This window comes from Clostridium sp. (genome assembly GCF_036646415.1).
GTDB lineage: Bacteria > Bacillota > Clostridia > Clostridiales > Clostridiaceae > Clostridium_J.
Genome location: NZ_JAVXMF010000010.1, coordinates 1 through 115343 on the forward strand (window position 1 = coordinate 1; position 115343 = coordinate 115343).

Below are 115343 nucleotides of genomic sequence, written 5' to 3' on the forward strand. Positions count from 1 at the left end.
TTATATAGGTATATTTTGAAAAAGAAGACTTGCCAACTTTTACTTGACTCAAACAAATAGTGGTTGATATGTAATACTTTTCTGAAAATAGGTTATAATATAGGTATAATCAATTTTCGGAGGTATTATCATGAACAATGTAACGTCAGTATTAGCACAAGCAAAAGCCTTGTCAAAACAAGAACAACAAGAACTGTTAACTCAATTAGAAGAATACCTTGTTTTAGGTTCTCAAGTTGCACAAGTAACTAAGGAAGTTAAAGAAATGAGATTTTCTAAAGGGAGAGTTTGTTGTTATTGTGAAGGTACTAATGTTGTTAGAAATGGTAAAAGGAATGGTGTACAAAGATACCTTTGTCGTAATTGCAATCATAGTTTCTCCGATTTAACCAATTCTGCCACTTATAGAAGTAAGAAAACATTAGATAAATGGCTTAGATACGCGAAATGTATGTTAAATGGCTATTCTATAAGAAAATCTGCCGAAGAAGTAGAAATTAGTATTGCAACTTCATTCTTTTGGAGACACAAAATACTTAATTGTATAAGTGAATTTCTTGGTGTAGGTTCTGTTGAAGGTGTAGTAGAAGCAGATGAAGTTTTCTTTGCTTACTCATACAAAGGAACTAAAACTGCAAATATGCCAAGACCTTCTCTTAAAAGAGGAAAACAAGTTAAAAAGAGAGGTATTTCCAAGGAGCAAGTATGTGTTGGTACTGCTCTTGATAGACAAGGCAATATAATAATTGAATTGTTATGTACAGGCAGAGTTACCGCTAATGAATTAGAACGTCTATATGGTAATCGTATAGGAGAAGACTCTATTCTTTGCACAGACTCTCATAAGTCATATATACAATTTGCTACGGGTATGTCATTAGACCATAAGAGAATTAAAAGAGGTAGGCATAAAGAGGATATATACCATATAAATAGCCTACATTCTAATTTAAAGAAGTGGATGGCAAAATTTAACGGTGTGGCTCCAAAATATCTTAGCAACTATATGAAATGGCATAAGTGGATAAACTCATTTAGCACTGAAAAAGACATAGTAAGAACCAAAAACTTGATAGTCCATAGTAATATTGCCCATAGTTATACTATGGTTAAGGAATTTAAAACAAGAGTACCAATATTTGTTTAAATTAGGTTTTATTTGTATAAATACTGGAATTATAATCACTAAATTATGTATAATACTAATATAAAGTTTTGAACAATTGTATCATAATACGAAAGTTTAAGAATAATTAAGGAGGTAACTATGGATTGTATATTTTGTAAAATTGTAAAAGGTGACTTACCATCTAACTTAGTATATGAGAATGATTTAATTATGTGTTTCTTAACTATAGAGCCAATAAATGAAGGTCATGTACTTATAATTCCTAAAAGCCACTATTTAGATACTGATGAAATTCCAACTGAGGTAGTAACGTCTATGATGGTATTATCTAAAAGAATTGTTAAGGTAATTAAAGAAAAGTATTCTCCTGATGGCTATAGTGTAATGCAAAATGGTGGAGAATTTAATGATATTGGACATTACCATATGCATGTTTTTCCAAGATATAAGGGAGACGGATTTGGGTGGACACTTAGTGATAAAAAACATAATTTTTCACAAGAGATTGCCAAAGAATTAAAAATAATGCTTGATAAAGAAATTTAAAACAAAAGTGGACAAGATAACTATCTTCCACTTTTATACTATCTATTATCAACCTTGGTTTAAAACAGAGCTTAAATTTAAAGAAGTCAACACGTCGAATCTTTTACGCTTACGTCTCAAAATGAGACAGCCCTCTTTTATATGCAAAACAAAAGTGGGTTCCGAAGAACCCTTGATAATATTATATTTATATCTTAGAACTCCGCAGTTCCAGTAGTTCTTGGGAATGGTATTACGTCTCTGATGTTGCTCATTCCAGTTACGTACATTATCATTCTTTCAAATCCTAGACCAAATCCAGCGTGTTTAGTACCACCGAATTTTCTTAGTTCTAGGTACCACCAGTAATCTTCTGGGCTTAATCCTAATTCTTTTATTCTATCTACAAGAATATCATGTCTTTCTTCTCTTTGACTTCCTCCGATGATTTCACCGATTCCAGGAACTAATAAGTCCATAGCTGCTACAGTTTTGTTATCATCGTTCATTCTCATATAGAAAGCTTTAATTTCTTTTGGATAGTCAGTTACGAAAACTGGTCTTTTAAATACTTCTTCTGTAAGATATCTTTCGTGCTCTGTTTGAAGGTCACAACCCCATGATACTGGATATTGGAACTCTTTATCAGCTTTTAAAAGTATATCTACAGCTTCTGTATAAGTTACACGACCAAAGTCTGAAGATGCTACATGGTTTAATCTTTCAAGTAATCCCTTATCTATAAAGCTGTTGAAAAACTCCATTTCTTCTGGAGCATTTTCAAGTACATAGTTTATGATATATTTTATCATATCTTCTGCAAGTTGCATGTCATCCTTAAGGTCTGCAAAGGCTATCTCTGGCTCTACCATCCAGAATTCAGCTGCATGTCTTCCAGTGTTTGAGTTTTCCGCTCTAAAAGTTGGTCCAAAAGTATATACATTTCTAAATGCAAGAGCATAAGCTTCTGCTGCAAGCTGACCACTTACTGTAAGGTTTGTTTCCTTACCAAAGAAGTCTTTCTTGTAATCTATTTTCTTATCCTCAGTCATTGGAATGCTTTCTAAATCCATAGTTGTAACTTTGAACATTTCACCTGCACCTTCACAGTCACTTCCTGTGATGATTGGAGTATGAGTGTAAACAAATCCTCTTTCGTTGTAGAAGCTATGAATAGCAAATGCAACTAGAGAACGCACTCTAAATACTGCTGAGAAAGCGTTACTTCTTGGTCTTAAATGTGCTATTGTTCTTAAATATTCAAAGGTATGTCTTTTCTTTTGAAGTGGATAATCATTACTTGACTCACCTTCTACTGTAATTTTTGTAGCTTTAATTTCAAAAGGTTGCTTACTTTCTGGAGTTAATACAAGCTTTCCTTCTACTATGATTGATGAACTAATGCTTAACTTCTCTATTTCTTTGAAGTTATCAAGGCCATCCTCAAATACTACTTGAACGTTTTTAAAGAAACTACCATCATTAATTTCTATAAACCCAAAAGCTTTAGAACTTCTTAAAGTTCTAATCCATCCTGAAATGCAAATATCTTGATTTGCAAACTTTTCACTCTCTCTGTAAAGACTTTTTACTAAAACTGTTTCCATAATAAAATCCTCCTTTTATAAATTTATATAAGCTTCACATTTCTTCGTTAGCTTCAGTCACTGCGGTGTTAATTTATGTTTAATAAACTCCACTCCTCGTTCCTTCCCTACCTTGAACTGTTCGCTTCTATAAATTTATTATTTTTAATATTGATGTTTCTTCTTTATATTTTTCATAAGGTTATATAAAGTGGAGAAACTTAACTTACTTGAATATAATACTTATTTAATTATTGCCTCTTGAGGTAATTAAATTCTATTTTTAGGCAATAAAAAAACCTTTCCTTCCCTAAAAAAACAGGGACGAAAGGATACATTCCGCGGTACCACCCAAATTATCATAATGATCAACTCAACAAGTACAAAGATTGCTCTTGATACTCTGCCCTTCTAACGGCGGGATTCCGTCTAAGCCTACTCTCCACAGATTTCAGTTAGCAACTCCGAGATGTTCTTCAATAAGAGCTTCATATTGGTCTTCCACCGTTACCAACTCGCTTTAATTACTTCTCATATCTACTCTTCTCATCTTAGTCTTTAATTAATTTTTTATATTATCAACTAGTATTTTCAATTTTATATTAATTATTCAAAACACTTGTTATTTATTATTATATGTTTATGATTTTAGAATGTCAACCATATAAAATAACTTTTTTCTGTAATTCTAACCTCTCCAAGTTTATTGTAAAATATGTTAAAATACACTTATATATTCCACAAAATAACTCGCTATAAAAAGCAATTTATAAAAAGTACTTATTTCTATATTAAATTACTATACTAATAACATAAACATTCTAAATCACTTTAACATTAAGCTTATTATATATTTGATAGGAGGTTGTCTAATGAAAGAAACAGTTCCTTTCACTAAATTCCAAAAGCTACTTGAAGCTTTAACCTTAATTGTTTTACTAGGCTCAATACTATACTTAATAATTTTCTGGAGTTCTATTCCTGATACTTTACCCTCTCATTATAATGCCATGGGTGTTGCTGACAACTGGAGTGGGAAAAGCTCACTGCTTGTAATTCCTATAATTTCAACACTTTTATATTTAGGCCTTACAGGTGTATTATTTGTCCCTTCTATATGGAATACTCCAGTGGAAGTCACCGAAAAAAACCGTAATTTTGTCTATGAAAATATAAGAACCATGATAGGGCTTATGAAACTAATCGCAGTGAGTGATTTTACTTATATAACAATATGTTCAGCAACCCAAAGCTCATTAAGTAACTTATTTCTACCTATAGTCTTAATTTCTACCTTTGGTGCTATAGCTATATTTATCACTAGAATAATTGAAGGAAATAAAAAATTAAAATAAGGCTTAATCTAAAGTAGACCCTATGTAAAGGACATTTTAAAAAAGCCTAGGCAACTATTAGATAGCACTAAAATTTCCTCGTTGAAAAACAATTTCTTACTCATGGCTTTCACGACCTTTCTAATTTTATTGTACAAAAAAGAACCTATATGAATAGACTTTTTATAGTATCTACTCTATAGGTTCCATTTTATATTTTATTATATATTAAACTGTTTTTTTACCAAAAGACATAGTATACTCCATCTCTTTTGTATCCCCGTGAATGCGTTCATCTATAACTATAAAATCGTTTTTATGATAGAAGTTTACTGCATTTTTGTTTTTTGTAAAGACATCTAATATGAGATATGGATACCTAGATTTACAATGATCTATCAATTTCTGTCCTATCCCGTTCTTTTGATACTCTTTTTTCACAAAAAGTCCTGCTATATAATTCTGTTCTACCACTCCTATAAAACCTTTTATAAGATTACTTTCTTCATATACATAAATATCAGCAGATGGCAACATTTGTTTCACTATATGAAAATTTCCAATCCAGTATTCTTTCGGTGTAAAACTGTGAGCACTCATGTTAGTTTCAAGCCAAATTTCCATTACATCATCTAATTTACTTACATCAAATTTTTTAATCATTCTATTCTCCTTCATTTTTCAAAATATTAAAAGTAGGAGTAGAATACACTCATGAAGTTCACCCTTTCTATTGCTTTTCTAATAATATACTTTATACTATTAGAAAACGCTATTAAATTATACAAATAGTTTTATTATAAAAAATCATATTATTCCTTCCATATTCACACTTAATTGTAATACGTTTGCCATAACTTGCGCTACTAATCAAAATTAACATCTTTACTTGCGAGGTAGTCCCTGTTATTTATTCTAAATAACTAAGCTTCATTCTCTTGAGCTATTTTTTCTGTGGTTCTTTGGTCTATTTCTTTCTTCAGCTCTTTTAAATAAGGAGAGAATTCCACCTTATCCGCACCATAAGTAAACTGTAAGTCATATTCTAGCGGAATCCAAGTACTAATATCCGCCTCGTTATGCTGAATCACTGCTTCTAAATTATCTAATGCTTTGTAAAGCTTTGCTTCATCAGTCTTACGTTCATTCATTTCCTTTAAAAGCTCTGTGAATTCCTCACGATAATGAGTAGGGAAAGTTGCAATCCATTGGAAAAATATCTCATCCTCTTTTTCACTATCTTCTTCTCTCTTCTCAAAAGTAGGAATATCACCAGTAAAAGCTTCCCCTAAATCATGAATCAAACACATACGAATTACCTTGTCCATATCAATCTCTGGAAATTCATCACGCATTAATAATGCCATTAATGCAATACGCCAGCTATGTTCTGCTACACTTTCATGGCGTCCGCTCGATGTCCATCCGTGTCTAGTATTACATTTTAGTTTTTCTGCTACTGTTAATATTTCTAGAAATGTTGCTGTATTCATACGAAGTTCCCCCTCACAAATTCATATTTAGGCATCTGAAAATAAATAATAAGTCAAAGATGTGAAGGATATTTTGAGTTAGACAAGGAAGTAGGTTCCGCAGATAGTAGAACTATCTAAGGGTTCTGCTGACGACGTATCACTCAAAATAGCCTAAGAGATTGACTTATTTATTTTTTGAAGATGCCTTATCTATATCATAGCTAAAATATCTTTACCTCGCATTATATAACAACTACGATTCAAATCAATTTCTTTTATCAACATTGTAACATATGGAATGTTGAAAGTGGACTTAAATATTATTCATAGCAAAGCTATTTGCAGGGTTCTTGAATTTACTTAGGCTATATTAATGGTTAATCAGTAATATAAGTCCACTTTCGACACTAGTTTAGAACATATTTAATTTTGAGATAGTTCCTTTTGTTTTGGCTAGATTTTAATATTTTCTAACTCTTCTTTCTTCCTCTGTTGAATCAAGAGCTAGAGTTCCACCTGGATTCATAATATTATTAGGGTCAAAGTGTCTTTTAAGAGTTTTAAATACATCCATCTGATTCTTTCCAATCTGGTCTTCTAGCCATGGTGCTGTCATCTTCCCTATACCATGGTGATGACTCATAGCTGCCCCATATTTTTGAATGTTGTCTAATATCCCATATTGATAATCTAAATACTCATCAATTTCATTCATCTTAGCTATGAATATGAAATAAAGGTTAGCTCCCTGAGGGTACACATGGGACATGTGGGTCATACATATGGTGTTAGGCCTACTTTTACAAAACTTTCTTACCCCTTCATGAACTTCCTTCATGGTATCCCAAGTTACGGAGCATTCTAATGTATCTATCATAAGTCCATAATCCTGCAAATCTTCTCTCATATATGGATCTCTAAAACGTCCATGCTCCCATTTAGTAGTTACATATCCCGTAGAATACATAGCTCCATATTTCTTGCATATTTTATGAACTTTTTTCTTAACTACTTTAGTAAAATCACTTTCCCCATCAGTAAAGCCTAAAAATAAGCATCTTTCACCTGGTTTATATCCCCTTAAGGTCATGATTTTATCTATTACAGTTCCTTCAACACCGTAAAGTTTAAGTGCTACATCTGTCTCTTCTGGGTCAGATAGTCTAAATACGGATGGAAAACCAAATTGCCCCTGCATGATTTCTCTAGCGGCATTCATACCATCTTCCCAAGTTTTAAATATATAACTAAATTTTCTTTGATTCTCTGGCATATGTCTAAAAATTTTCAAGGTAGCTGACACTAAAACTCCATAGGCACCTTCACTACCCATCATTATTTCATCAATGGATGGACCTGTTGCAGCAGCTGCATACTCTTCAGTTTTAATAGTGCCTATAGGCGTTACATATTCCTGGCAAATAACCATATCCTCTATCTTTCCAAAGTAAGTTGAATTTTGACCTGCTCCTCTAGTTACAACCCATCCACCTACAACTGAGTATTCAAAGGATTGTGGAAAATGTCCACAGGTATATGCTCTTTTGGCATTGAAAAGTTTTGGTGCATTGTTTAAGGTATCTTCTAGCTTTGGACCAGACATTCCCGCTTCAACGGTAATAGTTTGATTTATTTCATTGAACTTAATTACCTTATTCATGTGAACTCTCATATCTAAGGAAACTCCTCTTTTCATACATTCTGTTCCCCTAGTTACTGAAGAACCTCCGCCATAAATATAAACTGGTATCTTTTCTTCATTACAATACTTAACTATTTCTTGTATATCCTCCTTATGTCTAGGATGTATTACTAAATCAGGAATATTCTCTACGATGCCCTCTCTAAGTCTCATTAAATCCATCATAGTTTTTCCATAGGCAATTTGAAGTCTTGAATACTCATCAGTTTTTACATTTTCTTCTCCAACTATAGCTTTAAATACATCAACTTGCTCCTTAGTTAAAGTTATAGGTTTATTATAAGAAACTTTATCCAGACCTTGCTTTTGAGGATTCTTAAAATCTTCATCAGTCATATTAAAAGTTTCCTTCATAAGAGTATATAATCTTTTATTAGGGTGCTTAAACTCCTTTGGATCTCCCCACTTTAGAATAGACCTATAAGACCCTTGCGGTGGTGCTTCCTCACACCATTTTGGTGTGAATTCATTATTATTTTTACTCATCTTTCTCCCCCTAAACCCTATTTTTTATAATCTATGCTTTTTATTTGAAACCGTTGAACAGCGATAATATGAAGTCATACTCAACATCATTTTAAACATAGGTATTCTATATATCTGGATAATTAGTTATGCCTTGTATTTGTGAATATAGCCTTCCTAGCCTTGAATATATTTTTTTGTATACCTTATTAAATAAATCATCATAGATTTTTGCATTGTCTTTCCTTGGATAAAACACCTGGCTATAATGAACCATTTTTTCTATAGCTTCTTCATAGGTTTTATATACTCCCAAACCTATAAATCCTATTATAGCTGCCCCTAATCCCGAGGTTTCATAGGTGATGCTCTTATAAACTGGCCTATTGAACATATCTGAAGTTATTTGGCAAATCACATCACTTTGTGACCCTCCTCCAGAAACCATAATCTTTTTCACTTTTACCTTTGAACATTTTTCAATCTTTTTTACTCCATCTATAAGTGCATAATTAATTCCTTCTATTATTGCTCTATAAATGTGTGCCCTTGTATGCACATCTCCAAAACCAATAATAGCACCCTTGGCCTTAGGCATCTTTAGTCCTGGTCCCCAATAAGGCTGAAGCATTAATCCTTGAGACCCTGGTGGAACTTCATCTAAAATTTCATTTAATAAGACTTCAGGACTAACTCCCATTTCTTCAGCTTTTATGGATTCCCTCATTCCGAATTCCCTTTTAAACCAACTAATCATCCAATATCCTCTAAATATCTCTAGTTCTGGATTGTAACATCCTTCTATACAAGCTGGATATGCTGGCATAAACTTAATAGGCTCAAAATAAAAGTTAGATGTCGTCTGAACTGTGGCTGTGGTTCCAAAGCTTAAATTGGCAGATTCTAAATTTATACAACCAGTACCTATGGTCTCGCAGCCCTTATCTGAACCTGAGGCTATCACAGGTAGATCTTCCATAATTCCAGTGTATTCTGATGCACTTTTGGTAACGCCTCCAATTATCTTTCCCGGCTCAATTAGCTCTGGAAGTTTCTCTCTTTCAACGCCAAAGACTTCCCATCTGTAATCATTATTGTTTTTAGGCCAACATTTATTTTTATAATCAAAAGGAATATGTGCTATTTGTGAAGCAATTGAATCTACTAATTTACCTGTAAGTCTATAATTTAAAAATCCTGATAGTAATAAATATTTATAAGTATTCTCCCATATGTCAGGCTCATTTTCCTTTATCCAATTAGACTTAACTTTTCTCCTTGAAATTTCTATTGCCTTATTCATTCCCACTGCTGTAAACATAAGCCTGTACTTCTTACTTATAAGCTTCTCACACTTTGCCATTCTTTGATCTAGCCAAATTATAGCAGGCCTTAGAACCTTTCCATTCTTATCTATGTTAATTCCTGTATCCCTTTGGGTGGTAACTGTAACCCCTTTGATTTTTTCCCAGTTATCAAGATTTCTGCTCTTCAATGTTTTGCAAACTTTACACAAACCATTCCACCAAATCTCAGGGTCTTGCTCTGCCCATCCTGGAGATGTTGAAAAGTATGGTTCAAATTCTTCCTTTTCTTTTCCTATTAAATTTCCTTCTTTATCAAAAATTAAAGCCCTTATACTTTGGGTTCCACAATCTATAGATAATACATATCCTTCATCCATAGCTATTTTCCCTCCTGCAGCAGATGCTTTAGATCATTTGTTGCAATAAGATTTATCTTCATATTCAAGAAATTTTCTACTATAATTTCTCCACATGTCACTGGGTGCTTAATTACTATTTGAGATAAAGCCTTCATGGCATTGATAACTTCCTTTGCAGGTATATCTCCATCGGTTCTCACAGATAATCTAGGAATATCCTTATAAATAGTTTTAACCGTGGAACATACACTCCTCATGGGATTCTTCATTTCATTAATGGCAAAATCTTTTCCCTTTTCGCACAAATTTCCTTCAATTACCAACTCTTCTCCCTTATTATCTACAGTCAATTCACAACCATTAGGACATACTATACAAGTAAGAGTTCTCATAACTCTCCCCCTTTTCAACCTAATTCATATATAATATATTACACTCCATCTCTTGTTGCTTTATACCAATTATATTGTCTTAGTTATTCTCCACTTTTGGTTTTAAAGGTATGTGTCCTATTACTATTAATTCCTTCCCCATGTATTAATTATCTATTATTAACTTAAGAACCTCTTCAGTGTCTTTATTAAAATCTAAATCTTCTATATTAAATTCTATTCGCTCCATTTCTGGTGGTTTTAAGTTTGAATAGGTTTTTCTAAATAATATTGTATTTTTATAACTTAGCTTTACTTTCACATTTTTCCTAACCTCTTTACTTCTAAAATATAAGGTTATTTTTTCATTCCTTGATAGATAATTTATTTTCTGTGGAACCACATATAAAAAATCTTTACTTGAAGCATTTATGGTAATGAACCCTACTTCTTCCTCTGATTTAACATAGGTCGCAGCGTTTTCACCTGCATATTTTCCACTTTCAGATACATAATCTACTAGGTCATTAACATGAAGGGCATTACCACAGGAAAACACCCCTGATATGCTAGTCATAAAGTTTTGATCTACCACTGGCCCCTTAGTATTTTTATCTATTTCAACTCCTAAAGTTTCTGCAATCTCATTTTCTGGAATAAGACCTACTGATAAAATAAGACCATCACATTCTACAATTTCCTCTGTGCCCTTTATTGGTATCATTTTTTCATCAACCTTTGAAATCTCCACAGCTTCAACCCTATACTGTCCAATAATCTTGGTTACAGTATGGGATAGATGAAGGGGGATGGAAAAGTCATCTAAACATTGAGATATATTTCTACTAAGTCCAGAAGGTGTAGGCTTTGCTTCATATACTCCAACTACCTTTGAGCCCTCTAAGGTAAGTCTTCTAGCCATAATAAGTCCAATATCTCCACTACCTAAGATTACACAGTTTTTACAAGGTAAATAGCCTAAAATATTAACAATGTATTGAGCTGTTCCAGCAGTATATACTCCCACAGGTCTTTCTCCATTAATAAATACCTGTCTTGAGGTTCTTTCTCTACACCCATTAGCTAGTACTAACGATTTAGCTAAAACATGAAATACTCCATTTTCTTCATTTACCAAGGTTATTTTAAATATTTTTTTTGTGCTATCTCTATTATTTTTGCTACTTGTCATTGTGCTGCTCTCTGTATTTTCACCATTATCTATGGCATCTATTTTCTCTACTTTAACCACAAAGGTTTTTGTATATACAGGTATGTTTTTTTCTTCTACTTCTTTTATATATTTATAGGCATACTCTGGACCGCTGAGCTTCTCTTTGAAATTAATCAATCCAAAGCCATCATGAATACATTGTTTAAGTATTCCTCCAAGCCTTTCCTCTCTCTCTACTATAAGAGTATTAGCTCCCTTTTCATAAGCTCCTAACCCAGCTGCAAGTCCTGCTGGTCCACCACCTAATATCACCACATCATAGTTACCTTGAAACTCCTTCACATTCCTCACCTCCCTTTCCATCCTTATCATTATTCATATATATTTCCTGGGACTCACCAACTATAATATTAGAGTCTTTACCTTTCTTCGTCACATCACTAAGTTTTATTTCAGCTTCTTCAGAGATTATCTTCATGATTAAAGGCATACAGAATCCACCTTGACATCTTCCCATACCTGGTCTAATTCTTCTCTTTATTCCATCTATTGTCCTTGCAGGTATTGGCGAGTTTATGGCATCTATAATTTCACCTTTGCTTATCTCTTCACATCTGCAAATAATAGTACCGTAATCTGGCCTTATTTTTATAAGTTTACTTCTCTCCTCTAAGCTCATGTTACTTAGATTTGGTATACCTATTCTATTAGGATTCCAATGTGGATTTCTTTTTACTTCCATTACATTTGAAAGTACTCTACAAGCTATACTTTCAACTTCTTCTGCAATGGCAGGAGCAGCTGCAATTCCTGGGGACTGGATACCTGCTACATGAATTAGATTCTTAACATATTCTGATTGTTCTATAATAAAATCCTCTTCATATGTAGCTGCCCTAATTCCTGAAAAATAAGTAATAACATCTCCGTAGGATAATTTAGAAACTAAAGGTAAATGCCTATTTAAAATATGATCTATTTTATCTTTATCTGTAGAATAATCTTCCCTAAAGGGTTGTTCATAGGCATCTGGACCTACTAACAAGTTCCCATCTATAGTTTTAACTATTCCTCCACCCTTAGTGTTTTTACTGGCAGAATTTAAGATTGGCTTTGCTACAACTCCATTTAACAAGGAACATTTCTTCTTGTCCAAGATTATAATTTGTCCCTTCCTTGGATGAATTGAAAAAAATTGATCCCCTGCCATATTTGCTATACAATCTGAAAAAACACCTGCTGCATTTATAACCATCTTAGGATATATTTTCCCACGATTAGTTTTCACACATACAATTTTGTCTTTTTCTCTTTCTATTTCTGTTACTATAGTATTAAAATTAAATTCAGCACCATTTTCTACTGCATTTTCACCATAGGCAAAAGTAATCTTATAGGGAGATATAATTCCTGTAGTGTCAAAGTGTACTGCTCCAAATCCCACATCACTTACATTGGGTTCTAACTTTCTTACATCTTCCTGAGATAATAAAGTCACCCCCTTAACTCCTACCTTATTAGCTCTTGCCATAATAAAGGGCTTACCTAGCCTCATCCATTTATTACTCAACAGCACAGTAGAACCACACCTAGTAAATTCCACATTAAGCTCCTTTGAAATCTTTGAATACATTTCATTACCACGAACATTAAATATAGATCTTTTACTTCCTGGTTTAGGTTCAATCCCTGGATGAACCATACCATCATTTCTTGATGAGGTATGCATACATAAATCTTCTTCTTTTTCTACTAGAAGTATAGAAACATTCCACTTTGATAGCTCCCTTGCTATAGATGACCCTATAATTCCCCCTCCTATTATTAACACATCTATTCTTTTACCCTCTAAGGCATCATCTACTAGTATAGGTTTACTAGCATCAGGTATCTCCAAACCCTTAACCGTTATCCTATTTACAACACCTTTATAACCTTTGTTTCTTGCCAATTTCCCAGCAGTTATTACTTCACTCCAACGTTCAACTTGTCCCTCTAGTATTATTGAATTACGCCACTCACTGCAGTTAATTTCCTTCTGCAAGGTTTTTCTAATTGATTTTTCAATTCCCTTCAAGTCTCTTCCCATATTAAACACCTTCTATTGGAATATTCAACATATGAAAGTATGGTTTTTATCCTCCATATGTTATTAATTATATTATGTTGAAATTATGTTAATTATGATAATAAGGATATTATAATGACCAGTCTGTACAATTTTTTTATTAAAGTTATGATTTAATAAAAAAGTAGCCACAAAAATGATTTATTAATCATCTTTGCGGCTACTTATATTGTATTATACATATGTTTTAGTTGATTGTTGAAATTGAACTTCAATATTATCTGAAAGTAATACCATTTACAGAGTTCTAATACACGAATTTATTCCATGTTTAAGTTTAATATAGAGTCATCTTCATTAAAAGTATTTACATTATACAAAAATAGTATATCTGTTATTTCTTTTGATTTAATTAATTTCTCTATATCATCCATGTAATATCTTAAATCCACCACATCTATTTCTCCATAGTGAGAAGTTAAAAATGGTAGCATACTATTTGCATAAGAATCCTTAATTACTAATAGCTTCTTACTTGGATCTCCCAAGGACTTAATATTAATATGTGGATGGTTCCCACCAGTAAACACCTCATATTTATCCTTTTTATCTAAGCTTTCACTATTATATAAGGTTGGAGTCTTCTTTTGTTCATTTACATAACTTACTATTAACTCACCATTTTCCTTGGGAAAATATATACTTATTGAATCTGGCTTTCCTTTCATACTTCCTATTTTGGAACTTAAACTTCCATAAAAATTATTTGTAACCTTCTCTATAGAAAATTCTTCCTCGCTTTTTGTTTCTAATGATAATTCCCTACACATTTCTTTATAAGCAATATATGCCCCTTCACTAGTCCAATGATGATCGGTTCTGTAATATAAATATTTGTCCTTATTACTACTTAATGCATCATAGGTATTTATAAACTTAACACTTGGAGATAAGCTACTATTTACATCATTAATATATTTTAGCTGATCATCTACTGGTGCATACTTTGGTAGCTTTTCTTCTAATATCTTTGTTGCTGTTGGCACTAACATAAAAGAAGTTTTTATATTTTCATGTCTAGAAACAAACTCATTAATAGCTGAGATTTTACCATTAGTTTCTTCTTCTGACCTTCTCTCAAAATCCTCTATTAATTGATGATCTTTTCCTATAAAAACCTCATTACTTTCAGTTTTCCCTTCCAAGGAATCTATATTAGACTTAAGATTCACGAAAAAATTTCTTCCTGGAAACTGATCAGATATATAGCTCTCATAATTTTTCACATAATCTCCACTAATAAGATTAGAAAATGAAAATTCAGGCTTACCACTTAAATTTCTATTCTCTTGTTCTGAAAAACTTTCATCCTTTTTAAATAAATTAATTAAAGATACTATTGATATAAAAAGAAGAAATACTACAGTTATCAATGATTTATATATTTTATTATTATCCTTTTTTTTCACTTAAATCACCTCTCCCTAGAACCTAAAGTATAGGAAAGGATTATAACTTTCACTAACTAGATAAGCTGTAGAAATAATTAAAATTAACATATGTATTCCAATAACTGCTATTAGTCCATTGAACTCAAGCTTTCCCTTTAATCTTTTTATTAAATTTCTAATTAAAGGTGTGGCACATACAATCCCAAGTATTAAAATTATTAAATTGGTTTTTAATGTATACTTAGCCATATTATCAATAAAAGAATTCTCACCAATTCCAAACATGACTTTTATATATGATATTGCGTTGCTAAGTTTTTCTATATCAAAGAATACCCAACTAATAATTATTAAAACTATTGTATATATGCGAGAAATAAATCCAGGTACCTTTTCAAGAATCTTACCTAAGAACAGCTTCTCTATAAATATTAACATTCCAAAATACAATCCCCATACTACAAAATTCCAACTTGCTCCATGCCATAAGCCTGTGGCAAACCATACAATAAGTAAGTTTCTAAACTGTACTGCAAGTCCTTTTCTATTTCCTCCAAGGGGAATATAAATATAATCTTTAAACCATGATCCTAAGGAAATATGCCATCTTCGCCAAAACTCAGTGATACTTTTAGATATATAAGGATACTTAAAATTCTCAAGAAAATCAAAGCCCATCATCTTGCCTAAACCAATTGCCATATCTGAATATCCACTAAAATCAAAATATATTTGTAATGTAAAAGCAATTATACCTAGCCATGCAGATAGTACAGATATTTCTCCTATTGGTAGCCCCTTGATTTCTGTCCATATTAAGCCTAGATTATTAGCTATGAGTACCTTTTTACCTACTCCTGCAATAAATCTTTCTACGCCTTCTCCAAATTTATTTATAGATTCCTTTCTATTGTTTAACTGTTCCTCTACATCACTGTACTGAACAATAGGACCTGCAACTAACTGTGGAAACATTGCAATATATGCTCCAAAGTTAATGATATTTTTTTGTGCTCTAACCTTTCCCATATACACATCCGCTATATAGGATATGAGCTGGAAGGTATAAAATGATATCCCTAATGGCAATGGTAATGTCCTTATTTGCAGGCTTGTTCCTAGAATACTATTAATATTATCTATAAAAAACCCATAATACTTAAAGAAAAATAATATGCTTAAATTTAGCACAATTACTGTGATAAATATAAATTTTTTCTTCTCTTTATCCTTGCTACTAGCCTCTATCATAAGTCCACCTATATAATCAATTACTATGGACCCCATCATTAAGAAAATATATATAGGCTCTCCCCAAGCATAGAAACCTAAACTCATAGCAAGTATAACTAAATTTCTAATATTTTTAGGTGATACATAGTAAATAATTAATGTAATTGGCAAAAACCCGAATAAAAATATTAAACTGCTGAAAACCACGTAAATCACTCCAATTAAAGTATAATTTCTATTTAAAATTCCTATCTATGGCTGCTTTTATATCTCTCGACTCCCTTGAAATGATTAATATTAAGTATTGTCCCTTTGTCTCTAATACTCGGTGATTTATTATTTCATACTCTTCTGGTCTATAACTTTTAAAGCTGCTTGATTGTTTTTCAATTCTTCCTTGAACCTTAGTTTTAAGTCCTTCTAAATCCTTTTCTGACTTTGCTTTTAAAATAAGAATTTCATTAGCATCCATATTTGTTTTAGGTGCATACAAAATAAAGTTTTCTATATCATTTTTATTTATGTAGTATAGATTCTTTAACTTCAGTGCATCTCCTTTATTCATCCTAGTAATATCAGCTGTTTGTACTATACTTTGCTCAATATCATCCATGCTAGCTTCTTTAATCTCTAGAACTTTATACAGTGCTACAAATACAATTAATATTATTGCTGCTAATATACAATATTCTCTCTTGTAACTTTCCTTCATTTTTCTACTCCCTACCTATTGCTTTCCCATGGATTTTTGTAAATATGCTAACCATTTTAAGTAGAAATCATATTTAAAGTGTATGCCATCGCCTTCGTATAACTGATTATTCCCTGCTACTAATACATCAATATCTACATAGTTAACGCCAGTTTCTACACTAACTTCATGTGCTAACTTCCTAAACTCTATTAAATTCCCATTAGTAAGCCTATTATTAGTAGTTACTGCCTTATCGTTAACTGGCAGAGGTGCTTGTATATATATATTCGCCTTTGGTAACTTAGATTTAATTTCATTTATAAGATTAACATAACTCTCCTTAAACTGTTTCGGTCCTCTACCCTGATCTGGATTATCAAACTCTATAACATCATTCATTCCATATAAAAGCACTATATTTTTAGGTCTTAGAGCTACTACTGTGTCAACATTCTTCTTAGCCTTAATTACAGTGTCTCCCTTCCCCGATATCACATTATACTTATTCACCAGTTCCATATCTATAAGACCTTCAGTAATTGAATCTCCCATAAAAACAGTATTTTCAAAGAATTTTTCAAAGTTCATATTACCATCATCAACAATTACTACCGGTGCATGATGTAACTCCACCGTTTCCTCTACTACTGACAAATCCATTTGTTCTAGCTGAGTTAAATGATTCCTTCCTAGGCTAATTTCATCCTCTTCTCTAACTCTACCTTTACTACTATCTATTATTCCTATTCCAACTATGATTATCACCATAGCCATAATTACACAACTTCCAATTGCCAAACTCTTTTTCCTCATCTTAATATCCTCTTGCTCTTATTTTTACTATTACTTATATATTTTAATACACTTATTTCTACATTAGGTTACAAAATCCTTACGTTTTTAATAAATATATTATTAAATAAAATTTCTCTAAAAAAATGGACCTAAGTATGCAATAATCACACACCTAAGTCCTTAATTTAACCAATTAAGTTTCAATTTATTCCATTGTTAACTTCATCTAATTTATTTTAGTACAAATTATTACTATTTAAATTTAATTTAGTTAATCTATTTTTAATTTGTCCATCAAGTTTCTATTTCCAAAAATCATTCTAAACACCAATACGCCTATGATTGAAACCACTACTAACTCCCCTATTCCAACTTGTAAAACAGAAAGCCAGAACGGAAGATTTAATACATAATAAAGTTCAGCGCCAACTAATAGAGCATTTACTATAGTTGCCCATATGGAGCTTATAAAAAGTATTTTTGTAGTACTTAGATTGCTTTTTTTAGTTAAAAAATCTTTAGTTTTCCAAATTAGCATTAATGCAATTAGTGTTGCTAATGTTCCTATAACTACATCTACCAGTCCCATTGGACTTAGTAAAAAGTTTGATATCGCACATCCTAAAGTTAATGCAGGAATATATAATGGGTCAATAAATGCTAGAAGTACCATTACCTCCGATAATCTAAACTGTATGCTTCCAAAGGAAATTGGTGCAAGTACGGCAGTAACAGCCACATAAACTCCTGCTATAAGTGCCATTTTTAATAATCTTTTAGTATTTTTGCTAGTGTTCATAAATATAATGCCCTCCTCATTTTTCCATAGCTCACGCTCTTCGCATTTCACAGTATTTATATAGCATTTCTCTAATATTTAGCTATATACTAAATAACTCTTGGTTATAGCGTAATATTATCCTCTATAAACCATAGCTAATAACTATATAAATCTACTGATAAAATAATGAATCTAGTTATGTCACCTTACTAGCCATACACCTGACTTTTACTCAGCATCTCATTTTTCTCCATCACAAGGATGTCCATACTTCCTCACTACTTCATATAATTAGTATTATAAAAAGAACCTACTAATTATATACTATAAGAGTCTATGGATTCTCCGAAAAAATAAAGACCGCCATAAAAAATGACAGCCTTGTAATCTTTGTATATAAAGTAAAGCCCTTATAACCAATTGGTAAAATTGGAAACTAACCCTCATATTAATTCAGCAGAATCTCATTCTCTATATGTTCAAATGAGTATCTTTCAATAACTAAATTAGAATTAAAAGTGTTAGTTAAGCTTGAATAGATAAATCAAAGATTTACATTCTTACTTAAGGGTTTAATTAAAAGATTTCAATGCCGTAGTTTTATTTAAAGACAGGAGGCTTACGAACTGTCTCGTTTAATTTTAACATTGTTATTATATATTATCCATTGTTGATTTTCAAGGGTTGATTTATTTTTGTAAAACTTTATTGTATAACAAAAATCTAAGAAACCCAAAGGCCTCTTAGATTTTTTATTTCTATCTTATTAAAAAAGTGTATTATTTTTATTACACCCTTATATTCTCATATTTTATTAATGGAACCCCTTTTCTCTAAGTTTATAGGGTAACTTCAACTGACTAAATCATAAATTTAAAGTGTCAGCTAACTCTCCTCCTTATTTCTTCAATACAAGCTTTAGAAGCGTCCATTATTGGTATTAGTTTTCCTTTTTTATCTTCTTTAATTTTATTAATGCTTTTATTTAAGTCACTGTATTTTCTTTCTATCAGCCTTTTTGTTATTTCAGGATATTCCTTTAATAAATCGATATCCTCATCTTTGATATTATCATACATAACCATATCATCAATGGCATCTGCTACCCTATTAAAAATAGTTATCTTAACTAAGGTTGGTGCTCCATCATTTGCACGATCAAATTTCTTCTTCCTCACAAACCATGGTTCTGGAATGTCTTTTTCAAGGTTATCAGCTTCACTTTCAAAAATAACAAGGTTCTTAATGCATTCTCTTTGCTCGATTATATCGAAATGTCCCAAATATTCAGTTTTTTTAGCCTTTTTTATTATTGTATTAAAGTCCATAAACCCACATCCTTTCATTATATATAATTCTATGCCCTTATACATATTCCTTCTTTATTATATACATTATTTCTTCTTTAAATACCAATGGTAGTTAATTATATGAATTAAACAAAAGCTATGACTAAAATATCTATTAAAATATTAAATTATAGAAGCTATGACTAAAATCTCTATTAAAATATTAAGTTATAGCTTCTATAATTTATTCTAAAGTTCTAAACAATAATTACATTTTTACAGCCGTTAGCCTTTACTATAGCTTCAAGCTCCTTCATATAGTCAGTTGTAGGAACTGTAGTATCTAACAAATTCTTTCTAACCCCCATTGGTCTGTACTTAATAAGTTTATATTTAATTTCAGGGTTTATACTAGCAATAAGCTTACTTCCCTCATCTACAGTGCACTTATTATCAAGAACTCCTGGAACTACCACTGTTCTAATCTCATATATCTTATCCACTTTACCCAGTTGTTTTATATTTTCTATAACTATTTCATTTGAAATACCTGTAAGCATCTTATTTTCTTCTGATTTAAAAGCCTTTAGATCAATCATGGTTTTGTCTGTTACTTCTAAAAGTTCTTCATCCTTGTATAATTCCATAGATCCATTGGTATCTATAAAAGTAGTAAGTCCTAGCCTTTTAACCTCTCTAAATAATTCTATTAAGAAGTCCCTTTGAAGTGTACACTCTCCCCCTGAAACCGTTATTCCAGAGATAAAGTATTTTACCTTTTCAACCTTCTTAATTAGCTCACTAGCTGTTATCTTGGTTATTTTAGGACTACTATTCTTTTTACAAGTAGCGACGCAAGAATCACAGTTTACACATTTATCAATATCATACTCTACTATTCCATCTTTCATTTGTAGAGCTCCAAACTCACAGGCAGGAACACACTCACCACAATTAACACATCTATTTATAGTTTCCGGATTATGGCAGTAAAGGCAGTTATAGTTACACCCTTGAAGGAATATTGCCATTCTATTACCTTCTCCATCTACATTACTAAAAGGTATTATCTTATTAATAAATCCTATAGTTTCCTTCATATTTTCCACTCCCATCTTTCAACTTTAGTTTACCAATTTTCAACTTAAAGTTGATTATAGTACCACACTCAAATAATGTTAATTCAATTTCAACATTGGTCTGAAAAACAGCCTTAACATTACTCTAATACTTTTACATAAGACATAAGCCACCCTAATACTACATGCACCGGTTGATGTTGTATTAGAGCGGCTATAAGCCTCCATGGGTTAATCCCACGTTTTATAATTATACCTAGTCTTATTTAATGTAATCTATTTGTTGGTTTCTCTTAGCTTTCTTTCAAGTATTCTAGAGTTTTTAACAGATCCATATCCAAGGGCTACCGTATCTTGAAGTACTTGTTCTCCTCTGTCTAAAGCTTCAATATCAGAGCGCTTTACAAGGTATCCTGTAATTCTTATAACGTCACAATCATCACAGTATAATGAGAAATATCTCATATTAAGTGCAAAAGCACCCTTTATTATATCTAAGATTGATTTTGGATTGTTTTTAGCCATTTCATCAAACTTAAATATATCACCTATTCCTGATGGGAAGTATTTATGGAATACAGCACTTTGTATTAAGTGATCTTGTATTTCTGGCTCTTCTCCTATTGGAATTCTACATCCTGGACTTGATCCAAAGTCAGTTTCGATCCCAACTTGAGAGTGAAGTAAGAATTTATTATCTGCAACTTCACAGTACTCATTTACATGGTCATTAACTATATCATACATAGTGCTGATGATAGTTTCTCCAAGTTCATTAGCTCTTTCACTATGTCCAAATCTATCCTTTTCTTCTGTGGCTCCTAGTAGTGTATTTACACACTCTGCAAGACCAACTAGTCCAAACATTGCTGTAAATCTATCTCTAGATATTAATCCTTCTCTTACAAGAAAGCTTGATTCAAAGAAGTTACTTTCTTCTACTATAAATTTGATTCTCTTATCCATATAGTCTATAGTTGCTTCCATTGCATCTGGTAATACCTTCTCAAAGAAGTGCTCTTGATTATAAGCCATATCTGCAAGCTTCGAAAGTACCATTCTAACTAAAGTGTAGCTTCCTCCACCTATATTAAGTCCATTATAACAGCTAGCTATTCCATACTTTTCTCCTAGTTCTGCACTAAACATTTCATGATTTGCAAAGCTTGGCTTAGCACAAGAAAGTCCAGTTTTAATTGCTTCAATAGCAAAGTCATCACTAGTATCCTTAGAATATTTTAAAGTTATATTTGGTGTAGCATTTTGAAGTTCCCTCTCTACTTCTAAAATTATTCTTCCAGCTTTAGTATCCACTGGTCCAATATTCGCATGGCAGAAAGAATCTGTTATTGTTCTATCTATGTGTTTAAGGAAGAATTTTATTGCCTTATAGGCTTCCTTTTCATCTTCTATATATGGTTCTAAAAGAGTATCGATATTTCCTATATATACTGGGAATGATGTAATTGATGGTACATGCTTATATAATATAAGTAAGTTATTTACCGCATCCCATATATCAGTTGGAGGAGTTAATTTTAAAAACTCACTTCCATTTTTCATAAACAGATCATAATCTGGTACAATATATCTTGGTCTATACGGTGCCTCACCTTCATAAAGGTCACATATAACCCCTGCATTTTGATACATCTTAGTTTTATCTGATTTATTTAAAACATCTAAACTATTTTCTGATTCTCTAGCTAAGTTTATTACCTTCATTTCATAGGTTAATGTCTTGTTTTTAATAATATCCATAACATTATTTTTCATATGAATCACTCCTACTTCGTATTAATCTCAATTAAATATTATTATGTAAATATTTTGTCCACACTTATATTAATGCATACTTTTCATTTTATATATTTCTTCAAAAATTAACTAAGCATATGTTTAGAATATTTATAATTTCTTTGCAATAGCTTATCTTTATTACATTATACATCATGTTACCCCTTTTTTCTACTGGTAATTAATAATTATTATTGATTAAATTAAATATTATTAATTTTTATTAACAACATAACAATATAGTTAAATTAATAATTTAAAATTTCCTTCATTATGATATCTATCCATTAACTTATAAACCATTTAATAATAAATCACTTAATTCTTCTCTGACAATTTCATTTTATTAGCATATAATAAATGTTGAGTAGAAAATTTTTATACTATATATTATGCTTATAACCCTCTAAACTATTAATATTTAATTAATATAAATACTACCTATAAAACAATAACATTATGTTTAAATCATAGAATAAAACTTTAGTAAAGGAGGTAATCAAATGAAAATCGGTATTATTTCAGATACTCATCTGAATAAACATTATTCAAAACTAAAGAATATTTTAGATGATAAACTCAAAGATGTAGATTTAATAATTCATGCAGGAGATTATACTTCTAAGGAAGTTATCTCAATTATTAAAGAACGCTCTGAATTTATTGGAGTTTATGGAAATAATGATAAAGCTTCACTAAGAAGCCTCGTACAAGAAAAACATATCTTAACCTTAGAGGGCTATAAAATTGGAGTTTGCCACGGGGATGGCTCTAAGAAACAAACCCTAGATAACGTAGTTGAAACCTTCAAAGACCATAAATTAGATATTATTATCTACGGTCATAGTCATCAGCCTTGTATTTTTACTAAAGGTAAAACCATGTTCTTAAATCCTGGTTCTTCTACTAACAAAAGACGTGAATCTTGGTTTTCTTATATTATTTTAGAACTAAATAAAGATTGTCCTATTTCCGCATCCATGAACTTTTTTAAATAAAAAGCTTTGAAATCACCTCCCAATGGTTACAATAAATTCAATTACTCTAATTAGAAAAAGAGCTATCCAAAAGCAGAAATTCAATTTCTATTTTTGGATGCTCTTTTTTAAGGTTAGTTTTAGCTTTAATAAATAGCTATATTTCAATAAATTGTTGAAATTGATATGAATATTATCCGAGGCAATAAATCTATATGTACCCGTAAATCCCTCTTACAGATACCTCTCCTGACAATACTTTATGAATAGTATCATCTTCATACTTTACAATTAACTCGCCATCATCATCAATATCTATTGCTATACACTTAGTTTCCTTAGAACCATTTATTACCTTGACTTCTTTATTCAAAAGCACAGAGCCATTTCTACAAATCTCTATTACCTTTTCAATATTTCCACTAGTTTTAAAGTCCTCATAAAATACTTCTAAATTATTAAGTATTCCAGCAAGGAGTAATTTTCTATCCACTTTTCTTCCTAGATAATTTTTAAGCGATGTTGCCTTTTCCCATAGTTCTTGTGGGAACTCTTCCATATTTACATTTATCCCAATTCCCATTATTACATAATTTACTCTTTCTATTTCTGCATTCATCTCTGTTAGTATGCCACATACTTTCTTACCATCTATGACAATGTCATTAGGCCACTTTATCCCTGCCTGAATCCCCATATCATTTAAAGCTTTATATACTGCTGCTGCTCCTATTAATGTAGTTTTAGGGGCTAGTACTGGTGATATATCAGGAGTTAACACTACGGACATCCATATACCTGTAGACTTTGGAGAAATCCACGCTCTTCCAAGACGACCTTTACCACTGGTTTGTTCCTCTGACGCTACAACTAGTCCTTCCACTAAATTGTTTCCACATTCTTTTCTACACTGTATATTGGTAGAATCAATAGTATCATAGTGAATAAAGGTTCTTCCAATATATTTTGTACTGAGCAAGCTTTCAACTTCCTCAGGAATAATAAGATCAGGTCCACACACTAATTTATACCCCTTATTTGGTACTGATTCTATTTCATATCCTAATTCCTTGAGATTTTTAATATGCTTCCATATTCCAGCTCTCGTAATTCCAATCTCTTCGCTAATTCGTTCTCCCGAAATATATTCTTCATCACTATTTTTAAGTATATTTAATATCTTTTTTTTCATGAAAATCTTACCTTTCAAGCTTTTCCTATTTTACTTTTCTGGCATATTATATTGTTTTGCCATTCTTTCCCTTTGCTTAATATAATTGTTACATCTTTCAAGAAAAATTTCAATATTTCCTTCTTCTTTTTTTATATCTTCTTCACTCTTAGGTCCTCTTCCAAGTCTATCGCAAATGCCAAGTAATCCTATATCTTCTATACATCCACTTTTTACAACCAAATTAAAATCTGCAAATTCATTATTTTTTATAATAAAAAGTATCTGCATATGTAATCTTACTAATTTTAAAACATAATTGTAAAACTCCTGGTCTTTATCTAGGTTTAAGTAAGTTAGGAACTCCTGTGCCATTTTTTCTCCTACCTTATCATGGTCATAGGATGTAATCCATCCCCTTCTAATCCTTGTTGTTGTAAGCTTTCCAATATCATGTAGAAGTGCAGCCCACATAAATCCTTTTGGATTTTTACTTTGACTTCTTCTCTTAGCAGCCTCATCAACAACCATCATAGTATGCATCCACACATCTCCCTCTGGATGATACTTAGGATTCTGTTCTATTTCTTTTAACTTTAAAATTTTATCATAAGGGTGTTCATTAGGATAAGAATTTGTTTTAACTAGATTATTGAAATATATAGATGGCTTAGAGTCTTCTATTAAATGCTTATTAAATTCTTCAAAGTAATTCATATTTCTTCCCCTTTCAAACTTAAGATACCTTTATAAACAAATATATATATTATTATTTACTAAAAAACCATTTACTATTAGAACAAATTTAATTCATAGAAAAAGTCTAACCTATTATAGTTTAGGTTAGACCTGTTTTATTATTGCTCAATTTAAAATTAGCCTTCAGCTGGTGGTTCAACTGGTTTTTCAATTGGTGGTTTTGGTTCTGGTTCTGATGGTTTTGGTGCCGGTGCTGGTGCTGGTGCTGGTGGTTTTGGTGCCGGTACCTTTGTTCCTCTTTTAATTATTTTTGTTGATGGAGTATATGTATCATTATTCATTAATTCTCGTGATATCTCTGCTCCATTTTGATATATAACTTTATAAGCTCTAACTTTAGAACCTTGAGATCCAGCCTGCTCTACAACTTCTTTTCCAACTTCTAATGTTGCATCATCCTTATATTTCACAGGTGCTTGTGTTGTTTCATAAACTTCATATGGGAAGCTATAAGTTTTCCCTGCATTTACACTTGAATGTGAATATATATTAATGGTTACTTGTCCGCCCCCTGCATATCCTTCAAGATATAATGGATAGTCATAAGGATTAGTAAATACATAATCTATTGAACCATAGGAAATAGTAGCATCTAGACCTGGATCCACATATCCTACTGGCATACTATGGTTTAATCTTTGATCTGGAGTTATACCCGATCTTAATACTGCATTATGAAGAGTTGAGGAAACCTGACAAATACCTCCACCATATCCAATCTCAACCTTTTCTCCCACATATACTCCACCTGGTTTATAACCTTTATCTGGTGTGGTATCTCCTACTATAGTATTAAAACTAAAGCTTTCTCCTGGCATTAATACCGTGCCACTTAAAGTATTTACACCTAATTCTATATTTGTACTTCTGTTTGCATCGGAAGCACGATAGTTAGAATAAAATGTAGATATTTGAGTATTAATAGCCGCTAGCTTTTCCTTTGTTTTATCAGGAGCATCGTCTTTTATAGTTGCAACTATATCTAGATTTCCTTCTTTATTTTCTGTTATTTTCGTGTTTATATCATTTATTAAAGCTTGTACATCTAATGTTTTACCAACAACCTCGTCTGTTACATTAAAACTTCCACCTGATTTTGAGATTGTAGCATTTTTCTTTTCAACATTGATTTCACTTTCTATAGTTTTAGCCATAGCACTTATAACTTCATCATTATAAGTAAAGCTTATTGGAAACTCTTTCTTATCTTTACCTCTTATAGCCTTAAATTTATCAACATATCCTAAATCTCTGTTATAATCAAAGGCACTATTTACAGTATCTTCTATATTGTATTCAATCTGTAAATCTGAGTAGTTTATATTGTATGACTTATCTCCAGCTTTGATATTAATAACTCGACTTCCAAGGGCTTCTTGGTGTTTGTCGGTTAATTCTTTTATAGCCTCTTCCTTAGTTTTTGATCCCATATCTATACCTTCAACAATTACACCAGGCATAATAATTGCTTCATATTTTGATACAGTAGTGTAAATGTATGTAGTTACACCAACAAAAACTAGAATAACTATAGTTATTACGGAAGAAATTGCTATGATTTTAGCCTTTTTGTTAGATTTTTTCAAATCTGGATTTGGGGAAACGCTAGTGTTGTCTCCACCATCATTTAGGTTTATATCCATAGTAACATTCCTTTCATATTACAAATTTCAAAATCCATTTAATATATGAATTATACCATATTTCATTGGTATTTTCATTTATAATATTATTACGATTTTATTACAATATATTCCTTTAAACATCCTAGGAATATATAAATAAATCTATTGTAAAATTTTAACATAATACCATTGTAAATTCAACTATTTTTGTTATTTATTGTATGTGAAAATTTACTCTACAAATACATCTTGTGTTTTAATCAGATTATCTATTATTCATTTAAATATTCACACAATAAAAATCAGTTCATTAATTATAATGAACTGATTTTTTATTGAAATCTTACATAAAAAATACATTTATAAAAATCATATTTTTGTTAAGTCTTTTCACTTATCTTTCTATTACTATAGCAATTCCTTGTCCGCCACCTATACATAATGTAGCAAGACCTTTTTTGTCATCTCTTTTAATCATTTCATGGATAAGAGTAGTTAATATTCTAGCTCCTGATGCTCCAACTGGGTGTCCAATTGCTATAGCTCCACCATTAACATTTACTTTGCTCATATCAAATTGTAAGTCTTTAGCTACAGCAAGTGATTGTGCAGCAAAAGCTTCGTTTGCTTCTATTAAATCTAAATCCGCAACTGTTAATCCAGCTTTAGATAGTGCTTTTCTTGTAGATTCAAATGGTCCATATCCCATTATTTGTGGATCTAATCCTGCTGATGCATATGATTTTATAGTTGCAAGATATTTAACTCCTAGAGATTCTGCTTTTTCTTTAGACATAACTATGAACATAGCAGCTCCATCATTGATTCCTGATGCATTACCTGCAGTAACTGTTCCACCTTTTTTGAATGCTGGCTTAAGTTTTCCTAATTTTTCAATAGTTGAACCAAATTTAGGGAACTCATCTGTATCAAATACAACTGGCTCTCCTTTTCTTTGTGGAATTTCAACTGGAACTATTTCGTCTTTAAATCTTCCTTCTTTAACTGCTTTCTCAGCTTTTAATTGGCTGCTTAAAGCAAACTCATCTTGCATTTCTCTTGTAAGTTCCCATTTCTCAGCTATGTTTTCTGCTGTCATTCCCATGTGATAGTCATTGAATGCATCCCATAAACCATCTTTGATCATTGTATCAACGATAGCTCCATCGCCCATTCTTTGTCCCCATCTTGTAGTTGGTAATACATATGGAGCATTACTCATGCTTTCTGTTCCACCACAAAGTATTACATCTGCATCTCCTGATTTTATTGCTTGAGCAGCTAAAGTTACTGCTTTTATTCCTGAACCACAAACTTTATTGATGCTGATAGCTGTAGATTCTTCATTTAATCCTGCTTTTAATGCTACTTGTCTTCCAACGTTTTGGCCAAGTCCTGCACTTAAAACATTTCCTATTATAGCTTCATCAATGATTGATGCATCTATACCAGCTCTTTTAATAGCTTCCTTTGCTGCTACAGCACCAATTTCTGCTGCTGATAATTTTGATAAACTTCCTCCGAATGAACCTACTGCTGTTCTAACAGCACTTACAATAACAACTTCTTTCATTTTAATTATTCCACCTTTTCTTTTAATTTTTTTTATAAATTTATCCATAGTTACACAATTTGTAACATTTTAACTTTTAAATTTATACTGTATGTACATTTACTATACTACAACACATTATAATATAAAGCAATTCCCATGCCAACTTCTGAAACCCTTGAAAATAGCTAGTTTCATATAAATTTATTCTTCCTCAGTGTAAACCCAAGTTTACACTGCACCTTTTCTGAAATCTTTGTTAATCATATAACAGCACTGTTAAATTAATCACCTAAAGCAATATCAAGCTTCCACGATTTTTTTATTTCAATTTATTGCTGTACTTAACTAAATTATTACTTTCATTTCATAAACCAAACCACACATGTAAACTTAGTTTACATGTGTGGTTTGGTTTACACTTTTTAAATTTCAATATCAAATCTTTTCATTTTTTTATATAATCCTTGACGACTAATTCCTAAAACTTTAGAGGTTTCATTTTTATTTCCATTAAACTTCTTTAAAGTTTCCAAAATAACGTTTTTTTCTATTTCATCAACAATATCCTTAAGCTGTTTATTTTCATAAACTATATCATTCTTTTTACACTTTAAGATCTTTGTTGGTAAATGTTCTGGAAGAATCTGAAGTTCAGTATTTAAAAGGTTTATAGCTCGTTCAATACAGTTTTCTAGCTCTCTAACATTTCCCGGCCAGTTATAGCTTTTAAGATAATCCATAGTTTCCTCTGATATCCCTTCACTATATATACCATATTTATTACACAGCTTTACTCTTAAGGTTTCTGCTAAAATCTCTATATCTTCTCTTCTTTCTCTTAGTGGAGGAAGTTTTATATGCATTACATTAAGTCTATAATACAAGTCCTCTCTGAATTTTTTTTCTTCTGTAAGACTCAATAAATCCTTGTTTGTTACTGCAATTACCCTAACATCAATTTTCTTTACATCATTGCTACCAACTCTTACAATTTCTCTCTCTTGAAGTACTCTAAGTAGTTTTACTTGCATAAAAAGTGGCATATCTCCAATTTCATCTAGTAAAATAGTTCCTCCATCTGCAAGCTCAAACTTTCCCTTCATACCAGTTTTCTTTGCCCCAGTAAAGGCTCCTTCCTCATATCCAAACATTTCAGATTCGAATAATTCAGGTGGAATGGCTCCACAGTTTATCTTTACAAAAGGTTTTCTAGCTCTCCTACTACTATTGTGTATTGCTTGGGCAAAAAGCTCTTTCCCCGTTCCACTTTCTCCAGTAATTAGTATAGATGAATCGCCCTTAGCAATTTTATCTGCAAACTTTGCAACAGATAAAAATGCTTTACTACTACCTATAAGCTTATCAAAGGTATATGTGGCTTTATTTCCTTCGATTAACTCATTCTTATAAAATTGAACTTCCTTTTCTAAATGAGATATTTTGCTGCTCAATATCTTAAAATTGTCTATATCCTTAAACATTACTCTACCTATAGCACCTCTAATTTTACCATTTATTATTATAGGCACCCTCATAGATATCATTTTATGTTCATTTACTTCTTGGATATCTCCAACCTCCCTAAAGCCAGTTTTAGCTATAACATGTAGCTTAGTATTTGGTATAATCTTAGTTACATGAGTTCCTTCAGGATTTTTACACCCTAAAAATTCTTTGTAACCTTCAGTCATCATTGTAATAATTCCATCTTCATTAACAACTACAATATATTCATTGAGACTATTTAATGCAAAATTAAGTATTTCTTCATCAACCTTAACAATCTTCATAAGCTATACCTCCTAACAAAATATACCCTTAATGCATAAATTTAATAAACTTGTTACATTTCATACACATAATTATACTACATTAATAATTTCACTAACTATATAAAACACGTAAACTCTTATACTAAATCCATTGTCCATCTGCTCCAAATATTTTCTTTAAATGCATTACTGCAAAATTCCCTGTAATTCCAACAAAAATTCCTGTTCCAATTCCCGCAATACTCATTATTGGAAGGTATAACATAATTCCCATGGTCTTCACTATCAAGGACGCTGCAATAAGTTGTCCTACATTATGAAATACTGCCCCTACACAACTAACCCCAATTATACTTATCTTTTCTTTACCAATAGATTTTATAAATACCATAAACAAATAACTTAAGATTCCTCCCGCTAAACTATATATAAGACGAGAAATACTTCCACCAAACATTACAGATAGTAATATTCTTAAAAATAATACTAAGAAGGCTTCCTTATAGCTTAAAGTATATAATGCAATTACTGTAATAATGTTAGCAAGGCCTAGCTTTGCACCAGGGGTTATAAATGGTACAGGTATCATCCCTTCAAATATGTGTAAAACCAATGACATGGCTACAAGTAGGGATATATATATCATTTTTCTAATGTTGTTACTGATATCTTTATTATTCATATGTCACCTCAACGAGAAATTACATCTTCTTCACTATTATTGTTTGCATCGCCTACAATTTCAACAATTAACTTATTAGGAAGACATACTATCTTTTCTCCAACTTTATCTATAAATCCTGCACTCTTACATATCTGATCTGTACAATCTGCATCAACAACTCCCACTGATCCATCATGTACAACTACTTTATTAAATCCGTAATTAGATTCAAATGTGAACTCTTGATCTTGCTCTTCATTTAACGACACTCTTTCTTTTTCCTTACCATCTATAGAAATAACTGCGTAAACTTTGCCTTTATAACTCTTTTGATACTTAGTCAACATAATGTATGGCACAAATGATATAACTAATAATACAATTATTATTACTACATCTAATTTTTTCATTATCTTCATATTTCATCCCACTCTTTTATATTATTATCTTCAAACACCGTAATTTTAATCTATTATTATTATATCAGTAAATTTCATGTTTATAAAATAACTTTCTTTTTATAAACTACTCTTTTTGTAAATTTCACATAAATCATATACATTTAAAGTAATTTTTAATTAAAAATTATTACATAATATTTAATCACTTAAAAATATTGTAAATATATAAGTATAACAAGTAATTTTTAACATTTTTTTACAAACATATTTACTGTGTTTACCATTTAATATATAATATATTTATAGGAATTTAATTTTTAAGGGGGCTTTACAATGAATAAAAAAGTTATAGCTTTATTAGGATCAGTTGTTTTAACTGCAGGAATGTTAGTTGGATGTGGTTCAAAGGGAATGAAAGACGGAAGCTACAATGCTGAATTCGATACATTTGACGCTCACGGCTGGAAAGCTCAAGTTTCAATTAAAGTTGCTGATGGAAAAATCATTGAGTCTACTTTTGATTATGTAAACGAAGCTGGAGATTTAAAAAGCAAAGATGCTGGATACCAAGAAAAAATGACTGCTGCTTCCGGAATAGGCCCTGTAGAATTTTCATCTCAATATCCTGCTGATCTTGTAGCAAAACAAGACCCAACAAAAGTTGATACTATAACTGGTGCAACTACTTCTGGAGATAACTTCAAAACTTTAGCTGATGCAGCAATACAATATGCTAACGATGGAAAAACTGAAACTGCAATAGTGAAAGCAGCTAAGTAATAGTTTAAAAAATATTTATATTTCAATTAAGACTTTAGGATTTTCCTAAAGTCTTATCTTTATTTGAAGCTACATTTAAAATATTAGAAAAAATGCACTATCTAATATATACTATTACTTAATATATGATAATATAAATATATTGCTTATAAGAAATATCTAATAAACTATAGACTTTTATTAGTACTACATAAATACAGGGAGGATATTATGAAGACTTTAAAAAAACTTTCTATACTCTTAGTTTCAATTTTAATCACTGTTATGGTTACAGGTTGTGCAGATAAAAACTCATCTACTACATCCACTAACCCTACTAGTAAAACTCAGTTGGCTTTAGGAACTGTTTGTACCATAACCCTATATGATAACTCTGATGTTGAAGTTATCGATAAAGCCTTTGCAAGGTTAACAGAACTTGAGAACATCTTAAGTATAAATAAAACGGGTACCGAATTAGATGAGGTTAACAATATGGCTGGAATCTCTCCAGTTAAAGTTAGCAATGATACCATGCAGGTAGTAGTTAAGGGGTTGGAGTATTCTAAGCTTTCTAATGGTTCACTTGATATTACTATAGGACCTTTAGTTAAACTTTGGGGAATTGGAACTGAAAGTGCTAGACTTCCATCTGAAGCTGAAATAGATAAGAAAAAAGCATTGATTGATTATAACTTAGTTGAAGTTGATGAAACTAAAAATACTATTTTTCTTAAAAATTCTGATATGATTATTGATTTAGGTGCCATTGCAAAGGGTTATGCTGCTGATGAAGTAGTTAAACTCCTAAAAGACAATGGTGTTTCTAGTGCAATAATTGACTTAGGTGGAAATATATTTGCCCTTGGTAAAAAACAAGATGGTTCTCCTTGGAAGGTTGGAGTACAAAATCCTGAGAAGTCCGGTAGTGATACTATAGGATTTGTTACTACTAGTGATAAATCCATTGTTACCTCTGGAGTCTATGAAAGATACTTTGAGTTTGAAGAAAAGAGCTATCACCATATATTAAATCCTGAAACTGGTTATCCTTATGAAAAAGGTATTTTAGGTGTATCAATCGTGTCTGATACTTCTATAGATGGAGATTCACTTTCAACTACCCTATTTGCTCTTGGAGTTGATGACGGCCTAAAACTTATTGAATCTCTAGACCATGTTGATGCTATATTTATAACTAGAGATCATAATCTATACCTATCCTCAGGATTTAAGGATATATTTACTTTAACTAATGACGACTTTAAAATTAAATAAAACCTAATTATCATTATAGAAACCCTTGAATTGTAGTTTTTCTTTTTCTACAATTCAAGGGTTTTTCTTATTTATAATAGATTATTCAAATTGCCATCAATACTTCTTTTCTAGGATTATATTAATCTATGACATCTATTTTTACTATAAACAACATTACACTCTACTTGTTTACTGTACTTTAACACTTCTACCTTAATGAAGTTCATGATAATTTCAATCTCTTCATTCTCTATCATCTTTTTATTATGCTCATCATCAATACTTTTAATAGTATCATTCACTACAGATTTATCTACAGCTAACTCAGCTATAGCACCTTCAAATATCTCTTTAACATCTCCTTGAAGTTTATCTGAAATTCCTTGTAAATGTTGATTTATATTTCCACTAAGGATGGCACTAATATTTTCTTTATTTTCTATAACTTGATTTTTTATCTTAACTCTAGAATTTTCTGCCTTCTCTTCTGACTTCATAAACATCACTTTAATGCCCTCAGTTACTGTACTTAAAAACTTTTCATTTGGAATTACTGTAACTTCATAGTTAATACTATTTAAGAACTCATCATAGTAATCTAAAAATCCTTTTATTACCTCCTCAAGTGGTTTTGAAGGTATTAACTTTATTTTACTTCTAAATTCTGGATACACAGATGCTACATCATTTCTATTTTCACTTATCTTTTCTATGCTCTCTTTATGATATCCATATAACTTAGAATATTTAGCTATATAAACTTCAAATTGTTCTAGCATTAACCCATAAATATTTTTATTGCACCACTTTACAATGGCTTCACCAAAAATCTTCTCTGCTTGAACCTTAAGGGTTGCAATATCCTCTAAGTCATCAATAGAATCTAAATTTTTTTCTATTAGATCCGGAATTACACTAGCTATTTTAGCATCAGCATATTTCCCTAGGAAATCAATGTCCCCTTGAATCTTAGAAATAAACTCATTGTAGTTAGCTTTAATTTCATCCTCTATATTTGTATATTCATCTAAACATTCCTTAAGGGTATGTCTTCTTTCCTTATAAACCCCATTTGTAAACTTAATATCTTCAGTTATTGCATCCAGTGTGGTGTTAACCCCATTAGTAAAATTCTTAAACTTTAATGGTATTACAGCCTTCATATCATCTCCCATTATAGCTTCTAAAAGAGTTTTAGGCTCTGAAAAATCTTGTAAATCTATAACTTTGATTTCCTCTTTATAGACTAATAAATTTTCTATTAGCATTTTGTTATAGTTTACGTTCTCTTTAGTATATTTACCATCAGCTCTATTTATAAGTAATATTACATCTGTATCTCTGCTAACCTCTAATATATGTTTAAGATAAGTAATATCGATATCTCTTAATTCCTTATGTCCATCTATTACAATAATATTCTTATCTGCAATGTTAGCATTAATAGATTTCTCATAGGTTACAATGCATCTACTTAAATCCTTAAATATATTTCTTTTTACCACTACATCATAGGCATAATTATTCTTAATATCTTCATTTACACATAGTTCTTCATTACTTATAAACACTATATCCTTATCTTCTCTAAAAATACTTTCACCTATAATTGCATTTAAGGTTTCTTCAACAAATTTGTTTTGTATTGCATTTATACCAACCATAATCTTCTTACTATTATTTCTAGCCATATCACTTAAGCTAATTCCAGATTTTATTCCATATCTTCCGCATACCTCTTCTATGTTTTTATATAATACAGCCCAAGGATATTCGTCTAATTTATAGTTATCTCCTTTAACATTGTTTCTACATATTTCTTCACACTCTATAACATAACTATGTATATCCTTATTGTTATTATAAACCTCAATTATTGAAGCTAATTTAGTAGCTGCTTCTAAACCTTTTTCATAGCTTTCATTCTGAATTGCTGTATTCATAAGATAGAATGTAAAATCAAATTCATACTCTCTTAAATATACTTTATTATATTTGCATATTCTTATATCTTCATAGATTTCATTAAGTACAGTTATAGCTTGTGAACAATTAATAAAATCATTTTGTTTATAATTAATTTTATTAAAGGATTTTTTCAAGTAATCTAATAACCTTATCACTGATAATTCAACTGATCTAACATTCTTATATAAACTTAAAATTATATTACTCCACTCTACAACCTTTAAATCGCCCATCAGTATCTCACTGAATTCTATAACCTCATCTACACAATCTATACTTAGTTCCTCAGCAGTTACACATATATTATTTATAGCGTTTATCCAATGAGTTATATTATTCTTATTATATTCCCCAATAGCAATATCTAAAGCATTATAGTAATTCTTAGATGTAGTTAAATACTCCACCACATCTATATTTATATTCTTATAACTTGGACATATTTTTATTATGCTTCTTGCAGCATCATTAGCTTTGTCTGGAAGATTTAACACCTTACTCACTCTATAGGTTGAGTAGTGTTTCTGTAAATATAGAATTTCCTCTTCTCCAATCATGCTTTCATAAAGAGCTAAAGCTTCTTCAACCTCAACCATATCTCCAAGATTTTTTCTAGCCCACATTAAAAGTTCAAAGAAAACTACTCCATTTTTTTGTCCTAATTCCTCTGTTTGAAATCTATTTCCACCCTTTAAAAACTCTTCCATAATATCTATTACCTTAGTAAAGTACGATTTAGATAATTCAATATTATTTTCTAAGAAATATATCTCTCCTAAAGAAAAGTAGGCAATTACCAAACTCTTTAAATCCTTATATTCCATATTTCCAATAACTTTATAATCTAATTTTTCTATAACCTTTAAGAAATATTCTTTATTATTCTTATTATCTATATCAACATTATATATATTTTTTAGACTCCAATTATGATACCTCTTAAGCACTAAACATGGTCCACAACTAATACTACTATTGCTCATATCTAAATAAAAATTTAATTTACTCATATTATTTTCACATTGTTCTAAAAATCTAATTTGTTTATTTAATGACAATTTACTCACACCTTCGCTTTTAATCTTTAAAACTCTTACATCTTTACATAGCTATATGTAATTTTATCATACTATTTTATTAATATAAATGAACTTTATATTAATATATAACTTGAAAATTCTAACATTTTATTAATCTAATTCATAAAAAACTTTATATTTAGGTATTCACAAATTTAAATTTATGTGTATAATATAATTATATAGTATTCAGACCATATTAGTCAGAATTAAAGACGATGATGAAGGAGAGTAACATAGATACAAGTTACAGAGAGGAAATGTTGATGAGAATTTTCCACTGATGATTTATGTGAAGTGCCCTTTAGAGTTGAAGCTTGAAGTTATAGTAGAGTTTTCCAGGTTGGCCTGTTATAGCCATAGGATATATTTGTATCCGAAATTAAGGTGAGATATATTTATATCTAATTAGGGTGGGACCGCGAAGTTAAGCTTCGTCTCTATAAATAGAGATGGGGTTTTTTTATTATCTTTTTTTATGTTTTTATTTTACTTTTATAGGAGGTATATTATGATTTACGAAAATTTATTACAAATGGTGGGAAATACACCAATACTAAAATTAAATAACATCACTGACCATACCATGGCTACTATATATGTTAAGCTTGAAAAGTATAATCCAGGTGGCAGTGTTAAAGATAGAGCTGCATTAAGCATGATAGCGGCGGCGGAAAAAAGTGGGAAGCTAAAACCTGGTGGCGTAATTGTTGAGCCTACTAGTGGTAATACCGGCATAGCTTTGGCTATCATGGGAAAATTAAAGGGATATAAAGTTATTATTATAATGCCAGATACTATGACTATAGAGAGACGAAATCTTATGAAGTTATATGGCGCTGAATTAATATTAACTGATGGAAAGAAAGGTATGACTGGAGCAATTGAAAAAGCAAAGAATTTAGTAGCTGAAAATCCTTCTTATTTCCTTCCTAATCAATTTTCTAATGTAGACAATGTGGAGGCTCATTATGAAAATACTTCTTTAGAAATTCTTAATGATTTACCTGATCTTGATGGATTTGTAGCTGGTATTGGTACTGGTGGAACTATAAGTGGAGTTGGCAAAAGACTTAAAGAAGTCCTTCCTAATATAGTGATTAACGGTGTGGAACCTGAGTCTTCCCCTATTATATCTAAAGGCGTAAGTGGACCTCACAAAATTCAAGGTATAGGTGCTGGATTTATACCTGATATATATTTAGATAATGTTGTTGATAAAATAACCACAGTTAAAGATGAAGATGCTCTTAATACAAGTTTAATGGTTAGTTCTAAAGAGGGCTTATTCCTTGGACCATCATCTGGCGCTGCAATATTCACAGCTATTTCTCTAGCAAAAACCTTAGGTCCTGGTAAAAAAGTTCTTGCAATATCTCCAGATGGAGGAGAGAAATATTTATCTATGGATTATATTAATAAAGCAGGTTCTTTAGATGATTAAGAATTTAATATTAAATATTAAGAAAAAAGATCCAGCTATTAAAAGCACACTAGAAACATTGCTATATCCTTGTTTATACGCAATAATTTTCCATAGAGTATGCTCCTTTTTCTATAAACACGAGTTTTATTTTTTAGCACGACTACTTTCTCAGATTAGTCGTGGACTTACTGGTATAGAAATACACCCTGGTGCAACTATTGGTGAAAATTTATTTATTGACCATGGTATGGGTGTAGTAATTGGTGAAACCGCTGTAATTGGAGATGATGTAACAATATATCACGGAGTTACCTTGGGCGGTGTAGGTTATGATAAAAAAGGTAAGAGACACCCCTCTATAGGCAATAATGTAACCCTTGGTGCGGGTGCAAAATTACTTGGTCCTATCACCATTGGCAACAACGTTAAAATTGGAGCAAATTCTGTAGTTTTACATTCAATTCCCGATAACTCTACAGCCGTTGGTTCTCCAGCAAAAGTAGTAGTAAATGTTAAATACAATTCATTTTATCAAATATAATTATAAGAAAAACCACTAAGGTAGAATAAAATTTATACCTTGGTGGTTTTTCTATTAATCCATATTTATTAATGTAAAAATTTAATAAGTACTTTCCCATTTATATCTGAGTGTCCACATTCTTCTTTGTTTCGTTAGGAATGCTCACAACTAAAATTTTGCATAGTTTATTTGTGTAGTTTGCATAATTGTGGTCAACCGTAGATTTAAAATGTGCTGAATCTCCTGGATACAGATATTGCTTGTCATCGTTTATAAATAATGTAATAATACCCTCTAGTACATAAATAAATTCTTCACCATCATGATGATATGTACTAAGTGATTCATCTGTTTCACTAGGTAATATTTCAATTAATCTAGGTAATAGTGCCTTATCTTCATGATTATTTGATAATATATAGTTTATATACTTGGAATTATCTATCTTATATATGTCTCTTTCGTAACTTTTCTGTGTAAATCTCTCTCTTCTTTTTGTAGTTGATAATAAAAAATATGACAATTCCACTTCTAAAGCCTCTGCTATATTAAGTAAAGAATCTGTAGCTATACTTGTAAGACCTCTTTCAAGCTGTGATAAAAATCCAGTAGATAAGGATGTCTTTTCACTTAACTCTTTTAATGTCATTTTTTTATTTGTTCTAAGCTCTTTAATTTTACCACCTATGATTTTATTCAATAATTCCACCTCTTTGTATTATTAACTTTTATGTCATTTAATTTTTCATACTAATATTATTACTCAATACCAATACAATGTCTAGTTTATTTTTTGTATGCACATATATGTATTTACAGCTTTCACTCTTGCTTATTATTTACAAAAAGCCTCTATAATTATCATATAGAAGCTTTTAAATATTTAAAATAACTCTCTTTATCCTAATGACACATCTAAAACCATCATAATTACAAACCCAAGTAATGTTCCCATTGTTGCAAGATCTGTATTCCCTCCTAATTGAGACTCTGGAATTAACTCCTCTACAACTACAAATATCATAGCTCCTGCTGCAAATGATAGTGCATATGGAAGTAGTGGTCTCATTGCACCAACTGCTATTACTCCAAGTACTGCAGCTATAGGCTCTACAATTCCTGATGCTTGACCATATAGGAAGCTCTTCGTCCTAGATAACCCGTCTCTTCTTAGTGGAAGTGATACTGATGCCCCTTCCGGAAAGTTTTGAATGCCAATTCCAATAGCTAATGCTATTGCGCCAGCAAGGCTTGTAGATTCTAATCCATATACAATCCCACCAAAAGCTACTCCTATAGCAAGTCCTTCCGGAATATTATGAAGAGTTATTGCAAGTACTAAAAGCACACTTCTCTTCCATCCTGTCTTTATCCCTTCTGCATCTTCAGTTTTAAATCCAACATGTAGATGTGGTAATACCCTATCTATCATTAGTAAGCATACTCCACCTAATAAAAATCCAACCGTTGGTGGAATCCACTCAATAACTCCCATATCACCACTCATTTCAATGGATGGTGCTAAAAGTGACCAAAAGCTAGCTGCAATCATTACTCCTGCAGCAAATCCCATCATTATGTCTAATACTTTTCTATTTATACTTTTAAAGAAAAATACTAATGCTGCACCCAAAGCTGTAACTCCCCAAGTAAAGAGAGTAGCTAAAAATGCTTGCATTTCTGGCGTTAATCCTTTAAACCAATTCAATTGTCCCACCTCGTCATAAGCTTATATTAATATAATATTAAAACTTATATAAAGTGATAATAGTTTTCCAATTTAATTTTTAATTTGCTATATCCATAATATAATAAATAGATAGAAATAAGTACATTTCATCTTCTCATATAATATATAGATTACAACAAATAAACCATAGCCTAATTAATTAGACTATGGTTTAAATCAGTGTTAATTATTACATCATATTGTCCTAACTCAACCGCTTCGGATTATTGATTTACTAGAGGCTCTGGTAATGTCAAAATCTAAAATACAACAACTCTACAAATGGCGTTCGCTCGGATAATATTTATGTCAATTTCAACAATCACTTAAAACATAGCCATTAACGTTTCTTTTTAGATTTTTTTACAGTTGTCTCATATCTATAGAATAATGCCAATGCCACAATTGAGAAGAATATTGGTCCTGCAATACTCCATACAGTTTTAGCAATATCTCCCCCCATAGCTGGTTCTATAATAGAGAATATATTAGCGAAACCAACTGTTGCTGTTACTATCAAAGTCAGAATTATAGTAATTGCTTTATTCTTAAAAACTACAAAAGGTTTTGGTATATTATCACGCATTTTAAATGATATAAATGCTCCTGATAAAAACATGTAAGGAATTGTCATTGCTACATTTGTCATGGCTACTAGTATTGCGAAGAATTCTTCCATAACATTTCCACCAAATGATATTAGTAGAATTATTATAATTACCACAATGGCTTGAATAGTCATAGCATTCAAAGGCATACCGTTTTTCATTGTTGCCATTTTATCTGGGAATAATCCTTTAGGCGATCCTGCTATTAACTGTTTAAGTGGTGCATAGGTCATAGTAAAGAATGCACCTGTAAGAGCAAGTAACATTGATAATCCAACGAATCTACCTACCCAGTTTCCTATTTGGATAGATGTAGCTTGTGACGCTCCAAATGTTGTTCCTAATTGAAACCCTAGATTGTTCATTATAAGATATCCTACGTTACCCATGTGGACTACTTCTCCATACTTGCCGTTTACACCAAGAATTGCATCCCAATTTGTAAATATTCCTGTGCAAAATAGTCCAACTGAATATCCAACAGCTATAACTATTGCAGATATTGCAAGTCCTTTAGGAAAGGTTTTCTCTGGCTCCTCTGTTTGGTCTACCAGCCCTCCAACAACCTCTATACCTCCAAAAGCAAAGATAGCAAAAACTAAAAATGACATTGCAGATATAGGATTTTGATAGTCAGGATTTGGCGAACTAAAAAATGATGCTGCATTAACTATAGGTTGTGCTAACTCACCACCATTTCCTATCAAAATAGCTATAGCTCCAACAATTAATACTATATTAAGAGCTGCTACTGCTGTACCACCTATAGATGTTATCTTCTTAATTTTTTCTATTCCTTTGGTTGAAATATAAGTAACAAATATAATCCATACTATACCTAATATCCCAAGAGTTTTAGTTGCACTGAGACCAAATAAACTCCAAGTCTTCGTCATGTCTGTTCCTGATATAGCATTAGATAGAGTAACCCATATTCCTGATGATACATTCACCATCCATATTACTGCTGATGAATACCACATAAATGTTCCCACAAAGGCATACTTAGCATTTACGGACTTCTCCATCCATGAATAAATACCCCCAGTTTGATTTTTAAATGCGGCACCATATTCTGCCATCATAAAAGCGAATGGAATAAAAAACAATATTCCAGCCCCAATGAAGAATGGTATAGAACCATATCCCATTAAGTAAAAAGATCTTGGCATGTTATTAAAACCATATACTGATGTAAAAATCATTAGAATTAATGCTGTAATTGATAACTTTTCTGTGCTATTATCCTTTGATGACATTCTTTTTCCTCCTTTGTATAATTAATTTAATTTATCAAATTATCCTATGTAGGTTATTAAATTATCTACATAATATTAATATATTATTTCACCACAAATAATAATTATGTAAAAAAATAAGAAACCATAAATATCTTTTACGGTTTCTTACTACTCTATAAATATATTTTTAAAATAGTTATTGATAAAGGTTTTAACACGCCTTTAAACATAACCTTAATTAAAAATATTTGTTTATCTAAATTACTCTAGTTGCATTTTTGAGCCATTCACATTCCTGATTATTTAAGTAAGGACTTAATTTATTAAACACTTCACTATGATAACCATTTACCCACTGTTTCTCTTCTTCATTTAATAATGATACTTCAATGGCATCTAACTCATATGGGCAGAAGGTTAACTCTTTAAAGCATAGGAATTTACCAAATTCAGTTTCTTCATGTGGCTGAACAGCTATAAGATTTTCAATTCTTACACCATGCTTACCTGCTCTATAAATACCTGGCTCATTAGATAAAACCATACCTTCCTCTAAAGTTACAGGATTTAATTCTCTTCTTATTCCTTGTGGCCCTTCATGTACATTTAACAAGTAGCCTACCCCATGTCCTGTACCATGCTTATAATCAAGTCCTCTACTCCAAAGTGCTCTTCTTGCTAAGATATCAAGATTGCATCCGTAAGTTCCTTCTAAAAATATTGCATTACCAAGATTTAAGTGACCCTTAAGTACTAAAGTATAATCTATTTTCTCTTCCTCAGTTAAATCTCCAAGTGCTATGGTTCTAGTTATATCAGTAGTTCCATCTATATATTGAGCTCCTGAATCCACTAAGAATAATCCCTTAGCTTCTAGTTTTGAGTTTGTTTCTTCTGACGCTTTATAGTGAATTATAGCTCCATGAGGTCCATATCCTGCAATAGTATCAAAGCTTACATCTATAAAGTCAGTTCCCTCAGCTCTAAAGTTTCTTAATTTATCTGAAGCTGACATCTCTGTTATTTCTTCCTTATCAACACTTTCCTTAACCCATTTTATAAACTTAACTACAGCTACTCCATCTTTAATATGAGCAGCCTCTATATTTTTAAGTTCCACTAAATTTTTTCTTGCTTTTAAATCTGTAGTGATATTTCTTTTTTCCACTATTTTTACTGAAGAATCTATAGCTTCTTTAAGCCATACATTAGTTTTTGATGTGTCAAAAGTAATACTTCCGCCAACCTGCTTCAGCTCTCCTACAATCTCATTATATTCTTTTATTTTTATGCCATTTTTATTTAAGAAATTAGAAACTTCATCACTTACCTTTTCCTTATCTACGTATAAGGTGTAGCTATTATCACTAATTAGAAAATAACTTAGAAATACAGGATTGCAAGACACGTCGCCGCCCCTTAAGTTTAAAAGCCACGCTATATCGTCTAAGGACGCTAATAATAAGTTATTTACATGACATTTTTTCATTTCTTCTTTAACTAAAGCTAACTTTTCTTCTACAGTTTTTCCTGCATACTTATCCTCATGGATGAAGATTTTTGCCTTTGGCATTGCTGGTCTATCACTCCAAATTACTTCAAAAATATCTTCTTCAGGTTTTATTTTAATATCCTTTTCCACCAAAGCATCCTTTAGACCATTAAGTTCAGAAACAGTAAGAACTTTTCCATTAAAGCTCACAGTTCCACCTACTTTTACATTGTCTAAAATCCACTCTGTATAACTCTTAACCCCTGGTTCTCCCATACGCTCTAATATATATTCTGTACCCTTAATTTGCTCCGCTCCTTGTAAAAAATATCTTCCATCAGTCCACAAATGAGCCTCACTAGGAGTTATAACTACAGTTCCTGCTGAGCCAGTAAATCCTGAAATCCATTGTCTTACTCTAAAATATTCACTAACATACTCACTTCCATGATTATCTGAACTTGGAATAATAAATGCATCTATCTGTTTTTCCTTCATTACATTTCTTAAACTTTCAATTCTTGAGTTAATATTCAATTTAATCGCCCCTCACAATAAATTTTACTTTTTTGTATAGTATGCCACCCCAACAGTTTTAGGTCCAACATGACATCCAATAACTGGTCCGATACACTGTATTTCTGCATCAATATTTAAAACTGCCTTAACCTTACTAGCTAAAGCTTTACCTTCTTCTTCACAGTTAATGTGATGCACTATAAGTTCTCCTAGCTCATTGTTTTTTATATCTTCGACTACTTTATCTAAAATTTTCAAAATAGCCTTCTGTTTAGTTCTTACTTTATCAAATACCGAGGTTTTTCCATCTTCAACAGTAAGTATTGGTCTTATCTGAAGAAGTGCACCAAATAAAGCTGAAGCTCCGCCTATACGTCCGCCTTTTTTTAGATACTCTAAAGTATCTGGAACAAATAAAAATCTACTTCTTTTCATTAAATTCTTTGCGCCTTTAACTACCTCATCTATAGACATTTGTTCTTCTGCAAGTTTTGCAGCTTCAATGACTGCATATCCCATCTGCATACAATTAGATCTAGAATCTATAATTTCAATTTTTGCATCTGGATATTTTTCTATTATCATAGTCTTTACAATCTGATTACATGTAGAGTACGTACCACTCATATCAGAGGATATAAATATTCCTACTGCTTCATTGCCTTCTGATATAATTTTTTCAAATACACTATATAAATCCTCGATAGTTGGTTGAGATGATGTTGGTATGTTTTCTAGCTGTGATAACTTTTTATAAAAGTCATCATTATCTATTTCAACTTCTTTGTATCCCTCACCTTCCATAACTATCCCAAGTGAAACTACAGTAATATCATATTTTTCAATAAGTTTCTTAGGTATATAACTTGTGCTGTCTGTTACTATTTTTATACCCATATTTATACCTCCAAGTAATACTAATTTCTATTAAGTCAATTTTAATACATAAATAACATTATACTACTTCTTATTAAAAAAATTCACTAAAGTTTAACTGTTTATAAAAATGTATCATTAAACTATACAAATTTTTAAATAAAAGGAGCTGTTTCAAATTAAGTATGTTTTAAATCAGTGTTGAAATTGGACTTATATTATTACTCATAAGTTATCCAAAATATTAAAATCCAATTTCAATATTTTTATAAAACATAGTTAAATCATATATTTGAAACATGACCTTAGCATATCTTAAAAAATATTACTACTAATTAGAATAAATAACATAAGCTCTACAAGTTCATTATTTGCACCTAATGTATCTCCCGATTGTCCGCCTATTCTACTGTTACAGAAAGAGTTAAATAGCATAGATACTATAAGTCCTCCTGCTAAAAGTATTAATACAGCCCCTACTCCAAAGAACAAATTCCCAATAAGTATAGTTAAAGCTAGTGCTCCTGTAAAATACATAACATTTGTATTTCCAATATATAAGTTTCCTGTTCCCTCTTTCTTAGCACTTTTACCTATTAAAGATATAAATACTGTAAATAATCTACTAATCATAGGAATTACTATTATCATATATCCCATGGATTTCACTCCGATATAATAAATTCCTAGAGCTTTTATAGCTATATCAATAATAACTGCAATAACCCCAAAAGATCCTACTCTACTATCCTTCATGATTTCAATAATTCGTTCTCTACTTCTAAAAGAGAAAAATCCATCACAGGTATCTCCAAGTCCATCCATATGAAGTCCCCCTGTAATCATTATTCCTACAAGTACTGTAATTATTGCTGCCATAGGTAATGGCATCCATAAAGAAGTTATATAAAATGCTCCATACTCAATTGCTCCTAAAATTGCTCCTACTACTGGAAAATATAAAGTAGCTTTTTTAAAATTCTCTTTTTCACAAGCAAGTGATATATTAACAGGTATTCTAGTTATAAATTGAAATAATAACAAGAAATTATTAAAAATTATCTTTTCTTTATCTATTGCACCTATAAGCATTATCGCAGTTATAGCTACAATTTCTACACCCTTAACCATAAATTATTCTCCTATCCTTTTATTCTTAACCCTTGACCACAACATACTAAATATACTTCATCACAAGTATTTGCCACATGTTGATTTATAAACCCTTGGATATCTCTAAATATCCTCGATAATCTATTTTCTGGCACTATACCCCATCCAATTTCATTAGTAATTAGTACAACCTCTTTGTCAAGTTCTCTGCACTTTTCTAAAAATAATGTAAACTGTTCTTTTATGCTCTTACATATCTCATCAACTTTCTTATCACTAATATTGTCGTAATCCATTTCTATATCGAACATTAAATTAGTAGTCATTATAGTAACGCAATCTAAAAATATATGTTTTTCATTGTAATTCTCTATTTGTAAATGTAAATCCTTATAACTTTCTAAAGTTCCCCATTTTTGATTTCTACTATCTTGATGTTTTTTTATTCTATGCCTCATCTCTTCATCTGTAACTATAGCTGTCGCAATGTATAATACATCATCTATGCCTTTAAATATATTCTCACCAAAGGTACTTTTTCCACTTCTACATCCACCGGTGACTAAAGTTAATTTACTCATAATTCTTCCTCCTTTGACTTTTCTTAATTTCTAGATGTTTTATTGGCATAAAAGCCTATTATTCCACAGGACTTATGCTATTAATATAAAAATATCCATGTTCTAAGCTGATTACTGATACATCTGCATTGTTAGAAGCAAATCTCCAATAGGTATCAAGATTTTCATCTAGAATATAAGAATATATTGCTCTTATAATTCCTCCATGGGTACATATTAGAATATTGTCACTTTCTTCTTCCTTTATATCCTCCATGAAACTCCTTACTCTAAGATACACCATTCGAAATCTTTCACCATTTTCCGGGCAATAATCCTTCCAATCCAATGTCCACTTATCATATTCTTCCTTGAATTCTATCTGTAACTCACTAAAAGTTTTCCCCTCAAATACTCCAAAATCTCTCTCATTTATCCTAGGATCTATTATAATATTATTTCCTTTATATATGTTTTTAAGAGTTTCCTTAGCCCTCTTTTTCTCACTACAAAATACCTTAGTAAACTCTATATCTTTTAATTTATTGCCTAAAGCTTCGGCCTGTCCTCTACCTTTTTCTGTAAGGTCACAATCTATACTTCCATAATAGGTTTTCTTAACATTTTCTTCTGTTTCGCCATGTCTAACTATATATATTTTCAAAAATTACATTCATCTCCTTAAATTAATTTTCTTGTCTTATATCCACATAGTCCTCAATGTCTATTCCAGCCTCATTAAAAGAATCCATATTATTCATTGTAAAAATAGCACTTTCCATTATTCCAAAAGCAATAGGACATCCGCTACCTTCTCCTAGTCTCATTCCTAAACTAAACATAGGTTCAAGTCCTAAGCTTTTCATAGCATACTCCGCTCCTGGTTCTGCTGATAAATGCGATGCAAACATATAGCTACACACCTTAAGATTTAACTCCTTAGCACAAATTGCAGCAGCAGAAGATATAAGCCCATCTATTACTACTGGAATTTTATATATAGCACCACCTAAAAATACGCCACAAAGTCCAGCTATATCAAAGCCTCCTACCTTGCTTAGTACATCTATAACATCACTTTTGTCAGGCTTGTTCACTTCTATAGCTTTCTTAACCATGGCCTTTTTATGTGTTAATCCATCATCTGTTAATCCTGATCCCTTTCCTACTATTATTCCACTATCAATACCTGAAAAAACACTTATAATTGCAGCGGATGTAGCAGTATTCCCTACTCCCATTTCTCCCGTTCCAATTAAATCATAGCCTTGCTCTTTAAGATCTTTTACAATATCAATTCCAATTCTTATAGCTTTAATAGCTTCCTCTCTAGTCATGGCAGGACCCTTAGTCATATTACTTGTACCATATCTTATTTTTCTATTTATTATCTTAGAATTTTTAAAATCTTTGTCTACCCCAATATCTACCACTGTAATATCACTATTGTAGTATTTGCTTAAGTTACATACACCTGTAGTTCCCTTTGTGAAATTTTCTGTCACAGTAGCCGTTACCTCTCTTGGACAAGAAGAAACGCCCTCAGCTTGTATCCCATTATCACTACACATTATAACTATAGTTTTCTTGTTAATATCTCTTATATATGATCCCTTAATACCACTAAGACGTACTACTGTCTCCTCTAGTACACCAAGACTTCCTATAGGCTTGCTTAAGTTATCTATATAATTTTTCGAACTTTTTATAGCTTTCTTATCTAACACTTCAATACTTTCTATTAATTCTCTTAATTTTTCCAATGTTATCACCTCATATAAAATTTTGAAAATAGACTTTGTTTTAAATAACTGTTGGTTACGACATTATACTTAGATAATATTAATGTCATTTTTAACACTCTAATAAAACATATCTAAAATTTATAATTACTACTTTATTTAATATTCATCTTAGCACTCTATCATGTTACTAAAATAAAAGTTATAACGGAAACTCCTTCTCTCTTTGTTCGAATGAGTAACTTCCACTTACCAAATGTAAGATTTTTTCCCTCACTTTTGAAACTCATTCTCCCTTTGTTCGAATGAGTAACTTCCACTAACCAAATATAAACTTTAGAATGTCAATTAAAATGCCCTTATCCTAGGGATAAGGGCATAAATACAGACTATCAAAAATAAATTAATTTAAAATATCCTGCCTAAAGCTTCCCTCCGAAGTTCTAACTTGCAAAGTCTTAGGCAGGTCTCCTGACTCACGGCTTATCCTTATCATTCCTTCCCAGCTTTTATGCCAGTGGTGTTATGACTTGTATCCGTACACAGTAGCGGGGGCTGTAGTGGATTTTAACCACTTTCCCTATTAAACTTAAAGTACCTTAAAACTATTATTCAACTACTTTAGATTATATACTACTGATATAACTTATTCAACAATCTTTATGGATTACACAATAGAATCATTAAAAGCTCTTTTTATTTAATCAATTCAATTAATCCCTTAGTCTATTTAATTCATTAATGTATAATCATCTATTCTTTCCTCGATAATTTTATCTGGATACAATGCCATAACATTATCATCTTCTATTAATTTATAGAATCTCGTTGAATAACTCACCATAAATTTACTATTAGGTAATGTAAATCTTAATATTTCTCCATAGCAATTAGGTTTTCCCCCTGATGGCTCTCCAACTATAAATCCATTAGTCTCCCATTTAAATCTATAGGCATTTAATAGTGCTGATGAAAATGTCTCTCTTCCTATTATTACGGTTAAATTCTCTTTTATATTAATGACCTTACTAGATTTTATAAATTCTATAAGTGGATTAATTAAATCTGAATCGCCACCAAGATTGTTTCTTAAATCTATGGTTGCCTTAGTTATATTTTTATGTTCTATGAATTTTATAGTTTCATCTATTTTCTCCTTTATAGAGATATCTCCCTGTTCTCTACATGAATTATATTTTATATACATAATCCCATCATCTTCAAGAAACTTCCACCAATAATTTTCATTTGGTCTTCGTGCATATATTGGAATATTATTATTTTCTATATACTCTAAATCTGAAGAGGTTACGGTTAAAACTTCAACCTCTTTGTCTTCTACTGTTATTTTTATTTTATCCATATCATCACATGTTAATAATCCATATAAAACCTCTGCTGCTTGTAAATACTTAACACTCTGTGCTTTTAAAAAATACTGATTTTCATAGGAAATCATCTTAGATAATTCCTGTAACACATGATTTATATTTGTATCTTCAATTTTATTAACTTTTTTATATAGTAAGTCCTCATATCCTTTTGTTACACCTATTATATAAATTCCATCACTAAAGTAATAAAACTTAAGAGGCAAATATTTATTAATTGGGAAAGCTATAGCTGTGTGTGCATCCCTCACAGATGAAACAACTTTACTTAATTCAACTTTCATTTCATCATAATCTAGTGTATTTATCTTGAGTTTCAGCTCTTTTATATTGTTCTCAAATTCCTCTCTACTTACATTAAAGAATAAATTTTTATGCCTTTCTATTAAATTATCCCTTAAATAATCTATATCCTCATTCCATTTTAATTCCCACTGATTTTTCATATAAAAGTCCTCATATTTTTCATATATTTTTTATATTAATTCATTCATTTTGCATTTTCGTATTATCTTTCCTATTAAATTATATATATTTAATCTATATATCTCTAATTTATCATGATATTCCTTGAAAATCTAATAGAACATGAACATTCTCAAATAGGATTAATTTCTAGCCTTACTCATTCATACTAATATATTAAACTAATCCTATGTTACTTAAATTAATCTACCAATTTACGATATATCATTTAAATTCTTATTGCCCTTGCAAAACTTCTAAAATTATGGATAATTATAATTGATAAATATTATCATATAATTTAAAATTTCTACTTAAAATTATATAAAAATAGTAGGCTATTAGATTTAATAAACCTATAAATTTTAGATTGGAGTAAACCCTATGAGTAACAGAAATAAAGGAATATTATTTATTATTTTATCAGCATTTGGCTTTGCCATGATGTCTGCCTTTGTAAAACTTTCAGGAGACTTGCCTTCTCTACAAAAAACTTTCTTTAGAAATTTAATCTCCTTCATCATTGCCTTCGGAATGATTATATATCATAAAGAAAGTTTCTTTGGAAAAAGAGAAAACCAAAAGCTTCTTCTTACAAGATCCATCTTTGGTACACTTGGAGTAATTTTAAACTTTTATGCCATTGATCATTTGATTCTTTCAGATGCAAATATGTTAAACAAGTTAAGTCCCTTCTTCGTTATACTTTTCTCGGCTATTTTCTTGAAAGAGACATTAAAAACAAAGCATGTAGCTATCATAGGTATCGCATTTTTAGGCGCTCTACTTATAATAAAACCAGCCTTTAGCTTAGATGTAATTCCGTATCTAATAGGTTTCATCTCAGCTATATTTGCAGCAGCTGCCTATACCTGCATAAGAGCCATAGGTAGAAACGAAAAGTATTATACCATTGTATTTTATTTTTCCTGCTTCTCAGTGATAACAATTTTTCCACTAATGCTAATTGTTTATACTCCAATGACGGGGATTCAACTCCTTTATCTAATACTTGCTGGTGTATTTGCAACCATTGGACAATTTTCAATTACTTTAGCATATAAGTTTGCCCCTGCAAAGGAAATTTCTATATTTGACTACTCAAATATAATCTTCTCTGCAATCATAAGTATGATTATATTTAATCAAGTACCAGATATATGGAGTGCCCTAGGCTATGTAGTTATATTCTCAGCTTCACTTTATATGTTTATGTATAATAAAAATTTAGATAAATTAAATATGCTTGAAAATAATGCTAAATAAATAAAATTTTTATCATTTTCATTTTCATTTCACATTTCTTCCACTTTAAAATTTATTCTCTATTAAATTTACAATAGCCATACTTAGTTAACAAAACTAAGTATGGCTATTGATTAATGTTTAAATTTTAACCTTGAGAAGCCCAATCCGCTGGATATGTTACATATAAAAATCTAGCGTAGTTTGGAACTGAAAACTTAATTGTACTTCCTCTTGGTATGAAAATTATTTCTCCTGCATCTGCTGAAACTAATCTTCCATCAATTATAATATCTAAATGTCCTTCTATAACATAGTCAATTTCATCATAGTTTAAAGTCCAGTCAAAAGTTGTCTCTTTCATTTCCATCATTCCACAACCAAGTCTTTCACTTTCTTGAACTGTGAATATGTCTTTTGTGTAAACTACATCAGTAGGACATCCTGTATCCAATCTATTTGACTCATCTACCCTAACAGTAGGAAGTTTTACAGAAGTAATTCCACTGATATCTTTATTTCTTACAAAATCTACTGAATCTTTAGCACCACCAATTTTCTCTTCAATGATCTGTCTTACTAATTTCTCCAACAAGCTTTTATCAATGTTTTCCATAATTATTTAGCCCCCTCTTTTTTAGCCACATTGTTTGCTATGAATATAGCAACTAATACCGCTGTTATTCCTGCAACCAATTTACCAACTATCATAGGTAATATCATTTCTGAATTAAATCCAGCTGTGAAACCTAAGTGATCTCCAAATACGAAAGCTGCAGATACTGCAAATGCAACATTTATTATTTTACCTCTGTCATCCATATCTTTCATCATTCCAAACATTGGGATACTGTTTGCAAGAGTTGCAACCATACCTGCTGCTGAAATGTCGTTCATTTTTAGAAGTTTACCTAATCCCATTAATGGCTTATTAAATACTTTAGTTATTACATAAACTAGGGGGAATGCTCCAGCTAAAACTATAGCTATTTCTCCAACTGTTGTAATTCCTTCTTCGATTGGGTTCATTCCTGGAATTAAAGCGATTCCTGTTAAAGCTTCGATAACAGCAGCTGCAAGAGCTAATGTTATAAGGATTACTACACCTTTACCGAATACAGTAAATCCTTTTATTACTGCTTTTTCAAACTTCCAAAGTCCCAATGCTATAAGAAGTGCAAATATAACTATTGGAATTAAGTTTTTAAGAACCATCATAACTGGGAATCCAGCTACAAGTCCTCCAACAAAAGATCCAACTGGAATTGTGATAATACCAGCAAGTACTCCCATTGCTAAGAATTTTTGATCTTCTTTATTTATTATTCCAAGCGCAACTGGAATTGTGAATACTATAGTAACACCCATCATAGAACCTACTATTAATCCCCCAAATAAGCCAGCTTGTGGATCCACTGCAAGAGCTTGTGAAAGTGATGCTCCACCCATGTCGTTTGCAAGTAGTGTACCACCAAACATACCTGGATCTGCTCCTAAGAAGTTAAACGCAGGTACTACTATTGGTTCTAATATATTTGCAAGTACTGGTGCAAGACAGATAACCCCTATCATTGCAAGTGCAAGAGACCCCATTGCCATGAAACCTTCTTCGAACTTTTCACCAAGTCCAAATTTGTTACCTAAACATTTATCTATAGCTCCAAGTGCCATAAACACAACCATTATATATACGATAATATCATTAATTTTCATTGTTTCATCTCCCCTTAATTTAAATATTTAATTATAAGTTCATCTGGTGAAGGTATTATTGATACATTTACAATACGTTTCTCCTCTACTGCTTCTTTAGCAACAGACATGCCATATTCTACATCACTAAGACCACCAGAAATGATATAAACAATTTTACCGCTTATTCCTGATGCTATTTGTAGTTTTACAAGGTTTAGGTTAGCTCCCTTTAAGGTTCTATCTAAAGCCTTAAGTCCACTACTCACAGTATTAGTCTCCATTATTCCAATAGCACCATTTACCTTGCTTACAAACCTATTTTTTAAAGCTTGTATTATGTTAACATGGGCTGAATTTATTATACAACTATCTAAGACATGCCCCTGACCTGAAATTATTCCATGGTCAAGGGTTGTTTTTATAGCTCCTTCATCCCCAGCTAAAATTACAAGAAACCGTCCTGGACATATGTTCCTAAACTGTAGTATTTCTACCTCAGCTTTCTTAACCATTTCATCAGCAACAGCAATTCCTCTACTGATACTTTTAAATTCGATAACACCGATGCTGCTACTCATCATCAACCTCAATTGAATCAATTATACCAATTATAGTTGCATCTACTGGCACATTTCTTTCACCTAAGGAAATTCTAGCCGAACTTCCCTTGGTTATTAGAACATTATCACCTACACCTGCACCTACACTATCAGCTGCAACAAAAAATCCTTCTTCTTCCACATCTTTATCTTTAAGTAATCTTACGATTAAAAACTTCTGTCCACTTAGCTTTTCATCTTTCCTTGTAGCCCACAGCCTGCCAACAACTCTACCTATAACCATATTAATCCTCCGTTAAATTCTATTAACCTTCAGATTATGAATTCTTATAAAGTCATTAGCTAATGGAGTAACTATACTTTTCTTATCTATTACAACCGACTTCATTCCATTCATAAAAGGCTTTCTAAGATCTGCTTCACTAATAAGTTTTTTATTTCTAATCTCAAAAATCATATCATCTTCCTTAAAGTCCTCTACAATGGATGAAGTATAAGATCCTAGTACATTACCACTCTCTTTTTTTATTGAACTTTTATTTTCAAGATTATCAAGAAGTTCAACTGTGTCAATTCCGTAAACTTTTAGTTGCTTTTGGAAATCTAAATACTTATTATACAGTGATTTAGGAGCAGTATTTTTGTACCTTCTATATTCAAGTCCACTCTCTAGCACATAAACTTTTTTACCTTGCATTAACATTTTTATAATGAAGTTTTCTTCATCTTTGGTAGCTGTTAATGTTGCTAGATTTGCCATAGATTTTATAGAAATTGTAGATACTATAACAACGTCACAGTCTACTGTTTCTTCAGTGTATGGAGTTAGTTTGTACTCAGCCTCCATAGTAGCTATAGTAATCGGATCTAAAGCCTTTTCCCCAATTACTATAGCAGTTTTATTCTTAGTTTCTTTTTTAGTTGCTTCTTCTAATTTTTTATAAACCTCTTTTACAATTAAGTCTACAAGTTCATCATACTTCATTTAAATATCCCCCTCTTCGAGGCCTAATTAACTATCATCTAAAGGGTATGTATATACTTATTAAAGTATTAAATCTAGTTGCTTCTTAATATTTAATTACAAGTTGATTTAAGTATTCTACATAGTGTTCCTTTAGCAAATCCACAAGCATTAGCCTCATCATAGTCTATATGCATAAATGTTTTAAAGTCTGGGCTTACTCTTATAACAACATCATCAAATATTAATGGTCTATTGCCATAAATTTTTGCTTGTATGATCTCTTGATCTTTTACACCAAACTTTTCTGCATCTTTAGGAGTTATATGTATATGTCTCTTTGCAACAATTACTCCCTTATCTAAAGTAATAGAAGATCTCTCTGTAGAAATTGTTATTCCTGGAGTGTTTTCTATTTTTCCACTTTCTTTAACTGGTGCTTTAATTCCAAGTGATGTAGCATCAGTTGAGGAAACCTCAATTTGAGTTGCTTTTCTAGCTGGTCCAAGAACAATTACATTCTTAATTGAACCTTTAGGTCCTATTACTGTAACTCTCTCTTTACATGCATATTGTCCTGGTTGTGATAAATCTTTAATTTTATTAAGTTCATAACCACTTCCAAACAATATGTCTATATGCTCTTTACATAGGTGAATGTGTCTTCCAGAGGCTTCAACTTCTATAAAAGCTTCTTTTTTAACCCTCTTTATTACTTCATCTATTATCTCTTCTACTAAAAGATTATTCATATTTCACCCTCCTAATCTAACTGTATTTTCCTGTTCTATACTTAAATATCATTATCCAAAACAATGATGATAGTCTATTTAATGATTTAATTATATCTGGTCGTTGAACCTCTCCATATTCACCTTTAAATGCAGTATAAGCCAAAAGTTCTGTTTCTCTTATAGACGTTCTACAAGAATTTAAAGCCACAACAGCCTCTCCCATGGAAAACTCTACAGGTTCATGACCTATACTGTAATATTTTTTAGGATAGTGAGATTTTTCTCTTAATTCTTCTGGGGTCATCCCTAAAAGTTTAAACTCTCCAACGTCCTCCTTAAGTACTTCACATCTAAGTATCCATCTTACAAAAGTTAATATCTCTTGAAGATCTTCAGTTAGCTTTGTAGAACCTAATCTATGAGTAATTATTTGAGTTTCAAGTATTTTAGATTCTAGAGAATCTAATTTGCCTCTAAGCGCAATTATCTTATGATCCTTAAATACCAATAAATTTCCGTATAGGTGTGTCATATGCTCAGGTTTTTCATTTAGTTCAGCACCAAATACAGTTATATATTTAATTTTTTCTTCATTGGTTTGTGTCTTTTTAGGCACTTCTTTTTTCACTTCTTTTACTGCTTCATCTAAAGAATCTACATACTCTAAATTAATGTTATTTTCACTTAAAAAAGATTTTGCAGATGGGGTAACTATTTCACCCTTTAAAACTTTAAATTCAGTAAATTCTCTGAAGTTTTTCCCCTTTAACTGTCTTCTAACTTCACTTTCAGTTAATACTGACATAACTTCACACCCCTTATAAGATGTAAGAGCTATACTGCACTATGCAGTACAGCTCACTACTACCAAATCTAAATTATAATACTTCTTTTGTTTTTGGTAGAATTGCATCTACTTCAAAATGTGGTCTTGGAATTACGTGAACAGATACTAATTCTCCAACTCTTTCTGCTGCTGCTGCTCCTGCATCTGTAGCTGCTTTAACTGCTCCAACGTCTCCTCTTACAAGTACAGTTACAAGTCCGCCTCCAACTTGCTCTTTTCCTACCAATTGTACGTTAGCAGCTTTAACCATTGCATCTGCTGCCTCTATTGCTGCTACTAACCCTTTAGTTTCAATCATTCCTAATGCATTTGCGTTTGCCATAATAATTTCCTCCTTAAATTTAGCCATTCTTATTTTTTATTATTTGGGTTTGTTATCTTAATTCACTTATTATTTTCTTAACAAGTAAGTTAACAAGCTCTTCTGTGTCAGAAGATGACATAGAGCAATTTGCATTGCTACTAGTGCTTCCACCTCTGAAATGTTCTATTTCTCTCACTCCGTAAGCCACCTTTTTAATATTTAAAAGATTAAGTGGTCCTACGTTATCGGATGTTGCACTTCCACCAATTGCTCCACAACCTAATGTTAAAGCTGGTATGATATTAAGAGATGCTCCGATTCCACCAAGGGTACTTGGAGTATTTACTGGCATTCTTGATACTGGCATGCTAATTGCAAATCTTTTTACTAACTCTCTATCTTCACAATGCATTGAAAATGTGTGTCCAGCACCTTCATTAAGAAGAATTGCTCTACATTTAGCTTCAACAGCTTCTACATTTTTCTCAACATAGAATCCTAAGATTGGAGCTAATTTTTCTCTTGAATATGGAATATTATGTCCTACTTCCATTTCTTCACCAATAAGTACTCTTGCTGAAGAAGGTACATTAGTTAAGTTTGCAAGTTTTGCAATTGTTTCTACACTTTTACCAACAATTTGTGGATTCATGCTTCCATTGGCTCTCATTATAAATTTACCAAGTTGTTTTGCTTCTTCTGGATTTAAGAAATAAGCTCCTTGCTTTTTAAGTTCTGCAACAACTTTATCTTTAATACATTCTTCAATAACTATTGATTGTTCAGAAGCACAAATTGTTCCGTTATCAAAAGTCTTAGAATCCATAATCCTCTTAACTGCAAGTGCTAAATTTGCACTCTTGTCTATGAATGCTGGACCATTTCCTGGACCAACTCCTAAAGCTGGTGTTCCTGAAGAATATGCTGCTTTAACCATTGGTGTACCACCAGTTGCAAGTATCATAGCTGTATCTTTATTTTTCATTAATTCATCTGTAGCTTGTAGTGTTGGGATAGTTATGCATCCTATAGCACCTTCTGGACATCCAGCTTTAATTGCAGCTTCATTAAGAATTTCAACTGTTTCCAATATACATTTCTTAGCATTTGGATGTGGAGAGAATACTATTGTGTTTCCACACTTTAAAGATATAAGAGCTTTGTACATAGTTGTTGAGGTTGGGTTTGTTGAAGGAATTAATCCTGCAATAACTCCCATTGGAACAGCAACGTCCATGACTTTTGTCTCCTCATTTTCTGCAATTATTCCTACTGTTTTTATATCTTTAATGTAATCATATATATAAGTTGAACCAAATATGTTCTTGATTACTTTATCTTGCCAAATTCCAAATCCTGTTTCTTCAACTGCCATTTTTGCTAATCTCTCAGCATTTGTAGCTGCCGCTTCAGCCATAGCCTTAATTATTTTATCTATTTCTACTTGAGATTTTTGTGCTAATTTAACTTGAGCCGCTTTAGCTGTTTTCATAAGGTTTCTAACCTCTTGTATCGATGCTAAATCTTTATCTATAAGTTCCATTATTTTTCACCCGCTTTGTTATATTCTAATATTGTTTTAACCAGTACATCTTTCTTCGCAAACTTAATTTGCTTATTAGTCATGTTCGGAATCTCTAGACTTCTAACTAATCTTCTTAATTCTTCAACTTTCATAGAGTTATAATCTATCTCACCCTTAGACTCTTCAATATTTATTTTGTTTGCTTTAGTTTCTGGTTTGTTTTGTACAATAATTTCTTCTTTGGTTTTCGTCGCTTGTACTGGTGACTCTGTCTTTTCATTAGAATCCGTATTAATCTCTTTTTCACTCTTAGATGATAAAGATTTAGAGATTTCCTCTTTTGTTTCAGATTTCTTTTCAAAGAACAATTCTTGAACTTGAGCATCAACTCTTGGTATTACATGAGCTGTTCTAAATGTTCCAAGTTTTTCAACGGAAGCCTGAGCTGCATCTACTGCAGCCTTTACAGCTCCTACATCTCCAGTTATTTTAATTGTGGTAATACCACCCTTTATTTTTTCTAGTCCAATCAAGGTAACATTTGCAGCCTTTAGAGCAGAATCTGCAGCTTCTACTGCTGCCACGTATCCTCTTACTTCTACTAGACCTAGTGCTTTACTCATCTAAAGCCTTAACCTAAAAATTTACCGGTTGTTGAGCAACTGATTTAACAGCTTCTGCAAAAGCGTCACATGCTGCCTTACATGCTGATTGACTACCTGTAAGTAATCCACCACCATAGTTTGTTTCTGTTGGAGGTCCAAAGAATTCTTTAAGCTCTACATCTGCTGCCTTCATCGCTGCATCTAATCCGTAGATAGCTTCAAGTGGTGGTGCTACAAGGTAAGCTAATGCTTCTCCTTCTTTAACTCCAGCTACTTTAGAAAGGTAAGTTCCTGTTCTTGAAACACAGTGTGCATAGTATGCTATTGAGTTATCATCGTTAGCACTTACGAAGTGTGATCCATTTTCCATGAAGTCAATAGCTGCATTTAATCCACTTCTAACTTCTGCTGGACTTGGTCCAGCTATTATTCCGATAACTTCACCAGCAAGTTTTGTAGATGCATTTGCAGCACCTGCATACATTGATCTTGCATATACAACATCAACTTCTGCTGACTTAGTAGCTTCATCAAGTGCAGTGTAAGTTACATCATCACTATCAGCAGTTATTAATCCTAAACTTTTGTGGTGAGGTTGTAATTCTAGTTTCTTAACTAGTTCTGGGCTTACATTTGAAATTATTTTAACACTTAATACCGTTGGACGTAATGCTTCATTAATCACAATAAATTCCCCCTAAAATTATATTTTTAAATTTATTCCAGATGCTTTCTTATCAAGCATAGTTTTGATAAGCTCAGCTATGTGTGCTCCAGCTTCAACTGCTGTAGTACCACCCTTGTGGATGTTTGATATAACTGTTCTATTTGCTTCTGGCATATTTGCTGTTGGTTTGTATGCTATGTAAGCACTCATTGATTCAGCTGTAACTAGACCTGGTCTTTCTCCTACTAGCATGCAAACAACTTCTGCTCCTGTTGCATCACCAACTGCATCCATAGCCCCAACTCTGGCATGTTTAATAAATAATATATCTCCAATTTCAATACCATACATTTTTAAACCTTGTTTAATTGAAGGAATTGAATCTTTAAGATTTGCTTCGATTGCAGCTGAACTTAGTCCATCTCCAACTATTAATAACACTTTGTTACCTGAGAATTTATCTTTTATGAATTTAGTAGTTTCTTCATCAAATCTTCTTCCTAGGTCTGGACGAGTAAGGTAGTGATCCTTATCTGTACACATTGTATTTACTTCTATAAGATTGTTTGCTTTTATGAAGTCCTCAGATACATAAGAGAATACTGAGTCTTGTGCTGCAGCATGGTCCGCTCTAACTCTTAATTGAGTTATAGTGTTATATCTTGTACCTGCTCTTCCAATACCTATTCTTGCTGGAGTTCTCTCCTTCATTTTTAGGTACCCTTCTCTATTATGTGGATTCTTAACTAAAAGCTGCTTTTTTAGATCAATTTCTGTTATATCTGGAATGCATCCATTCACATCTACTACAGTGTTATTGCTAACTTTACTTGCTATTTCATTTACTAATTCAGTAGTTCCTGTTTTCCCTACCATTTCGCTTAATAATTTTTCAACCATTGATTTTAATTCTTGTTCATTCATTAGTAGTACCCCCTTATCCTAAGAATATTGAAGCGTCTCCAGCTTTGCTGGTTAACTTACCATTGTTGACTATATCCATTTTTTCCATCCACTCTTCGAAAGCTTTTATAGGTCTTAATCCCAATAACTCTCTTATAGTAGCTGTTTCATGATGTCCTGTTGTTTGATAGTTAAGCATAACGTCATCTCCATGAGGTATTGCCATGAAGTATGTACATCCAGCTGTAGCAAGTAATACTGCTAAATTTTCTATATCATTTTGATCAGCCTTCATATGGTTTGTATAACAAACGTCACATCCCATTGGAAGTCCTGAAAGTTTACCCATGAAGTGGTCCTCAAGTCCTGCTCTAGTAACTTGTTTTCCATCATATAAATACTCAGGTCCTATAAATCCAACAACTGTATTTACTAGGAATGGATCAAATCTCTTAGCAAATCCATAACATCTAGCTTCCATTGTTACTTGGTCTGCACCATGGTGTGCATCTGAAGAAAGCTCTGAACCTTGACCTGTCTCAAAGTACATTACGTTTGGACCTGTAGCTGTTCCTTGTTTAAGTGCAAGTTGTCTTGCTTCTTCTATTGTTGCTGCATTAAATCCAAATGCTGAGTTTCCTTTTTCAGAACCAGCGATTGATTGGAATATAAGATCTGCTGGTGCACCTTTTCTTATAGCTTCCATTTGTGTAGTTACGTGCGCAAGTACACAAGTTTGAGTTGGGATTTCCCACTTTTGTTTGAAATCTTCAAATCTCTTTAATATTTTCATTACACTCTCTACAGAGTCGTCAACTGGATTTAATCCAAGTACAGCATCTCCCATACCATAGCTTAATCCTTCCATTAATGAAGCAAGTACTCCATCTGGATCATCTGTTGGGTGGTTTGGTTGTAATCTAACTGATAATGTTCCTGGCTCTCCTATTGTTGTGTTACAGTGAGCTATAACCTTTATTTTCTTAGCAGCACATATTAAATCTAAGTTAGACATAATTTTTGTAACTGCAGCTACTATTTCTGATGTTATTCCTCTTGAAACTCTTCTTATATCTGATCCTGTAGTCTTATCATCTAATAACCACTCTCTGAATTCAGCTACAGTCCAGTTCTTAACTTCTGCATATATTTTTTCATTTACATCATCTTGAATTATTCTTGTAACCTCATCCATTTCATAAGGTACTGCTGGACTATTTCTTAAGTCACCTAGCGTAAGGTTAGAAAGTACAACCTTTGCTGCAACCCTCTCTTCTGCTGATTGTGCTGCAAGTCCTGCTAGCTCATCTCCTGATTTTTTCTCATTGGCTTTTGCCATAACTTCCATGACTGTATTAAACTGGTACACTTTTCCAAATAATTTAGTTTTTAAAATCATGATAATCCTCCTCTCGGTTAATTAAATACTAATGTTTTTATAACTACAGGTAATACTTTACCCTCTGCTACTGGTTTACCTATATCTATATAATCTCCATTTTCAACCTTGATTCCATCGATACATACTATATCTTTTTCAAAATTAAAAATAGAGTAAATAGCCTGACCTAAGACCTTTGCCATATCATTTTCAACAATTATAATAAGATCAAGATTCCTATCTATTAGTTCCTTCATGCCACCTACAAGACCTTTTGCAGTATCTTGTATATCCATGAAAGAAGGGTTCTTTTTCCCATTTAAAGCTACTGCAATACTTTGCAACTCATTTTCATACTTAAACCAATCTAATTTATCTACTATAGCTTTTTGAAGTCCTTCTGATCCTTTATTTTCATCATCAACACTAAGCTTTAAAATAGGTAAATTTTTTATTGGAAATTTGTCATGAGTGTAAGTAATAGTACTACCACTAATATCCATAGTATGAGAACCTGCCCCAACTACTGTAGCTCTTATAGTTTCAAGAGATCTTACTACATTAAGTTTTCTACATAATTCAGAGTTTTTAATTGCATCTCCCAGAAGTATACCTATGTCTCCATACTTAAAGTAATCATCAATAGATTCTTCATTGTAAACATAATCTGCTACCCCTCCAGAGAATGAAATACATTTAATCTCTTCCTTAAGTTCGATATTCTTATTTGTAATAATCATGTCTAAAGTAGGTGTTTGTTTCCTTATCCCTACACTTTCCTCTAAAACCTTCACCATTTCAGTAATAACCGGTGTTAGCATTTCACGAGTCGCTTTATATCCAACACTTATATTAAAGTTGTTATCATCTATAATTTTCTGTATCTTTGGTGCAATATATACTATATTATTTGTATCTTTATCAAGTTTTATAAGTCTACCACCAATATCCAAGCACCCAGTTTCTTTAAGGTCACCTCTATTAAACACTGCTAAATTAGTTGTTCCTCCACCGATGTCTAGGTTTACAACTACTGTAGAATGCTCTTCTGAATAAGTGTGAGCACCTGCACCCTTCGCTGCTATTATACTTTCCAAATCCGGGCCTGCCGTTGCCACAACAAAATCTCCAGCAAATCCGCTTAAAGTATGAATCACCTCATTAGCATTCTGCTTTCTAGCAGTTTCTCCAGTAATAATTACTGCACCGGTTTGAATATCAGCTTTATTAATTCCTGATTTTTTATACTCTAATGCAACTATATCCTTTACTTTTTCAGCATCAATCTCAGTCATTGATTTAAGCGGTGTAAAGTAAACATCACTTCTGTAAATTACTTGTTTATCTACTATTGAAATCCTTGGCACTGAAAAACTTGAAGCAGTATTTTCTATTATTAACTTTGAAAATACTAACTGTGTAGTACTTGTTCCTATATCAATCCCAACACTTAGAAGTTCTTCTCTCATAATTTCACCTCCCAATATAAAAAGACTCAAAGTTACAAATATAAACTCAGCATAAAATGCATGAATTTATATTTTTTATAAACTTAAGCCTCTTTGCTTAAGTCAAACTACATCAGTGTAGCCTTCAATCTATTGATTTTTTATTATAAATTTAAACTTAACTTCTGTCCCTGCTTTACTTGAAGTTATATTTATATGTCCATTTAATTTATCAGAAACATAATTTTTAACTATCGATATCCCTATGTTAGATATTTTATTTATAGAAGTATCAAAACCAACTCCATTGTCAGGCACTGATATTTTTCTTATGAACATTTGAGAAACATCTTTTTCCATTATCTGCTATTGCATTTATAACCTTCATAATTTTCACTTCAGCCCTTATATCCTTAGATAAAAGTTCATGAGTTGCAGCAATTGCAAGAATACTATTTACACTATCTTGAAGTGTTATCTTCGCTTCCTTACTATTACATCTTCTCCCTTGAATTCTTAAAAGTGAAGCTACAGTTTGTAAATTATTCTTTATAATTTCTAAAATTTTATTTATACTACTAAAATCCATGTCATCCAAAGCTAAATCATCATAATGCATACCTTCTAAATCTTGATTATATCCTCTGCCAATGTAAATTGTACTTGCTTTAATTCCATCCAGTATTGGCATTTGTATATCCATTCTAATAATGGTTTCATCGTCGACTATTATAATGTTCTTATTGCCCTTTATTTATGAACTTAAATATTCACTTAACTCTTCTATTCCAGTTCCCTCTAAAGTATTAACTTCAAAAATTTTTGAAACCCCAGCTTCATGTAACCATTCTCTAGCTATTTCGATTTTATCATTACTTGAAGCAATATCTATCTTTGTTATTATCCCTATAGTGTCCTTAGCAAACATACTGCTAAAACCTGGTGGTATATACGATTCTTCAGCGGTACAATCACATACTAATGCAATTCTATCTGCATCTACTGAAGTTACTATCAAAGCTTTATAATAGAATCTATTTTCTAAGTACTCCCCTGGTGTATCTATTGATTCATCATATATTTCCACAGATTGCGTCTTTTTATACTTCAAATCAAGATCCTGAAGTTTTTGACAAAGAGTAGTTTTTCCACTTCCTGTTTTCCCAATGAAAATTACCTTTTTCATATTTCCTCCTAAGTTTTTGTAATCTTAGTAGATGCAAACTGCAATAATCCTTCTAGTACAATTATTACTTCATTTAATGCAGATTCAACCGAACTTACATCTCCAGTTATAACAAGTGATCCACTAAATCTATCTACAAATCCTAATGTTATACCCGCAGCCTTTGTAGCTACGTCAGCTGCTATTATAGTTCCCTCACTAGGAGTTATCGTTAAAATTCCAATAGCATCTTTTTTCTCTACAACAAGCCCTAACTTTTTATAAAGTTCTTCACTTGGATTTGCTATTATATGTGCAAGGGTTACCTGTTTACCCGGTACAAATTCTTGTATAATTCTTTGTTTATCCTCACTCATATGCTCACCTTACTTTCATATCTATATTTATAATTTAAATTTTACATTTTGTTATAAAACATTATTTTTAGTATCACCTGTGTTTACTCAACTATTCTTAATATATTAATATATTTTCATAAAAAAATTATAAAAGCTCCTTGAAAATATAAAAATATCTTCAAGGAGCATCTTTTCTCGAATTGTTACACTACTTTGTGTATACAAAGATTACATATTTAAACATTTACTCTGTCAACTAATTTCATTGATTATTCTTTAATTTTTCCGATAATTTCAATAACATCAAGAGATGTTACTATCTTCGGATTAGTCGCAGTGCATGCATCTAAAAGTGCAAGGGTTGCAATATCTTCTTTTAACGCACTTAAGTCCTCCATTGAAACACCACAAGCTTTCAGTGTTGTAGGCATTTTCATATCCTTTTGAAGTTTCTTAATTTCATTTATAAGGCTTCTAACCCCTGCTCTTGCATTTCCACATGGTAGTCCTAATAACTTAGATATATTCGCATATTTTTCTGCAGCTCTGGAGAAATCATTATTTTCATAACCAACGATATCAGCATTAAACTCTACTATATATGGAAGTAATATTGCGTTAGTTCTTCCATGAGGCACATGAAACTTCCCACCTAATACATGAGCTATACCATGATTTAATCCTAATGAAGCTGCATTGAAAGCTATCCCAGCAAGACATGATGCGTTATGCATTTTTTCTCTAGCTTCTAGATTTCCCCCATCTTTATATGCAGGTATTAGATATTTAAATGCAAGTACTATTGCTTTTTCTGCAAGAGCATCCGAAAAATCCGAAGCATCCGTAGATACATAGGCTTCAAGTGCATGAGTAATTACATCCATTCCTGTATCAGCAGTTATTCCAGCTGGAACACTTTTTACTAGTTCTGGATCAAGTATTGCTACATTTGGAAGCAAATCATCTGATACCAATGGATATTTTATACCCTTAGATTTATCTGTAATTACCGCAAAAGATGTAACCTCTGAACCAGTACCGCTTGTTGTTGGAATTGCAATAAACTGCATATCTTTAACTGATGTAATCTTCTTAGAAAAGTCCATAATAGCCTTAGCTGCATCTATAGCAGAGCCTCCACCTAAAGCTATCAATATTTCTGGTTTAGCCTTTTGAAGCGCTTCAATCCCTTGGACTATAGTTTCGATTGGCGGATCTGGAACTATATCACTAAATATAGTTATATCGGCATTTTTTAACCTATCGGTAATGTTTTTAATCATATCTGACTTAACCATGAAAGAATCCGTAACCACAAAAACCTTTTTATTGCCTACTTCGTCTAATCTCCCTAAAGCTCCTTGCCCAAAATAAATTTGGGTTTTCATTTTAAAATTATTCATCATAAACTCCTTTCAATTCTATAGTATTTAAATTAATCAAACTATTTATACAGCAAGTTTAATTAAAAATAAATTCTTTACTAAATTTACTTTATAAATAATCGAGTAGAATATATATAAAAAACACTTTACAATAGGTGGAAATTTTGAAGCCTTGCTATAGGCCAATAAATTTATAACGAAGTTTTGCATTATGAAAAATACTAAATTACTATTTTTAATTTTTTAAAAAACAAATAACTTAATCACTTCAAATGAATACAAAGAAGCACATAGCTTAGGAAAGTCATTTTCGAATACTATTCATTTTATTTGCTCTGGGCTACGCAAATTAATTCCAGCTGAAATTGATGATTTTTATGTAGTTTCTGTTCGTCAGACCATAGTTTTACCGCCGACTTCCTTCTGATTCCACGTCACCGTGGACACCCTTGTCTTAAGATATGCACTTGGCACTATCAACCCACGCTCGGGACTTTCTACAAAAATAAAAGTCAATAAAATTTATAATCTAAATATTATCCACTATACAAATTACTATTACAACTGTTATGGTATTAATGTAAATATATGTACTTTGAGTAAATATGATGGTAATATATTCAATAAGTAAACTTTTACTTAGAATAAAAAATTTATACTACTATTGGCCTATTAACAAACTATTGTTAATAAATATTACGTCTCTATTAAGCCGTAACTTTAAGGATGTTAAAAATGAATAATGATGAAATTAAAGTTCAAACCGAAGTCATGCTTATGAAATTAAGCAACCACGTTTTATCCCACTAACAGAAGATGATTTGAATAGTGTAGCATCCCTTAACATTTATGATTTAAAAAAGTTAAATGGTATAGAACATCTGAATTCTCTCAACAATATTTCCTTTAATGATGAACATTTTATTGTTGATTATAAGCCTCTTCTAAATTGTAAAAGCTTAAAGACAATTACTTTATATAATCCTATCAATGCTAATGACGAACTTATAAATGCAGCTAAGGTCAATGGAATAGAAGTTGAAATCATGCCAATCCACTAATCTGTATACTAAAGTAAATTTGTATATAACAATTATATAAATAAAGAAGTGGCCTCATTATTAATGATTGCCACTTCTTTATTGCATTACTTACTAAATTCCCTATTAACAATTTCATTCATTTCATCTATTACTTCATTTACTATAAGTTCACCTTTTTCTGGGCTACTTGTTCTAGCAATTGAAAGTAATCCTGACTTTGGAACTATATCATCTGGAATAGGATAAACTTGATAGTTTGGAGCCTTGTCTATTTTTTCATCAACCAATCTATCCATATGTACAAGTTCTGGTTCAAATTTCATAATTAATGATGTTTCTGTTATCGCTGCATGTTCTAAAGCCCAACCTGGGAATGGTACTTCATCAAATATTTTATTTATAGTCTCATCTGAAACTAAGTCCCACCAACTCATAAGCACTATTTTTGCACTTATTTCTTTATCTCTACATATTAAATCTAAAGCCTCTGCAATAAACCCTTGATTTTCATAATGACTGTTCATTACTACTATCTTTTCTACCCCATCTCTTAGAAGCTCATTTATTATATCTTTGACTAACTCTACTAAAGTACTTCCATTTAGATCTATAGTTCCTGGAAATAATGGTCCTCCCCCACTAGCTGGTTGTGACTTATATCCGTAACTTATAGCTGGCATAACAATTCCATTAACTCTTTCAGCAAGTAACTCAGACATATTTTTAGATATTATGGTATCTGTATATAATGGCAAATGAGGCCCATGCTGTTCAACTGCCCCAATTGGAAGTATAACAACATCCTTAGATTTTCTTTCATTAAACTCATACCAAGTCATATTCTCCATTAAATTCATAAAGCCCTCCAAATTTCACACTAATTAATTTATATCATTATTTTATCTCCATATTTCATAATAGTAAATATAATTTTAAATATATATGAAAATGATATATCAATAACTTAATATTAATATATCATCTTTCGTCTACTATTCTATTTTCCCACATATTCAAAGCTACAATTATTACTACTCTGATTAAATAACAGTTCATTATTAATATAAAACTTAAATGATGCTGGGCAAGAGGTATTTTCATGTATAGTTCTAGACATCTGTCCTCGACTTGGTGCCAATAACTTTTGTGGATTTTCACTTTTTACTTTAATCTCTAGCTTATACTTATCTCTTTTTAATACTATAGATTTATTATCATAATTAAGAATTCTTACACCATTATATGTAGCAAATCTGTATTCTTTACCCTTATAGCACACAACACATATGCATCCTTTAAAATTCAAACCCATAAAAGGTACATCTGCTATAGATGCCATTATACAACATTTATCATCCTTAAAATCATTACATTGAATCCAAAGATAAGTTTTTGGAAATGAACTTCCCCAATCCTTTTCAATATATCCTTTTCCACCATCTAAGTTAATTTTATCATTATTAATAATTATTTCTCCATTTAATTCATGGTATAAACTTATAATCCCATGATTACATTCCATAAATGGTATAGCAGCAAAAGGACCCATGATATCATATTTTATAGGCATTAATTCTCCATACTTTATATTACCTGATATAGATATATCTTCACTTTCAATATGAAGCTTAACTCCTTTTTCTGAAAATATATTATCTCCTATAACTACCTCCACCCTATCTTTATCTACCAAAAATTCTGAGAATGGATAGTTAATATTATATGAGCTTGTATTTGTGATAACTTGAATAAATGCTACTTTATTTCCTTTATCATCAATATTTATTCCTGGTATAAAAGCTATTGTGTTATCCCCCTTTTGATGTTTAAAATACCAACCCTCAAAAAAGTTCTTTTTCTTATTACCTCCATTAAAATTACTCATTATTATTACTCTTAGTAGCAGGGCTATCTATTATACTTCCATCATAATTAAATCTTGACCCATGACAAGGACAATCCCAAGATAATTCATCAGCATTCCATTGAAGTTGACATCCTAGATGAGGACATTTTGTTGCTACAATATAGCGTTTCCCCTTATCATCCTTATATACGCCAACCTTCTCCCCATTGTAATCTACTATTCCACCATGACCATTTTTAATATGTTCTATTTGTTCATCTGGTATATTAACTATCTCAGCAATGAAATTCTTTGTTGTAGTCGCTCCATCCTTCATTAAATTACCTATTGATGATGACATATCAAATCTACTTGGAGAATATATGGCTGAAAAATCATTCTCATTTCCTGATATCATATCTGATAATATCATTGCAGATACCATGGAATTTGTCATTCCCCATTTATTAAATCCTGTTGCAACATAAATATTAGGTGTGGATGGAGAATATTTTCCAATGTAAGGTATGCCATCTATGGTCATGCAATCCTGTGCCGACCAATGATACTTTTCTTTTGAATCAGGGTAAAGGTCTTTAGCTACTATTCTTAACTTATCATAACTTCCGTCCTCTACCTTTTTACCTGTTCTATGAGATTCTCCCCCTACAAATAATAAATCCTTATAATTTCTAAAGGAGTAACCATCTTTATCAACATCAAGATACATTCCATCCACATTACTAACATTTTCTATGGCTAAAACATAGGATCTTTCTTGATGCATTTTCATAAAATAAAATCCCGGAACATTCATAATTGGAAAGTGTGTTGTTACAACTATTTTTTCTGCTGTAATTTTACCTTCCTCTGTCATAACCACATTTTCTTTTTCTTTAATTTCTGTGGCTCTTGTATGCTCATATATAGTTAAGTCTTTTGAGATCGCCTCCAAGAATTTAATTGGATTAAACTGTGCTTGATTATTAAACTTTAATGCTAGCTTAATATCAAAGGGTAGATTAATTTTCTCTACCAATTCTGCACTAATACCTAATTTTTTTGCAGCCTCAAACTCAAGTTTAAGATCTTCAACCTTATCCAAAGAATATAAATAAGCTGATTTTTCCTCAAAATCACAATCTATTTTCTTCTCATTTATTATTTCTCTATATTTTTTTATGGCAAGCTCATTTGCATCAGCATATTGTTTTGCTTTCTCTTCTCCAAATTCCTTTATTAGTTTATTATAAATTAAATTATGCTGTGATGTTATCTTTGCCGTAGTCCTCTCTATATTTCCGCTAGCAACAGTTTTAGCTTCAATAACAATTACCTTTAACCCTTTTTTCTGAAGCATATATGCTGTTAACACTCCAGCTAACCCTGCTCCAACTACAACTATATCAGCTTTTATATTACTATCTAAAGTTTCTCTCTTTTGAAAATACCGACTTTTACTCCATACGGATTCCATATAATCACCTTGTATAACAAACATGTATTAAAAATTCATTATACTTTTCCTTTCTTAATATTTTTTACTATACTTAACATAACCCGCTGTGGATTAGTTTATTCTCTCATCATTAGTATACCTTTATTGAGATTATATACACAGATTTTTCAAGTCTCACTTGACTAATTTAAATATACTTTAATTTTTCCAAAGAAAACTACCCACAAGTAGAAATCTATTTCTACTTATAGGTAGTTTTTAATTAACATTGTTTTTACTAAAATTATATAAATAAGTGGTATTAAAATATATAATTTGTTTTATGCTGATTTTTTTCTCTTTACCATATATCCGCCTAACGCAATTGACATTATAGCAATCATATCTGCTGTTAGTGGAATACCTGTTTGTGGTAATTTGCCTGGCTTACTTGGCTTATTAGGTTTATTCTCAGTATCAGGATTTTCTGGTACTGTATTGTCTACAGTGGTATCTTCTCCCGCTACTAACACTTCAAAATCTATCTTAGGTACACCATTTACCTTCCAATTTTCAGCCATTGCATCTCTCATAACCACATTTGTATTAACTACATTTTCGGCATTTGAGAAATCATATTTATCTCCCCCTGTTAACATGAAGTCATTTATAGCTACTGAGTAATATTTATCGTCTTCAATCTTACTTCCATCGTTTAATCTTATAGATGAAACCTTACCTGTCTCTTTATCGTACCAAACCTTTATGCCTGCAAATTGTCCCCACGCAAAGCCTTCAGTATTAATACCATGTTCAATTATTCTATATAAATCCGAACCCTTAACATCAAGCTTTACTATAGTATTATCGAATGGCAATATTTCATACATATCCCCAACAGTTACATCACCCTTTTCTAAACTTCTTCTAACACCACCACCATTAGTTACTCCAATTTGAGTTCCTACGATGTTTCTCATAGTTTCGGCTACTGTTACACCAAGTGGGGTCACTGATGTATTTTTTTCATCATGACTTAATCGTTCTTCTAAAGTTGTTACCTTTTCACCTAGTATACCCTTTAAATCATTTTGTATTTTATTTACTGAAGTCTCTACTTCTTTATGGACTGGAAGTGTTGCTTCAATGCCTTTGAATACATGAACATATGGTTCTACATTTACAAGTTTATTATTATCATCAAAAGTAAATGTTAATTTAGCTAAACCTCTGCCATTGTATCCACCTTCTACTACCGGCACTCCATGAACTTTACCTGAAACAAAAGCATGATTATGACCAGCTATTACTGCATCTACGCCATCTACTCTTGCTATATCAGCAGCCTCTCCTGTAATGACTTTAGTTTCACTATCTTGATATGCACCGCTGTGAGCCACAACAACTACCGCATTTACATTTTCTTTATCTCTAACTATTTTAGTATACTTATTAACGGTTTCTACTGGATCTAGGAAATCTACATCCTTTACATTTGCAGCTAAAGTGGAAGATACTGTCTCTGGAGTAGAAATTCCTATTAAAGCTATTTTAGCTCCATTTTTTTCAACTATTTTGTATGGGTCTGCGTAATCTACGCTTTCATTAGTGCCCTTTTTAACTATATTTGCAGCTAAAAATCTAAATCCTCCATCCTTTGACCATGTATTAATCTTATCAATACCCCAATCAAATTCATGGTTACCAATTGCTGATGCCTCGACTCCCATTGCCTTAAGCATTACAGTTACCGGTTCCCCAAGGGTAAGATTAGAAATAGCTGTACCTTGATATAAGTCTCCTGCTGCTACTGGTATCACACCATAAATATCACTTTCTTTTGAATTATATTCATCAACAACTCCAGCAAGCTTTGCAGCACCAATATTTTTACCAGACTCTAATGCATTCCCATGAAAATCATTAAAGCTTAAAATATCTACAGTTTTTGTAATTAATTTTCTGAGATTTTCTAACTTAACAGTTTCTCCTTTTGCTGTTAATTGAGCTACTACATCACTCCAAGTTAATTGTTTTGTAATGATCCCATAGCTAACTACTGGCTCAATAGTACCATCATTAATTAACTTAACAATTTCTGCTCTTAGCTCTTCATTATATTTAACTCCTGTTAACTTCCAATTATTATCTACATTTCTAGTTATCTCCCCAGCCTTAACTTCTACTATATATCTAGCAATCATATCTCTTACATCTGAAAGCTGGTCATTTGTAGATTCATAAACTTTTTTATGCTCTCCTTCATCAAAAATATTTGAAAGATTTGAATTATACCTATAATCATTTACAGTTAAGTAAACAACATCTGTATCCTCAACTTTCTTATCATCATTAAAATATAAGTTTTCTACCCTATAACCTAATTCCTTAGAAATATTAAGGTCATATTTAACTCCACTAAGCATGTCATATTTATAAGATGCAAACTTATCATTAAATGAAACAGTAAAATCCCCTTCTTCAAAGGTATTATATAAATCTGCTGTCCACTCTAAGTATTTCTTTAATTGCTTTCCTGTGGTTTTAATTGTATATAACTTGTTATCAAATTTATATATATTAGCCAAATCAGCTTTTGTAATAACTCCTGATTTCAAGTTAGAAGTTGCTGATAGCATAGCAGCACCAGATACGTGGTGCACTTTGCTTGGGTCTATACCTATAGATTCTAAATGTTTATCGCTATAGTATAATTGAACCTTGTTAATTAAATCCGTTACCCCTTGATCAGTAACAAATGATTCTGGTATCCCATTTACCTCATCATCTTTCGCAAGGTTTTCTCCAACCAACTTACCAATTGCACTTGTAGCATCTGCTACAGCAATATCATGATACGGTTGCAACTTTGCATTTAAATCTACATCTTCTATTGATTCTTTAGTCAATTTAATAACACTAGAAGTTTTACTTATAACCTGGAATCCCTTATCAGTCTTTTCAACTTCTAAAACAGCCTTAGAAATTCCTTGTCCACTATTTGTTGGTTGAGTTATTAAAACTCCATTAACTGTTTCATTTTGTATAGTTGTATGACTATGTCCTGCAACTATCATAGCTAACTCTGGATTTAAATTAGCTATATCAGTAGCACTGTCTCCATTTCCATATTCTGAAGTTAAACCCATGTGAGATGTCACTATAAATAAGTCTGCACCTTCTCCAGATTTTATTTCAGCTATAACTTTTTTAACCTCTTCATCAGGTCTTGTTGGTTCATATCCAACTAACTTATCAGCATCCCATCTAGTTATGTTATTTGTTACGACCCCTATGATAGCAACTTTTATGCCACTAACTTCCTTTATAGTATATGGATCAAATACTCTATTTCCATCTTTATAAAGATTTGCACATAATACCTCAGTACCACCTGCTTTTGACTGTTCTGCGATTTTATTTAAAACATTCATTCCATAGTTAAATTCATGGTTTCCCAAACTAAAACTATCATATCCTATGGTATTCATCCCTAAAATCATTGGATTTATATTTTCGCTTAAGTACTTTTCGTTCAAAAATAAATGATTGTAATTTCCCTGTATAGTATCCCCGTTGTCTACAACTATAGTATTAGGATTTTTAGCTATTTCTTCCTTTACAACAGTTGCAATTTGATTTAGTCCACCTGCTGCTGCTGACATGGTTGCATAATCATAATTTTTAAATTTCCCATGTAAGTCAGTAGTAGACATCACTTGAATAGTAGTTTTTTCTGTTGAAGCTACATTTGCCTGATTATCATCTGCATATACTTTAATTGAGTTCACAGGCATAACCATGGTTACTAGTAATGTTAATGCTGTCATAAATGCGGTTAGTCTTTTTTTACTTATCACATTCTTCCCCCCAAATATAATATTTAACAAGGTTTATATTTACTAAACCTTATTACTATATATTTTATCCCTGCGTTCTCTCCTTTTCAATACTTTTATGTTATTTATTTACATAAAAGTAAATTCTATAAATAAAACACCTTAATGTGAAATCCATATATTACTTCACATTAAGGTGCCCTATTTACACTTTTAAATTTTATACTTAATCTATGTATTTTAGCCGTTACATTTTTCTATTTAATATATAATCTAATGAATGTAAGCTAAAATTTAACACGAGTTCTTCTGGAAACTGAACTTCTTCTAATAACTTCTGACAATATGAAAACTCTCCCACATCATAACAAATATGAGCATCACTTCCCATTATTACCTTTACTCCATGCTCTTTACATAGAAGTAAAAGTTTCTTTTGATTCCCCTCTGCATTTTCCCTAAAGCTTCCTGGCGTTAGAGATGAATTATTTATTTCAAAAACCATATTCTTTTTCTTTGCTTCTAAAACTAATTTTTCATAATCTAAACCATATCTATCGTCATCTGGATGCCCTATAACTTTAACATTTGGGTTATTCATAACTTTTATCAATGCATTTGTATTTTCTTCTACGTTTCCTGGTTCTATACAAGGTGGATGTAAACTAGCAATAATATAATCTAGCTCTAATGCTAAATCTTCCTGTACATCTATTCTACCTTCAAAATCAATTATGTTTGCCTCAATGCCCTTTAAAACTCTTACACCCATAATCTCCTCTTTTATAACTCTCATATTTTTAAAATGGAAGTATGATGCTGTACCTGGCATATTTTCTGCATGGTCTGAAATTCCAAGTATCTTTAATCCCTTATCCCTTGCTTCCTCTATATTTTCTTTTATTGTGCTAAATGCATGCCCACTGGAAATGGTATGAGTATGTAAATCTATTAAAGCCTTCATTAAATCACTCCTTACCTATGTCATCTCTTAAATAAATACTACTTTTATATTATAACTCATAATCTTTAATATAAAACAGGTTTAACCTCACTTTTCTTAACTAACCCACATACAACACCTAATAATATACCCACTAGGGCTGGCACTATCCATCCAAGGCCCTGTGAATAAAGAGGTAATTTACTGCATAAATTCATAATAAATCCTAAATTAGTTCCTACTTGCCCTAGTGCATCAATTACACTTACCACTCCAGTAAACAATATAGTTAATCCATATACTACGGAGCTTCCTTTAAATAAATTATTTAACATAGCCAGAACTATAAGCATTATTGCTACTGGATAAATAGCATTTAATATTGGTACTGATACGGAAAGAATTTTTGTTAACCCCATATTTGCAAGAGTCATACTGGAAATAGCCAAGATTCTAACAAAATTCTCATATGATACCTTATTAGTTAATGTAGCAAAGTACTGACTACATGAAGTTATAAGTCCCACACATGTTGTAAGGCAAGCTAATGTAAATACCATTGCTAAAAGTATTGCTCCTGGCTTACCAAATATATATAACATAACATTTGTTAAAGTTTGTGCTCCATTTTCAGTTACCCCAAATCTGCCACTACTAGTTGCACCTAAGTGACCTAATATTGAATAAATTACTACTAATAAAATCCCTGCAATTACTCCAGCCTTTATTGATGTTGAAACTATTTCCTTCTCATCTGTTACACCTTTAGATTTTATTGCCAATGCAATTACAACTCCAAAATTTAATGCTGCTATAGTATCCATAGTTAAATATCCTTCTAAAAAACCTTTAACAAAGGGAGAATTTAAATATTCACCACTTACCTCTCCATATCCACCTAATGGTTTAAACACTGCAGCTATAAAAATTACTCCAATTAATAATAGTAATGTAGGTGTTAAAACCTTTCCCATACGATCTACTAGCTTAGTTGGTGATAACGAAAGCCAATAAGCTACTGAGAAAAATACTAAAGTAAATAAAAACAATGCTAAAGTTTTTGATATTCCTGATGGTAAATATGGCGCTACAGCCATCTCAAAAGGTAAACTTCCCGCTCTTGGAATTCCAAGTCCAGGTCCTATTGATAAATATATAAGTATTGTAAATACTCCTGCAAAAGCTGGATTAACCCTTCTTGCTAGTTTATTTAGACCCCCTGATTTTGCTACTGCAACAACTCCTAAAACTGGAAAACCTACAGCTGTTATAAAAAAACCTGCCATGGATATCCACATTGCTTCACCTGCTGATTGTCCTAAAAATGGTGGAAATATTAAATTCCCAGCTCCAAAGAATAATGAAAAAAGCATTAAGCTTATAAATACTAAATCTCTTTTTGATAAATTTTTCATTTTTAAATTCCCCCTAATTTGAATTATATTTTCTTCTTTTAATTAATAATGTCACCTTCAATATTCATATAATTACCCCCTTTACATTAAATAAGAAACTAGTAATTCTTATTATAAAAGCTTTCAAATAATGAGCATATGCATCTACTCACTAACCTGAACTTTTTATAGATTTACACTATTTATTCTCCTTAGAAAATTTAAATCTATATAAAAAAAACCGCCCCTTGTAAAAACAAGGGACGGGATTAACCGCGTTACCACCCTAATTCTATAAATAAACCTTCAATAAAAAAAGTTCACTTATAGCTCTTAGATACATATCAAACAATACGCTTTTCTTTTAACGGTGAAAGACTCCGATAAAGTCTACTTTAATTAATTTCGACTTCACTTCTCAGAGATGATTTTCAGTTATAACTTGAACATTGGCTTTCAGCAAAATGCCAACTCTCTGTAGAACAAAAATATTACCTACTTTTTCTCTTCATAGAATTTATTTAATGAATAATTTATATTCAGAATATACTCTTAATTGCTTTATGTCAATGGATTTTTATTGATTTATTACTGTTTGGGCTATGTTAACCATTTCAAGTTTTATCTTCTAGCATTTTATATTAATTATACTTTCACATTACAGTTACAATTTATCTAACTAATTTCCTTGATAAAGTAGCAATACCTACCCCCATCATAATTACGCCTACTACCATCTCCGCATTACAAAGCATATATGATCTTGGAATTGGAGTTGCATTATCTGAACCCAAACCCGTAAATACCTCTACACTTAAGTTTAACGCCGAGTTTAATTGACTCATAAACGCCCTAAAAGTCTCAGGAATACCAATGCCCCATATATAGCTAATTATTTGACCATCTATATCTAACCCAATAACAAGATATAGAATCGCAAAAGTAAAAGCCATAACTAAAGAGCTTATTAAGGGGTATAGTATTCTTTCTCCATATCCACATGTGAGCCAATAAATATAAGATATTACCTTAGGTAATACCTTCTTCAAACTTTTCCTCTGCATGGTTTTACATAGATAATAGTACTCCCCGAAATTGTTCTTTAGGTTATTTTCATTAAACTTATCTGCAATGGTTTCATATACCTTGTATATTCCTTCATACTCCTCTTTAGTCTTTCTCCTCACTTGAATCTTATCTATAAAACTTTTCTCATCTAGTTTAGTTTTTAACTTATCATTAAACTCAAAATCTTCTATATAGGTATTAACTATCTTTATTCCTGACAAATCTGCATCCACTATATCTATCTTTTTCATCTGAGAATTTATTATTATGGCACTGGTAATATCTGTAAGTTTAAAAGTTGTATTCTTAAGATAACATCCTTGGAATATTAAATACGTAATATCTGAACTTAAAAACTTACTATAGATTTTACATCTTTCAAAACTACAAGATAGGTTATCTTTTTTATTTAGAGATGGTACATTTTTAATTTCTTCTAGAAGAAATGAGCAATTTTCAAAGATTACTCCCCCACCACCAAAATCACATTCTATAAAAGTACATCCTACAAAATTACAGTTTTCAAATTTAATATTATAAAATTTACACTTTATAAATTTACTACATATAATATTTTCATTTTTAATTCCAATGAATTCTTCTTCATTCTGTGTGCTTTCGTTATTTATTATTTTTTTCTCAAATGTTTTAAAACTATATTTGTCATCAGGTTCAATTGTTAAATAACTCTTATCATAGACTATTTTTTTACACAACTTTTCATTATTATCTCTTCTATGTTGAAGCTGCTGCTTTGCTGCCGTTATCTCTTCCTTAAAATTTATATATGGCATAGTAAATTACCTCTTTTTTATTTTTATAACTTTAGTATATACAATCTTTTCACATTCATTCAAACAAGTAATTATTGCTGACTAAATCCTGATATTTATACATCTATCCAATTTTAAAGTTACTTACAAAAAATTAAATTTTATTTTGTAAACAATCTACTATTTATTCTTAATTTTGTTTTTTTTATAAATATATGTTATTATAGTATAAGTATACTCAAAGGAGGTTGATGCATATGTGGGCTTTTAATTTAAGCTCTGTATGTAATTAATAATACTTAAATTCAGATTTATGAATTTATAGTTTTTAAATTTTATATACTGTGCTTAATAAATCAACTGTCAAATTTTTAAAAATAAGTGAGGGATTTATTATGAAAAATACAATATTTAATGTATATAAAAGAGATTCAAATGAAAGTTCAAAAAAAATTAGAAAGTCTGGGAATGTTCCTTGTGTCATTTATGGAGAATTCTTAGAAAAACCCATTCCTGCTAAAATGAATAAAAGTGAACTTACCAAAATGTTAAGCAGTAGTAATAGTGGTTCTATCATACTCTTTAATGTAGATGGTAAAGAATTAAATTGTGTCGTTAAAGATATCCAAAAAAATAATCTTCATGAAATATTGCATTTCGACTTACAATATGTAAAGCCAAATGAAGTCATTAGATTGTCAATTCCTGTGAGATACATAGGTCACGAAAACTTAGAATCTAAAAGATTAGTTTTGGAGACCTTTAACCCACGTATTGATTTTCAAGGAAATGTAGAAAAAATCCCTGAATATATTGAGATTAATGTAGGAAAAATGAATTTTAATGATAAAGTTTTTGCTAGGGATATCAACGTACCTGAAGAAGTAACACTTTTAACTCCTGAAGAAACTTTATTAGCTATCGTAAATAGCTAATTATATATAATTACTCTAATAAAAATAACTAAGACTAAAAAATCTTAGTTATTTTTATTTAGAGGTAAATAATCTATTATTTTATCTTAACAAGCAATTCCCCTGTTTTAACTCTCTGTCCTTCTTTTACAAGTATATCTTCAATACTACCTGCAGTAGATGCAATTATGTTTGTTTCCATTTTCATGGCTTCTATCACAAGTAAAGTTTGACCTTCCTTAACAACATCACCTTTTTCAACAAGAACCTTAATTGCAGTACCTGGAATACTTGCTCCAACTTCTAATTTGTTTGAAGGATCTGCCATTTGAGAAACAGCTCCTCCTATATTTCCTAAATTGCTTACTGTTTTATCTTTTATTTTTATCTCTCTTCTATTACCATTAATCTCAAAATCTACAGTTCTGCATCCCTCTACATCTAATTTACCGATTTCAATTAATTGAACAATTAGAGTTTTACCTTCTGCAACTTCAACTTCACAAGTTTCTCCTTCAGCTAGTCCATGGAAGAATACATCACTACCCATACGACTTACATCGCCATACTCTAAAACATATTTTAAGAAGTCTTCAAATACATCTGGATATAATGCATAGCTAAGTAAATCCTGTTTAGATGGATTATATTTATACTTTTCTTTTAGATATTTTTCTATTTTATCAAAGTCTTCTGATGGTAATAATTCTCCTGGTCTATCAGTTATAGGTTCTTCACCCTTTAACACTATCTTTTGAAGGTCTTCTGGGAATCCACCTTCTGGCTGTCCCATCATTCCTTTAAAGTATGAAACTACTGAATCTGGGAATGCCATATTCTTAGCTTTTTCATATATATTCTCAGAGTTTAAATCATTCTGAACCATGAAAATGGCCATATCTCCAACCATCTTTGAAGAAGGAGTAACTTTTATTATATCTCCAACCATTGTGTTAACTTCTTTGTACATGGATTTTACATCATTAAATCTATGTCCAAGTCCAAAACTTTCAACCTGTGGTTTTAAGTTTGAATATTGTCCCCCTGGTATTTCATACTTATAAATCTCAGCACTTCCTGATTTTAGTTCTGATTCGAAACCTGAATAAACAGGTCTTACAGCATCCCAATAATCAGATATTTTCTGGATTCCATTTAAATTTATTCCTGTATCCCTATCAGTATTTTCAAGAGCTGCTACTATTGAGTTTAAAGCTGGCTGACTTGTAAGTCCTGACATGCTATTAAAGGTTGTATCAATAATATCAACACCTGCATCTGCCGCCATAAGCACTGTAGCTACACCATTTCCAGTAGTATCATGAGTATGTAAGTGAATTGGAATGGAAATCTCATTTTTTAATGCAGTTATAAGTTTTTTAGCAGCATAAGGCTTAAGTAATGCTGACATATCCTTTATAGCTAGTATATGTGCACCCATTTTTTCTATTTCTTTAGCCTTATCCACATAATATTTAAGACTATATTTATCTCTATTAGTATCTAAGATATCTCCAGTGTAGCATAGTGCAACTTCCGCTAGTTTTCCACAGTTTAATACCTCATCTAAAGATGTCTCTATCCCCTTTAACCAGTTAAGAGAATCAAAAATTCTAAATAAATCAATTCCACTTGAAGCAGATTCTTTTATAAATTCTCTTATAACATTATCAGGATAATTTTTATATCCTACTCCATTTGCTCCTCTAATAAGCATTTGGAACATAACATTAGGAATTCGCTTTCTTAGTTCTTGAAGTCTCTCCCATGGTGATTCCTTTAGAAATCTATAAGAAGTATCGAAAGTAGCTCCTCCCCACATTTCTAATGAGAATAAATCATTTCCGTAAACCGATGTTGCCTTAGCAATATTAATCATATCTCTACTTCTAACTCTAGTTGCCATTAAAGATTGCTGAGCATCCCTCATAGTTGTATCTGTAAGTAGAAGTTTTTTCTGATTTTTTATCCATCTAACTACTGCCTCTGGACCTTCCTCATCCAAAAGTTGTTTTGTACCAATTAAATTTTCAAAAGTTTCTATCTTAGGAATAACAGGTACATCATATTCTTTTTTATTTCCCTTAGTTTCATTTACTACTTTTTCTCCAATGATTTTTAGAACTTTATATTCTTCATCAGTTCTTGGTGATATATCAAATAACTGAGGATTGTTTGATATAAAATTAGTATCACACGCCCCTTTTTTGAAGGTTTCATTATTTAATACGTTTATTAAGAAATCTATATTAGTTTTAATTCCTGTAATATTTAATTCTTTAATTGAACGTATAGATTTTCTAATTGTATCTTCAAAAGTTCTTGAATAGGCAGTAGTTTTTACAAGTAAGCTATCATAATAAGGACTAATTACTGCTCCACTAAATCCATTTCCTCCATCAAGTCTTATTCCAAAACCTGATCCAGTTCTATACACATCAATTTTCCCTGTATCTGGAGAGAAATTATTTGAAGGATCTTCTGTAGTTACCCTACACTGAATTGCAAATCCTCTTGGCTTTACATCCTCTTGTGAATATATACCTACTGCTCTAGAATCTAAGCTATACCCTTGTGCTATTAGAATTTGACTTTGAACTATATCAATTCCTGTCGTCATTTCACTAACAGTATGTTCTACCTGTATTCTTGGATTCATTTCTATAAAATAATGATTTCCATGGATATCAACTAAAAACTCTAAAGTTCCCGCACTTCTATAATTAACAGACTTTGCTATCTTTAATGCATCCTCACATATAACTTTTCTTTTTTCCTCGCTTAAAGTTAGAGCTGGACTAAATTCTATAACCTTTTGATGTCTTCTTTGAATAGAGCAATCTCTTTCATAAAGATGTACTATGTTTCCCTCTTTATCTCCTAGGACCTGAATCTCAATATGCTTTGGTCCTTCTATGTATTTCTCAATAAATATGTCATCTATACCAAAGGCTTTCTTAGCCTCATTTTTAGCACTTTTAAAGGAATCAAGAATTTCATCTTCACTTCTTACTATTCTCATTCCTCTACCACCACCACCAGCAGCAGCCTTTAACATAACAGGGTAACCACATTGTCTAGCAAAGCTAACAGCTTCCTCATCTGAAGTTATTGGCTTCTCTACACCTGGTATTACAGGAACTCCAACACTTTTAGCCACTATTTTTGATTTAATCTTATCTCCTAGTTTTTCCATCATATCTGGCTTTGGACCTATAAATTCTATTCCCGCTTCTTCACATCTTCTGGCAAACTCAGGATTTTCAGATAAGAATCCATATCCTGGATGTATTGCATCAACATGCTTTTTAAGTGCAAGATTAATTATTTCATCAATATTTAAATAGGCTTCAACAGGCCCTTTATTTTTTCCAATTTGATATGCTTCATCAGCTTTAGTTCTAAAAAGAGAAAGTTTATCTTCTTCAGAATATATAGCCACCGTTCTTATCCCAAGTTCATTACAAGCTCTAAAAATTCTTATTGCGATTTCTCCTCTGTTAGCTACTAATACTCTTTTAAATTTTTGTCCCACTTCAACACATCCCCTTTAATATTTCTTATATATTATTACTTTTCATATATAAATCATTTTTTATAAAATTAATATATATATGAAAAATTTATCACTAATTGCATTGTAACACACATATAACTATTTAGCATAGCACTTATTAAAAAGTCTATCAATTGAAGTGTACAAATGATGTCAAGTGAATATTTTCCTGCAATTGTGTGTTCATTTTTAAAGAAGTACAAATTGGACTTAATACAAATCCCTTGAGAATTTTCATAATGGCAAAGAGTAATTAGAACTAAAAACATGTTAATTAACAGTATAGTTCCTTTCATTCACATACGAATAATTACCAATAAAGTGCATTAACCCATTGATGTAAAATGTTCTTCACATTAATTATATACATATATTAAAAATAAAATTCGCAAACATAAAAAGGTGTGAAATCAAAATTGATTTTCACACCTTTTTATATGGCTGTATAAACTTATTTTAATACTAAATTACTATCTTCACATTTTCTCCATCACTGCTCTGTATATCTACTAACACTAACCCACGATAATTTTTATTTAAATGCTTAATTGCTTTTTTCAGAGCCTTAGCTTGTTGCTTATTCATACCATTAATCTTTTCTTTAGTACCATCTTTTGATACAGTAATAAATTTAGACGTTAAACTTAGTGGCAATATAAACGCTCCTATTGAAATACAAAATCTTGGAATACAAATATGTGTATCTTTTTCTTTCCCCTTTTCCTTTATATCTATTATCATCACACTAATCCCCTTAATCAAATAATTTTAAGCTATTTCTATTAGTATTCTATCTCCAGCTTCTGTATCTACGGCAACTATCTGTCCTATAATTCCTTTATCAATAGCTTCTAAAATCATATCCATTTGAATATTATATTTATCAATATCTCCAATTACTGTTGCACCTGAACTTGCCATTATTTTTACAATTTCCAATGGTATTGTAACTTTCACATTGTCTCCGTCATGAGATTTTATCCTTACATAAAGCATCCTTATACCATTTGTGGATTTAGGTATATTAAAAAAATCACTTTCCTCCACAACCTTTGATTTTTCGTCACCGCTCTTCCCCAATGTTTCTAATAACTTGCTAGCCTGTTCCCCAGTTATTTTACCATCTTCCACCATTTTTAAAATTCTTAACTTATCGTCCATGATTATTCCTCCCATTTTTTTTAATTAATTCCTATTAAAAATAATTTTCTAGTAATTACTTGTTATTTAAGTTGAAATTTAAATACTTTCCAACACTAGTAACTATATTTGTGATCTAAATAAATATTCTTAAATAATTTTTATTTAGATCATTTAAACTTAAATATTTTTATTTTTACCAAACTTGACCTTACCATATATAATATTTTTTTAAACAATGTTATAAAAATATTAAAATTTGTGTAATTAATTGGAAATGCATTGAATATTTTAAAAATTCATGATACAATGATAATTAAAATATATATGATAAAACTGAGAGGGAGTGAATTTTGTATGGTAGTAAAACTGACCGTTAAGAGTATTATGAATTTAGGACTATGGGGAAGACTTTGTGAATATAAAGGGTGGGATAAACTTATAGTTAGAGAAGGTTTAATCTCACTTGATAGCGAAGTAGAATTTGATGATGAATTCTTAAAAAAAGACGTTGTACCAATAGAACAATTAAAAGTATTTTTATTTAACGTAGATACAGAAGATGCTAAATATTGCGGTACACTCCTAGCTAGAGACTTAGAAGATGCCAAGGTTAGAGTTGGAACAATACACAACGTAACTAAAATCACAACAATTTTAGAAATCACTAAAGAACAATTGTTTAACATGAAAAATAAGCATATGGTACTCTCAAGAATACCACTTTAAGTTACAAATGAAAATTTTTAATAATTAAACCCTAATGTATAAAGCTTTTTATACATTAGGGCTATTTTTTATTAAACTTCTTTAAATTCTATGTTGTGTGGATAATGAAATATTACATCTTTATCTATACTAACTATAGAAGTATCAATGCTATTTCCATCAACATTTAAAGTCACAGTGCTGCGATCACCAAATCTTTTTAAAAATGTTTCTATATCTGAGCGCTTAACACTAATTGGTAATCTTTCACCATTATTTCTAACTATTATGCCTATAGACCTTCCTTCATTTCTAAACTTTCTTCCCTTAACCTTTAAGTCTCTTACACTAGCTTCTATTATCATAGTAACTCCCCCTTATTTACTTAAGTATAATTTCTTTACATTATATTTAAATAAAATGCAGATTATTACCTATACTTATAAATTAAATCTTATAATGAAAAACTTTCATAGATATAATAGCTATCCATGAAAGTTTAAATTCTATTTACTTAATTACAAGCTCCACTGGGCAATGGTCTGAACCTAAAATCTCACTATGGATTTTAGCAGATACTAAATTATCCTTTAATTTATTTGAAGCACAGAAATAGTCAATTCTCCATCCCGCATTCTTTTCTCTTGCCTTAAATCTATAAGACCACCAAGAATATGCATGTTCTATATCTGGGTAGAAATATCTAAAGGTATCAATAAATCCAGCCCTTAAAAGTTCTGTGAACTTATTTCTCTCCTCGTCAGTAAAGCCTGCATTTTTTCTATTAGTCTTAGGATTTTTAAGATCAATCTCTCTGTGGGCAACGTTTAAATCTCCGCAAACTATGACAGGTTTAACAGAATCTAAAGCCTTTAAATAAACTCTAAAGTCATCCTCCCAAAGCATTCTATAATCAAGTCTTTCTAGCTCTGATTTAGAATTGGGAGTATACACTGTTACAAAGTGGAAGTCTTCAAACTCTAAAGTTATAACTCTACCCTCTTTGTCATGATCCTCAATTCCCATACCATAGGATACACTTATTGGCTCCACCTTAGTAAAAATAGCAGTTCCTGAATATCCTTTCTTCTCAGCATAATTCCAATACTGATGATATCCTTCTAAATCTAAATCTATTTGTCCAGCTTGAAGCTTACTTTCTTGAATACAAAATATATCTGCATAAACATCCTTAAAGAAATCTAAAAACCCCTTCTGAACGCAAGCTCTAATTCCATTAACATTCCATGAAACTAATTTCATATTTATCCTTCTTTCCTTATTGAATTTTTCTATTGTATGCTTAGTAAAAATACACCTCATATTATTTATATTTTACCACTCAAAATAGTGTTATGGTGTAAATTGTTTATACATCTCAATAACTATATCATTCTTCATATCAATCCAAAATAATATAGCTCTTTCAGCATCAGTATTCTTCCAATTATCAATATAATTTTTAAGTGTATTATAATCTACTTCCTGTAAATCTACTGAATTATTTTTCGGATTAATTTCATAGGCTAACATCTTAAATGTTGCATTTTTATCTATAGTATACGTAGTTTTAGAATTATTTAAATATTTAATATAATAATCATTAATTATATAATAATTTTTATCTTCCGCAGTTATAACATCTTGTCCTTGATTCTCATATTCCTTATTACTATTCGGTAATATAAATCCATCAGGAGTTCTTGAACCCCTACCTAACTTCATTGACTCTGTTACAGCTTCATCACCTCTATAGAATTTAACCTCATCAAAACAAATATACACTATATTATTTTCTGTATATATATCTCTTATAAAGCCTATCTTACTTTCATATACATTCTCCTTAACTTCCAATTCAAGATTAACAGTTCTACCATATTCCCTTGTAATCCCTTGGTATTGTATACTTCCCAAAGTACTTGTAGATGCTTCTTTACTCCAAATTACATAATCCTTTATCTTCTCTCCATTTACACTTACCTCTACTTGCTCTGGTAAAACATATAAGTCACCCTGATATATTTCATCACTTAATGATATAGCCTGAAAATTACTATTTATATTTATAAGTCTACTCTTCATATTTTCTAAATCCACATTATTATCAACAGCCATCTTTATAATAGCATAGGCATCATCATATCTCTTATACTTAATGTATTCCTCCCCTATATCTATATAGATCTGTCTATCACTTTTACCTTTAGCTATAGCCGCTTCGTAGGACTTCCTTGCTTCATCATATTTTTCTTCTTTTAAATATTTATTTCCTTCTTCAATATACTTATCTATCTCATTTTCCTCTACTTGTATTTCTTTTTCTACATTATCAGATATAACAGTTTCCTTATCTTTAAATCCACACCCACCTAAAGTAACTATACCTATACATATCATAGAAATTACAATCAGCATCTTAACATTCTTCATATATTTCACTCCTTATTTCATAGCCTTAATATAATTATATGACTACTTTTTTACCAAATATAGTAAAAACATTTCCAAGTTGTTGCCGCTATAAAATATTAGATGTAACCGCTATTTAGACTAATTATTTTTTCATCATAAATGATCTAAGCTTATAAATATATAACTTAGTTTTCTAATTTAATAGGAAGACTTACTTTTACAATCACCCTTTCTCCATTTATAACTTTAATATTTCCATTATGATCCTTTACAATTTCATTGCATAAGTATAAACCAAGTCCTCTGCTTTCTCCGTCAGTATATCTGTTTGATTTTATAAATGGATCAAATATATAATCATAGACTTGGCTAGGAATAATCCCTGATATGCTTTCAACTTCTAAAATATAATTTTCTTCTAGTATATTACCTCTAACATATATATTTTCATAGGGTTTTGAATACTTTATTCCGTTATCTACAATATTTATAATGAGTTCTCTTATTCTATTACTTTGTCCTAATATCTCCCCATATGACACATCACTAATAATCTCGATGGAATACTTTTCAGCCTTAATCCCCATATCCTCACATATCTCTATTAAAAGATTACCTATATCTATTTCTCTTACTTCCTCCTTTGTATAAGACAGTCCTTTAGAAACTTCAATTAAATCTAAAATCAAGTTATGAAGCCTTTCACTCTCTAAATATATCCTATCTATAGCTCTTTTATTAAAGGCTTCATCTTGAATCATTTCATCCCGTAGCATCTCTGCATAACCTGAAATTGCAGTTAATGGAGTCTTAATTTCATGAGTTACATTATCAAAAAACCCTTTTCTTGCCTTTTCTAAAATCTCCACCTTTTCTTTTTCTGATCTAATGGTACTAATTTGCTCTCTTATCTTATCCTTCATACTTATAAATTCTTTAGATAATACAGCCACTTCATCATTTCCCACTAGTTTAATTGAAAAATCATAGTCTCCATCTCCAACTCGCTTTACCCCATCTGTTAGTTTTATAATAGGCTTTGTAACCTTGCTAATAATAAAAAATGATAAAATAAATATTAAAAGAAAAGTTACAATTTCAATTAAAGTAATAAACATCAACGTAATATTATTTTCGCTATAAATTTCCTTATAATCTTTTATCACATTAAGTGTTCCTAAGTTATATCCGTTAATAAAAATTGGATAAGATAAAACTCCATATAAAGTATTATCAGTATACTTTAAGTTAACTACAGCATCGCCCTCATTAGCTGATTTACTCCCACTATCTAAAACTTCATCGAAATTTTCCCCAATATTTTTCATAATTACATTTCCACTAGTATCTCTCATTTCTATTAAGCATTGAAAATTTGATGAAATATATTTTGTTAAGTTACTACCCTCCTTGATAAGACTATCCTCTTTATACTCTAGGTCACTAGCCAAAAGTCTATATTTTATAGCCTCTCTTGTGCTATACATAACTTGCTTTAAGGCATTGTTTATGGATGTTTCCATCCTAAATATTAAAATATATCTTATAGATAAGTTAAAAATTACTCCAAAAACAACTAGAATTGCAGATAACCAAGCAATGAATTTAAATCTTATTTTCACTTCTTCACCTCATCACATATCCCACACCAAAAACTGTATCTATCAATGATTTCTCCTTATGTATATCTAGTTTGCCTCTAAGTCTTCTAACATGAACATCTACAGTTCTAATATCTCCATCATAATCCAATCCCCAAACATGATTTAAAAGTTCTTCTCGTGAAAATACTCTATTTTTATGTTTTACCAAAAACTCCAATAAATCATATTCTTGAGGTTTAAGCCTTATTTCTCCTTCATCCTTTAAAACAATTCTACTATCCATGTTTATTTTCACGTGATTTGATAATTCTAAAAACTCACTTTGACCCTTTAATTTATATTTTTCTACACATCTTAAAGCTATCTTAACCCTAGTTAAAACCTCTTTTATATGAAAAGGCTTAGTTATATAATCGTCTGCACCAAGCTCTAACCCTAAAATTTTATCTACTATATCATTTCTTGCTGTTAAAATTATAATTGGAATTAGATATTTACTATTAATAGTTTTACAAAGTTCAAATCCACTTTCATCTGGCAAATTCAAATCTAGTAATGCTAAATCAGGCTTAAAAGTTTCTAATAATAATCTTCCTTCTTTAGCTGTAAATCCATTTCTTACACTATAACCCTCTCCCCTTAACGCTGTTGATAAAATATCATTTATAGATATTTCGTCTTCTACTACTAACACCTTTATATTCATAAACTTTACACCTTACCTATTCCCAACATTATACACTCTTATATTTTATGTTTTCATAAATGAACTTATAATTCAATAAACTATTTTGTTTCTTACTTAATTTTCAAAACAATTCACTTGCAAAAAAAATACTATATGAAGTACAATTTAAAATGCACCTCATATAGTGTTTAATTTAAGATTTCAATCTAAAAGTAAATATTGATTACTAAATATTTTTTATTTTATAGATTGCATTAACTCATTAAGGCATCTGAAAATAAATAATAAGTCAAAGATGCGAAGGATATTTTGAGTTAGACAAGGAAGCAGGTTCCGCAGATAGTAGAACTATCTAAGGGTTCTGCTGACGACGTATCACTCAAAATAGTCTAGAAGATTGACTTATTTATTTTTTGAAGATGCCTAAGTTGATTGCCTAAAAAGTTGCGTTAAATGGAACTTCAATTTTACCTTTTATACTCTATCTGTCTACTCTTAAAATGGCAGGAACACACTCTATTTACTTTCCTATTTAACATACGACCTTTTACTTTTATATAGAAAAACATGACTCCACAAATCAATATAAATCCTCCATACAAATAATTGCCCTTATAACCATAGTTATTCAAAATCCATCCTCCAATAAAGTTTCCTAAGGATAAAGAAACTCCACTAACTAACATCTTTACTGCTGCAAATATATCTCTATGTTCTATATCTATATTACTCATCATAAGGCTGTCTAGTGAGGATACAATAAGCCACGCAAACATTCCTCTAGTCATTAAAACAACAATGAAAAATTGTATTCTTAAATTTATGGATAAAGTAAAGCAACTCACTATAGCTACAATAAATATTATTACATTAAATATACCAACTCCAATTTTTTCAATTATTGCAGGCATTAAAATTATACCTATCATACTTAAAATCGTTATTCCAAAAGTTATATAGGATATTATATTATTCCCTATATGAAATGAATCCTTTAATATGAGATTATTATAGGGTCCTACTCCACTAAATCCCATTGTTGTAATAAAAAGAAGCACGGCAAATAATTGAGTATTTTTATCTATCCTTAAGAATTTAACAGAATCTATTATAGATTTTTTTACGCCTTCCCTTTCTACTTCTACTATAGATTCCTTCGGTAATAACCAGTGTCTAATGGCACAAGTTATTAAAATAAGTATAATACACACAAAAAATAATTTTCTATATCCTACATTTTTAAAAAGAGGCACTCTATTGATATTACCTCCTATTATTGCTCCAACAGCTCCACACAAAAAATTAACAGAACACTTGTAACTATATGCACAACACTCATTTTGTCCTGTAGTATATGAATAAATTAATTGAAGCTCTGTTAATTGAATGAGAGAAATACCACCACTTACTAATATCTGACCTAAAATAATTAATATTAAACTAGAAAATCTTATATGAAGTGTTATTCCAATTGCTAACACTATAAGTCCTACACATAATAAATTTTTTTTCCAAGGATTTTAATAAAAGGTCCAATAAAAAATCCCACTAAGGTAAATAATGAACCTATAGAAAAAACAACTCCAATTGTCCCTGGGGAAAATCCAAGGAAATCATAATATAATATTTGCAAAAATAAAAACATCCCCGTAGCGAGGGCAAGAACTCCTTCACTAAAAACCATTATGTGTATATTCTTAGGGAAAGTTTTTATTGTTTCAAAAGTCTTAAATTTAATCATATTCTGTCCACCTTAAATATTTATTATCTATTTAGGTTAAGCAGAATTTAAATAGTTATACAAAAAAATAAGAGAGAATATCTCTACCCTCTCTTATCAACAATATTAAATTTATTGATATTCAACCTCTTTTAAGCATAAACCTTTAGCTTGTGCCATAGGGCCGGCTTCTGATCTTTTCTTTTGTTCTAATATTTTAGCTACATCACTAGCCTTTAATGCACCCTTACCAACTTCTAGAAGAGTTCCTGTTATAATTCTTACCATGTTTAATAAGAATCCATCCCCATTAATCTCTATTTGAACCATATCTCCATCTTCAATTATTTCTATAAAGTTTACTGTTCTCACTGTTGATTTACTATCTGATTTTAGAGCAGTAAAACTTTGAAAGTCATGAGTTCCAACTAAAATATCTGCAGCAGCTCTCATAGCATTTAGGTTAAGTTTTGCATCTGTGTGATATGTATATTTTCTACTAAATACATCTCTATGTTTACTATTATTTATAGTGTAAACATAAGTTTTTGCCTTTGCATTATATCTTGAGTGAAATCTTTCATGTACATCAGTTACAGATTTAACTACTATGTCATCTGGTAAAAATTCATAAAGATAGTTAAAAATATCTTCATTTGTCAATGTGGACTTAGTATGAAAGTTTGCTATGTAGTTCTTTGCATGAACTCCTGTATCTGTTCTACCACAACCTACAACTTGGATCTCTTCATTAGTCATTTTACTTAATACTTTTTCAATTTTATCTTGAATAGTCGCAACATTATCCTTTTGTTTTTGCCATCCCTTATATCTAGTTCCATCATATTCTATTACCATTTTTAAATTTCTCATAAATTCTCCTTATGTATGTTTTTATTTTTATTTAATCTATACCTTAGTATTTCACCACTATGATTTTAGATAATTAGCTATAAATTTGTTCTTGTTCATATGTAAATATATTATTTTTATAATCACTCTATTAAGTATATACTTTTTACTTGAATAAATCTATTAAACCTTATTTTATTTTATTTTATATTATGCTTATTTTAGCTCTTTACACTTCTTACTTATTCCATTATAAAGGTATTCTAAATACTCAACATCCACCTTCTCACCTTTTAGCATATCTATTCTTTCCCTAGCCTTTTGTAAAGATTCTTTAGCTTCACTATAATCTCTTTGTTTTATTGAATTACTTGTATACTCCAGTAAATAATCTACCTTTAATACAGCCTTAGCAAGATCCTCTCTATCGTCGTTTACTAGTTCTAACAAAAGTGCATATATCTTTGGAGATGCTGCCTTACGATGAATGTTTAATAGCTCATTATTTTTACTGTTCTTTTTTGCCATAAATTTACTTCCTCACTTTAAACTCATTTAATAATTTTCCTATGCTATTTTATATCACTTATTGATTTTTTTCAATTAATCTTATATTATTAACTATATTTTTATTATAAGATAAATTTACCAAGGATTAAATATATTTCATCTAAATTTACTTGGTAAATTCTTTTTGTATTTTTTATTAATTATAGACACATCCTATTCGTATATTAAGTATTATAGCCAAAATTTAATTTTATTTACTGAAGGAGGATTAAAATGAGTAAAAGATTTATACGTAATTTGTGTTTAGTCCTTGTGATTATCACATCCCTTATATTCAATGGATGTTCTTCCAAAACTGAGTCTACAACTAATTCAAAAGCTGACAAGAGTAATGATAAAACTGTATTTAATACAACAGAGCTTGATGAGGATTTAATTATAGGTCCTATTAAGGATGAAAAAGATAGCGCAACTTCTGTATCAGAAAATAAAGAAGTTATAACAACTCCATCACAAAAGGAAGAAAATCGGAAAGATGATAATTCTTCTAATACCGAAATTGCTCCTTCAACTTCAAAAATAGATGTAAATAGCTTAACAAATACAAAAATTGCTTGGTGGTTTAAACCCAATAAACAACATATTACTCCAGAAATAAATCTTAAAATTGGATTTGATTTAGATAAATATGATGCTCATTATGTAGGCGACACAAGTAGAAAGGTTCTTTATTTAACATTTGATGAAGGATATGAAAATGGATATACTCCAAAAATATTAGATATTTTAAAAGAAAATAATGTTAAGGCAATTTTCTTTGTTACTTCTCCTTATCTAAAGGGCAATCCAGATATAATAAAGAGAATGGTAGATGAAGGACATATTGTCGGAAACCACACAAACCATCACCCATCTATGCCAGATGTAACTGGAACTGAAGAAAAATTTAATAATGAATTTTCCGATGTAGAATCTAAATTCAAAGAAATAACTGGTAAAGATATACCTAATTACTTTAGACCACCAATGGGTGAATACTCAGAGAAATCTTTAGCTATGACAAAAAATCTTGGCTACAAAACAGTATTTTGGAGCTTTGCATATCATGATTGGGACATAAATAAGCAACCTGATCCTGTTAAAGCAAAAGAAACTATAATAAACGGTTTTCATAATGGATCTATAATGCTTATCCATGCAGTTTCAAAAACCAATACGGATATTCTTGACTCTATATTAAAAGAAGCTAAAGCCCAAGGTTATGTTTTTGAATTATTACCTTAGTATCAACGATAAATATATCTTTTAATTAACTATATATTGTTAAAATTTAATATACTAAATAATAAAAAGAATTACCTATATAAACTTAGGGAATTCTTTTTACTTTGTATATCTCCTTTACAATATATTCTTTAAGTCATATAATTATTGTATCGTTACAATAATTATAAAATTATGATATTCAAGTTAAAACTAAGTTTATACATAAAATATAATCTTAACATCCTAGAAAGGAAGGCTAAAAATGAACTTTGTTTCAATAGAATTAGACAGAACTTCAACTACGCCTATGTATATACAAGTGGCTCATAAAATAGAATCTTCAATAAAATCTGGCTCCTTAAATATTGGTGATAAGCTTCCACCTATTCGTAAGTTAGCGAGTGACCTTGAAGTTAATAACGTAACCATAGTTAATGCTTACAAACATCTAGAGGTAAATGGTTATGTTAATGCCATAAAGGGTAGTGGATATTATGTATCAGAACAAGATATGTTTTATAAACAATACGACTCTCCACCTACTCCAATAAACGATACTATTACTAATCATGATTATAATAAAGATAATAATCATCCTTCTAACTCTACAGAATATAGTAATGATTTTAAATTAATGGCTAGTGGACATATAAAAATCACTTCAAATGCTATTAACTTTGCCAGTGCTACTCCTGACCCCAGCATCTTCCCATTTGAATCATTCAAATCTGCTTTAAATGAAGTACTAGATAGAGATAAGGGTTATGCCTTTGGATATCAGGAAAGCAATGGTTATAAGCCTCTAAGAGAATCTTTATGTGATTATTTCCTTCGTGAAAGTAATATAAATGCTACTCCAATCAGCATTCAAATAGTATCCGGAGCTCAGCAAGGTATTGATATAATTGGAAAGGCTCTCCTTAGACCTGGAGATTATGTTATCACAGAGAACCCCACTTATACTGGTGCTACTGCTGTATTTAAATCAAGAGGTGCAAATGTTATTGGAGTTCCCATAGAAAAGGATGGAATTAATACTAAAATTTTAGAAGCTAACATTAAACTATATAAACCTAAATTAATATATGTAATGACTCAGTTTCAAAACCCTACCACAATTTCTTACTCTAAAGAAAAACTTCAAGAGCTTCTAGCGTTAGCTGATAGATATAATTTATATATCGTTGAAGATGATTCTTTATCGGGACTTTCTTATGATGACGTCTCTAAACCATCTACTTTAAAGTCTCTAGATACTAAAAATAGAGTAATATACATTAAAAGTTTTTCTAAGCTTCTAATGCCTGGACTTAGAATTGGTTTTTTAATATCTCCTGAATCTCTAATGGAGGAACTTCTAGCAGCAAAACATACTACTGATATATCTTCTTCTGGATTAATTCAACGAGCTCTTCAACTTTATTTTAAAAACGGTCACTGGGAAGAACATTTAAAATATATGAGAGAGATTTATAAAGTTAAATTTGATGTAATGGTAGAAGAATTAACTAAACTTAAAAATTATGGCGTAGATTTCTTTAATCCTAATGGTGGACTTAATTTCTGGGTTACACTACCTAAAGGTGTCTTAGCTAGTGAGCTTTATGTGGAGTGTTCTAAGAAGGATATTCTTATAGTTCCCTGCAATGTTTTTTATGTAAACAAGGAAAAAAACATGAACAATGCTATAAGAATCAGTTACGCTGCCACTAATGTTGATGAAATAAGAAGTGGAATGCATTCAATTGGAGAGTGCATATTAACACTTATGAACTCACCTAAAAAAACCTCATACCTCAGTCCACTTATTTAATTATATAAATTATGAAAGCTACTGTGAATTATTCCTTCACCGTAGCTTTCATAATTTATTAGCTTTATTTTAATAGACTATTGAACTTAATTTCAATATTATCTCTTTGTAATCACATTTACATGGTTATTTACTGAATTAAACTGATATCTTTTCTTCCAACTGAATATATTTATACGCTGCTCTTATTCCCTCAGCGCTTGTATCAAACACAGAATCCATTCCAAGCTTCTTTATAAATTCCATCTTTGTAAGAGCCTTGGTTGGTTGTTGCTGTAAGTTTACTAAAAAAAGCTTTATATTGTATTTATCGCAATGGTTGTAAAGTCTTTTTATAGCTGCAATTGCACTGGCATCTAATGTTCGAGCACCCTTCATATCTATAATAACTACTTGTGCAGTAGTTTCAATTTCACTTATTGTATCTATGAAATTCTGAGCTATACCAAAGAAAAATGGCCCATTCACTTCATATAATAAAATTTTATTATGGTCTATATCCATGATTTCAGAAGTTTTATGTTTTTCTATTACTTCACTTCCAAGTCTTTTAACCATTGTATTTTCTGCCAGTTTCTTAATAAATAAGAACATTGATAATACCATACCTATTTCTATTGCAATTACTAAGTCAAACACAATTGTAAGTACAAAGGTCAATACTAATACAATTACATCACTTCTAGGTGATTTAAGCAATACCTTGAAAGCTGACCATTCTCCCATATTATATGAAACTACAATAAGTATTGCCCCTAAAGTTGTCATTGGAATCATTTTTGCAAGTGGCATAAATAATACCATAATTAACAATAATGTTATAGCATGTACAATTCCTGAAATTGGACTTCTTCCCCCATTTTTAACATTAGCTGCTGTTCTTGCAATAGCTCCAGTTGCTGGTATTCCTCCAAATAATGCTGACCCTATATTACCAAGTCCTTGTGCAATTAACTCCATATTAGAATCATGTTTATCATCTATCATTCCATCTGCAACAACCGCTGATAATAAAGACTCAATAGCTGCAAGTATTGCAATTGTCATAGCTGGTTTAAATAACATCTTTATTGTAGCCATATCTATTGTCGGAAGTCCTGGCATTGGTATTGAAGATGAAATTTCTTGGTATCTGCTTCCAATAGTTTCTATTGGTAAATTGAATACTTGTACAACTAATGTAGCTACCACCAATGCAATAACAGACCCTGGTATAGTTTTATTAATCTTAGGCCAGTATACCATTATTAATATACATCCAACTCCAACTAAAGTAGCTGTTAGATTAAAACTACCAATATTCTCTAAATAACTTTGCCACTTAGCTATAAATTCTGCTGGTACATTCTCTATATTAAGACCTAAAAAATCCTTAATTTGAGTTGATAATAAAGTTATTGCTATACCACTTGTAAAACCTACTGTTATAGTGTGCGGAACATACTTAATAAGTGTTCCTAGCTTTAGCACTCCCATTACAACTAACATAATACCAGCCATAAGTGTGGCTATTATAAGTCCATTGATGCCATAGGTTTGTACTATTGTATACACAATTACAACAAAGGCTCCTGTTGGTCCTCCTATTTGAACTCTACTTCCACCTAAAAAAGATATTATAAATCCAGCAATTATAGCAGTAATAAGACCCTTTTCTGGTGATACACCTGAAGATATTCCCAGTGCAATAGACAACGGTAAAGCTATTATAGCTACAATAATACCAGCCATAATATCCTTCATTAGTTGATTCTTTGTAATTTTCCTCTCTTTAATAAGAGTAAAAATCTTTGGTGACATTTTCTTCTCCTTCCTTTATAGCCTTAATTCATCCCGCGACATTAGCTCCTTACTTTCCATTTCAAATGCAACGAAAGTAAGGAGCATCTTATCTTTAAATAACAAATTTTATACTTTTATAGTTAGGCATCTTCAAAAAATAAATAAGTCAATCTCCTAGACTATTTTGAGTGATACGTCGTCAGCAGAACCCTTAGATAGTTCTACTATCTGCGGAACCTACTTCCTTGTCTAACTCAAAATATCCTTCGCATCTTTGACTTATTATTTATTTTCAGATGCCTTAAAGCTTTTATAAGACTATAATTTTCATTTATTACACTACTTAATTTTACTCTTCTGTAATTAAACTGTCAAATACAAAACTATCCTATTATATCCTTTGTTCTATAAAAATTTTCTTTAAGATACATAAAAATCCACTTAATCATTTTAGTTATATATGCATAAAGTTCTGTCTAGTATTCCTGTTAAGTATGCCATTATCACTCCATAATTTGTTATGGCAACCCCCTTATCCTTACACATATCTATCCTATTTAATACTGTTTTTCTATTAATCATACATGCTCCACAGTGGATTATTAAATCATATTTTTCTATATCCTCAGGAAAATCATGACCAACTCTATATTCATAGTTAAGATCAAAACCTACATGTTTATTCAACATCATAGGAATCTTAATTCTTCCTATATCTTCATGGGAAATATTATGTGAGCAGCTCTCTGAAATAAGTATTTTAGAATCTTTATTTAGTTCATTAACCTTATTTGCACCTTCCACAAAAGCTGATAAATCTCCTTTGTGTCTTGCAAATAAAATTGAAAAACTTGTTAACTTAATATTTGATGGAACTATCTTGCTAACTCTTTTAAATGCTTGAGAATCTGTTATAACTAAATCCACATCTTTTATATCCTTCAACGCAGATTCTAATTCTGTATCTCTAACTACATAACTCTTTATTCCATGATCTAGACAATCTCTAATACATTGAACCTGGGGCAATATTATTCTACCTTTAGGAGCTTCTGAATCCACTGGTACCACAAGAATTACCTTGCTATTATAAGGCAGTAAATCACCTACTATAGGTAGTTCTTTTTCATCCTCTTTCAACTTTTCTACTAGCTTTTCCTTTAACTCTTCAATACCTTCACCACTTATAGTAGATACTAAAATCCCACCTGCAAGTTTACTTCTTAACGCTTCAACACCCTTACTATTAATAGTAGAGCTAATGATTCCAGGTGTAGATTTATCTCTTAGAGCTTTAAGTACATTCTTCTCCCCAGTATCTATCTTATTTATAACTAGAAGATGTGGTATATTATACTTTTTGAAATTTAATCTAGCTTCTTCATAAGACTTCATATCTAAATCGTTAATATCCATCACATATAAAGCGAAGTCAGTTCTCTTCATAATGTTAAGAGTCTTATTTTCTCTTAATGCACCAAGTTCACTGTTATCTCCCAGTCCTGCAGTATCAATGAATAATACTGGACCTAGTGGGATTAGCTCCATAGCCTTTGAAACTGGATCTGTCGTTGTTCCCTTAAGTTCTGAAACTATGGATATATCTTGCCCTAGAATCTTGTTTATTAAAGATGATTTACCTGCATTGGTTTTCCCATATATCGCTATATGCTTTCTATTAGAATTTGGTGTAGTATTCATAGTTTCCTCCTATATATAAAGATCTCTTTCTCCTTGCTTTAATTTCTCTATATTACTTTTTATTAATTCTCTGATATCTTCCCTCTTTATTTTAGCTGCCTGTTCATTAATTAATGCTTCTGCCTTCTCAATAATTTCCTTATCACCATAGTCTAGAGCATATTCCATTAGAGTTGTCATAGCATTTGGTTCACATACATTTTGTATCTGTCCTGATTTTGCAAGTTTCATAAACCTTTCACCAGTTCTACCTTGTCTGTAGCAAGCAGTGCAATAGCTTGGTATATATCCATCTTCAATTAACGCCTTTAAAACCTCTAGAGGTGTTCTTTCATCAGAGGTTTTAAATTGGTCTACATTCACATGACCTTCTTCCTTTTCCTTGTATCCACCAACACCTGCAATAGAACCAGCACTTACTTGGGATACTCCATATCTTAATACTTCTTTTCTCATTTCCTGAGTTTCCCTTGTAGATAAGATTAACCCTGTAAATGGTACCGCTATTCTTAAAATAGCTACTACTTTCTTGAACATATCATCATCAATTATATTAGGAAAGTCCTTTAGGCTCATTCCTTCCGCTTCCTTTAGTCTTGGTACAGATACAGTGTGGAATCCTACCCCAAATTTTTCTTCTAAATGCTCATTATGCATCATAAGAGCTAACACCTCAAACTTTGGATCAGCTAGCCCAAATAAAATACCTGCTCCTACATCATCAATTCCACCTTCCATAGCTCTATCAAATGCTGTTAGGTGATATTCATAGTTTCCTTTGATAGAATTCGGATGCATCAACTCGTAGGTTGGTTTATGATAAGTTTCTTGGAATAATATATATGTTCCTATTTTAGCTTCCTTAATTTTTCTATAATTTTCTACAGTAGTTGCTGCAATATTTACATTTACCCTTCTTATCTCACCATTATTGTTTTGAGTTTTATAAATAGTATCAAGGCATTCTATAACATAATCAATAGGAGCATTCACTGGATCTTCTCCCAGTTCTAATGCCAGTCTTTTATGTCCCATTTTTTCTAGAATTCTAACTTCCTCCGCAACTTCTTCCATAGTTAATTTTTTTCTATTAAATTTATTGCATCTTTTGTAACCACAGTAAACACAATTATTTACACAGTAATCACTAACATAAAGTGGTGCAAATACAACAACTCTCTTTCCATATATAGCTTCTTTTATTTCTCCAGCAATCTTATACATATCTTTTAATTGGTCTTCATCTTCAGTCTGAAGTAATACTGCTATATCCTTATGATTTAATCCCATTCTATTTTTAGCTTTATTTAATACTTCTTCTATTTGTTCCTTAGTAGCCCCTTTAGACTCCTGTAATAAATTCTCAATATACTCATGGTTAATAAACATATCCATACCCCTTTATTATTTATTTTCTTACCCAATCTATGCTATGACCTTTTGTTACCTCTATCTCAAATCCAATATTGTTGATTTTCTCTTCTATTTTATTTTTATATTCTGCAGCCTCGTCTCCTGTATATACCTTTCCATCATATAGGCTATATTTTTTTCTTACTTGATTCGGTGAAAGATTTGGCATGATAACATTAGCTCCTGCCTTTATCCCCTTTTCTCTTCCCATATGATCTATAGTTCCAAGAGCTGTAGTTGCAGGTAATAGCACCATTGGAATCAGTAATCTTACTAAGGCTAACATAGTTACAGTCTTATCTACTGTTCCTGGAGCTTCATTGCAAAGCAGTGTATCCTTATGAGGTATAAATGGTCCTATACCACACATGTGAGGCTTTAACTCTTTTAGAAATAGCAGATCATTAATTAAGTCCTGGTTTGTCTGACCTGGAAGTCCAACCATAAATCCGGCTCCAACTTCAAAGCCAATTTCCTTTAAATTTAAAAGACACTTTCTTCTATTTTCAAAGCTAGCTCCTGGATGGAATTTTTCATAGAGCTCCTTATTTGCCGTTTCATGCCTTAAAAGATATCTATCAGCTCCCGCATCATATATATTCTTATAGGATTCATAGCTTCTCTCACCAGCAGAAATGGTTATAGCATTGTCTGGATATTTATTCTTTAAAACTCTTATAATCTCTACTAGCTTTTCATCTGTGAAATAAGGATCTTCTCCGCCTTGAAGTACAAAGGTTTTATATCCTAACTCATTTCCTATCTTTGCACACTCTAAGATTTCTTCTAAGGTAAGCCTATACCTCTCTGCTAACTTATTCCCCCCCCTAATTCCACAATAAGCACAATTTCTACTACAATAATTAGTAAATTCGATAAGTCCTCTAACATAGACCTTATTCCCATAAACCCTCATTCTAGTTTCATTAGCTCTACTTATTAAAAGCTCCCTGCTCTCATCATCTAGGTTATCTAAAATGTAAAGCAACTCATCCGAAGATAAATTATTAGTTTCATACAGTTTATTTATTAATCCCTTTATCATAACTCTCCCCCTCCCTTGAAAACGTTTATATAACATCTATAATTATATTTCTTTCTTAGAAATTGATGTTTTCACAATGACCCCCTCTATGTTTCCTAGCCTTCCTGTAAGACTATTTATTTCATCTAACTCACCACTTATAACAATAGATATAACTGAAACATCCTCTTCAAAAGGAATTCCCATTCTTCCCCTTATACTTCCTCTAAATTTAGTTACCACGTCATTGAACTCACTTTGACAAACTTTTGGATTTTCTAATATGGCACTTATAACAGCTATTTTATGCATTTTCTATTACCTCTTTTCTAATTATAAATTTAATCTTAAGTATTTCCTTAATCTCTAGTTTATATTTTTCTTTTTAAATTTAACTTTTAATACCTCATTATTGCAGTAAGTCAAAATATTTATATAACCTATCTTGTTAGTGAACTTACACTCCTATTTTCCTATAATTAAAAAGTTCCCATTGAATTTTCTTCAAAAGAAAAGCCTAGTTCTCTCTATCCTAAAAGAAAACTAGGCTCAAAATATCTAATATTACCTCTTAAGATTCCCTTACATCTACATAGATTATAGAAATCTTAATGCAACAATAAATTATAAACAATAAATATCTATATCTATTGCTCATACTAAAATATTTAGAACTATATTTGTTTCTTTCAGATTAGATTTCTCTTTTCTGTTAGATTCATTTTCTATATTTACCTTATTGAAATAAACAAAGATTTTTCTCTGAATATTCAATTAAATCACTATACATTAAGAGTAATGTATATTTTCTGTTTTTTCAAGACATTTATATCTTTTTTATAAATATTTCAACTAGTCACCTAAATTATTTATATACATTACATCTGACCATAAATGTCAAATATCCTCCAATTTGATTTTTCATTTTGTTTTACAACAACATAATATCTTGTCCAATCACCATTTCCCCATTGAGCCCCCTCATTTGCTTTATCTGTCAATTTCACTGTATATTTTACTTCAATAATCTCAAATTCCTGTGGATTATACTTATTTAATCTATCCATATAATAATAATATTGTATAGTATTAGGGTTGTTAGAATATTCATCTTCACTTAATTTTCTCAGATTATGAATAGTTATGTTTTCAGTATATTCCCCCTCATCAAAGAGTTTTTTATAGGTTTTTGGGTAATTGTTAAACCCCTCACTATCTACATACAGATTATTAAATTCATCATATTTATCATTTATTTCTATTTTAAAGGTATCAAGAATAACTTTTTCTGCTTCTGAACATGGAGTAACTTCTGATTGGAAAAGCCTTGTTCCATTTTTAAGTTCTAATTGATAATTTTCAAGTGAACCAGAATTTTCTACTTTTTCCTCCGTCTTTGAACACCCAATAATAGCAAAAGAAAATAATGAAATTAAACAAATAGATAATATGTTTCTTTTAATATTTTTATTCATATATCGAAATCTCCTTCAGTATAATATTTACACATAAAAGCATATATTCAATATTATACTAAAACTATATAAAATACTACTATTATTGCTATTAAATAAGACCATATAAAAAACAGCATTAATACCTATGAATATTAATGCTGTTTTTGTGTTATTATTAATGTTATTTCATAGGTTATTTTGTTAAATAAGCATATAATAATTTTATTGTTCCTTCAAGGGCAGTATAATGAGTTCTCTCCATACCATGAGATGCATGAACTCCAGGTCCTATAAGTGCACCTTTTATGTTATTTCCACCGCTTAAAGCTGCTCCAACATCTGACCCATACATTGGATAAATATCTACTGCATATTTAATTTCATTACCCTTTGCAAGGTTAATTAATTCTGTAGTCATATTATAGTCATAAGGACCATTAGAATCCTTAGCACATATAGAAACATCATACTCTGTACAAGTTAAATCTTCTCCTATACATCCCATATCTACAGCAATCATTTCTGTTATATCTGATGGAATGTAAGCTGAACCATGTCCAACTTCTTCATATACAGATATGAAAACCTTAGTAGTATAAGTTGGAACTATCTTTTCAGCACTTAATATATCAAGTAAATTCATAAGGCATGCAACACTACCCTTATCATCTATAAATCTAGATTTTAAGAATCCACTTTCTGTTATTGTAGTTTTAGGATCGATAAATATAAAGTCACCTGCGCATATTCCTAGTTTCTCTACATCTTCTTTAGATTTCACTACTTCATCAAGTCTTATTTCCATATTTTTAGGATCACGAAGTTTAGATTTAGCATCTTCAAATACGTGAGCTGCTGGACTTGTGCTTAAGAATGTACCATTATATATCTTTCCATCTCTAGTTCTGATTTTGCAATATTCACTATCTAGTGTAGGAACAATAGGTCCTCCTATTAAAGTAAATTTTAAAGTACCTTCACCAGAAATGGATCTTACCATAGCACCTAAAGTGTCCACATGAGCAGATAAACCTATTACCTTATCATTACTTTTTCCTGGAACAGTTATAATTCCACAACCCTTAACAGTCTTTTCAAAATCATAGCCTAGTTCCGCTGCTATTGACTGGATTTTATCCATAACATCATAACAAAATCCACTAGGGCTATCTATAAGTAATATTTCTTTTGCTGTATTTAAAACCTTTTCTTTATTAACTGATATCATTATATCCCCCTCCTTGTACAATCCAAAATTTATGGTTAATTATAGCTTCTTAAACACGTAAAAGTTTCATAAGTATTTAATATTATCACCTTTAATGTCTAAATAGTTATAATAATCATTTAATTTACCCTCTTTAAATATTATAATATTACTTATGAAATTATTAAAGGGTTTATTCAAACTTTTATAGCACTTAATTACAATAAAGATAGATTTTCAGACTCATTATCTATTAATTTCATATAGTAAATTCACTTTAAACATACTATAATTAATATTATTTGGTAAAATAGCATTCTATATTATGAAAATTTATTTTCAATATAAATTTTAGAAGTTGAGGTATTTCATATGACATTAACGACAAAAGAAGCTCTTGCTACTTCCCTTAAAAATATAATGACAAAAAAGCCTCTTCAAAAAATAACAATTAAAGATATAGTAGTTGATTGTGGTGTTAACCGTCAAACTTTCTATTATTATTTCCAAGATATCTATGACTTGCTAGGGTGGATTTATAAAACTGAAGCTGTAGGCAGTATTTCAACTTGCAAAACCTACGAAACTTGGCAACAAGGTTTTTTGAAAATATTTCAATATGTAATTAATAATAAGTCTTTTTGTATGAATACCTTTCATTCAATGGGAAGAGAACATCTTGAAACTTTTTTACAGAATGAAATCTTTAATCTTTTAATTGATGTAATTGAAGAGGTGTCTAAAAACTCTTATTTATCTTCTACCGAAAAAGAATTCATTGCCAACTTTTATACCTTTGCTTTTATTGGAATTTTAACTTCATGGATGAAAAATGGTATGAAGGATAGTCCAGAAAGTATTATTGAAAAAGTTGAAAGATTAGTTAATGGAGATATTGAAAAAGTTATAAACAAAACTACTCAGTTACATTTAAATAACTAAGTAGTTAGTTTGTCTTATGATTATATAATTAAAAATTTCTATCTATAAGATGTTTTTAAAGCATCTTTTAAAATCTTAGGATTTTTCTTGTATGGAGTTACAGGAATAATCTCTTTATTTTTTACATTCAAAAGAGTATAAACAGCCATTTTTGCTGCACGTACAGAATATTCTTCTGTAAATACCATATCTTCTGGAATTTCAACGAACTGACTAATCATAGCAAAGTTTGTTGATCCTTTTGGTACAACCTGTGGACGATCAGTCATCTTGCGTGGTTGGAACTGAGCATCTATATAAGGCATCATACATGGAATAACATTAATTACAGTATCCATAATTTCATCTATTTTATCTTCCATGTGTAAGTGATGTAAAAGTTCTATTAACATCTCTTCGCCAGTACATTCACGCATTGGTTTTTTCACATAATCACCAACTTTTTCTGTGTATAACCCATATCCCCAGAAAATAGTTGTATCAAGTGGCTGATTTTTAAAGTGTGGTTGAGCCGCAACAACAATACTCATTAACCAATTAGAATCTTTAAAGGTCATTAAAGCACCACTACCAGGTATATTAGTTGAGAACTCTTCAATTAACTTTAAAAGTTTATTTCCTTTACAAGTTACAGTGAAACTTTCCCAGTTGGTTTGGTCCGGATGTCCAAAGAATGGTTCTGGATTCCCAAGTCCCGTTTTCTTTTTAGCTACTTTATCCCAAAGTTCACCCGAAATTGGCTTATCTGGATTATACTCTGCTGGTGTATTAAAATCACCTAAAGTTGCACTATCTGTCATGCATCCATTTGTCATAATACAAATATCACCTTGGTTTAAGTTTATAATTTTTTCACCTTCACTATCTTCTAAATGTATTGCAGTTACTGTAATCTCATCCCCTTGTTTAAAATCTAAATCAGTTACAGTTGCATTAATACTAAAATCAATACTAAAGTCATCTAAATAAGCTTTTAATGGAAGTATAACTGATTCATATTGGTTATAAGGAGTACGTGTAACCCCCTCTAAAGTTTCAATACGAGAGAACTCAAAAATCATACGTTCCATATATCTTTTAAATTCAAATAAGCTAGACCATTTTTGGAAAGCAAAAGTTGTTTGCCACATATACCAAAAGTTAGTTTGGAAGAAATGTGGTGTATGACTAAACCATTGCTCTATAGTCATATCATCTAGCTTTTCTTCTGATGTAATCATTAATTTACCAAGAGCCATACGATCATCACTATTAAAACCCATACTAGTTACATCTTGAATCACGCCATACTTATCAATTAAACGAGCTTGTGCATGCGTTGGATGTAAATGGTCAAAATTAAGAATTTCTTCTGTAACAGTTTTCCCCGGTAAATCTAGAGATGGAATACTAGAAAATAGCTCCCAAAAGTTTTCGTAAGTTTCTTCATTTAGCATTCTACCGCCACGGCATAGGAATCCATTCTCAGCATCCCCTGAACCATCATTACTACCTCCAAGAATTTTCATTCCTTCGATAATATGAATATTTTCACCCTTAAAATTACAGTCCCTTACAAGATAAGCTGCCCCAGCTAAAGAAGCTAGGCCCCCTCCGATGAAATAAACTTGCTTATCTTCATTCTCCGTATAGTTAAAGGTCGCAGTATTTACCTTTGATTTTTCTTTAATTTTATTTGCTGTTATTGCAACTGCAGTTGCTGCACTAGCCACTACGCCTAGAGCAAGTAATATATTCTTTTTATTATTGCTTGATTTTTTACTCATACAATATCCTCAACTTTCTACTTAATATTCTTTAAATTTCTTACTTATTATTATAGTTTAAGTATATTAAATTGTATTTATACAATTTAATATGTTTGTCTAAACTCTGGGCAGTAAAATAGTTGTGGCAGTTAATAAATAATTATTAATTGAGCAATCCATGTACTAAATATATATACTACCTCGTATACCTTATAGAATACTTTCATTAAGGAGGATAATATGAAAAAACTTTTAGTTATTTTTTCACTAATCATAGTTTTATTTCTTTCTGGATGTGGTAATAAAGTTAGCACAAACAGTGAAGAACACTCTAAAGCAGATTCAGTAGCCCAATCTAGTATTGATATTGGTTCTGATAAAAATCAAAATAATATGGAAACCAAAGCTGATGATATTACTAATACAGAAACTTTAATCACTAAAGAAAATAGAAAAATAATTAATAATGCAGATTTATCTATAGAAACCTTAGAATTTGATAATTCTCTAATCATACTTGAAAAAATGATAAATAGCTTTAATGGATATACTCAATCATCAAGTGTATCTCAAATGGGTATTAGCAGTGGAATTTACAGAAGCGATAGAAATGCTGAATTTGTGATTAGAATACCAAATGAAAAGTTTCAAGATTTTTTAAATGAAGCTAGCAAAATTGGAATAGTTACAAATGAACGTACCTATGGCGACGATATAAGTAGTAGTTATTATGATAGTGAAACTAGATTAAAGGTCCTAAAGACTCAAGAGGATAGATACCTAGCTATTCTAAGTCAAGCAAAAGATATCAAGGAAATTATAGAAGTAGAAAAAGCTCTAACAGAAATCCGCTATGAAATCGAAGGAATTCAAGGACACTTAAAACAAATGGATGATTTGATTGAGCACGCTACCATAAATATGCATATTCAAGAAGTTATAGAAGCTAGTAATATTGATTCTCCAGCAGTAACTTTTGGTGAAAAAATTGCCAAGGCTTTCAAGGACTCTTTAAGAAGTTTAAAATCTTTGGGAACGAATATATTGTTAATCTTCGTGGCTATTATTCCTTATTTAATAATTTTAAGTATCGTTGGATATTTAGGATATGCAATTTACAAAAAAGCAAAACTAAAAAGGAAATAAAACTAAAGGGACCATCTCAAAATAAAAATTTTGAGATAGTCCCTTTTATATAAGTCTCTGTTATATAATTCAAAATCCATTAACATTAAAGACCATATTGCTTTTATTGCCTTTTAATTATCTCCTTCTTAATGCATCTATTGGATCCATCTTAGATGCTCTTAATGCTGGATAAAGCCCAGATACAATACTTAATACAACACAGAATAACAAAATCCAGCCTCCATCTTGAAGCGGTAATTTTGATACCTCCATATAAGGAGCATTGTTTGCAAAGTTTTGTAAAAAGCTATAAACCAAATTATTTATTACCTTAGATACTCCAATAGCAATACCTATTCCTATTAATGCTGATAGGACTCCTATAATAAAGGATTCTGCTACAAAAATATTCTTTATATCTTTTTTTCTGGCCCCTATTGCTCTCAATATACCTATTTCGTTAGTTCTTTCAATTACAGATATATATATAACTATTGATATCATTAAAGCTGCAACTATAATAGATACTCCTGCAAAGCCTAAAAGTCCCATTCTAACTTGCTTCATTGTGGTATCAATTTGCTCTGTTATAGTTTTACCTGCCATTTCAAATTGGTAATCATCTTGAGATGAGTTTAATTTTTCAATATCATCTTCTATAGTTTCTGCATCTTTTCCATAAAGAATCATCATAGGAGCTTCTAGTTTATCTTTATTTATATTAAAGTACTTTTCATAGTAATTAATATTCCAGTCACTCTCCACATAATATGTGTTCATCAAAGTAGTTGTATTTGCAATCCCAACTACTTTCCAAGGCAATACCATAATTTCTGGTTTCTTATTTGGTTCCATCATCATATCAGAATGGCTTGGAGACTTAACAAATGAAACATAAATAGTTTTTCCAATTAAACTCTTCAACTCTTCATCATTTTTGACTATATTTTTAGCAGTTGATAAAGAAATAACGATTTCATCCAAAGAGCCTTTTGAAGGCACCGTGCCATATTGTATATCTTCTTTAACATCTTCAATTAATCCTGCTGACATCATATCTATCAGTCTATCTATAGTAGTTGGATCAGATAACTTTTCGAAGAAATTTTCATCCTTTAATAAATTTTCTTCTAAAGAATAAAAGGCTGCCATTGGTATATCTTCTCCTTGAACGGGAAAATAATAACCATAAAAACTACTACCTAAAGAAGTAATTTTATTTATATCTTCATACTTTAATCTCTTATATTGATTTGGCCTTTTATCTAAATTTTCTTTAAAACCAACCATAACTGAGTTAGTTGGAAATATTGAATTTACTTGAGTGTTTACAGACTCCGTTGTTCCTGCTGTAATAGCTATAGCTAATGCAATACCTGCTATCCCAATTGAAGTCCCAATAGCCGTTGCTAAAGTACGCCATTTTTTTAACCAAGCACTTCTTAAAGATAACTTAAATGCCTTTCCTATAGACATCTTAGATTTTGTTTCTTCCTTTTTCATTACATTGCTTAAGGATTTTACCGAACTAGAATTTTCTTCAATAGAAATAATTTTTCCATCTTCCATATTTATAATAATATCCGCATACTTTTCTGCCAACTCCGGTGCATGGGTTACCATTAATATAAGTCTATCTTTAGATATATCCTTAAGTAAATCCATAACTTGTTCGCCAGTTTTAACATCTAATGCCCCTGTTGGCTCATCTGCTAAAATAATTTCTGGGTTATTAGCTAAAGCTCTAGCAATTGCAACTCTTTGACGTTGCCCTCCTGATAACAGATTTACCGTCTTCTTCCTTTGATCTAAAAGACCAACACCTTCTAATAGCTCTGTTGCTCTCTTTGTTTTTTCCACCTTAGATTTTCCTGATAAATCTAAAGCAAGCTCAACATTTTGCATAGAGCTTTGAGAATTAAGAAGATTAAACTGTTGAAATATAAACCCTATAGTATTTTTACGGTAGCTATCTAAATCCTTTCCCTTTGCTTCTTTTAATGACTTTCCATTTACAATCACCTCACCTTGAAAATCACTATCTAAAGCTCCTAAAATATTCATAAGTGTAGTTTTACCACACCCAGAAGGGCCTACAATCGCTACTAACTTTCCATTTGGTAGTTCAAAAGATACATCATCAAGGGCAGCAATTTCATGCTCACCAATTTTATAAGTCCTTTTTAAATTTTCAACTCTTAACATCTGCTTCCCCTCCTATTCATCACGTAATGCATCAACAACTTGAATTTTTGTCGCTCTCTTAGATGGCACGTATCCTGCCATAATTGCTACAAGAACACTTATTACTATTAACCCAATTATTGTTGCAAGAGGGAATTTAATATCTGTAAACGGAATTCCTGATAAAGGAATATTTATAAGTTTTTCTGCATCAACCTTTAATACATTTTCTATGAATTTATTGGCTATAGGTTGTATTAGGAATGCTACAGCTATACCTGTTACCCCTGCAAAGAAACCAATCAAAGCAGATTCTGTTTTAAACACACGGGAAACATCTTTATTTCTTGCACCTATTGCCTTTAAAATTCCAATTTCCTTTTTACGTTCAAGAACACTTGAAAATACTACAATTCCTATTAAAATAGATGAAACAACTAAAGCTACAGAAACAAAAATAATCATAACTGCTTGAGCTAAGTTTATTAATGTCTTTAAAGCTTCCTTTACCATAACCACTTGTGACGAAGCCTTAAATCCTTTTTCAGCTAGTTCTCTTCTATCACCAACACCACCATTTTCTTTAGCATTTATCCATTTTAATACTTCTTCATTATGTTTAACTTCATCTACAACAACTTCTGCATTAATAACTCTATTTTCTTTTCCTACAAAATATCCTTCATCCTTTAACCAATTATAAACTGGCTCATAGGAATAATAAACAGCCCCAGAATTTAAAGCAATTTCATTAGCAATCCCAACAATGGTGAATTCTTTGGTATAAGTTTTAACTACAGTTTCATCACCAGTCATTGGATTCGTAGTCTTTTCCTGAACAATTACATCAATCTTCTCATCAATGACCTTTGTATAATCATCCTTATCCTCATCCATTCCCAGCTCTTTTATAATAAGCTTTGCCATATCCTTGTTTACTAATAATTCATCACTATCATCCTTTGGTAATCTACCAGATACAGCATGTTCTACATTTGCTAAATAATTTTCTCCCGCTAAAGCATTAAAACTTATATCTTCTATGTTTTTTTCATTTACTTTGTAAATAGTATTAGAAGTAATATCTAAAGCTTCACGGATTTCTACTACATTATCATTCTCACTAATTTTATCAAAAGCTTCTATAGTTTTGGGATATTCCTTAGCTTGAACTTCCTGTTCTTTAAACTGCATCCCAACTTGTATTACATTTGCACTGACAAAAGAGTTGGTTTGTCTATCTATATAATCATTAGCTCCATTTCCAAGACCAATAACTAATAAAATCCCACCAATACCTATTGAACCAGCAATAGTTGTAATAGCAATTCTACCTAACTTTTGCTTTATGTTTCTTAAAGATAACTTTAAAGAATCACTAAATGACATACTTCCATTTTTCTTCTTAAGCTCTGATTTTAACTGATTCTTATCAGCTTCAATTAATACTTCATCCTTTTTAATTTCTCCATCAAGGATTGAAATAACCCTACTTGAATACTCATAAGCTAAAGTTCCATTATGAGTAACCATTAAAATAAGTTTATCCTTAGCTATTTCCTTAAGTAAGTCCATTATTTGTATTCCAGTTTTCTTATCTAAAGCACCTGTTGGTTCATCAGCTAAAATAATATCTGGATCATTTGCAAGAGCACGAGCTATAGCAACTCTCTGTTTTTGCCCACCGGATAATTCTCCTGGTTTATGATTCATATGTTTAGAAAGACCAACTTTCTCTAACAATGTTTTTGCTCTAGATATACGCTCCTTTTTTGATAATCCAATTAAGTTCATAACCATTTCAACATTTTCTAGAGCTGTTAAATGCTCAATTAAATTAAAAGATTGAAAAACGAATCCAATATTATTTTTTCTATATAAATCCCAGTCCTTTGATTTATATTTTCTAGTGGATTTACCCTCAACAATTAGGTCCCCCTCTGTAGGCTTATCCAGCCCCGCAATAATATTTAATAAAGTAGATTTACCACATCCCGATGGCCCAAGTATTGAAACAAACTCCCCCTTATCAAAACCTAAAGTTACTCCCTTAAGAGCATCAAACCTTACCTTATTTTCAATGATATATTCTTTTCTAATATTCTCTAACCGTAATAACATAAAGACTCCCTTCTAAATTGCTATAAATTATGTATCTCTATATTATACATCATTGACCAAGGCATTCTATTATATCCTTAAATTTTATACAATAATATTAGGACTATTAAGTCAAATATTTTATAAAAAACAATAATAAACCTTAATTATAATGTACCTTTTATTACTAACATTATAAAAGATATAACTAATGTGTTTGCACTTTAAAATTACAGAATTATAGTATACAATAATATTAGCTAAATATTACAAATAATTCTAATTAAACCAAACGAAAGGAGTAGCTATGAAAAGATTGAAATTAATTATTAGTGCTTAGCAAGGACTGTCTGCTATAGCACAAATTATTGCTTCAGTGGGAGAGTCTTTGCAATAACTTTACAATATTTTTTATGTAAGGAGCAAAGGCATGTCATATATGAAAGCGGAAAGTGTATTACCTGAAGAATTAATCAATATAATTCAAACCTATGTTGATGGAGAATATATTTATATTCCTAGAAAATTAGAAAACAAAAAATCTTGGGGTGAATGTAAAGGGACACGCAATAATTTTAAAGATAGAAACATGGATATTTATAAAATGTACCAACAAGGATATACATTTTTTCAATTATCTCAAAAGTATTTTCTGGCTGAAAAAACAATTCAAAGAATTGTTCTAACAGAAAAAAACAAATAAAGAAAGGGTTATCTTTGATTTAAAGATAGCCCTTTTCTCATGTTTATTTCCGAATCAAACATAAGGTATATACATTTTCACATTGTTGTTATCATTATATAGAAACAATTATTTAAGAGGAGTTGAATTTATGATTAAAATATCAGATAACATATATTATTTACCTCACTGTGCAGAAACAGATAGACCAACTTTGGGATATGTAAAAGGAAAAAACTATACACTAATGATTGACTCTGGAAACTCTTATAGAGAGGTAACCTTATATTTGAATGAACTCGATCAATTAAATTTACCACATCCTGACTTCGTAGCCCTTACACACTGGCACTTTGATCATACTTATGGAATGTCATCACTAACAGCAACTGCTATTGCCTGCAAAGCGACAAATATTAAACTTGAAAAGATGACTCATTGGAAATGGGATGAAAAATCCATGGATGAAAGAGTAAAAAATGGTGAAGAACCAAAGGCTTGTCAGAAATATATAAAAGAGCAATACAAAGATTTGAGCTTAATTAAAATTAGAACAGCAGATATAGTGTTTGATAAACACTTAACTCTTGATTTAGGTGGGCTTACATGTGAAATGATATGGATAGACTCTTCTCATACTGACGATTGTGTTGTATACTTTATTCCTGAAGAAAAGGTTTTATTTATAGGTGATGCTAGTTATTCGAGCAAAGAAAAGTTCCAAAATTTTATTAATTTTTTAGAGTCCTTAGACTTTGAAACTCTTATTGATGGACACTTAGATCATAAATGTAAAGAACTAGCTATGTCCCATTATTATAAAATCTTAAGTGAATTATAGAATTTTTCAAATGGCTTATGCTTATTTTTGTAAGCCATTTGATTTTTTTGTTCTAGATTCATTTTTAAAAATAATTTGAATTTTTTCAACTACATTGCACCTTCAAGAATCTTACGACTTATATCTAATGTAAGATCTCCAGTTTCTGATAATCCTGTCATCCCATGCTTTTCTAATGAATTAATAACATCTTCTATTTTATCCCCTGTTACCCCATAATCAGATAAGTGGGTTTTAACACCTAAACTTTCGAAGAATTCACGAGTTTTATTTATAGCTAAATCTATGCGTTCTTCCTCAGTTCCTTCTGTTATATTCCATACACGCTGACCATACTGTAATAACTTAGCATGCTTTTCTACTTTTCTAACATTCCAAATAGACGGTTGTAAAACAGCGAGGGTTTTAGCATGATCAATTCCAAATAATAATGTTAATTCATGACCTATCATATGAGTAGTCCAATCTTGTGGAACTCCAGCACCAATTAAACCATTTAAGCCCATTGTTGCACACCAAACAAGATTGGCTCTAGCATCATAGTTTGCTGGTTCATCAATAGTCTTTCTTCCTATCTCTATTAATGTTTGTAAAATACCTTCTGCTGCTCTATCTTGGAATCTTCCTTCAGCAGGGAATGTTACATATTGCTCAACTGTATGGATGAAAGTATCAATAATTCCATTTGCAGCTTGTGTTTCTGGTAAAGTATATGTTAACTGTGGATCTATTATTGAGAACTTTGGAAATGCTTTATTACTAAAAAGCGCAAGTTTTCCAAGCCTCGAAGTAATTACTCCACCATTATTCATTTCTGAACCCGTTGCAGGTAATGTTACAACTGTACCAATTGGTAATCCCTTGGCTACTGATTCTGGCACAAGTCCATAACTAAATAAATCCTCAGCATTTTCTCCTTCATATGTAGATGCTAATGAAACAAATTTAGTTCCATCCATTACTGAACCCCCACCTATAGCAAGTAGGAAATTCACCTTTTCTTTTTTTACAACCTGAACTGCTTTCATTAAAGTATCATACTTTGGATTTGGCTCAATTCCACCAAACTCAATCACTTCACGTTGTCCTAGTTCTTCCTTTACTTTATCTAAAGTACCAAACTTTTTAACGCTTCCTCCTCCATAAAGTACAAGAACCTTTGCATTCTTTGGTATAAGATTATCAAGTTGTGCTAAAGTATCTTTTCCAAATACTATTTCTGTTGGATTATAAAAATTAAAATTAATCATAATTAAATTGCCTCCTAAAGTGTTATCTAAAATTTATATTAATTGTAGTCTACACCTTAGAGTTAACTCTAAGTCAATAAAATTAATAAAACTTTATTTATCTTATGTCTATCGGCTATAACACTCACAGCTTCGTAAGTGTCAGATAATATCTGTCATGCCTAGATAAATCTATATATTATTATATTAGATTTAACAGTTATCTTGTTTTCCATTATACCAATCTATTTTTTTATCAATCTTATTGGAACATACCCTAAGCTGTTCCATCTGTTCTT

The 115343-nt window shown here is 30.9% G+C and carries 102 protein-coding genes, 1 riboswitch and 3 other annotated features (1 of these 106 running past the window's edge); of the genes, 18 read left to right on the forward strand and 84 right to left on the reverse strand.

Annotated elements, in window-relative coordinates; genetic code table 11:
* Positions 1-130 precede the first annotated feature (130 nt).
* Together RSD37_RS08535 and RSD37_RS08540 are read left to right on the forward strand one after the other, a co-directional pair.
* Complete coding sequence (locus RSD37_RS08535) at positions 131-1147, forward strand: IS1595 family transposase (RefSeq protein WP_346946302.1); 1017 nt, start codon at positions 131-133, stop codon at positions 1145-1147.
* 105 nt (positions 1148-1252) lie between these two features.
* Positions 1253-1675: an HIT family protein gene (locus tag RSD37_RS08540; protein WP_346946402.1), complete on the forward strand. Its 423-nt coding sequence runs from the start codon at positions 1253-1255 to the stop codon at positions 1673-1675.
* 194 nt (positions 1676-1869) lie between these two features.
* On the opposite strand, the gene asnS is transcribed toward RSD37_RS08540, so the two are convergent.
* Positions 1870-3264, reverse strand: coding sequence for an asparagine--tRNA ligase (gene asnS, locus RSD37_RS08545; protein ID WP_346946403.1), 1395 nt, complete (start codon positions 3262-3264; stop codon positions 1870-1872).
* Between the two features lie 293 nt (positions 3265-3557).
* Positions 3558-3802, reverse strand: a binding site (T-box leader).
* A gap of 310 nt (positions 3803-4112) precedes the next feature.
* Between asnS and RSD37_RS08550 the strand changes: the two genes are divergently transcribed.
* Positions 4113-4595: a DUF1648 domain-containing protein gene (locus RSD37_RS08550; protein ID WP_346946303.1), complete on the forward strand. Its 483-nt coding sequence runs from the start codon at positions 4113-4115 to the stop codon at positions 4593-4595.
* A 207-nt stretch (positions 4596-4802) separates the two neighbouring features.
* Here the strand turns inward: RSD37_RS08550 and RSD37_RS08555 are convergent, their stop codons facing one another.
* From RSD37_RS08555 to RSD37_RS08625, 15 genes are all read right to left on the reverse strand, one after another.
* Complete coding sequence (locus RSD37_RS08555) at positions 4803-5237, reverse strand: N-acetyltransferase (protein ID WP_346946304.1); 435 nt, start codon at positions 5235-5237, stop codon at positions 4803-4805.
* A 260-nt stretch (positions 5238-5497) separates the two neighbouring features.
* Positions 5498-6067 (reverse strand): HD domain-containing protein, encoded by a 570-nt coding sequence (locus RSD37_RS08560; protein ID WP_346946305.1) that lies wholly within the window; start codon positions 6065-6067, stop codon positions 5498-5500.
* Between the two features lie 442 nt (positions 6068-6509).
* Positions 6510-8237, reverse strand: coding sequence for an FAD-binding oxidoreductase (locus RSD37_RS08565; RefSeq protein WP_346946306.1), 1728 nt, complete (start codon positions 8235-8237; stop codon positions 6510-6512).
* Between the two features lie 106 nt (positions 8238-8343).
* Positions 8344-9900 carry an FGGY-family carbohydrate kinase gene (locus RSD37_RS08570; RefSeq protein WP_346946307.1) on the reverse strand — a complete coding sequence of 519 codons (1557 nt, stop codon included), beginning with the start codon at positions 9898-9900 and terminating at the stop codon, positions 8344-8346.
* Positions 9901-9902: 2 nt separating this feature from the next.
* Positions 9903-10274 (reverse strand): DUF1667 domain-containing protein, encoded by a 372-nt coding sequence (locus RSD37_RS08575; RefSeq protein WP_346946308.1) that lies wholly within the window; start codon positions 10272-10274, stop codon positions 9903-9905.
* A 145-nt stretch (positions 10275-10419) separates the two neighbouring features.
* Entirely contained in the window at positions 10420-11769 is a 1350-nt protein-coding gene (locus tag RSD37_RS08580; RefSeq protein ID WP_346946309.1) for an FAD-dependent oxidoreductase, read from the reverse strand.
* The gene (locus tag RSD37_RS08585) at positions 11750-13516 is read right to left on the reverse strand and encodes an FAD-dependent oxidoreductase (protein ID WP_346946310.1); all 1767 of its coding nucleotides are present in this window, start codon (positions 13514-13516) and stop codon (positions 11750-11752) included. Before RSD37_RS08585 ends, RSD37_RS08580 begins: the two co-directional genes overlap by 20 nt.
* A 299-nt stretch (positions 13517-13815) precedes the next feature.
* Positions 13816-14964 (reverse strand): DHHW family protein, encoded by a 1149-nt coding sequence (locus RSD37_RS08590; protein WP_346946311.1) that lies wholly within the window; start codon positions 14962-14964, stop codon positions 13816-13818.
* Between the two features lie 15 nt (positions 14965-14979).
* Positions 14980-16386, reverse strand: coding sequence for an MBOAT family O-acyltransferase (locus RSD37_RS08595; protein ID WP_346946312.1), 1407 nt, complete (start codon positions 16384-16386; stop codon positions 14980-14982).
* 28 nt (positions 16387-16414) lie between these two features.
* The gene (locus RSD37_RS08600; protein WP_346946313.1) at positions 16415-16891 is read right to left on the reverse strand and encodes a DUF4358 domain-containing protein; all 477 of its coding nucleotides are present in this window, start codon (positions 16889-16891) and stop codon (positions 16415-16417) included.
* 15 nt (positions 16892-16906) lie between these two features.
* Positions 16907-17686, reverse strand: a complete 780-nt coding sequence (locus RSD37_RS08605) for a GDSL-type esterase/lipase family protein (protein ID WP_346946314.1) — start codon at positions 17684-17686, stop codon at positions 16907-16909.
* A 253-nt stretch (positions 17687-17939) separates the two neighbouring features.
* A complete protein-coding gene (locus tag RSD37_RS08610) occupies positions 17940-18467 on the reverse strand; it encodes a QueT transporter family protein (protein ID WP_346946315.1) in 528 nt (175 codons plus the stop codon).
* An 863-nt stretch (positions 18468-19330) separates the two neighbouring features.
* Positions 19331-19777, reverse strand: a complete 447-nt coding sequence (locus RSD37_RS08615; protein WP_346946316.1) for a hypothetical protein — start codon at positions 19775-19777, stop codon at positions 19331-19333.
* 218 nt (positions 19778-19995) lie between these two features.
* On the reverse strand, positions 19996-20838 hold the full coding sequence (locus tag RSD37_RS08620) for a YjjW family glycine radical enzyme activase (RefSeq protein ID WP_346946317.1): 843 nt from the start codon (positions 20836-20838) through the stop codon (positions 19996-19998).
* Positions 20839-21093: 255 nt separating this feature from the next.
* Positions 21094-22593 carry a YjjI family glycine radical enzyme gene (locus tag RSD37_RS08625; RefSeq protein WP_346946318.1) on the reverse strand — a complete coding sequence of 500 codons (1500 nt, stop codon included), beginning with the start codon at positions 22591-22593 and terminating at the stop codon, positions 21094-21096.
* A 524-nt stretch (positions 22594-23117) separates the two neighbouring features.
* Here RSD37_RS08625 and RSD37_RS08630 point away from each other — a divergent pair.
* The gene (locus tag RSD37_RS08630; RefSeq protein ID WP_346946319.1) at positions 23118-23612 is read left to right on the forward strand and encodes a metallophosphoesterase family protein; all 495 of its coding nucleotides are present in this window, start codon (positions 23118-23120) and stop codon (positions 23610-23612) included.
* 190 nt (positions 23613-23802) lie between these two features.
* Here the strand turns inward: RSD37_RS08630 and RSD37_RS08635 are convergent, their stop codons facing one another.
* The 7 genes from RSD37_RS08635 to RSD37_RS08665 form a co-directional block, all read right to left on the reverse strand.
* Positions 23803-24783: a biotin--[acetyl-CoA-carboxylase] ligase gene (locus RSD37_RS08635; protein ID WP_346946320.1), complete on the reverse strand. Its 981-nt coding sequence runs from the start codon at positions 24781-24783 to the stop codon at positions 23803-23805.
* Positions 24784-24813: 30 nt separating this feature from the next.
* Entirely contained in the window at positions 24814-25479 is a 666-nt protein-coding gene (locus RSD37_RS08640; protein ID WP_346946321.1) for an HDIG domain-containing metalloprotein, read from the reverse strand.
* A 158-nt stretch (positions 25480-25637) separates the two neighbouring features.
* Positions 25638-27164 carry a VanW family protein gene (locus RSD37_RS08645; protein ID WP_346946322.1) on the reverse strand — a complete coding sequence of 509 codons (1527 nt, stop codon included), beginning with the start codon at positions 27162-27164 and terminating at the stop codon, positions 25638-25640.
* 376 nt (positions 27165-27540) lie between these two features.
* Positions 27541-28719, reverse strand: a complete 1179-nt coding sequence (locus RSD37_RS08650; protein ID WP_346946323.1) for an acetyl-CoA C-acetyltransferase — start codon at positions 28717-28719, stop codon at positions 27541-27543.
* A gap of 404 nt (positions 28720-29123) precedes the next feature.
* Positions 29124-30491, reverse strand: coding sequence for a sigma 54-interacting transcriptional regulator (locus RSD37_RS08655; protein ID WP_346946324.1), 1368 nt, complete (start codon positions 30489-30491; stop codon positions 29124-29126).
* 124 nt (positions 30492-30615) lie between these two features.
* Entirely contained in the window at positions 30616-31155 is a 540-nt protein-coding gene (locus RSD37_RS08660; RefSeq protein WP_346946325.1) for a Gx transporter family protein, read from the reverse strand.
* An 8-nt stretch (positions 31156-31163) separates the two neighbouring features.
* Positions 31164-31556, reverse strand: a complete 393-nt coding sequence (locus tag RSD37_RS08665; protein WP_346946326.1) for a NusG domain II-containing protein — start codon at positions 31554-31556, stop codon at positions 31164-31166.
* Between the two features lie 366 nt (positions 31557-31922).
* Here RSD37_RS08665 and RSD37_RS08670 point away from each other — a divergent pair, with 366 nt between their 5' ends.
* Positions 31923-32318: an FMN-binding protein gene (locus tag RSD37_RS08670; RefSeq protein ID WP_346946327.1), complete on the forward strand. Its 396-nt coding sequence runs from the start codon at positions 31923-31925 to the stop codon at positions 32316-32318.
* Between the two features lie 210 nt (positions 32319-32528).
* The gene (locus RSD37_RS08675) at positions 32529-33575 is read left to right on the forward strand and encodes an FAD:protein FMN transferase (RefSeq protein ID WP_346946328.1); all 1047 of its coding nucleotides are present in this window, start codon (positions 32529-32531) and stop codon (positions 33573-33575) included.
* Between the two features lie 116 nt (positions 33576-33691).
* Here RSD37_RS08675 and RSD37_RS08680 read toward each other — a convergent pair whose 3' ends face one another.
* On the reverse strand, positions 33692-36583 hold the full coding sequence (locus RSD37_RS08680; protein WP_346946329.1) for a hypothetical protein: 2892 nt from the start codon (positions 36581-36583) through the stop codon (positions 33692-33694).
* A gap of 230 nt (positions 36584-36813) precedes the next feature.
* Positions 36814-37049 (forward strand) — a binding site (T-box leader).
* Between the two features lie 66 nt (positions 37050-37115).
* Here RSD37_RS08680 and cysK point away from each other — a divergent pair.
* Together cysK and epsC are read left to right on the forward strand one after the other, a co-directional pair.
* Positions 37116-38048, forward strand: a complete 933-nt coding sequence (cysK, locus tag RSD37_RS08685; protein WP_346946330.1) for a cysteine synthase A — start codon at positions 37116-37118, stop codon at positions 38046-38048.
* Positions 38041-38571, forward strand: a complete 531-nt coding sequence (gene epsC, locus RSD37_RS08690) for a serine O-acetyltransferase EpsC (RefSeq protein WP_346946331.1) — start codon at positions 38041-38043, stop codon at positions 38569-38571. The genes cysK and epsC overlap by 8 nt, the downstream gene beginning before the upstream one ends.
* Before the next feature lie 100 nt (positions 38572-38671).
* Here epsC and RSD37_RS08695 read toward each other — a convergent pair whose 3' ends face one another.
* From RSD37_RS08695 to RSD37_RS08740, 10 genes are all read right to left on the reverse strand, one after another.
* On the reverse strand, positions 38672-39253 hold the full coding sequence (locus RSD37_RS08695; RefSeq protein ID WP_346946332.1) for an XRE family transcriptional regulator: 582 nt from the start codon (positions 39251-39253) through the stop codon (positions 38672-38674).
* Between the two features lie 198 nt (positions 39254-39451).
* Positions 39452-40261 (reverse strand): ZIP family metal transporter, encoded by an 810-nt coding sequence (locus RSD37_RS08700; protein WP_346946333.1) that lies wholly within the window; start codon positions 40259-40261, stop codon positions 39452-39454.
* 361 nt (positions 40262-40622) lie between these two features.
* A complete protein-coding gene (gene yjeM, locus RSD37_RS08705) occupies positions 40623-42149 on the reverse strand; it encodes a glutamate/gamma-aminobutyrate family transporter YjeM (RefSeq protein ID WP_346946334.1) in 1527 nt (508 codons plus the stop codon).
* A gap of 238 nt (positions 42150-42387) precedes the next feature.
* Entirely contained in the window at positions 42388-44160 is a 1773-nt protein-coding gene (locus RSD37_RS08710; RefSeq protein WP_346946335.1) for an aminopeptidase P family protein, read from the reverse strand.
* 24 nt (positions 44161-44184) lie between these two features.
* Positions 44185-45039 carry a DegV family protein gene (locus RSD37_RS08715; RefSeq protein WP_346946336.1) on the reverse strand — a complete coding sequence of 285 codons (855 nt, stop codon included), beginning with the start codon at positions 45037-45039 and terminating at the stop codon, positions 44185-44187.
* A gap of 294 nt (positions 45040-45333) precedes the next feature.
* Entirely contained in the window at positions 45334-46149 is an 816-nt protein-coding gene (gene cobS / locus RSD37_RS08720) for an adenosylcobinamide-GDP ribazoletransferase (RefSeq protein ID WP_346946337.1), read from the reverse strand.
* A gap of 11 nt (positions 46150-46160) precedes the next feature.
* Positions 46161-46712: a bifunctional adenosylcobinamide kinase/adenosylcobinamide-phosphate guanylyltransferase gene (gene cobU, locus RSD37_RS08725; RefSeq protein WP_346946338.1), complete on the reverse strand. Its 552-nt coding sequence runs from the start codon at positions 46710-46712 to the stop codon at positions 46161-46163.
* Positions 46713-46770: 58 nt separating this feature from the next.
* Positions 46771-47355 carry an alpha-ribazole phosphatase gene (cobC, locus tag RSD37_RS08730; protein WP_346946339.1) on the reverse strand — a complete coding sequence of 195 codons (585 nt, stop codon included), beginning with the start codon at positions 47353-47355 and terminating at the stop codon, positions 46771-46773.
* Between the two features lie 22 nt (positions 47356-47377).
* On the reverse strand, positions 47378-48454 hold the full coding sequence (gene cobT, locus RSD37_RS08735) for a nicotinate-nucleotide--dimethylbenzimidazole phosphoribosyltransferase (protein ID WP_346946340.1): 1077 nt from the start codon (positions 48452-48454) through the stop codon (positions 47378-47380).
* A 422-nt stretch (positions 48455-48876) separates the two neighbouring features.
* Positions 48877-49050, reverse strand: a riboswitch (cobalamin riboswitch).
* Positions 49051-49163: 113 nt separating this feature from the next.
* Positions 49164-50270 carry a peptidase S41 gene (locus RSD37_RS08740; RefSeq protein WP_346946341.1) on the reverse strand — a complete coding sequence of 369 codons (1107 nt, stop codon included), beginning with the start codon at positions 50268-50270 and terminating at the stop codon, positions 49164-49166.
* A 388-nt stretch (positions 50271-50658) separates the two neighbouring features.
* Between RSD37_RS08740 and RSD37_RS08745 the strand changes: the two genes are divergently transcribed.
* The gene (locus tag RSD37_RS08745) at positions 50659-51555 is read left to right on the forward strand and encodes a DMT family transporter (protein WP_346946404.1); all 897 of its coding nucleotides are present in this window, start codon (positions 50659-50661) and stop codon (positions 51553-51555) included.
* 127 nt (positions 51556-51682) lie between these two features.
* Here RSD37_RS08745 and RSD37_RS08750 read toward each other — a convergent pair whose 3' ends face one another.
* The 19 genes from RSD37_RS08750 to RSD37_RS08840 all read right to left on the reverse strand — a co-directional run bounded on the left by RSD37_RS08750 (position 51683) and on the right by RSD37_RS08840 (position 66094).
* Positions 51683-52150, reverse strand: a complete 468-nt coding sequence (locus tag RSD37_RS08750; RefSeq protein ID WP_346946342.1) for a cupin domain-containing protein — start codon at positions 52148-52150, stop codon at positions 51683-51685.
* A 2-nt stretch (positions 52151-52152) separates the two neighbouring features.
* Positions 52153-53247: an ethanolamine utilization protein EutH gene (gene eutH, locus RSD37_RS08755; RefSeq protein WP_346946343.1), complete on the reverse strand. Its 1095-nt coding sequence runs from the start codon at positions 53245-53247 to the stop codon at positions 52153-52155.
* Between the two features lie 14 nt (positions 53248-53261).
* Complete coding sequence (locus RSD37_RS08760; protein WP_346946344.1) at positions 53262-53807, reverse strand: BMC domain-containing protein; 546 nt, start codon at positions 53805-53807, stop codon at positions 53262-53264.
* Positions 53800-54072 carry a EutN/CcmL family microcompartment protein gene (locus RSD37_RS08765; RefSeq protein WP_346946345.1) on the reverse strand — a complete coding sequence of 91 codons (273 nt, stop codon included), beginning with the start codon at positions 54070-54072 and terminating at the stop codon, positions 53800-53802. The genes RSD37_RS08760 and RSD37_RS08765 overlap by 8 nt, the downstream gene beginning before the upstream one ends.
* Positions 54073-54084: 12 nt before the next feature.
* Positions 54085-54774 (reverse strand): TIGR02536 family ethanolamine utilization protein, encoded by a 690-nt coding sequence (locus RSD37_RS08770; protein ID WP_346946346.1) that lies wholly within the window; start codon positions 54772-54774, stop codon positions 54085-54087.
* Positions 54775-54866: 92 nt separating this feature from the next.
* Entirely contained in the window at positions 54867-55505 is a 639-nt protein-coding gene (gene eutD, locus RSD37_RS08775; RefSeq protein ID WP_346946347.1) for an ethanolamine utilization phosphate acetyltransferase EutD, read from the reverse strand.
* Between the two features lie 16 nt (positions 55506-55521).
* Positions 55522-56292 (reverse strand): cobalamin adenosyltransferase, encoded by a 771-nt coding sequence (locus RSD37_RS08780; RefSeq protein ID WP_346946348.1) that lies wholly within the window; start codon positions 56290-56292, stop codon positions 55522-55524.
* A gap of 73 nt (positions 56293-56365) precedes the next feature.
* Positions 56366-56656, reverse strand: coding sequence for an ethanolamine utilization microcompartment protein EutM (eutM, locus tag RSD37_RS08785; protein ID WP_346946349.1), 291 nt, complete (start codon positions 56654-56656; stop codon positions 56366-56368).
* Positions 56657-56708: 52 nt separating this feature from the next.
* Positions 56709-58181: an acetaldehyde dehydrogenase (acetylating) gene (locus RSD37_RS08790; protein WP_346946350.1), complete on the reverse strand. Its 1473-nt coding sequence runs from the start codon at positions 58179-58181 to the stop codon at positions 56709-56711.
* A complete protein-coding gene (locus tag RSD37_RS08795; protein WP_346946351.1) occupies positions 58181-58786 on the reverse strand; it encodes a BMC domain-containing protein in 606 nt (201 codons plus the stop codon). The genes RSD37_RS08790 and RSD37_RS08795 overlap by 1 nt, the downstream gene beginning before the upstream one ends.
* Before the next feature lie 13 nt (positions 58787-58799).
* Positions 58800-59453: an ethanolamine utilization microcompartment protein EutL gene (gene eutL / locus RSD37_RS08800; RefSeq protein WP_346932330.1), complete on the reverse strand. Its 654-nt coding sequence runs from the start codon at positions 59451-59453 to the stop codon at positions 58800-58802.
* An 18-nt stretch (positions 59454-59471) separates the two neighbouring features.
* Positions 59472-60359 (reverse strand): ethanolamine ammonia-lyase subunit EutC, encoded by an 888-nt coding sequence (eutC, locus tag RSD37_RS08805; protein WP_346946352.1) that lies wholly within the window; start codon positions 60357-60359, stop codon positions 59472-59474.
* Between the two features lie 13 nt (positions 60360-60372).
* The gene (locus tag RSD37_RS08810) at positions 60373-61737 is read right to left on the reverse strand and encodes an ethanolamine ammonia-lyase subunit EutB (RefSeq protein ID WP_346946353.1); all 1365 of its coding nucleotides are present in this window, start codon (positions 61735-61737) and stop codon (positions 60373-60375) included.
* 17 nt (positions 61738-61754) lie between these two features.
* Positions 61755-63188, reverse strand: coding sequence for an ethanolamine ammonia-lyase reactivating factor EutA (gene eutA / locus RSD37_RS08815; RefSeq protein WP_346946354.1), 1434 nt, complete (start codon positions 63186-63188; stop codon positions 61755-61757).
* A 129-nt stretch (positions 63189-63317) separates the two neighbouring features.
* On the reverse strand, positions 63318-63506 hold the full coding sequence (locus RSD37_RS08820; protein ID WP_346946355.1) for a hypothetical protein: 189 nt from the start codon (positions 63504-63506) through the stop codon (positions 63318-63320).
* Complete coding sequence (locus RSD37_RS08825) at positions 63478-63870, reverse strand: histidine kinase dimerization/phosphoacceptor domain -containing protein (RefSeq protein ID WP_346946356.1); 393 nt, start codon at positions 63868-63870, stop codon at positions 63478-63480. The genes RSD37_RS08820 and RSD37_RS08825 overlap by 29 nt, the downstream gene beginning before the upstream one ends.
* 51 nt (positions 63871-63921) lie before the next feature.
* Complete coding sequence (locus RSD37_RS08830) at positions 63922-64353, reverse strand: EutP/PduV family microcompartment system protein (protein WP_346946357.1); 432 nt, start codon at positions 64351-64353, stop codon at positions 63922-63924.
* Between the two features lie 8 nt (positions 64354-64361).
* A complete protein-coding gene (locus RSD37_RS08835; protein ID WP_346946358.1) occupies positions 64362-64709 on the reverse strand; it encodes a BMC domain-containing protein in 348 nt (115 codons plus the stop codon).
* 251 nt (positions 64710-64960) lie between these two features.
* Positions 64961-66094: a 1-propanol dehydrogenase PduQ gene (locus RSD37_RS08840; RefSeq protein WP_346946359.1), complete on the reverse strand. Its 1134-nt coding sequence runs from the start codon at positions 66092-66094 to the stop codon at positions 64961-64963.
* An 803-nt stretch (positions 66095-66897) separates the two neighbouring features.
* Here RSD37_RS08840 and RSD37_RS08845 point away from each other — a divergent pair.
* Positions 66898-67137 carry a hypothetical protein gene (locus tag RSD37_RS08845; protein ID WP_346946360.1) on the forward strand — a complete coding sequence of 80 codons (240 nt, stop codon included), beginning with the start codon at positions 66898-66900 and terminating at the stop codon, positions 67135-67137.
* An 86-nt stretch (positions 67138-67223) separates the two neighbouring features.
* Here the strand turns inward: RSD37_RS08845 and RSD37_RS08850 are convergent, their stop codons facing one another.
* The 7 genes from RSD37_RS08850 to RSD37_RS08880 all read right to left on the reverse strand — a co-directional run bounded on the left by RSD37_RS08850 (position 67224) and on the right by RSD37_RS08880 (position 78441).
* Positions 67224-67976: a creatininase gene (locus RSD37_RS08850; RefSeq protein WP_346946361.1), complete on the reverse strand. Its 753-nt coding sequence runs from the start codon at positions 67974-67976 to the stop codon at positions 67224-67226.
* A gap of 140 nt (positions 67977-68116) precedes the next feature.
* The gene (locus RSD37_RS08855) at positions 68117-69004 is read right to left on the reverse strand and encodes a tocopherol cyclase family protein (RefSeq protein WP_346946362.1); all 888 of its coding nucleotides are present in this window, start codon (positions 69002-69004) and stop codon (positions 68117-68119) included.
* Positions 68997-70442, reverse strand: coding sequence for an FAD-dependent oxidoreductase (locus RSD37_RS08860; RefSeq protein WP_346946363.1), 1446 nt, complete (start codon positions 70440-70442; stop codon positions 68997-68999). Before RSD37_RS08860 ends, RSD37_RS08855 begins: the two co-directional genes overlap by 8 nt.
* Positions 70443-70744: 302 nt before the next feature.
* Positions 70745-74263, reverse strand: coding sequence for a 5'-nucleotidase C-terminal domain-containing protein (locus tag RSD37_RS08865; protein ID WP_346946364.1), 3519 nt, complete (start codon positions 74261-74263; stop codon positions 70745-70747).
* Positions 74264-74489: 226 nt separating this feature from the next.
* Entirely contained in the window at positions 74490-75206 is a 717-nt protein-coding gene (locus tag RSD37_RS08870; RefSeq protein WP_346946365.1) for a phosphatase, read from the reverse strand.
* A gap of 65 nt (positions 75207-75271) precedes the next feature.
* Positions 75272-76600 carry a branched-chain amino acid transport system II carrier protein gene (brnQ, locus tag RSD37_RS08875; protein ID WP_346946366.1) on the reverse strand — a complete coding sequence of 443 codons (1329 nt, stop codon included), beginning with the start codon at positions 76598-76600 and terminating at the stop codon, positions 75272-75274.
* A 235-nt stretch (positions 76601-76835) separates the two neighbouring features.
* Positions 76836-77100 (reverse strand) — a binding site (T-box leader).
* 150 nt (positions 77101-77250) lie between these two features.
* Entirely contained in the window at positions 77251-78441 is a 1191-nt protein-coding gene (locus RSD37_RS08880) for a pentapeptide repeat-containing protein (RefSeq protein WP_346946367.1), read from the reverse strand.
* Between the two features lie 374 nt (positions 78442-78815).
* Here RSD37_RS08880 and RSD37_RS08885 point away from each other — a divergent pair, with 374 nt between their 5' ends.
* The gene (locus RSD37_RS08885; RefSeq protein ID WP_346946368.1) at positions 78816-79355 is read left to right on the forward strand and encodes a 50S ribosomal protein L25; all 540 of its coding nucleotides are present in this window, start codon (positions 78816-78818) and stop codon (positions 79353-79355) included.
* Between the two features lie 76 nt (positions 79356-79431).
* Here RSD37_RS08885 and RSD37_RS08890 read toward each other — a convergent pair whose 3' ends face one another.
* From RSD37_RS08890 to RSD37_RS08900, 3 genes are all read right to left on the reverse strand, one after another.
* Positions 79432-82869 (reverse strand): pyruvate carboxylase, encoded by a 3438-nt coding sequence (locus tag RSD37_RS08890; RefSeq protein WP_346946369.1) that lies wholly within the window; start codon positions 82867-82869, stop codon positions 79432-79434.
* Between the two features lie 483 nt (positions 82870-83352).
* Positions 83353-83631 (reverse strand): hypothetical protein, encoded by a 279-nt coding sequence (locus RSD37_RS08895; protein WP_346946370.1) that lies wholly within the window; start codon positions 83629-83631, stop codon positions 83353-83355.
* A 27-nt stretch (positions 83632-83658) separates the two neighbouring features.
* The gene (locus RSD37_RS08900) at positions 83659-84051 is read right to left on the reverse strand and encodes a hypothetical protein (protein ID WP_346946371.1); all 393 of its coding nucleotides are present in this window, start codon (positions 84049-84051) and stop codon (positions 83659-83661) included.
* Positions 84052-84387: 336 nt separating this feature from the next.
* Between RSD37_RS08900 and RSD37_RS08905 the strand changes: the two genes are divergently transcribed.
* Positions 84388-84759, forward strand: a complete 372-nt coding sequence (locus tag RSD37_RS08905; RefSeq protein WP_346946372.1) for a hypothetical protein — start codon at positions 84388-84390, stop codon at positions 84757-84759.
* Positions 84760-84830: 71 nt separating this feature from the next.
* Here RSD37_RS08905 and RSD37_RS08910 read toward each other — a convergent pair whose 3' ends face one another.
* The 9 genes from RSD37_RS08910 to RSD37_RS08950 form a co-directional block, all read right to left on the reverse strand.
* On the reverse strand, positions 84831-85103 hold the full coding sequence (locus RSD37_RS08910; protein WP_346946373.1) for a hypothetical protein: 273 nt from the start codon (positions 85101-85103) through the stop codon (positions 84831-84833).
* 145 nt (positions 85104-85248) lie between these two features.
* Entirely contained in the window at positions 85249-86001 is a 753-nt protein-coding gene (locus tag RSD37_RS08915; protein ID WP_346946374.1) for an exodeoxyribonuclease III, read from the reverse strand.
* Positions 86002-86091: 90 nt separating this feature from the next.
* Positions 86092-87171, reverse strand: a complete 1080-nt coding sequence (locus RSD37_RS08920) for an Ig-like domain-containing protein (RefSeq protein ID WP_346946375.1) — start codon at positions 87169-87171, stop codon at positions 86092-86094.
* 167 nt (positions 87172-87338) lie between these two features.
* On the reverse strand, positions 87339-88775 hold the full coding sequence (locus RSD37_RS08925) for a histidine kinase dimerization/phospho-acceptor domain-containing protein (RefSeq protein WP_346946376.1): 1437 nt from the start codon (positions 88773-88775) through the stop codon (positions 87339-87341).
* 4 nt (positions 88776-88779) lie between these two features.
* Complete coding sequence (locus RSD37_RS08930; protein ID WP_346946377.1) at positions 88780-89463, reverse strand: response regulator transcription factor; 684 nt, start codon at positions 89461-89463, stop codon at positions 88780-88782.
* A 449-nt stretch (positions 89464-89912) separates the two neighbouring features.
* A complete protein-coding gene (locus tag RSD37_RS08935) occupies positions 89913-90926 on the reverse strand; it encodes an MFS transporter (protein WP_346946378.1) in 1014 nt (337 codons plus the stop codon).
* Between the two features lie 8 nt (positions 90927-90934).
* Positions 90935-91186: a hypothetical protein gene (locus RSD37_RS08940; RefSeq protein ID WP_346946379.1), complete on the reverse strand. Its 252-nt coding sequence runs from the start codon at positions 91184-91186 to the stop codon at positions 90935-90937.
* Positions 91187-91297: 111 nt separating this feature from the next.
* Complete coding sequence (gene truA, locus RSD37_RS08945) at positions 91298-92038, reverse strand: tRNA pseudouridine(38-40) synthase TruA (RefSeq protein ID WP_346946380.1); 741 nt, start codon at positions 92036-92038, stop codon at positions 91298-91300.
* 195 nt (positions 92039-92233) lie between these two features.
* Positions 92234-92545: a hypothetical protein gene (locus RSD37_RS08950; protein WP_346946381.1), complete on the reverse strand. Its 312-nt coding sequence runs from the start codon at positions 92543-92545 to the stop codon at positions 92234-92236.
* 255 nt (positions 92546-92800) lie between these two features.
* On the opposite strand from RSD37_RS08950, the gene pdaA reads away from it, so the two are divergent.
* Together pdaA and RSD37_RS08960 are read left to right on the forward strand one after the other, a co-directional pair.
* On the forward strand, positions 92801-93811 hold the full coding sequence (gene pdaA / locus RSD37_RS08955; RefSeq protein ID WP_346946382.1) for a delta-lactam-biosynthetic de-N-acetylase: 1011 nt from the start codon (positions 92801-92803) through the stop codon (positions 93809-93811).
* Between the two features lie 244 nt (positions 93812-94055).
* The gene (locus RSD37_RS08960; RefSeq protein ID WP_346946383.1) at positions 94056-95606 is read left to right on the forward strand and encodes a PLP-dependent aminotransferase family protein; all 1551 of its coding nucleotides are present in this window, start codon (positions 94056-94058) and stop codon (positions 95604-95606) included.
* Between the two features lie 138 nt (positions 95607-95744).
* On the opposite strand, the gene sulP is transcribed toward RSD37_RS08960, so the two are convergent.
* From sulP to RSD37_RS08995, 7 genes are all read right to left on the reverse strand, one after another.
* Positions 95745-97406: a sulfate permease gene (gene sulP / locus RSD37_RS08965; protein ID WP_346946384.1), complete on the reverse strand. Its 1662-nt coding sequence runs from the start codon at positions 97404-97406 to the stop codon at positions 95745-95747.
* A 432-nt stretch (positions 97407-97838) separates the two neighbouring features.
* Positions 97839-99089, reverse strand: a complete 1251-nt coding sequence (gene hydF / locus RSD37_RS08970) for a [FeFe] hydrogenase H-cluster maturation GTPase HydF (protein ID WP_346946385.1) — start codon at positions 99087-99089, stop codon at positions 97839-97841.
* Between the two features lie 9 nt (positions 99090-99098).
* The gene (gene hydG / locus RSD37_RS08975) at positions 99099-100478 is read right to left on the reverse strand and encodes a [FeFe] hydrogenase H-cluster radical SAM maturase HydG (protein WP_346946386.1); all 1380 of its coding nucleotides are present in this window, start codon (positions 100476-100478) and stop codon (positions 99099-99101) included.
* Between the two features lie 19 nt (positions 100479-100497).
* On the reverse strand, positions 100498-101547 hold the full coding sequence (gene hydE, locus RSD37_RS08980; protein WP_346946387.1) for a [FeFe] hydrogenase H-cluster radical SAM maturase HydE: 1050 nt from the start codon (positions 101545-101547) through the stop codon (positions 100498-100500).
* Between the two features lie 42 nt (positions 101548-101589).
* Positions 101590-101838, reverse strand: coding sequence for a TM1266 family iron-only hydrogenase system putative regulator (locus RSD37_RS08985; protein ID WP_346946388.1), 249 nt, complete (start codon positions 101836-101838; stop codon positions 101590-101592).
* A gap of 566 nt (positions 101839-102404) precedes the next feature.
* Entirely contained in the window at positions 102405-103001 is a 597-nt protein-coding gene (locus tag RSD37_RS08990) for a DUF4829 domain-containing protein (RefSeq protein ID WP_346946389.1), read from the reverse strand.
* Positions 103002-103176: 175 nt separating this feature from the next.
* Positions 103177-104211 (reverse strand): M42 family metallopeptidase, encoded by a 1035-nt coding sequence (locus RSD37_RS08995; protein ID WP_346946390.1) that lies wholly within the window; start codon positions 104209-104211, stop codon positions 103177-103179.
* A 351-nt stretch (positions 104212-104562) separates the two neighbouring features.
* Between RSD37_RS08995 and RSD37_RS09000 the strand changes: the two genes are divergently transcribed.
* A complete protein-coding gene (locus tag RSD37_RS09000) occupies positions 104563-105132 on the forward strand; it encodes a TetR/AcrR family transcriptional regulator C-terminal domain-containing protein (RefSeq protein ID WP_346946391.1) in 570 nt (189 codons plus the stop codon).
* 38 nt (positions 105133-105170) lie between these two features.
* Here RSD37_RS09000 and RSD37_RS09005 read toward each other — a convergent pair whose 3' ends face one another.
* A complete protein-coding gene (locus RSD37_RS09005; RefSeq protein WP_346946392.1) occupies positions 105171-106898 on the reverse strand; it encodes an oleate hydratase in 1728 nt (575 codons plus the stop codon).
* 222 nt (positions 106899-107120) lie between these two features.
* Between RSD37_RS09005 and RSD37_RS09010 the strand changes: the two genes are divergently transcribed.
* Entirely contained in the window at positions 107121-108026 is a 906-nt protein-coding gene (locus tag RSD37_RS09010; protein ID WP_346946393.1) for a DUF4349 domain-containing protein, read from the forward strand.
* A gap of 117 nt (positions 108027-108143) precedes the next feature.
* Here RSD37_RS09010 and RSD37_RS09015 read toward each other — a convergent pair whose 3' ends face one another.
* Together RSD37_RS09015 and RSD37_RS09020 are read right to left on the reverse strand one after the other, a co-directional pair.
* Positions 108144-110213 (reverse strand): ATP-binding cassette domain-containing protein, encoded by a 2070-nt coding sequence (locus tag RSD37_RS09015; protein WP_346946394.1) that lies wholly within the window; start codon positions 110211-110213, stop codon positions 108144-108146.
* 12 nt (positions 110214-110225) lie between these two features.
* Positions 110226-112313, reverse strand: a complete 2088-nt coding sequence (locus RSD37_RS09020; RefSeq protein ID WP_346946395.1) for an ATP-binding cassette domain-containing protein — start codon at positions 112311-112313, stop codon at positions 110226-110228.
* A gap of 409 nt (positions 112314-112722) precedes the next feature.
* Between RSD37_RS09020 and RSD37_RS09025 the strand changes: the two genes are divergently transcribed.
* The gene (locus RSD37_RS09025) at positions 112723-112995 is read left to right on the forward strand and encodes a CD3324 family protein (protein WP_346946396.1); all 273 of its coding nucleotides are present in this window, start codon (positions 112723-112725) and stop codon (positions 112993-112995) included.
* Between the two features lie 130 nt (positions 112996-113125).
* Entirely contained in the window at positions 113126-113815 is a 690-nt protein-coding gene (locus tag RSD37_RS09030; protein WP_346946397.1) for an MBL fold metallo-hydrolase, read from the forward strand.
* Between the two features lie 89 nt (positions 113816-113904).
* Here the strand turns inward: RSD37_RS09030 and RSD37_RS09035 are convergent, their stop codons facing one another.
* Together RSD37_RS09035 and RSD37_RS09040 are read right to left on the reverse strand one after the other, a co-directional pair.
* Positions 113905-115065, reverse strand: a complete 1161-nt coding sequence (locus tag RSD37_RS09035) for an iron-containing alcohol dehydrogenase (protein ID WP_346946398.1) — start codon at positions 115063-115065, stop codon at positions 113905-113907.
* A 192-nt stretch (positions 115066-115257) separates the two neighbouring features.
* Positions 115258-115343, reverse strand: the 3' portion of a protein-coding gene (locus RSD37_RS09040) for a MerR family transcriptional regulator (RefSeq protein ID WP_346946399.1). The gene runs 280 nt beyond the window's last position; only the last 86 of its 366 coding nucleotides appear in the window; its start codon lies off the right edge, out of view; its stop codon occupies positions 115258-115260.

Coding starts and splice junctions, on each gene's coding strand:
- RSD37_RS08665 (WP_346946326.1), bottom strand. CDS start 31,556: ATGAAGATAATGAAAAAATTAGATGTAGTAATAATAATTGTATTATTA.
- RSD37_RS08660 (WP_346946325.1), bottom strand. CDS start 31,155: ATGAATAATAAAGATATCAGTAACAACATTAGAAAAATGATATATATA.
- RSD37_RS08650 (WP_346946323.1), bottom strand. CDS start 28,719: ATGAAAGAAGTTGTTATTGTAAGTGCTGTTAGAACAGCAGTAGGTTCA.
- RSD37_RS08760 (WP_346946344.1), bottom strand. CDS start 53,807: ATGAGTAGCAGCATCGGTGTTATCGAATTTAAAAGTATCAGTAGAGGA.
- hydE (WP_346946387.1), bottom strand. CDS start 101,547: ATGATAAAGGGATTAATAAATAAACTGTATGAAACTAATAATTTATCT.
- pdaA (WP_346946382.1), top strand. CDS start 92,801: ATGAGTAAAAGATTTATACGTAATTTGTGTTTAGTCCTTGTGATTATC.
- sulP (WP_346946384.1), bottom strand. CDS start 97,406: ATGTCACCAAAGATTTTTACTCTTATTAAAGAGAGGAAAATTACAAAG.
- RSD37_RS08535 (WP_346946302.1), top strand. CDS start 131: ATGAACAATGTAACGTCAGTATTAGCACAAGCAAAAGCCTTGTCAAAA.
- RSD37_RS08625 (WP_346946318.1), bottom strand. CDS start 22,593: ATGAAAAATAATGTTATGGATATTATTAAAAACAAGACATTAACCTAT.
- cobS (WP_346946337.1), bottom strand. CDS start 46,149: ATGGTTAAGGGTGTAGAAATTGTAGCTATAACTGCGATAATGCTTATA.
- RSD37_RS08830 (WP_346946357.1), bottom strand. CDS start 64,353: ATGAAAAAGGTAATTTTCATTGGGAAAACAGGAAGTGGAAAAACTACT.
- RSD37_RS08670 (WP_346946327.1), top strand. CDS start 31,923: ATGTTAGTTGGATGTGGTTCAAAGGGAATGAAAGACGGAAGCTACAAT.
- RSD37_RS08940 (WP_346946379.1), bottom strand. CDS start 91,186: ATGATTAAATTTAAGACTTTTGAAACAATAAAAACTTTCCCTAAGAAT.
- RSD37_RS08910 (WP_346946373.1), bottom strand. CDS start 85,103: ATGATAATAGAAGCTAGTGTAAGAGACTTAAAGGTTAAGGGAAGAAAG.
- RSD37_RS09005 (WP_346946392.1), bottom strand. CDS start 106,898: ATGAGTAAAAAATCAAGCAATAATAAAAAGAATATATTACTTGCTCTA.
- RSD37_RS08565 (WP_346946306.1), bottom strand. CDS start 8,237: ATGAGTAAAAATAATAATGAATTCACACCAAAATGGTGTGAGGAAGCA.
- RSD37_RS09000 (WP_346946391.1), top strand. CDS start 104,563: ATGACATTAACGACAAAAGAAGCTCTTGCTACTTCCCTTAAAAATATA.
- RSD37_RS08985 (WP_346946388.1), bottom strand. CDS start 101,838: ATGCATAAAATAGCTGTTATAAGTGCCATATTAGAAAATCCAAAAGTT.
- RSD37_RS09025 (WP_346946396.1), top strand. CDS start 112,723: ATGTCATATATGAAAGCGGAAAGTGTATTACCTGAAGAATTAATCAAT.
- RSD37_RS08930 (WP_346946377.1), bottom strand. CDS start 89,463: ATGAATATAAAGGTGTTAGTAGTAGAAGACGAAATATCTATAAATGAT.
- RSD37_RS08880 (WP_346946367.1), bottom strand. CDS start 78,441: ATGCCATATATAAATTTTAAGGAAGAGATAACGGCAGCAAAGCAGCAG.
- hydG (WP_346946386.1), bottom strand. CDS start 100,478: ATGTTTATTAACCATGAGTATATTGAGAATTTATTACAGGAGTCTAAA.
- cobU (WP_346946338.1), bottom strand. CDS start 46,712: ATGAGTAAATTAACTTTAGTCACCGGTGGATGTAGAAGTGGAAAAAGT.
- eutH (WP_346946343.1), bottom strand. CDS start 53,247: ATGAAAATTAATGATATTATCGTATATATAATGGTTGTGTTTATGGCA.
- RSD37_RS08850 (WP_346946361.1), bottom strand. CDS start 67,976: ATGAATTTAATGGAGAATATGACTTGGTATGAGTTTAATGAAAGAAAA.
- RSD37_RS08605 (WP_346946314.1), bottom strand. CDS start 17,686: ATGAGGAAAAAGAGTTTGGCAATTGGAAGTTGTGTAATTATGGCTATG.
- RSD37_RS08780 (WP_346946348.1), bottom strand. CDS start 56,292: ATGTCAGTATTAACTGAAAGTGAAGTTAGAAGACAGTTAAAGGGGAAA.
- brnQ (WP_346946366.1), bottom strand. CDS start 76,600: ATGAAAAATTTATCAAAAAGAGATTTAGTATTTATAAGCTTAATGCTT.
- RSD37_RS08585 (WP_346946310.1), bottom strand. CDS start 13,516: ATGGGAAGAGACTTGAAGGGAATTGAAAAATCAATTAGAAAAACCTTG.
- RSD37_RS08790 (WP_346946350.1), bottom strand. CDS start 58,181: ATGGAACTTATAGATAAAGATTTAGCATCGATACAAGAGGTTAGAAAC.
- RSD37_RS08895 (WP_346946370.1), bottom strand. CDS start 83,631: ATGATAATAGATATAAAGGAAAAGGGGAAAGAAAAAGATACACATATT.
- RSD37_RS08570 (WP_346946307.1), bottom strand. CDS start 9,900: ATGGATGAAGGATATGTATTATCTATAGATTGTGGAACCCAAAGTATA.
- RSD37_RS08990 (WP_346946389.1), bottom strand. CDS start 103,001: ATGAATAAAAATATTAAAAGAAACATATTATCTATTTGTTTAATTTCA.
- cysK (WP_346946330.1), top strand. CDS start 37,116: ATGATTTACGAAAATTTATTACAAATGGTGGGAAATACACCAATACTA.
- yjeM (WP_346946334.1), bottom strand. CDS start 42,149: ATGTCATCAAAGGATAATAGCACAGAAAAGTTATCAATTACAGCATTA.
- RSD37_RS08600 (WP_346946313.1), bottom strand. CDS start 16,891: ATGAAGGAAAGTTACAAGAGAGAATATTGTATATTAGCAGCAATAATA.
- RSD37_RS08960 (WP_346946383.1), top strand. CDS start 94,056: ATGAACTTTGTTTCAATAGAATTAGACAGAACTTCAACTACGCCTATG.
- RSD37_RS08795 (WP_346946351.1), bottom strand. CDS start 58,786: ATGAGTAAAGCACTAGGTCTAGTAGAAGTAAGAGGATACGTGGCAGCA.
- RSD37_RS08885 (WP_346946368.1), top strand. CDS start 78,816: ATGAAAAATACAATATTTAATGTATATAAAAGAGATTCAAATGAAAGT.
- RSD37_RS08870 (WP_346946365.1), bottom strand. CDS start 75,206: ATGAAGGCTTTAATAGATTTACATACTCATACCATTTCCAGTGGGCAT.
- RSD37_RS09020 (WP_346946395.1), bottom strand. CDS start 112,313: ATGTTATTACGGTTAGAGAATATTAGAAAAGAATATATCATTGAAAAT.
- eutM (WP_346946349.1), bottom strand. CDS start 56,656: ATGGCAAACGCAAATGCATTAGGAATGATTGAAACTAAAGGGTTAGTA.
- RSD37_RS08770 (WP_346946346.1), bottom strand. CDS start 54,774: ATGAAGTATGATGAACTTGTAGACTTAATTGTAAAAGAGGTTTATAAA.
- RSD37_RS08900 (WP_346946371.1), bottom strand. CDS start 84,051: ATGGACGATAAGTTAAGAATTTTAAAAATGGTGGAAGATGGTAAAATA.
- RSD37_RS08860 (WP_346946363.1), bottom strand. CDS start 70,442: ATGGAATCCGTATGGAGTAAAAGTCGGTATTTTCAAAAGAGAGAAACT.
- RSD37_RS08810 (WP_346946353.1), bottom strand. CDS start 61,737: ATGATTTTAAAAACTAAATTATTTGGAAAAGTGTACCAGTTTAATACA.
- RSD37_RS08550 (WP_346946303.1), top strand. CDS start 4,113: ATGAAAGAAACAGTTCCTTTCACTAAATTCCAAAAGCTACTTGAAGCT.
- RSD37_RS08750 (WP_346946342.1), bottom strand. CDS start 52,150: ATGGAAAACATTGATAAAAGCTTGTTGGAGAAATTAGTAAGACAGATC.
- eutD (WP_346946347.1), bottom strand. CDS start 55,505: ATGAATAATCTTTTAGTAGAAGAGATAATAGATGAAGTAATAAAGAGG.
- RSD37_RS08620 (WP_346946317.1), bottom strand. CDS start 20,838: ATGAAGGAAACTATAGGATTTATTAATAAGATAATACCTTTTAGTAAT.
- RSD37_RS08560 (WP_346946305.1), bottom strand. CDS start 6,067: ATGAATACAGCAACATTTCTAGAAATATTAACAGTAGCAGAAAAACTA.
- RSD37_RS08995 (WP_346946390.1), bottom strand. CDS start 104,211: ATGATATCAGTTAATAAAGAAAAGGTTTTAAATACAGCAAAAGAAATA.
- RSD37_RS08610 (WP_346946315.1), bottom strand. CDS start 18,467: ATGAACACTAGCAAAAATACTAAAAGATTATTAAAAATGGCACTTATA.
- RSD37_RS08615 (WP_346946316.1), bottom strand. CDS start 19,777: ATGGACTTTAATACAATAATAAAAAAGGCTAAAAAAACTGAATATTTG.
- truA (WP_346946380.1), bottom strand. CDS start 92,038: ATGAGAAATTTAAAAATGGTAATAGAATATGATGGAACTAGATATAAG.
- epsC (WP_346946331.1), top strand. CDS start 38,041: ATGATTAAGAATTTAATATTAAATATTAAGAAAAAAGATCCAGCTATT.
- RSD37_RS08640 (WP_346946321.1), bottom strand. CDS start 25,479: ATGAATTACTTTGAAGAATTTAATAAGCATTTAATAGAAGACTCTAAG.
- RSD37_RS08835 (WP_346946358.1), bottom strand. CDS start 64,709: ATGAGTGAGGATAAACAAAGAATTATACAAGAATTTGTACCGGGTAAA.
- RSD37_RS09035 (WP_346946398.1), bottom strand. CDS start 115,065: ATGATTAATTTTAATTTTTATAATCCAACAGAAATAGTATTTGGAAAA.
- RSD37_RS09030 (WP_346946397.1), top strand. CDS start 113,126: ATGATTAAAATATCAGATAACATATATTATTTACCTCACTGTGCAGAA.
- RSD37_RS09010 (WP_346946393.1), top strand. CDS start 107,121: ATGAAAAAACTTTTAGTTATTTTTTCACTAATCATAGTTTTATTTCTT.
- RSD37_RS08820 (WP_346946355.1), bottom strand. CDS start 63,506: ATGTTCATAAGAAAAATATCAGTGCCTGACAATGGAGTTGGTTTTGAT.
- RSD37_RS08655 (WP_346946324.1), bottom strand. CDS start 30,491: ATGAAGATTGTTAAGGTTGATGAAGAAATACTTAATTTTGCATTAAAT.
- hydF (WP_346946385.1), bottom strand. CDS start 99,089: ATGAATACTACACCAAATTCTAATAGAAAGCATATAGCGATATATGGG.
- eutA (WP_346946354.1), bottom strand. CDS start 63,188: ATGAGAGAAGAACTTCTAAGTGTTGGGATTGATATAGGAACAAGTACT.
- RSD37_RS08575 (WP_346946308.1), bottom strand. CDS start 10,274: ATGAGAACTCTTACTTGTATAGTATGTCCTAATGGTTGTGAATTGACT.
- RSD37_RS08905 (WP_346946372.1), top strand. CDS start 84,388: ATGGTAGTAAAACTGACCGTTAAGAGTATTATGAATTTAGGACTATGG.
- eutC (WP_346946352.1), bottom strand. CDS start 60,359: ATGAATGAACAAGAATTAAAATCAATGGTTGAAAAATTATTAAGCGAA.
- RSD37_RS08645 (WP_346946322.1), bottom strand. CDS start 27,164: ATGGATATAAACCTAAATGATGGTGGAGACAACACTAGCGTTTCCCCA.
- RSD37_RS08740 (WP_346946341.1), bottom strand. CDS start 50,270: ATGAAAAATCAGTGGGAATTAAAATGGAATGAGGATATAGATTATTTA.
- RSD37_RS08555 (WP_346946304.1), bottom strand. CDS start 5,237: ATGATTAAAAAATTTGATGTAAGTAAATTAGATGATGTAATGGAAATT.
- RSD37_RS09015 (WP_346946394.1), bottom strand. CDS start 110,213: ATGTTAAGAGTTGAAAATTTAAAAAGGACTTATAAAATTGGTGAGCAT.
- RSD37_RS08715 (WP_346946336.1), bottom strand. CDS start 45,039: ATGGGTATAAAAATAGTAACAGACAGCACAAGTTATATACCTAAGAAA.
- RSD37_RS08825 (WP_346946356.1), bottom strand. CDS start 63,870: ATGGATATACAAATGCCAATACTGGATGGAATTAAAGCAAGTACAATT.
- RSD37_RS08675 (WP_346946328.1), top strand. CDS start 32,529: ATGAAGACTTTAAAAAAACTTTCTATACTCTTAGTTTCAATTTTAATC.
- RSD37_RS08765 (WP_346946345.1), bottom strand. CDS start 54,072: ATGGTTATAGGTAGAGTTGTTGGCAGGCTGTGGGCTACAAGGAAAGAT.
- RSD37_RS08855 (WP_346946362.1), bottom strand. CDS start 69,004: ATGAGTAATTTTAATGGAGGTAATAAGAAAAAGAACTTTTTTGAGGGT.
- RSD37_RS08840 (WP_346946359.1), bottom strand. CDS start 66,094: ATGAATAATTTTAAAATGAAAACCCAAATTTATTTTGGGCAAGGAGCT.
- RSD37_RS08915 (WP_346946374.1), bottom strand. CDS start 86,001: ATGAAATTAGTTTCATGGAATGTTAATGGAATTAGAGCTTGCGTTCAG.
- RSD37_RS08635 (WP_346946320.1), bottom strand. CDS start 24,783: ATGAAAAAAAAGATATTAAATATACTTAAAAATAGTGATGAAGAATAT.
- RSD37_RS08630 (WP_346946319.1), top strand. CDS start 23,118: ATGAAAATCGGTATTATTTCAGATACTCATCTGAATAAACATTATTCA.
- RSD37_RS08920 (WP_346946375.1), bottom strand. CDS start 87,171: ATGAAGAATGTTAAGATGCTGATTGTAATTTCTATGATATGTATAGGT.
- RSD37_RS08950 (WP_346946381.1), bottom strand. CDS start 92,545: ATGGCAAAAAAGAACAGTAAAAATAATGAGCTATTAAACATTCATCGT.